This is a genomic window from Methylobacterium gossipiicola, assembly GCF_900113485.1.
Taxonomy (GTDB): Bacteria; Pseudomonadota; Alphaproteobacteria; order Rhizobiales; family Beijerinckiaceae; genus Methylobacterium; species Methylobacterium gossipiicola.
Genome location: NZ_FOPM01000011.1, coordinates 1 through 109,612, shown reverse-complemented (window position 1 = coordinate 109,612; position 109,612 = coordinate 1). Strand labels below are relative to the sequence as shown.

Annotated in this window: 116 protein-coding genes and 4 pseudogenes (1 of these 120 cut by a window edge); 61 read left to right on the top strand and 59 right to left on the bottom strand. The window is 67.5% G+C overall.

Annotated features, from left to right (window positions below; all coding sequences use genetic code 11):
- The 5 genes from BM249_RS11675 to BM249_RS11655 all read right to left on the bottom strand — a co-directional run.
- Positions 1–711: the 5' portion of a LysR family transcriptional regulator gene (locus tag BM249_RS11675; RefSeq protein WP_012752403.1), read on the bottom strand. The gene continues 180 nt to the left of window position 1, outside the view; the window shows 711 of its 891 coding nt (coding positions 1–711); the start codon lies at positions 709–711; its stop codon lies beyond the left edge, outside the window.
- Positions 708–1,499 carry an SGNH/GDSL hydrolase family protein gene (locus BM249_RS11670; RefSeq protein WP_056382354.1) on the bottom strand — a complete coding sequence of 264 codons (792 nt, stop codon included), beginning with the start codon at positions 1,497–1,499 and terminating at the stop codon, positions 708–710. Before BM249_RS11670 ends, BM249_RS11675 begins: the two co-directional genes overlap by 4 nt.
- Before the next feature lie 112 nt (positions 1,500–1,611).
- Positions 1,612–2,415, bottom strand: a complete 804-nt coding sequence (locus BM249_RS11665) for an anti-sigma factor family protein (RefSeq protein ID WP_012752405.1) — start codon at positions 2,413–2,415, stop codon at positions 1,612–1,614.
- Positions 2,412–2,921 (bottom strand): RNA polymerase sigma factor, encoded by a 510-nt coding sequence (locus BM249_RS11660; protein WP_012752406.1) that lies wholly within the window; start codon positions 2,919–2,921, stop codon positions 2,412–2,414. Before BM249_RS11660 ends, BM249_RS11665 begins: the two co-directional genes overlap by 4 nt.
- A 43-nt stretch (positions 2,922–2,964) precedes the next feature.
- Entirely contained in the window at positions 2,965–3,360 is a 396-nt protein-coding gene (locus BM249_RS11655) for a COG4315 family predicted lipoprotein (protein WP_012752407.1), read from the bottom strand.
- Between the two features lie 182 nt (positions 3,361–3,542).
- On the opposite strand from BM249_RS11655, the gene copM reads away from it, so the two are divergent.
- Complete coding sequence (gene copM / locus BM249_RS11650) at positions 3,543–3,998, top strand: CopM family metallochaperone (RefSeq protein ID WP_012752408.1); 456 nt, start codon at positions 3,543–3,545, stop codon at positions 3,996–3,998.
- Positions 3,995–5,431: a YncE family protein gene (locus BM249_RS11645; RefSeq protein ID WP_091972067.1), complete on the top strand. Its 1,437-nt coding sequence runs from the start codon at positions 3,995–3,997 to the stop codon at positions 5,429–5,431. The genes copM and BM249_RS11645 overlap by 4 nt, the downstream gene beginning before the upstream one ends.
- Positions 5,432–5,630: 199 nt before the next feature.
- Here BM249_RS11645 and BM249_RS11640 read toward each other — a convergent pair whose 3' ends face one another.
- Together BM249_RS11640 and BM249_RS11635 are read right to left on the bottom strand one after the other, a co-directional pair.
- Positions 5,631–6,047: a VOC family protein gene (locus tag BM249_RS11640; RefSeq protein WP_244528715.1), complete on the bottom strand. Its 417-nt coding sequence runs from the start codon at positions 6,045–6,047 to the stop codon at positions 5,631–5,633.
- 23 nt (positions 6,048–6,070) lie between these two features.
- Positions 6,071–6,838, bottom strand: a complete 768-nt coding sequence (locus BM249_RS11635; protein ID WP_091972065.1) for a helix-turn-helix domain-containing protein — start codon at positions 6,836–6,838, stop codon at positions 6,071–6,073.
- Positions 6,839–6,939: 101 nt separating this feature from the next.
- On the opposite strand from BM249_RS11635, the gene BM249_RS21685 reads away from it, so the two are divergent.
- The 4 genes from BM249_RS21685 (at position 6,940) to BM249_RS11620 (ending at position 9,763) form a co-directional block, all read left to right on the top strand.
- Positions 6,940–7,086: a DUF4113 domain-containing protein gene (locus tag BM249_RS21685; protein WP_177232397.1), complete on the top strand. Its 147-nt coding sequence runs from the start codon at positions 6,940–6,942 to the stop codon at positions 7,084–7,086.
- Between the two features lie 62 nt (positions 7,087–7,148).
- The gene (locus tag BM249_RS11625) at positions 7,149–8,243 is read left to right on the top strand and encodes a ComEC/Rec2 family competence protein (protein ID WP_091972063.1); all 1,095 of its coding nucleotides are present in this window, start codon (positions 7,149–7,151) and stop codon (positions 8,241–8,243) included.
- Between the two features lie 10 nt (positions 8,244–8,253).
- Positions 8,254–9,015 (top strand): hypothetical protein, encoded by a 762-nt coding sequence (locus tag BM249_RS21275; protein ID WP_143103742.1) that lies wholly within the window; start codon positions 8,254–8,256, stop codon positions 9,013–9,015.
- A gap of 241 nt (positions 9,016–9,256) precedes the next feature.
- Complete coding sequence (locus tag BM249_RS11620; protein ID WP_091972061.1) at positions 9,257–9,763, top strand: recombinase family protein; 507 nt, start codon at positions 9,257–9,259, stop codon at positions 9,761–9,763.
- A gap of 783 nt (positions 9,764–10,546) precedes the next feature.
- Here BM249_RS11620 and BM249_RS11615 read toward each other — a convergent pair.
- The 5 genes and pseudogenes from BM249_RS11615 to BM249_RS11595 form a co-directional block, all read right to left on the bottom strand.
- Positions 10,547–10,725, bottom strand: a pseudogene (locus BM249_RS11615) (transposase); the annotation flags it as partial.
- Between the two features lie 90 nt (positions 10,726–10,815).
- Positions 10,816–11,340, bottom strand: a complete 525-nt coding sequence (locus BM249_RS11610; RefSeq protein ID WP_091972059.1) for a Ros/MucR family transcriptional regulator — start codon at positions 11,338–11,340, stop codon at positions 10,816–10,818.
- Between the two features lie 162 nt (positions 11,341–11,502).
- Positions 11,503–11,979, bottom strand: a complete 477-nt coding sequence (locus tag BM249_RS11605; RefSeq protein ID WP_244528713.1) for a hypothetical protein — start codon at positions 11,977–11,979, stop codon at positions 11,503–11,505.
- Positions 11,979–12,410: a hypothetical protein gene (locus BM249_RS11600; protein WP_091972057.1), complete on the bottom strand. Its 432-nt coding sequence runs from the start codon at positions 12,408–12,410 to the stop codon at positions 11,979–11,981. Before BM249_RS11600 ends, BM249_RS11605 begins: the two co-directional genes overlap by 1 nt.
- Positions 12,411–12,485: 75 nt before the next feature.
- Positions 12,486–12,794, bottom strand: coding sequence for a hypothetical protein (locus BM249_RS11595; protein ID WP_091972055.1), 309 nt, complete (start codon positions 12,792–12,794; stop codon positions 12,486–12,488).
- Between the two features lie 198 nt (positions 12,795–12,992).
- On the opposite strand from BM249_RS11595, the gene BM249_RS11590 reads away from it, so the two are divergent.
- The 10 genes from BM249_RS11590 to BM249_RS22135 all read left to right on the top strand — a co-directional run bounded on the left by BM249_RS11590 (position 12,993) and on the right by BM249_RS22135 (position 18,004).
- Positions 12,993–13,535: a hypothetical protein gene (locus tag BM249_RS11590; protein ID WP_091972053.1), complete on the top strand. Its 543-nt coding sequence runs from the start codon at positions 12,993–12,995 to the stop codon at positions 13,533–13,535.
- Positions 13,532–13,918 carry a hypothetical protein gene (locus tag BM249_RS11585; protein WP_091972051.1) on the top strand — a complete coding sequence of 129 codons (387 nt, stop codon included), beginning with the start codon at positions 13,532–13,534 and terminating at the stop codon, positions 13,916–13,918. The genes BM249_RS11590 and BM249_RS11585 overlap by 4 nt, the downstream gene beginning before the upstream one ends.
- A 70-nt stretch (positions 13,919–13,988) precedes the next feature.
- Positions 13,989–14,246 (top strand): type II toxin-antitoxin system prevent-host-death family antitoxin, encoded by a 258-nt coding sequence (locus BM249_RS11580; protein WP_091972049.1) that lies wholly within the window; start codon positions 13,989–13,991, stop codon positions 14,244–14,246.
- A 1-nt stretch (position 14,247) separates the two neighbouring features.
- Positions 14,248–14,670 (top strand): hypothetical protein, encoded by a 423-nt coding sequence (locus BM249_RS11575; RefSeq protein WP_244528712.1) that lies wholly within the window; start codon positions 14,248–14,250, stop codon positions 14,668–14,670.
- Between the two features lie 241 nt (positions 14,671–14,911).
- Positions 14,912–15,082, top strand: coding sequence for a hypothetical protein (locus tag BM249_RS21680; protein WP_177232396.1), 171 nt, complete (start codon positions 14,912–14,914; stop codon positions 15,080–15,082).
- A gap of 145 nt (positions 15,083–15,227) precedes the next feature.
- Positions 15,228–15,641 carry a hypothetical protein gene (locus tag BM249_RS11570; protein WP_143103741.1) on the top strand — a complete coding sequence of 138 codons (414 nt, stop codon included), beginning with the start codon at positions 15,228–15,230 and terminating at the stop codon, positions 15,639–15,641.
- On the top strand, positions 15,638–16,024 hold the full coding sequence (locus BM249_RS21270) for a hypothetical protein (RefSeq protein ID WP_143103740.1): 387 nt from the start codon (positions 15,638–15,640) through the stop codon (positions 16,022–16,024). Before BM249_RS11570 ends, BM249_RS21270 begins: the two co-directional genes overlap by 4 nt.
- Complete coding sequence (locus BM249_RS11565) at positions 16,021–16,464, top strand: hypothetical protein (protein ID WP_091972043.1); 444 nt, start codon at positions 16,021–16,023, stop codon at positions 16,462–16,464. Before BM249_RS21270 ends, BM249_RS11565 begins: the two co-directional genes overlap by 4 nt.
- An 866-nt stretch (positions 16,465–17,330) precedes the next feature.
- Positions 17,331–17,702, top strand: a complete 372-nt coding sequence (locus BM249_RS11555) for a DUF736 domain-containing protein (protein WP_091972102.1) — start codon at positions 17,331–17,333, stop codon at positions 17,700–17,702.
- A 170-nt stretch (positions 17,703–17,872) separates the two neighbouring features.
- A complete protein-coding gene (locus tag BM249_RS22135; protein WP_280142666.1) occupies positions 17,873–18,004 on the top strand; it encodes a hypothetical protein in 132 nt (43 codons plus the stop codon).
- Between the two features lie 66 nt (positions 18,005–18,070).
- On the opposite strand, the gene BM249_RS11545 is transcribed toward BM249_RS22135, so the two are convergent.
- On the bottom strand, positions 18,071–19,744 hold the full coding sequence (locus BM249_RS11545; RefSeq protein WP_091972039.1) for a methyl-accepting chemotaxis protein: 1,674 nt from the start codon (positions 19,742–19,744) through the stop codon (positions 18,071–18,073).
- A gap of 382 nt (positions 19,745–20,126) precedes the next feature.
- On the opposite strand from BM249_RS11545, the gene BM249_RS11540 reads away from it, so the two are divergent.
- On the top strand, positions 20,127–21,152 hold the full coding sequence (locus BM249_RS11540; RefSeq protein ID WP_091972037.1) for an ArdC family protein: 1,026 nt from the start codon (positions 20,127–20,129) through the stop codon (positions 21,150–21,152).
- A complete protein-coding gene (locus tag BM249_RS11535; RefSeq protein WP_091972035.1) occupies positions 21,152–22,138 on the top strand; it encodes a hypothetical protein in 987 nt (328 codons plus the stop codon). The genes BM249_RS11540 and BM249_RS11535 overlap by 1 nt, the downstream gene beginning before the upstream one ends.
- An 11-nt stretch (positions 22,139–22,149) precedes the next feature.
- On the opposite strand, the gene BM249_RS11530 is transcribed toward BM249_RS11535, so the two are convergent.
- Complete coding sequence (locus BM249_RS11530; protein ID WP_342029855.1) at positions 22,150–22,419, bottom strand: hypothetical protein; 270 nt, start codon at positions 22,417–22,419, stop codon at positions 22,150–22,152.
- Between the two features lie 732 nt (positions 22,420–23,151).
- Here BM249_RS11530 and BM249_RS11520 point away from each other — a divergent pair.
- From BM249_RS11520 to BM249_RS11510, 3 genes are all read left to right on the top strand, one after another.
- Entirely contained in the window at positions 23,152–23,436 is a 285-nt protein-coding gene (locus BM249_RS11520; protein ID WP_091972029.1) for a hypothetical protein, read from the top strand.
- A gap of 55 nt (positions 23,437–23,491) precedes the next feature.
- Positions 23,492–23,980 (top strand): hypothetical protein, encoded by a 489-nt coding sequence (locus tag BM249_RS11515; RefSeq protein WP_244528711.1) that lies wholly within the window; start codon positions 23,492–23,494, stop codon positions 23,978–23,980.
- Positions 23,981–24,099: 119 nt separating this feature from the next.
- Complete coding sequence (locus BM249_RS11510) at positions 24,100–26,313, top strand: ParB/RepB/Spo0J family partition protein (RefSeq protein ID WP_091972025.1); 2,214 nt, start codon at positions 24,100–24,102, stop codon at positions 26,311–26,313.
- 462 nt (positions 26,314–26,775) lie between these two features.
- Here the strand turns inward: BM249_RS11510 and BM249_RS11505 are convergent.
- Positions 26,776–27,136: pseudogene (locus BM249_RS11505) on the bottom strand (transposase); the annotation flags it as partial.
- A 308-nt stretch (positions 27,137–27,444) separates the two neighbouring features.
- On the opposite strand from BM249_RS11505, the gene BM249_RS11500 reads away from it, so the two are divergent.
- The 4 genes from BM249_RS11500 (at position 27,445) to BM249_RS11485 (ending at position 36,574) form a co-directional block, all read left to right on the top strand.
- Positions 27,445–31,800, top strand: coding sequence for a strawberry notch family protein (locus BM249_RS11500; protein ID WP_091972023.1), 4,356 nt, complete (start codon positions 27,445–27,447; stop codon positions 31,798–31,800).
- Positions 31,801–31,825: 25 nt separating this feature from the next.
- Positions 31,826–32,884, top strand: a complete 1,059-nt coding sequence (locus BM249_RS11495; RefSeq protein WP_091972021.1) for a DUF7146 domain-containing protein — start codon at positions 31,826–31,828, stop codon at positions 32,882–32,884.
- A 347-nt stretch (positions 32,885–33,231) separates the two neighbouring features.
- Entirely contained in the window at positions 33,232–34,161 is a 930-nt protein-coding gene (locus BM249_RS11490) for a DUF2493 domain-containing protein (RefSeq protein WP_091972018.1), read from the top strand.
- A gap of 745 nt (positions 34,162–34,906) precedes the next feature.
- Positions 34,907–36,574: a methyl-accepting chemotaxis protein gene (locus BM249_RS11485; RefSeq protein WP_091972016.1), complete on the top strand. Its 1,668-nt coding sequence runs from the start codon at positions 34,907–34,909 to the stop codon at positions 36,572–36,574.
- A gap of 181 nt (positions 36,575–36,755) precedes the next feature.
- Here BM249_RS11485 and BM249_RS11480 read toward each other — a convergent pair whose 3' ends face one another.
- Positions 36,756–37,298 (bottom strand): hypothetical protein, encoded by a 543-nt coding sequence (locus BM249_RS11480; RefSeq protein WP_244528710.1) that lies wholly within the window; start codon positions 37,296–37,298, stop codon positions 36,756–36,758.
- A gap of 27 nt (positions 37,299–37,325) precedes the next feature.
- On the opposite strand from BM249_RS11480, the gene BM249_RS11475 reads away from it, so the two are divergent.
- Both BM249_RS11475 and BM249_RS21675 read left to right on the top strand, forming a co-directional pair.
- Complete coding sequence (locus BM249_RS11475) at positions 37,326–37,583, top strand: hypothetical protein (protein WP_091972014.1); 258 nt, start codon at positions 37,326–37,328, stop codon at positions 37,581–37,583.
- Positions 37,584–38,123: 540 nt separating this feature from the next.
- On the top strand, positions 38,124–38,297 hold the full coding sequence (locus BM249_RS21675) for a hypothetical protein (RefSeq protein ID WP_177232394.1): 174 nt from the start codon (positions 38,124–38,126) through the stop codon (positions 38,295–38,297).
- 148 nt (positions 38,298–38,445) lie between these two features.
- Here BM249_RS21675 and BM249_RS11465 read toward each other — a convergent pair whose 3' ends face one another.
- From BM249_RS11465 to BM249_RS11455, 3 genes are read right to left on the bottom strand one after another with little or no spacing between them, the layout of a single operon-like run.
- Positions 38,446–40,470: a conjugal transfer protein TraG gene (locus BM249_RS11465; RefSeq protein ID WP_091972012.1), complete on the bottom strand. Its 2,025-nt coding sequence runs from the start codon at positions 40,468–40,470 to the stop codon at positions 38,446–38,448.
- Entirely contained in the window at positions 40,467–40,664 is a 198-nt protein-coding gene (locus BM249_RS11460) for a conjugal transfer protein TraD (RefSeq protein ID WP_041359118.1), read from the bottom strand. Before BM249_RS11460 ends, BM249_RS11465 begins: the two co-directional genes overlap by 4 nt.
- Positions 40,648–40,926 carry a TraC family protein gene (locus tag BM249_RS11455; RefSeq protein ID WP_091972010.1) on the bottom strand — a complete coding sequence of 93 codons (279 nt, stop codon included), beginning with the start codon at positions 40,924–40,926 and terminating at the stop codon, positions 40,648–40,650. The genes BM249_RS11460 and BM249_RS11455 overlap by 17 nt, the downstream gene beginning before the upstream one ends.
- A 390-nt stretch (positions 40,927–41,316) precedes the next feature.
- On the opposite strand from BM249_RS11455, the gene traA reads away from it, so the two are divergent.
- The 5 genes from traA to BM249_RS11430 all read left to right on the top strand — a co-directional run bounded on the left by traA (position 41,317) and on the right by BM249_RS11430 (position 47,950).
- Positions 41,317–45,006: a Ti-type conjugative transfer relaxase TraA gene (gene traA / locus BM249_RS11450; RefSeq protein ID WP_244528709.1), complete on the top strand. Its 3,690-nt coding sequence runs from the start codon at positions 41,317–41,319 to the stop codon at positions 45,004–45,006.
- A gap of 144 nt (positions 45,007–45,150) precedes the next feature.
- Positions 45,151–45,438: a hypothetical protein gene (locus BM249_RS11445; protein WP_091972098.1), complete on the top strand. Its 288-nt coding sequence runs from the start codon at positions 45,151–45,153 to the stop codon at positions 45,436–45,438.
- On the top strand, positions 45,435–46,736 hold the full coding sequence (locus BM249_RS11440) for a Fic/DOC family protein (protein WP_091972006.1): 1,302 nt from the start codon (positions 45,435–45,437) through the stop codon (positions 46,734–46,736). The genes BM249_RS11445 and BM249_RS11440 overlap by 4 nt, the downstream gene beginning before the upstream one ends.
- Entirely contained in the window at positions 46,733–47,647 is a 915-nt protein-coding gene (locus BM249_RS11435) for a hypothetical protein (protein WP_091972004.1), read from the top strand. The genes BM249_RS11440 and BM249_RS11435 overlap by 4 nt, the downstream gene beginning before the upstream one ends.
- An 18-nt stretch (positions 47,648–47,665) precedes the next feature.
- The gene (locus tag BM249_RS11430) at positions 47,666–47,950 is read left to right on the top strand and encodes a putative quinol monooxygenase (RefSeq protein ID WP_091972002.1); all 285 of its coding nucleotides are present in this window, start codon (positions 47,666–47,668) and stop codon (positions 47,948–47,950) included.
- Positions 47,951–48,774: 824 nt separating this feature from the next.
- Here BM249_RS11430 and BM249_RS11420 read toward each other — a convergent pair.
- Positions 48,775–49,449 (bottom strand): Crp/Fnr family transcriptional regulator, encoded by a 675-nt coding sequence (locus BM249_RS11420; RefSeq protein ID WP_091945232.1) that lies wholly within the window; start codon positions 49,447–49,449, stop codon positions 48,775–48,777.
- Between the two features lie 401 nt (positions 49,450–49,850).
- Between BM249_RS11420 and BM249_RS11415 the strand changes: the two genes are divergently transcribed.
- Genes BM249_RS11415 through BM249_RS11400 form a run of 4 tightly spaced genes read left to right on the top strand, consistent with a single transcriptional unit; the run spans position 49,851 to position 52,410 of the window.
- Entirely contained in the window at positions 49,851–50,672 is an 822-nt protein-coding gene (locus BM249_RS11415; protein WP_091972000.1) for a quinoprotein dehydrogenase-associated SoxYZ-like carrier, read from the top strand.
- The gene (locus tag BM249_RS11410; RefSeq protein ID WP_091971998.1) at positions 50,672–51,259 is read left to right on the top strand and encodes a rhodanese-like domain-containing protein; all 588 of its coding nucleotides are present in this window, start codon (positions 50,672–50,674) and stop codon (positions 51,257–51,259) included. Before BM249_RS11415 ends, BM249_RS11410 begins: the two co-directional genes overlap by 1 nt.
- 34 nt (positions 51,260–51,293) lie before the next feature.
- Entirely contained in the window at positions 51,294–51,680 is a 387-nt protein-coding gene (locus BM249_RS11405) for a thioredoxin family protein (RefSeq protein ID WP_091971996.1), read from the top strand.
- A 10-nt stretch (positions 51,681–51,690) separates the two neighbouring features.
- Positions 51,691–52,410 carry a cytochrome c biogenesis CcdA family protein gene (locus BM249_RS11400; protein WP_091971993.1) on the top strand — a complete coding sequence of 240 codons (720 nt, stop codon included), beginning with the start codon at positions 51,691–51,693 and terminating at the stop codon, positions 52,408–52,410.
- A gap of 168 nt (positions 52,411–52,578) precedes the next feature.
- Here the strand turns inward: BM249_RS11400 and BM249_RS11395 are convergent, their stop codons facing one another.
- The 10 genes from BM249_RS11395 to BM249_RS11350 all read right to left on the bottom strand — a co-directional run bounded on the left by BM249_RS11395 (position 52,579) and on the right by BM249_RS11350 (position 60,843).
- Positions 52,579–53,037, bottom strand: coding sequence for a DsrE family protein (locus tag BM249_RS11395; protein ID WP_091971991.1), 459 nt, complete (start codon positions 53,035–53,037; stop codon positions 52,579–52,581).
- Between the two features lie 98 nt (positions 53,038–53,135).
- Positions 53,136–54,113: an MBL fold metallo-hydrolase gene (locus tag BM249_RS11390; RefSeq protein WP_091971989.1), complete on the bottom strand. Its 978-nt coding sequence runs from the start codon at positions 54,111–54,113 to the stop codon at positions 53,136–53,138.
- A gap of 26 nt (positions 54,114–54,139) precedes the next feature.
- Entirely contained in the window at positions 54,140–54,817 is a 678-nt protein-coding gene (locus tag BM249_RS11385; RefSeq protein WP_091971987.1) for a c-type cytochrome, read from the bottom strand.
- Positions 54,801–56,096: a sulfite dehydrogenase gene (gene soxC / locus BM249_RS11380; protein WP_091971985.1), complete on the bottom strand. Its 1,296-nt coding sequence runs from the start codon at positions 56,094–56,096 to the stop codon at positions 54,801–54,803. The genes BM249_RS11385 and soxC overlap by 17 nt, the downstream gene beginning before the upstream one ends.
- A 53-nt stretch (positions 56,097–56,149) precedes the next feature.
- Positions 56,150–57,829 (bottom strand): thiosulfohydrolase SoxB, encoded by a 1,680-nt coding sequence (soxB, locus tag BM249_RS11375; protein ID WP_091971983.1) that lies wholly within the window; start codon positions 57,827–57,829, stop codon positions 56,150–56,152.
- A gap of 15 nt (positions 57,830–57,844) precedes the next feature.
- Positions 57,845–58,687, bottom strand: coding sequence for a sulfur oxidation c-type cytochrome SoxA (gene soxA, locus BM249_RS11370; RefSeq protein ID WP_091971981.1), 843 nt, complete (start codon positions 58,685–58,687; stop codon positions 57,845–57,847).
- A gap of 58 nt (positions 58,688–58,745) precedes the next feature.
- The gene (gene soxZ, locus BM249_RS11365) at positions 58,746–59,075 is read right to left on the bottom strand and encodes a thiosulfate oxidation carrier complex protein SoxZ (RefSeq protein ID WP_091971979.1); all 330 of its coding nucleotides are present in this window, start codon (positions 59,073–59,075) and stop codon (positions 58,746–58,748) included.
- 42 nt (positions 59,076–59,117) lie between these two features.
- Positions 59,118–59,576 (bottom strand): thiosulfate oxidation carrier protein SoxY, encoded by a 459-nt coding sequence (soxY, locus tag BM249_RS11360; RefSeq protein ID WP_091971977.1) that lies wholly within the window; start codon positions 59,574–59,576, stop codon positions 59,118–59,120.
- A gap of 33 nt (positions 59,577–59,609) precedes the next feature.
- Positions 59,610–60,086, bottom strand: coding sequence for a sulfur oxidation c-type cytochrome SoxX (gene soxX, locus BM249_RS11355; protein WP_091971975.1), 477 nt, complete (start codon positions 60,084–60,086; stop codon positions 59,610–59,612).
- A gap of 169 nt (positions 60,087–60,255) precedes the next feature.
- The gene (locus BM249_RS11350; RefSeq protein WP_091972096.1) at positions 60,256–60,843 is read right to left on the bottom strand and encodes a thioredoxin family protein; all 588 of its coding nucleotides are present in this window, start codon (positions 60,841–60,843) and stop codon (positions 60,256–60,258) included.
- Between the two features lie 156 nt (positions 60,844–60,999).
- On the opposite strand from BM249_RS11350, the gene BM249_RS11345 reads away from it, so the two are divergent.
- Both BM249_RS11345 and BM249_RS11340 read left to right on the top strand, forming a co-directional pair.
- The gene (locus BM249_RS11345) at positions 61,000–61,365 is read left to right on the top strand and encodes a thioredoxin domain-containing protein (RefSeq protein WP_244528708.1); all 366 of its coding nucleotides are present in this window, start codon (positions 61,000–61,002) and stop codon (positions 61,363–61,365) included.
- Between the two features lie 46 nt (positions 61,366–61,411).
- The gene (locus tag BM249_RS11340) at positions 61,412–61,765 is read left to right on the top strand and encodes an ArsR/SmtB family transcription factor (protein ID WP_091945273.1); all 354 of its coding nucleotides are present in this window, start codon (positions 61,412–61,414) and stop codon (positions 61,763–61,765) included.
- A gap of 13 nt (positions 61,766–61,778) precedes the next feature.
- Here the strand turns inward: BM249_RS11340 and BM249_RS11335 are convergent, their stop codons facing one another.
- The 4 genes from BM249_RS11335 to BM249_RS11320 all read right to left on the bottom strand — a co-directional run bounded on the left by BM249_RS11335 (position 61,779) and on the right by BM249_RS11320 (position 64,863).
- Entirely contained in the window at positions 61,779–62,837 is a 1,059-nt protein-coding gene (locus BM249_RS11335; RefSeq protein ID WP_091945276.1) for a YeeE/YedE family protein, read from the bottom strand.
- A gap of 34 nt (positions 62,838–62,871) precedes the next feature.
- Positions 62,872–63,756, bottom strand: coding sequence for an MBL fold metallo-hydrolase (locus BM249_RS11330; protein WP_091971973.1), 885 nt, complete (start codon positions 63,754–63,756; stop codon positions 62,872–62,874).
- 35 nt (positions 63,757–63,791) lie between these two features.
- Positions 63,792–64,004, bottom strand: a complete 213-nt coding sequence (locus BM249_RS11325; protein ID WP_091971971.1) for a YgaP family membrane protein — start codon at positions 64,002–64,004, stop codon at positions 63,792–63,794.
- A gap of 73 nt (positions 64,005–64,077) precedes the next feature.
- Positions 64,078–64,863: a sulfite exporter TauE/SafE family protein gene (locus tag BM249_RS11320; protein WP_091971969.1), complete on the bottom strand. Its 786-nt coding sequence runs from the start codon at positions 64,861–64,863 to the stop codon at positions 64,078–64,080.
- A 204-nt stretch (positions 64,864–65,067) separates the two neighbouring features.
- Between BM249_RS11320 and BM249_RS11315 the strand changes: the two genes are divergently transcribed.
- Positions 65,068–66,750, top strand: a complete 1,683-nt coding sequence (locus BM249_RS11315) for a bifunctional protein tyrosine phosphatase family protein/NAD(P)/FAD-dependent oxidoreductase (protein WP_091971967.1) — start codon at positions 65,068–65,070, stop codon at positions 66,748–66,750.
- Between the two features lie 3 nt (positions 66,751–66,753).
- Here BM249_RS11315 and BM249_RS11310 read toward each other — a convergent pair whose 3' ends face one another.
- On the bottom strand, positions 66,754–67,143 hold the full coding sequence (locus BM249_RS11310) for an ArsR/SmtB family transcription factor (RefSeq protein ID WP_091971965.1): 390 nt from the start codon (positions 67,141–67,143) through the stop codon (positions 66,754–66,756).
- Positions 67,143–67,793, bottom strand: a complete 651-nt coding sequence (locus BM249_RS11305; RefSeq protein ID WP_091971963.1) for a peroxiredoxin — start codon at positions 67,791–67,793, stop codon at positions 67,143–67,145. Before BM249_RS11305 ends, BM249_RS11310 begins: the two co-directional genes overlap by 1 nt.
- Positions 67,794–67,982: 189 nt before the next feature.
- Here BM249_RS11305 and BM249_RS11300 point away from each other — a divergent pair, with 189 nt between their 5' ends.
- Together BM249_RS11300 and cydB are read left to right on the top strand one after the other, a co-directional pair.
- Positions 67,983–69,407 carry a cytochrome ubiquinol oxidase subunit I gene (locus BM249_RS11300; RefSeq protein ID WP_091971961.1) on the top strand — a complete coding sequence of 475 codons (1,425 nt, stop codon included), beginning with the start codon at positions 67,983–67,985 and terminating at the stop codon, positions 69,405–69,407.
- Between the two features lie 13 nt (positions 69,408–69,420).
- A complete protein-coding gene (gene cydB / locus BM249_RS11295) occupies positions 69,421–70,431 on the top strand; it encodes a cytochrome d ubiquinol oxidase subunit II (RefSeq protein WP_091945299.1) in 1,011 nt (336 codons plus the stop codon).
- Positions 70,432–70,531: 100 nt separating this feature from the next.
- On the opposite strand, the gene BM249_RS11285 is transcribed toward cydB, so the two are convergent.
- Positions 70,532–71,482: an IS481 family transposase gene (locus BM249_RS11285; protein WP_091971959.1), complete on the bottom strand. Its 951-nt coding sequence runs from the start codon at positions 71,480–71,482 to the stop codon at positions 70,532–70,534.
- A 139-nt stretch (positions 71,483–71,621) separates the two neighbouring features.
- Between BM249_RS11285 and BM249_RS11280 the strand changes: the two genes are divergently transcribed.
- Positions 71,622–72,923 carry an IS701 family transposase gene (locus tag BM249_RS11280; protein ID WP_244528718.1) on the top strand — a complete coding sequence of 434 codons (1,302 nt, stop codon included), beginning with the start codon at positions 71,622–71,624 and terminating at the stop codon, positions 72,921–72,923.
- A 218-nt stretch (positions 72,924–73,141) separates the two neighbouring features.
- Here BM249_RS11280 and BM249_RS11275 read toward each other — a convergent pair whose 3' ends face one another.
- From BM249_RS11275 to dsbD, 9 genes and pseudogenes are all read right to left on the bottom strand, one after another.
- Positions 73,142–73,528 (bottom strand): rhodanese-like domain-containing protein, encoded by a 387-nt coding sequence (locus tag BM249_RS11275; RefSeq protein ID WP_091972092.1) that lies wholly within the window; start codon positions 73,526–73,528, stop codon positions 73,142–73,144.
- Between the two features lie 11 nt (positions 73,529–73,539).
- Positions 73,540–74,451: an MBL fold metallo-hydrolase gene (locus BM249_RS11270; protein WP_091971957.1), complete on the bottom strand. Its 912-nt coding sequence runs from the start codon at positions 74,449–74,451 to the stop codon at positions 73,540–73,542.
- Positions 74,452–74,472: 21 nt separating this feature from the next.
- Positions 74,473–75,282 (bottom strand): annotated as a pseudogene (locus tag BM249_RS11265) (sulfite exporter TauE/SafE family protein).
- Positions 75,279–75,725 carry a YeeE/YedE family protein gene (locus BM249_RS11260; protein ID WP_091971955.1) on the bottom strand — a complete coding sequence of 149 codons (447 nt, stop codon included), beginning with the start codon at positions 75,723–75,725 and terminating at the stop codon, positions 75,279–75,281. The pseudogene BM249_RS11265 and the gene BM249_RS11260 overlap by 4 nt, the downstream one beginning before the upstream one ends.
- Before the next feature lie 3 nt (positions 75,726–75,728).
- Positions 75,729–76,154 (bottom strand): YeeE/YedE family protein, encoded by a 426-nt coding sequence (locus BM249_RS11255; protein WP_091971953.1) that lies wholly within the window; start codon positions 76,152–76,154, stop codon positions 75,729–75,731.
- Between the two features lie 251 nt (positions 76,155–76,405).
- Positions 76,406–76,867, bottom strand: coding sequence for a DsrE family protein (locus BM249_RS11250; RefSeq protein WP_091971951.1), 462 nt, complete (start codon positions 76,865–76,867; stop codon positions 76,406–76,408).
- On the bottom strand, positions 76,854–77,702 hold the full coding sequence (locus BM249_RS11245) for a L,D-transpeptidase (protein ID WP_091971948.1): 849 nt from the start codon (positions 77,700–77,702) through the stop codon (positions 76,854–76,856). Before BM249_RS11245 ends, BM249_RS11250 begins: the two co-directional genes overlap by 14 nt.
- Complete coding sequence (locus BM249_RS11240) at positions 77,702–78,337, bottom strand: DsbA family protein (RefSeq protein WP_091971946.1); 636 nt, start codon at positions 78,335–78,337, stop codon at positions 77,702–77,704. Before BM249_RS11240 ends, BM249_RS11245 begins: the two co-directional genes overlap by 1 nt.
- A gap of 40 nt (positions 78,338–78,377) precedes the next feature.
- Positions 78,378–80,117: a protein-disulfide reductase DsbD gene (dsbD, locus tag BM249_RS11235; RefSeq protein WP_091971945.1), complete on the bottom strand. Its 1,740-nt coding sequence runs from the start codon at positions 80,115–80,117 to the stop codon at positions 78,378–78,380.
- A gap of 102 nt (positions 80,118–80,219) precedes the next feature.
- Between dsbD and BM249_RS11230 the strand changes: the two genes are divergently transcribed.
- Together BM249_RS11230 and BM249_RS11225 are read left to right on the top strand one after the other, a co-directional pair.
- The gene (locus BM249_RS11230; RefSeq protein ID WP_091945327.1) at positions 80,220–80,882 is read left to right on the top strand and encodes a response regulator; all 663 of its coding nucleotides are present in this window, start codon (positions 80,220–80,222) and stop codon (positions 80,880–80,882) included.
- Positions 80,879–82,195 (top strand): ATP-binding protein, encoded by a 1,317-nt coding sequence (locus BM249_RS11225; protein WP_091971943.1) that lies wholly within the window; start codon positions 80,879–80,881, stop codon positions 82,193–82,195. The genes BM249_RS11230 and BM249_RS11225 overlap by 4 nt, the downstream gene beginning before the upstream one ends.
- 6 nt (positions 82,196–82,201) lie before the next feature.
- On the opposite strand, the gene BM249_RS11220 is transcribed toward BM249_RS11225, so the two are convergent.
- The 10 genes from BM249_RS11220 to BM249_RS11175 form a co-directional block, all read right to left on the bottom strand.
- Positions 82,202–82,525: an ArsR/SmtB family transcription factor gene (locus BM249_RS11220; protein WP_091971941.1), complete on the bottom strand. Its 324-nt coding sequence runs from the start codon at positions 82,523–82,525 to the stop codon at positions 82,202–82,204.
- Positions 82,526–83,112: 587 nt separating this feature from the next.
- Positions 83,113–83,511: a hypothetical protein gene (locus BM249_RS11215; protein ID WP_244528707.1), complete on the bottom strand. Its 399-nt coding sequence runs from the start codon at positions 83,509–83,511 to the stop codon at positions 83,113–83,115.
- Between the two features lie 14 nt (positions 83,512–83,525).
- Complete coding sequence (locus BM249_RS11210; RefSeq protein WP_091971937.1) at positions 83,526–86,513, bottom strand: hypothetical protein; 2,988 nt, start codon at positions 86,511–86,513, stop codon at positions 83,526–83,528.
- Complete coding sequence (locus BM249_RS21970) at positions 86,510–86,782, bottom strand: hypothetical protein (protein WP_244528706.1); 273 nt, start codon at positions 86,780–86,782, stop codon at positions 86,510–86,512. Before BM249_RS21970 ends, BM249_RS11210 begins: the two co-directional genes overlap by 4 nt.
- 208 nt (positions 86,783–86,990) lie before the next feature.
- Positions 86,991–87,245, bottom strand: a complete 255-nt coding sequence (locus tag BM249_RS11200) for a hypothetical protein (protein ID WP_091971933.1) — start codon at positions 87,243–87,245, stop codon at positions 86,991–86,993.
- Positions 87,242–88,525 (bottom strand): DotG/IcmE/VirB10 family type IV secretion system protein, encoded by a 1,284-nt coding sequence (locus BM249_RS11195; protein WP_091971931.1) that lies wholly within the window; start codon positions 88,523–88,525, stop codon positions 87,242–87,244. Before BM249_RS11195 ends, BM249_RS11200 begins: the two co-directional genes overlap by 4 nt.
- Positions 88,526–88,535: 10 nt before the next feature.
- Entirely contained in the window at positions 88,536–89,711 is a 1,176-nt protein-coding gene (locus BM249_RS11190) for a DotH/IcmK family type IV secretion protein (protein WP_091971929.1), read from the bottom strand.
- Entirely contained in the window at positions 89,708–90,364 is a 657-nt protein-coding gene (locus tag BM249_RS11185) for a DotI/IcmL family type IV secretion protein (RefSeq protein ID WP_012778853.1), read from the bottom strand. The genes BM249_RS11190 and BM249_RS11185 overlap by 4 nt, the downstream gene beginning before the upstream one ends.
- Positions 90,361–90,636, bottom strand: coding sequence for a hypothetical protein (locus BM249_RS11180; RefSeq protein ID WP_012778854.1), 276 nt, complete (start codon positions 90,634–90,636; stop codon positions 90,361–90,363). The genes BM249_RS11185 and BM249_RS11180 overlap by 4 nt, the downstream gene beginning before the upstream one ends.
- 1 nt (position 90,637) lies before the next feature.
- Positions 90,638–91,105 carry a thioredoxin domain-containing protein gene (locus BM249_RS11175; RefSeq protein ID WP_244528705.1) on the bottom strand — a complete coding sequence of 156 codons (468 nt, stop codon included), beginning with the start codon at positions 91,103–91,105 and terminating at the stop codon, positions 90,638–90,640.
- A gap of 454 nt (positions 91,106–91,559) precedes the next feature.
- On the opposite strand from BM249_RS11175, the gene BM249_RS21265 reads away from it, so the two are divergent.
- Positions 91,560–91,973, top strand: coding sequence for a hypothetical protein (locus BM249_RS21265; RefSeq protein ID WP_143103738.1), 414 nt, complete (start codon positions 91,560–91,562; stop codon positions 91,971–91,973).
- A gap of 8 nt (positions 91,974–91,981) precedes the next feature.
- Positions 91,982–92,548 carry a hypothetical protein gene (locus BM249_RS11170; protein WP_244528704.1) on the top strand — a complete coding sequence of 189 codons (567 nt, stop codon included), beginning with the start codon at positions 91,982–91,984 and terminating at the stop codon, positions 92,546–92,548.
- Positions 92,549–92,564: 16 nt separating this feature from the next.
- Here BM249_RS11170 and BM249_RS11165 read toward each other — a convergent pair whose 3' ends face one another.
- Entirely contained in the window at positions 92,565–93,086 is a 522-nt protein-coding gene (locus BM249_RS11165) for a hypothetical protein (RefSeq protein WP_091971925.1), read from the bottom strand.
- A 243-nt stretch (positions 93,087–93,329) separates the two neighbouring features.
- Here BM249_RS11165 and BM249_RS11160 point away from each other — a divergent pair, with 243 nt between their 5' ends.
- The 15 genes from BM249_RS11160 (at position 93,330) to repC (ending at position 108,750) form a co-directional block, all read left to right on the top strand.
- The gene (locus BM249_RS11160) at positions 93,330–94,499 is read left to right on the top strand and encodes a type IV secretory system conjugative DNA transfer family protein (protein ID WP_091971922.1); all 1,170 of its coding nucleotides are present in this window, start codon (positions 93,330–93,332) and stop codon (positions 94,497–94,499) included.
- Positions 94,500–94,502: 3 nt separating this feature from the next.
- Positions 94,503–95,684: a type IV pilus twitching motility protein PilT gene (locus BM249_RS11155; protein ID WP_091971920.1), complete on the top strand. Its 1,182-nt coding sequence runs from the start codon at positions 94,503–94,505 to the stop codon at positions 95,682–95,684.
- Positions 95,665–96,297, top strand: a complete 633-nt coding sequence (locus tag BM249_RS11150) for a YcbK family protein (RefSeq protein ID WP_244528703.1) — start codon at positions 95,665–95,667, stop codon at positions 96,295–96,297. The genes BM249_RS11155 and BM249_RS11150 overlap by 20 nt, the downstream gene beginning before the upstream one ends.
- Positions 96,294–96,539 (top strand): hypothetical protein, encoded by a 246-nt coding sequence (locus BM249_RS11145; protein ID WP_091971916.1) that lies wholly within the window; start codon positions 96,294–96,296, stop codon positions 96,537–96,539. Before BM249_RS11150 ends, BM249_RS11145 begins: the two co-directional genes overlap by 4 nt.
- Positions 96,524–97,186 carry a hypothetical protein gene (locus BM249_RS11140; protein ID WP_091971914.1) on the top strand — a complete coding sequence of 221 codons (663 nt, stop codon included), beginning with the start codon at positions 96,524–96,526 and terminating at the stop codon, positions 97,184–97,186. Before BM249_RS11145 ends, BM249_RS11140 begins: the two co-directional genes overlap by 16 nt.
- Positions 97,183–97,602, top strand: a complete 420-nt coding sequence (locus BM249_RS21260; protein ID WP_143103737.1) for a hypothetical protein — start codon at positions 97,183–97,185, stop codon at positions 97,600–97,602. Before BM249_RS11140 ends, BM249_RS21260 begins: the two co-directional genes overlap by 4 nt.
- Before the next feature lie 172 nt (positions 97,603–97,774).
- The gene (locus BM249_RS11135; RefSeq protein ID WP_244528702.1) at positions 97,775–98,545 is read left to right on the top strand and encodes a peptidoglycan DD-metalloendopeptidase family protein; all 771 of its coding nucleotides are present in this window, start codon (positions 97,775–97,777) and stop codon (positions 98,543–98,545) included.
- Positions 98,542–99,306 (top strand): hypothetical protein, encoded by a 765-nt coding sequence (locus tag BM249_RS11130; RefSeq protein ID WP_091971910.1) that lies wholly within the window; start codon positions 98,542–98,544, stop codon positions 99,304–99,306. Before BM249_RS11135 ends, BM249_RS11130 begins: the two co-directional genes overlap by 4 nt.
- Positions 99,303–100,322: a hypothetical protein gene (locus BM249_RS11125; protein WP_091971909.1), complete on the top strand. Its 1,020-nt coding sequence runs from the start codon at positions 99,303–99,305 to the stop codon at positions 100,320–100,322. Before BM249_RS11130 ends, BM249_RS11125 begins: the two co-directional genes overlap by 4 nt.
- On the top strand, positions 100,319–101,305 hold the full coding sequence (locus BM249_RS11120; RefSeq protein WP_091971907.1) for a hypothetical protein: 987 nt from the start codon (positions 100,319–100,321) through the stop codon (positions 101,303–101,305). Before BM249_RS11125 ends, BM249_RS11120 begins: the two co-directional genes overlap by 4 nt.
- Before the next feature lie 8 nt (positions 101,306–101,313).
- Positions 101,314–103,572 (top strand): DotA/TraY family protein, encoded by a 2,259-nt coding sequence (locus BM249_RS11115; protein ID WP_091971905.1) that lies wholly within the window; start codon positions 101,314–101,316, stop codon positions 103,570–103,572.
- A gap of 96 nt (positions 103,573–103,668) precedes the next feature.
- Complete coding sequence (locus BM249_RS11110; RefSeq protein WP_244528701.1) at positions 103,669–104,898, top strand: hypothetical protein; 1,230 nt, start codon at positions 103,669–103,671, stop codon at positions 104,896–104,898.
- 218 nt (positions 104,899–105,116) lie between these two features.
- Entirely contained in the window at positions 105,117–106,322 is a 1,206-nt protein-coding gene (gene repA / locus BM249_RS11105; RefSeq protein WP_091972088.1) for a plasmid partitioning protein RepA, read from the top strand.
- Positions 106,319–107,353 (top strand): plasmid partitioning protein RepB, encoded by a 1,035-nt coding sequence (repB, locus tag BM249_RS11100; protein WP_091972086.1) that lies wholly within the window; start codon positions 106,319–106,321, stop codon positions 107,351–107,353. Before repA ends, repB begins: the two co-directional genes overlap by 4 nt.
- Before the next feature lie 185 nt (positions 107,354–107,538).
- A complete protein-coding gene (gene repC / locus BM249_RS11095; protein ID WP_091971901.1) occupies positions 107,539–108,750 on the top strand; it encodes a plasmid replication protein RepC in 1,212 nt (403 codons plus the stop codon).
- A 331-nt stretch (positions 108,751–109,081) separates the two neighbouring features.
- On the opposite strand, the gene BM249_RS11090 is transcribed toward repC, so the two are convergent.
- The gene (locus BM249_RS11090) at positions 109,082–109,468 is read right to left on the bottom strand and encodes a recombinase family protein (RefSeq protein ID WP_425284824.1); all 387 of its coding nucleotides are present in this window, start codon (positions 109,466–109,468) and stop codon (positions 109,082–109,084) included.
- Between the two features lie 51 nt (positions 109,469–109,519).
- Positions 109,520–109,612 (bottom strand): annotated as a pseudogene (locus tag BM249_RS21255) (IS5-like element ISMex42 family transposase); the annotation flags it as partial.

Genomic DNA, 109,612 nt, shown 5'->3' with positions numbered 1-109,612 from the left:
CCCGGCCTCGACGGCAGCGCGGACCGCCTCGTTAGAGGGCAGTTCGAGCGTGACCCGAAGCTGGGCGGCTGCGAGGCCGGCCGCACCCAGGGCCGCCTCGAAGGCCGAGCGGGTTCCCGATCCCGCCTCGCGCAGCACCCAATCGACCCCGGCGAGGTTTTCGGGTTCGAGGTCGGTCGCCTCGGCGAAGGCATGGCCAGGGGCGACGACGAGGACCAGTTGGTCCTGGGCGATGGTCGTACTTGCGAGCGTCGGATCGTCCAGCGCCCCCTCAACAAAGCCGAGTTCGGCCTGCCCCGCGCGCACCGCATCGGCGGCCTCGGTGGTGTTGCCCACCCCCAACCGGATGGCAATCTCGGGGTAGGCCCGGCGGAAGGCGACGAGGTGGCGCGGCAGCCAGTCGCTGGCGATGGTCTGGCTGGCGTAGAGGGCCAGCGTCCCGCGTCGCATGCCGCTGAGGTCGGCGAGCACCAGTTCGGCAGCTTCGGCACGGGCGAGCACGGCGCGGGCCTCGACGAGGAACACGCGCCCCGCCTCGGTCAGCTCGATCCCGCGGCCGACCCGGTGGAACAGCTTGGTCGCGTGCCGCCCCTCGATATTGGCGATCGCCGCGCTGACCGCCGACTGCACGAGGTTCAACGCCTCGGCAGCCCGGGTCACGTGCTGCCGCTCGGCCACCGCCACGAAGATGCGGAGCTGGTCGAGGGTCACGGCTGGCGGGCGGCTGCGACGAACAGATCTCCGATCGTCCGGTAACCGGCATCCGAGGGGTGCAGGTCGTGGCCGGGCGTGCAGAACAGCGTCAGCGCACAGAGCCGGGCGACGGGATTGCCAGTCCGGTTGAAGGTGGGAAAGACGAGGACCGTGCGGGCGCCGGCATCGGCGGCGGCGGCTATGATCACGCGGTTGAGGTCCTCAACGAAGCGGTCGCCCCCCTGATCCGCGGCGGCGAGCCAGTTGTAGTAGGTCCCGACGAGGATGCGCGCCCTGGGCGCCGCCTCCCGCAACTGCCCGAGGATGAGCTTGAGGTTGGCCTCGGTTCCCTTGAGCGCCGTCGGCCAGCGGGTCGCAATGCAATCGGCACCCTGGTCGGCGCAGGCCGTCTGGACGGCGCGCAGGTCGTTGATGCCGATGTCGAGGGTGATCGTACCCACGCCTTCAGGATGAGCGCCGAGATACGCGGTCGCCGCAGCGAGCTGGGCCCCCTGGTAGGGGATGTGCAGGGGCAGCGGTGTGGTGCCGAAGGGCTTCCCGGTGGTGGCGAAGCCGCAGGGACCGGCGATGAACGAGGTCGTCGATTCGCCGGGGCAGCCGAGATTGACCACTGTCAGGCCGGCCGCGGATCGCTTCAGATCGGCGGCGAGAATGTCGACGTAGCCGGTGTCGAAGCTCTCGGGCCGCACCGCACCGTTCGCGATTTGACCCTTCAGCTTGTCGATCTGCAGGCCGTAGGCCAGCGAGTCTCCAAGCGCGAGGTAGGTCGGGGCCGGCTCGGCCACGACCGACGTCGGCCCCCCGAGCCCCACAAGAAGGCAGAACAATGCGCCCGCCAAGCCACGGACGCGGTGTCGTCGAACGGCGGTCTTCATCGTGTCCCCCTATGTCCCGATCCTATCGCCGGTCCGGCGCGAGGCCGCGCACCTGCGCGTCGACGGCCTGGGCGACCGTCAACAGCCGCGCCTCGTCGGTGCGGCCGGTGACGACGTAGGACATGCCGCCATCGACCCACGAGAAGGCGGCGACGTCGCCCTCGCGGGCGAAGCGGAAGAGCGTGCGCCCGTCGCCGTCACCGACGCGGCTGTAGAGCGTCAGCCGGGTTCCGCGGTCGTCGTCGTACATCAGCATCGCGGCGGATTCGGAACCCGCCGGTAGCAGCCGGCCACCCATCAGGCGGAAGCCGTACGCCGTGAGGTCGGGGGTGGTTACGGCGTGGCCGAGGCGCTTGGAGAGCCACGCGACGAGATGGGGCTTTTCGTCTGCGCGCACCTCGACCGGATGCACCGCCTCGACCACGAAGGTGCGGAAGGCTGCGACCGCGTCCTGCGTCGCCGGTGCCTCCACCACCATCGCCGTCGCGGGCCCGCCGTGCAGGGCATAGCCGACCCAGCCGCCGGCACCGCCGAGTGCGAGGCAGAGCACGGCTGCCGCCGCCATGGGAAACCACCCCACGCCGACGAGCCGATGTCGCGGGCGGATATTGGCCACCCGGAGCCGCGCCGGGATCGCCTCCTCGGCGATCGGCGCGAGGCGGGCACGCAGGCGCTCGCGCAGGGCGCGATCCGCCGAGATCTCGGCCGCACGTGCGGGGTTGCCGGCGAGCCATGCCTCGACCAGCGCTTGCCGCTCCGGTTCGAGACGACCGTCGATCAGGCCGTGCAGGTCGTCCTCGCCGACCGGGCGTGGATCCCCGCTCATTTCACCCTCCTCAAGAGGCCAGTCCGGCCAGTTTCCAGGAAACTTCGCATCCGTGTCCGCGCCCGGCTCAACCGCGACATCACCGTGCCCAGCGGTACCCCAAGCACCTGGGCCGCCTCGGCATAAGACAGATCCTCCACCGCAACGAGCAGCAGCACCGAGCGCTGATCCTCGGGCAGGGTATCGAGCCCGACGAGTACGTCGCGGGCCCCCATCGAGGCCTCCGGGTCAGCGCCCGGATCGGGCACCAAATCGAGTGCTTCCGCGCCAACATCGACGCCGCGTCGGCCCCGGCGCCGGACGGCGCCGAGGAACAGGTTGCGCTCGATCGTGAACAGCCACGCCCGCAGGTCGCCGTCGCGGCGGCGCCCGGACCAGGCGGACAATGCCCGCTCCAGCGTGTCCTGGACGAGGTCGTCGGCTGCCTCGCGGTCCCGCAACAGCGCGACGGCGTAGCGCCGCAACGCCGGGATCTGCGGTTCGATGAGGGCGGCGATCTCGTCCAACGACGTTTCCCGGTCAGAGGGGGCCGAGCCCGGCATTCAGCGATTATGGCTTGGCGATGTGCCACGCGCCGTTGAGGAATCCGTCGCCGGTGATGTCGCCCGGCTTGGTGTCCTTGGCGAATGTGTAGAGCGGCTTGCCCTTGTAGGCCCACTGCATCGTGCCGTCGTCCCGTGTCACCATCGTCCAGTCGCCACTGGCAGCCGAGCCGGAGGCGGCCATCAGTGCCGGCCAGTTGGCGGCGCAGGGGCCGTTGCACATCGACTTGCCGCCCATGTCCTTGTCGAAGGTGTATAGGGTCATGCTCTTGGAATCGACGAGCGCCGGCCCCTTGGCGGTCTCGGCGGTCATGGCGGGCGCGGTCATGGCGGGCGCGGCCTGGGCGGCCACGGCCGAGAAGGCGAAGGCCGCAAAGGCGGCGCGGATCAGCATGGTGCGCATGAGTGAGGTCTCCGGCGGTCGACCATGACCGCATTGGGAGAGATGCCGAACGGGCGCGTCTATTCCACTGACATTTGGAAAAGATCGATCACATCGGCAGGGCCGCCAATTCGTCCCCGGCCATGGAATAAAACCGTTTCCCCGGCATCTCTCCCCTCGACAACGAACAGGGAGGACGGCTCATGCGCGGAGCATTGGGATTTGCGCTCACGGCCGCCGTGATGGCCGGCGGCCTCGTCGGGGGCCGGATGATGATGCCCCCGACGCTGGCCGCCGCCGAGCCGCCGGCCGTCGTCTCCGCGTCCTTCGACGCGATGATGGCGCAGTCGATGACGCGGATGCATGACGACATGATGGTCCCGCCCTCGGGCGATCCGGACCGCGACTTCGCCGCGATGATGATCCCCCACCACGACGGCGCGATCGCGATGGCCCAGGCAGAGCTGCTCTACGGCAAGGATCCGGTCCTGCGCCGCCTCGCGCAGGGGATCATCGTCGAACAGGGCCAGGAGATCGCAGTGATGCGACGGGCGCTCGCCGATCTCCCTCCCGCGCCGGAATCGTCCGCCGCAGCCACCCACCTTCACCACCATGGCACGGCCCCTGCCGCCGAGATGCCTTCGGAGATCTGCCGATGAAGACCGCCCTGACCGTCCTCGCCCTCGCGTTGCTCTCCGGCTCGGCTCTCGCCGGGCAGGCCCCGGGCGCAGCCTCCGCACCGGAAGTGCCGGTCAGCGGCAGGGACCGGTTCTACACCTCGGACCAGTTCTCCAACACGGTCTCGGTGGTCGATCCCGCCGCCAACGTCCTGCTCGGCGTGATCCGGCTCGGCGACCCGACGCCGATGAACCTGAGCCCGCTCTATCGCGGGCAGCTTCTGGTCCACGGCATGGGCTTCTCGCCCGACCACAGGACCTTGCTCGCGGTCTCGATCGGCTCGAACTCCGTGAGCTTCATCGACACGGCGACCAACACGGTCCGCCACACCGCCTATGTCGGGCGCGCGCCGCACGAGGCCTTCTTCACGCCGGACGGCCGGGAGGTCTGGGTGAGCGTGCGCGGCGAGGACTACATCGCCGTACTCGATGCCGCGACCGCCAAGGAGACGCGCCGGATCACCGTGCCGAACGGGCCCGGCATGACGATCTTCTCGCCGGACGGCGCCTACGGCTATGTCTGCTCCAGCTTCAGCCCCGAGACGGTGGTGATCGACACGAAGACCCACACCATCGTCGGGCGCGTGAAGCAGGAGAGCCCGTTCTGCCCCGACATCGCCGCGACACCGGACGGCAAGCAGGTGTGGTTGACCCTCAAGGATGTCGGCAGGACCCAGGTGTTTTCGGCGCGTCCGCCCTTCGCGCCTCTGAAGACCATCGAGACCGGGCCGATCACCAACCACGTCAACATCGTCTCGACCAAGGCCGGCCAGTTCGCCTACGTGACGATCGGCGGCCTGAACCAGGTCAAGGTGTTCCGCACCGAGGACTTCACCCAGGTCGCCACCATCCCGACCGGCGCCCTGCCGCACGGGCTCTGGCCCTCGGGCGACGGCAGCCGCGTCTATGTCGGCCTGGAGAACGCCGACAAGGCGGCGGTGATCGACACCGCATCGAACACCGTGATCGCCGAGGTGCCGATCGGCCAGGGACCGCAGGGCGTGGCCTACGTCCCGAACGCCGTGCCGGAGGGGGACGGAAAGCAGAACCTCCAGCCGCTGGGCGCCGCCGGCAAGACCAGCGTGCTGACGCTCGCGGGCACCGATGGCAAGCCGGCGACGCAAGTGACCCTCTTCGACCAAGGCGTGTTGCAGACGCTGCAGGCCGCGGTCACGGGACTACCCGCGAAGATGCCGTTCGTGCTGGCGCTGGCCGCCGATCCGAAGGGGGCCGCCGGCCTGGAGCCGCTCGCCGCCTTCATGACCAACCCGGCCGGCGCGGCCATCGTCAACGCGATCGGCCCGATCCGCCAGATCACCCGCACGGATGCCGGCGCGAGCCGGCGCTACCTCGTGGTGGTCTCAGGCAAGCCCGGTGAACTCGGAGGCGTCTTCCAGATGCAGACTGTGGATTGAACGGGCGGCCTCACGAGCGCGGGAAGCGGGAATCCGAGAGCATGCGTTCGCAGCGCGCGTCCGGCTGCGACGTCTGCTTTCGAGGCCGCCATTGGCTTGCTTCTATGACCGAGTAGGGTCGAAACCTGCCTGTCGGAAAACACCTGTTTGTCGGCAGATGATCAAACCGGGCATACACGCCGGTCAGGTCGTTGATCTGTCACCCTGCGACAGGCGAACATATCTCGATCAGGCATCCATCGATGTCACGCACGTAAGCGACGATTTGGCCCCAAGGCTTCTCGGCCGGTGGTGAAACGCCGTTCGCGCCCGCGCCGACTGCCTTTTCATAGGCCTTCTGCGGATCGTTCGTGACCAGCGCGATTTCAAAGCCGGAAGCGATATCGCCTGTGCGGTTGGGGCGGATCGCCAGGCCGTTCATTTCCGCCATGGGTTCACCAGCAAAAGCGAGCACGGTCTCCCCGGTATCGAGTTCGGCATAGAGGTTGCTCTCGTGGACGAAGCGACGCTTCAGGCCGAAGGCGCGTTCATAAAAATCGATCGTGGCAAGCACGTCGGCGACGTAGATGATGGTGTATCCGAGTTTCATGCCGCACATATGATACGCCTGCGGCATATCGTCTTGAACAAATCGGACATTCACGACGTCAGGCCGGCAAGTGCGAGTTCCGGCAGCCGCGCTGAACCGATGCCCCCCATCTGGCGAAACGTACGGGACATGTGCGCCTGATCGGCATAACCAGCCTCTATGGCGGCATTCGCAGACCCGAGGCCTGCGTGACGGAGGCGAAGCGCGCGATGAAATCGGATGATCGCGGCGAGTTGCTTCGGTCCCAACCCCGTCGCAGCGGTGATCCGGCGTCGAGCGGTTCGAACATCCATATCGTGCAGCTTGGCCAGTTCCGCGATCGGCATGCGTCCTCCGGTGACATGCAGCATGTCGATCATGGACGTAGTCAGCGGATCGACATGCGACAGGCGAAACCGCCCAGCGACGAACAGGCCGAGCCGTTCGGTCAGGGCATCAATACTGGCGGCGGGCCGACATAACTCAGCAAGCGCGGGAAGTGCCGTCATGGCCTCGTCATCCATCAGGACGCGATCGACGATCGATCCCGGATTGAGTGCCAGCACGCCACCCGCCATGCCCGGACGCAATCGCACGCCCACGAACGCCGTCCCTGCGCTGATCGGTACAAGATGGAAGCGTGTGGATGGCCCAGCGATCCGCACTGCAATGGCCCCGGACGGTTTCAGGCCATCAGACGGAAACCGCAGGATGATATCGCATCGCCCATCGGGAAGAACCCTGTGATGGCCGTCACATACCGCGAATGAACGCCATATGGTTTCTATCGCGAGGGGATGCCAGACCGCCTTCGAATCTTCCTGGTAGCTGCGCTGCATCAACACCGTCTCGCGTTAGGGTATCGATGCCTTACCGTATATCTGTGCCCGTTTCATGTAGCGCACCCATCCAGCCCGACACCCCGCAGCGGGTGCGCCTGATGGAGCTCGTGGACGAGATCAACCGCCGCCACGGGCGCGACCGGGTGCGGTTCGCGTGCAGCGGCATGGCGCGGGGCTGGAACCTCAAGGCGGAGTTTCTGAGCCAGCGGTACACAACCCGATGGGGAGAGCTGCTGGCAATCTAACACTTTGGGATTGAACAAATGGTGAACAGTATGCAACCTTGAGGAAACGGGAGACTTAGGGAATGGCAGATTTTTTTGAGATTGATTTTTTGGAGGTTCATACCTCCAAGAGCGGCGACGCAATATCCATTAGATATGAGCAAGGTGGCGAGCAATACATTCACGTTGTTGACGGAGGATATGAGGCGACAGGTCCTAAGCTAGTTTCTCATATAAACAAGCATTATGATCGTCCGGGCTTCATAGACCATGTTGTTGCAACTCACCCGGATCAAGATCATGCGCAAGGACTAGCCACGATCTTAGAAAGCTTTAGCGTAGGCACGCTTTGGGTTCTATTGCCATGGAACTACATAGACCATCTTATGCCTCGCTTCGAGCGTTACACAAATCCTGAAAATCTGAAAAATAAGCTCAAAAAGGCATATCCATACATTGCTCGTCTTGAGGAAATCGCAAACGAGCGCGGGATTGAAATTAGGGAACCATTCCAAGGCGCGCAGATTGGCGCCTTCACCGTCATGGCTCCAACCCCAGAACGATACTTAGACCTAGTTGTTACCTCGGCCAAGACACCTGAGCACGTCGTTGAAGACAGCTTTTTGGGCATAGCGGGGCAATTTTTGGTAGAAGCGGCCAAACGGGCCAAAAGTTTAATTCGCCGAGGGTGGGGTGCAGAAGATTTCCCTAGTGACGGCACAAGTAATGAAAATGAGATGAGCGTTGTTCAGTTTGCGCGGTTGTGCGGGAAGAACATCGTACTAACCGCAGATACAGGTAGGGATGGTTTGGCTGAGGCCGCTGACTATGCCCCCTATTTAGGTTTGAGTCTTCCCGGTGGCGTCGATAGGTTTCAGGTTCCGCATCATGGCGGACGTCATAACGTTTCGACAGAAATGCTTGATAGATGGTTTGGGCCGCGATTGGCAAGCGAGCCTGCGCAGGGACAGGAAACCTTCACTTCTGTTGTAAGCGCGGCAGATGAGGATGAAGACCATCCAAGAAAAGTAGTGGTTCGAGCTTTCAAGCATCGTGGCGCCAAATGGACCACCACAGAAGGAGAGCCTGGCGGTGTTCGTACAAGCCACAATGCGCCTCCCCGTGAGGGATGGGGGCCCGTGAAGCACGTACCCTATCCTGACGAAATGGAGGAATAGGCAGTTGCCAATGGATTTTGAGAGCATAATCCGCAACAGCGGACTTGATCGTTACGATCGAAATGCGCGGCTATATCCTGCGTTGTTGTGCATATTGCCGGTATTCGCCATCGTAATTCTATGGTTTCCCCCAGCCTGGACAATGATAGGCGGGCTTCTATCCATAGCTGTCACCTTTGGAGGGATTTATTTGCTCGCTCAAGTGGTCAGGTATCGTGGCCGCACTGTTGAAAATCGACTAGGGCGACGTGTCGGCCGAGCAAAAACCGCGAGTTTACTTTGCCATAATAACAATGAATTGCCAGCCAACAGTAAACTGCGTTATCACGCATTTCTGCGGAAGAAGGGCCAGCCCATTCCAACCCATGAGGAAGAGCAGGCAAATCCAGAAGCAGCTTATGAGGCTTTTAGAGCCGCTGTTGATTGGTTGCTTATCTACACCCGGCCAAACGCTAAAGCGTCGGGGCTGCTCTCTGAAAACATTTCTTACGGCTTTAGACGCAATCTTTTAGGGCTCAAACCAGTAGCGATATTCTTCCTAGGGTTAGCGATAGTCGCTAACGGCTATATGTGCTGGATTTCTGGGAATAAAGATCAGATCGTTGCCGCTTTGGTGGTTGAGATCCTTTTTGCATGCGCACTTGCGGCTTGGCTGTTTGTAATTAGGCCTGGATTTGTGGAAGATGCCTCCGCTGCTTACGCTAAGAGGTTTCTGGAACAGTGCGAGCAGAAGAGTGGAACGCCACGGAACCCTAGTCCTTCCCGCCAATAGCCGCCCCGATCTAGTCGCCTTCCGGGGGACGGCGGCCGGGGTGGTAGGATGGTGTCTGTTGCGAGATCGTCTGGTGCAAAAGTCATGAGTTTCGCACCGCCTCCGGGCCGGTAGCGTTTCAGCCCCTTGCTAGGTCCATAAGTCCGGTGCGGAACTCGCGCACCGGCAATGCTCATAACTTACAAGTTATGGACATCAAACTTGCCCCTATGATCGCAAGGGGTTACGTTGTCCATAACTCATGTCCACAATCGCGCCCCTTCGTTCCCTCGGATATGCCCGCGTTTCGACCGTGGGGCAGACGCTTGAGGTGCAGCTCGACCAGCTTGCGGCTGCGGGGTGCCATCCGATCTATCGAGAGAAGGTCAGCGGTAGGAGTGGCGACCGGCGCGAACTGAATCGCCTCCTCCGAGAGGTTCAGCCGGGGGACGTGGTGGTGGTCACTCGGATCGACCTGCTGGCGCGATCCCTGTTCGACCTGTTTGCTATTATCCAGCGCATCCACGAGGCCGGGGGACGCTTCCGCTCGCTCGCTCAGTCCTGGACCGACACCGGGACGGCCGAGGGCAAGATGATGCTGGCCGTCATGGGCGGCATGGCCGAGATCGAGCGAGAGATGATCCTGACTCGTACCGCCGAGGGACGCGCCCGTGTGAAGGCGGCCGGCGGCAAGACCGGGGGGCCGAAGCACAAGCTCACCCCGGCTCAACAGCGGGAGGTGCGCCAGCGGCTCGCTGACGGCTTATGAATCGGCGTCGAAGCATGACCCCGGCAAAAACTTTGCTAACGCAGTATCTGATCTGCGAAAATCGAGATCGGGGTAGGGTCACGATCGGCGCCGATCGTGACCCTACCTCAAAGCGGAATATAGATTTTATTTCAATGGCTTGAGCCCAGACCTGGGAGGGGTGAACCTTCAACCCCTTTTCACACACTCGACCCTTTGCTACCCGTAGCAAACCGTCCGGTGATCAACCGCCACCGTTCCGGTTGTAGAGCGTGCCCGTACCCTGATCTCTGCGACCATGCTTGCGGATAAGCTCCTGCTCGTGGCGTTTGCACGCCCCGAGGTCGGCGCCGTGATCGTGCGCTACGATCCCCGGCTCGCATCCCATCTGACGGATGAGAGCCATAGCCGCATCTAGCCCTGGGTTGTGGGTTTTCGGATTGAGGTAGCGATCAACGCCTTTGCGCTTGGATAGGCGATAGTACGCCTTCGCACGGCCTTTGCGCCCGCGCCCGACGTACATGACCTCCATCCGGTCTCGCCCTGGCCCTATCCAAGTAGAGATCTCGTACGTGTAGTAGGGACCCGTGATGTAGCCGAATGGGACCTTGCTCATGCCTGACAGCCTCCCGGTTTGATCAGTTCGGAAGGCCATTCCGTACGGCACCTATGGTTGACGTCCTGCCACTGCCTGCCCCGCTTCTCCCTCCGAATGCCTTTGTTTTTTCTTTTGGTATCCGTGGAGTTTATTTTTCTGACCCCCCCTTAGAGCGCGAACCGAGCGGCCTGTCGGTCGAGGATGGCGCCGGTTGGACTGGCCTTGCACCCGGAGCGCTCGCGATCGGCCATGGTCAGGGCGTGGGCAAGGCGCTCGAACACACCGACCTTCGACAACCGCAGGAACCAGCGGTAATGGTGGGCCAGGTCGGAAAATCGAGTGGCAGGTGCCGCCACGCGCAGCCAGTGCGCAGGACGTACTGGATGCAGCACGGGAGCGTAATCGTAGAGGGATACGGGCTTACCCGGATGATCGAGGGGGAAGGCCGCGACCGAAGCCGTACCGTCCACCCGTATCACTCGGCAGCGGCTTTGCGCGGTCGCTCCGCACGCTTCGACTTTGCCTCGACGGCGGCCTCGGATCTGACCTCGTCAGCCTTGGCTTTCACATCTTTGCCCGACCCATATCGCATCGTGCCAAGCCCCAGCGAACGAGCGAGTTTAGAACGGGCCGTCGAGTAGTTGGCTGCGGTCATGGGATAGTCGTGCGGGAGGCCCCACTTCGCTCGGTATCCCTCGGGGGTGAGCCCACGGGTCGTGAGGTGCCGGCGCAGGGTCTTGTAGGCCTTGCCGTCCTCGAAACTGATCAGGGCATCCGGGGTGATGGATCTCTTGATCTGGCCGGGGGGCCGCTTCACCACCTCGTCCTTCGGGGAGGCTTCGGCCCCTCCCTCGCTGATCCCCTTCACAGCCGCGTGAACGCTTCCCAGGAGATTGACGAGTTCGCTCGCAGGTATCGAGTTGTTGGCGACGTAGGCAGTCACGATGCTGGTGCTCAGTTCGATGAGATCAGCAGCTTGGTACGATCCGGTTCCGGTCATTAGGTCGATCCAGAATATTCATCGTGTCTGATCTAAAGCGTGCTCTTGCAGCAAAGTCGATCAATTTTGTCCGAAGATCTCTACTTTTCCAGTAGACGGAGTGTGTCGCCATGAGCGGCCAGACTGGCTTCTGCCGATCGACGAATGTCGCCCAAAGGGCCCTCAAGCCACGTCGACGAACAGGTCGAGTTGCTGGGCCCTGAGCTGGCGCTGAACCGCAGATTGTCGACCCCGGCTCTTGCGAGGCGTCGAACCCGTGGTCGAACCGGTGAACACCGGCAGGGGCACGCCCGCCTTTGCGTAGAGGTACGCCCCGACGCACGCGCCGTCTTCCCTCATCAGCACGATGCAGGTGTGAGACGCGGATCTCAGGATGCGCCGCGTCAGCCGCGTGGCGGGCGGCAAGGCCGCCAGCGCCTTCAGCAAGCAAGTCAGCCCGGCCGACTGGACCCCGAGGATCGGATACTCGAACGCCAGCCCTGCACAGTTCTGGCGGGCCGCGCCCGCCGTGGTCGACGGGAACGGGTTGAGACCGATCCCGGTCCCGCTGTCGAGCAGGAACGCCGCAAGCAGGTCGCGGTCTTTGCCCTGCATCTGGGTGGCCAGGCGATGGCGGTCGGACGAAGCCGTCATGCGCATCACGACACCGGATACGGCCCGAGGAACAGGTCGCCGAGCGCCCGACGGCGCAGATATGTGATCCGCCGTCGGCGCAAGTGTTCGGGCCGGTCGTGGATCAGGTGGCAGCGCTGGCACCAGGCCGCGAGATCCTTGTCGCCGTTCAGGCTGGTGTCGTGGGCGCGGTGGCACGTCGCCAGGATCGGCACCGTCAACCGAGCCCGGGACAGCGCCTCGAGCCCAGGCGGACGACGCAGGGGCCGCCCGCGGTCGGAGCGCCAGTGCCCGGCCTCCGCGTCGTACCACGTCCCCTCGTCGAGGCAGACGATCACCTGGCCGTGCGGCCGCCCGCAGGCCTCGCAGCGCCCGCCGGCCCGGCCGAAGCGGATCACCGCCGAGAGCTGCGGCCAGTCGATGGGATAGAAGTGGCGGTGTTCGGGGCGGATCGGCACGATCCGGCCACGCTACCACGGCCGAGTCGAGGGCGAATCCCCCTATCTCCACTTCGTGGTGGGAGTGTCGGCCCGTCAGGGGCGGATCGCCCAGATCGGCACGCCCTCCGGCCGCCCGGGCTTGTCCCGATTGTAGGTCAGGTTGCCGAAGCCGATCCGCGTCGCATCGATCCATTCCGCCTTGGCGCAATCCAGAACCAAGGCTCCGCAATGATCGACCCGGAAGACCCCGGCGGTTGGGTGGACCCCGAACAGATCGGGTGCGGTCCAACCGAGATCGACCGCCTCCGCTCCGAGCCGGTCGAGGAACTCCAGCATGCCGGCATGCACCCGCTGCCAGCTCTCGCCGTGCAGACCGGGGCAGGGGGAGGTCGCCGGGCTCATCCGTTCGATCCGGTCGCGCCAAACGGGCAGATCCGTGCGGGTTACGGTGGAAGGGGAGACTGACATCCGGGGCGCATACCCCAGGCCTGCCGACCTGTCGCGGCCGCCGTGGCGACACAGGAGGCAGAGGAGGCCGAGGGAGCGGTGACGGGATCGAGATCGGAGAGAGGCTCCGGCGCCCGTCGCGAAAGCTCGGCTATGGCCCGCCTCCTGATCCTTGCCTGCTCGGCGACCAAGCGCCCCGATGCCGAGCGCATGCCGGCGATCGCGCGCTACGATGGCCCGCTCTGGCGCACCCTGCGCGCCGCCGATCCCGACGGCCGGCGCGCCCGGGTCGCCTTCCTCTCGGCCCATTACGGCTTCCGTGACGCGACGACGCCGATCGCCGACTACGACGCACGGCTGACGCGGGATCTCGCCGACCGGATGATCGCCGGTGGCATGACCACGCGCTGGCCCCGGCCGCCGTCGCCGCGGCGGCCCGACACCTATGGGATCCATGCCGGCGCCGAGATCGCCGGGCTGACCCGCCACGGTGCCGAGCCGTTCGGGGAGATCGCGCTGGTCGGAGGGCAGCTCTACCTCGCGGTGATGCAGGCCTTCGTGCGCGGTTTCGTCGATAGGGGCTGCGTGCGGGGCGACGCCCGCATCCACATCATCAACGGGCCGATCGGCCGGATGCGCCAGAACCTGCGGTCCTGGCTATGTGAGGTGGATAGCGCGCGTGGAGGCCTGTCGTGACCGCGCCGCGCGGGCACAACGGCGGCCCGGCGCTCGACGAGCCGGCCGACCTCCGCCCCGGCCGGTGCAAGCACTGCCGGCACTGGAAGGCTCCCTCGCAAGAGGAGCAGCGGGCCTACGAGTGGTTCCAGCTCGGCCTGTCGCGCCGCCGGGTCCGGCGGCCGACCGGCGCCTGCGACCGCGTCCTGATCGGCAACAACCCCAGGCCATCCTTCGCGGCGACCAACGGCGAGTTCGGCTGCGCGAACTTCGAGGCCGCGCCACCTCCGCCGATGCCGAAGGGCGGTGGCTACGTCACGATCTGGCAGGGCGACCGCATCGTCTGGGAGGGCCACGAGGAGGCGATCCCCGCCCGCTTCCTGCAGGAGGATCTCGATCTGTGACCGTGCGGATGGTTCAGGGCCGTATTTTCTGAGTTATATGTATAACCTGACAACTCAGGAGGGGCACACCATGCCGGATAAGACCGTCACGACGGCGGAGTTTCTCCGTCATTTCGGCCGCTACCACGACGAGGCGCGCCGTGCGCCTCTGACCTTGACCAAGCACGGCCGGCCCTCGCTCGTCGTCCTCTCGGCCGACACCTTTCGGCAACTGACCGAGCAGGCCGATCCGCGCCGCGCCTTCGCGGCCGGAGAGACGCCACCCGACCTGGCCCTTCGCATCCTCGGCGAACTCGACCGGCAATCCGCCGAGCATGGGAGCGACTAGGATGGCCGCTGCTTTTCCGTCGGGCTCGGTCATCACCTATCCCTACCTGTGGCGGTGGCAGAGCGAGGACGGTCGGTTCAACGCGCCCAAGGATCGTCCGACCTGCCTTGCCATCACCGTGCCCGATCAGGCCCAGGGGCTGACCCATCTCGTTCTGCTGGCCATCTCCGGAACACCGCCGGGCGACAACCAGGTCGCGCTCGAGATCCCGGTGCTCGAACTGCGCCGGGCCGGCCTGTCGACCCTGAAGCAGGGCTGGATCACGGTGAGCGAGTACAATTACGACGTCGCCGAGCGGTCCTTCCACTTCGATCCGAACCAGACGGTACGGGGCGCGTTCGGGCCCGGCTTCATGAACCAGATCCGGGCCGCGATCCGCCCGCTCTTCACGGCCGCGCGGGGGCGGATCGATCGCACCCTGTGACAGCCGATCACGAAGAGATCGATGCATGTCGATGTCGGGCGCAGCCGGCGTGGCTCGACCCCGCTCTCTCGCAGCAACCCCGATAGGCCGTCGCGGCCTTCCACGATCAACCCTCAAGGGGTCCGCTCCGCAAGCGGGCGGCCGCTCCGGCTGACGCCTCTCGCGGTGATCGCGGCCACTCCCGGCCTCCTGGGGCGCTGTCGAGCGGGGATCACCCCCGCTCCAACAGGAGCCCGACCCCATGGCGACCGATCTCAGCCTCGCGAACAGCTACGCCCACAGCCTCTCGCTCTCCCTGATGGTCCCGGTCACCGTGTTCCGCTCCGATGTCGGGTACGCCGTCGTCACCTCGGACGAGTTCGAGGGCGATCCCGCCAGCGTCGTCACCGAGTTCGATCCCTACGAGGCATGAGCCTCGCGCGAGGGGCGCGAACCTGCCTCGCCGACCGCACGGGACCAGCAAAACTCCCTTGATGCCATTACCGTGACCTGTCACGATAACTCATCGGCAATGCGCCGATACCCGCGCCTCGGGGTTCCATGCAGGCAGGATGACGATGATGGCCGATTTCGCCCACAGCGCCCCGATCACGGTTCGCACGCACGAGCGGTTCACGATCACCTGCGACGGGCAGGTTTGGCGCCTCAACGGCCGCCACGCCGAATTTTTCTCGGCCGAGTTGCTGCTCGGAAATCCCCAGCACTTCATGCGCGCCCGCGCCCAGTCGCTCATGTCCCGCATTGAGAGTGGCGAACTCGCCGGCCTCGTGCGCGGCAATCTCGACGGTCAGTCGACTACCATCGCCGTCACCACGATCGACTTTGCAGCGGCTGCGCACGAGGTCGAGCGGTTCAGGGCTTGGCAGCGCGACATCGCCTCGGCTGCGGAGGCTCGGCGTCAGGCTGCGACGGCCTATGATCGCGGCATGAACGAGGGCGGTGAGGGGTTCAACCCGTACCGCGACCTATGAGCGACCACATCCACCAGCGAGAGGCAGACGCGGCCTTTTTCGAGGACTGGTCGCCGTGGGCCAGCCTCGACGGACGGCCGGTTCGTCCGGCCGAGCCGCAATCTGGGCCGGACGCGCGTCGCCCGGTTCGGCCGCCATTGGGCGGATGGAGTAGATACTGGTGCCTTCCGTCGCCCGGCGAGCGAGTTATCCGCGTCGTGCCTGCAACGGCATCAATCGTGGACCTGTTGCGCGCGATCCCCGGCGCGCGTGTTGAGCGACGCATCCGTTCGGATTGCGATCCTGGCGTCTACGTGATCCCGGCCGAGCATTGGCGCCGGCTCCGCGCGGTACTGCCGCGCATCCGCTTCCTCACGATGCAGCAGATTGCACTCTACCGATGACCGCCCCCGCCTACATCTGGCAGATCGTGCTCAACCAGGGCGGCGGGCGGCCCTCCTACCGCCGCGATGTCACGGAAGCCGCGCTGGTCGTCACTCGCCCGCTGCTCGATCTGAGCGAGCCCCAGGCGGTCGACGGGCTTGGTCTCGTGCAGGTCAAGCATCTTCGGCGCGGCGCCCTGGTTACGATCTCGGACAGGGCCGGACCGCGTGCCGCCGTCGGCATCGCAGGACACGGGCGCATCTCGGCGCCGCTCTGGCGCACACTCCACGAGGCAGTGCCGGGCGCGTCGCTCGCGACCGATCCCGCGGCGCCGCCCGCCGCGCCGTGGTGCGGGCTCGTGCTGGCCGATCAAATGCGGGACCGTCCACGCGACGAGGTTACCGACTTGATCGTCCAAGCCCGCGTGCTGGGATGGGCGTGGATGGAACGGGAGGCCTGATGCCCCGCCCCCGCAAGGCAATCACGGCCTCGGACGCCGAGCGCGCAGCAAATCACCGACGCCGCCTCATCGAGGCCGGAGGCAAGAGGCTGCAAACGGCACTCTCGCCTACGGCTGCCCACGCTCTGGACGTCGTGCGACAAGAAGGTGAGACGGATCGCGCCGTTCTAGAGCGCGTGCTGATCGAGGCGGCGGCGCGGGTGCGGTGACCGGTCGCCGCCTGCCAGGCGGCGGGTCTAGGCCCCCTCGCGAGAAAGGCGATTGAAACCGCCTCGTAGACCGGGAGCTGGCAGCTCAGCGCTCGAACGAATTTGCTAACAGCGCGCCGCCAAGCTCGAATCGTCTTGGGGCCGGTCCCTTCAGCCTGACCGAAGGGTTTGGCGTGAACGCCGACGGCGGGCCGTTCGGCAGGCGAGCCCGGCGCCTGCCGTCGCGCAGCCCGTCTTGGCGGCTTTCCCGTAGGCCTTGCAAATCTCAGCGTGGCGAAGAGCGGCGTCACACCGGATTCCCTCTGACGCGGCGAACTCGTTGACGGCGTGAGGGAGCGAGGCGGCGTCGTTTTCCCCTGGCGTGGTCGATCCCGAGCCGGCCAGGGTTCTGCTTGCGTCCTGACGCACGGCCGCGCCCGTGGGCCTCTTGGATGGGCGTGTCTATCCGGGGCGCCCGGGACCACCGCAACGGCGGGGGCCGGGTTTCTTCCCCGCCGCCTAAGGCGGCTCCTCGCGGACCAACAAACCCGTCCCCTGCCGTCCTCCGCTGCGCTGCGGCCTGCCAAGGCAGGTGCGGCGCCGGGACACCTCCGGCTCACCGACCGCCATCGAGGCCCCGACGGCGCGGCCGAGAGCACTGGAACGAGGATCATGACCATGGCGACCATTGGCACCTTCACCCGCACCGAGAACGGCTTCACCGGCAGCATCACCACCCTGACCATCCAGGCCTCCAAGGTCGCGATCGTGGAGGAGAGCCGCGGCGGCGAGCACGCGCCGACCCACCGGATCTTTCTCGGCAAGATCGAGATCGGCGCCGGCTGGGCCAAGCGCTCCAACGAGGGGCGGGACTACATCTCGCTCAAGATCGACGATCCGAGCCTGCCGGCTCCGCTCTTCGCCGGCCTGTTCGAGGAGGAGGACGGCCGCACCCACTCGGTGATCTGGAGCCGCTCCACCCCGAAATCCGACCAGCGCTCGAAGAGCCGCTCCGAGGGTCGCTCGAACACCCGCAGCCGCCGGAACTGAACCGAGGCCATCGCCGCCCCGCCCGGCCGGGCGGGGCCGCTCCAGCGCGACACGGAGACACGGAAATGACTTTCGCGTTCGATACGCTCGGATATTCCAAGGCCCTGCGTGAGGCCGGCATCGCCTAAGAGCATGCCGAGGCGCACGCCACGGCAGCCCGGGAGTTCATCATGGTCGAACTCGTCACGAAAGAGGATCTGCGCCTCGCCCTGGAGCTTCAGACGCTCCAGATGACGGTGCGCCTCGGGGGCATCGTCGCGGCGGGCTTTGCCGCCCTCGCCGCCCTCATCAAGCTGAGCTGATCGAGATCTCGGCCCGCGCCGGGGCGCGGGCCGACGCCGCCGGATGACCGGCTCCGTGCGTTCGGTTCAGGCGGCGCGGACGGTGGCGAGGAAGCGCTGGACCTCGACGCCAAGATGCTCGGATTGCCGCGACAGCTCGGAGGCCGCCGCCAGAACTTGACCGGCCGCCACCCCGGTCTCCTCCGAGGCCTGCGCCACCCCGGCGATGTTGCCGGTGACCGCGTGGGTGCCGGCCGAGGCCTGCGCCACGTTGCGCACGATCTCCTGCGTCGCCGCCCCCTGCTGCTCCACCGCCGCCGCGATCGAGGTGGCCACGTCGTCGATCTCGCGGATCCGACCGGTGATCCCACCGATCGCCGTCACCGCCTGACCGGTCACGCCCTGGATCTGGCCGATCTGGTGGCGGATCTCCTCCGTCGCCTTGGCGGTCTGCTCGGCCAGGCTCTTCACCTCGGCCGCCACCACCGCGAAGCCACGGCCCGCCTCACCGGCCCGGGCCGCCTCGATCGTGGCGTTGAGCGCCAGCAGGTTGGTCTGGCTGGCAATGCCCGAGATCATCCCGACCATCTCGCCGATGCGCGCCGAACTCTGGCTCAGCGCCTGGACCAGGGCGGTGGTCTGGTCGGCGTCGCCCACGGCCGCCTGCGCCAGTTCGGCCGAGCCGGTTACCTGCCGGCCGATCTCCTGGACCGAGGCGCCGAGCTCCTCGGCCGCCGCCGCCACCGTGTTGACGTTGGTGGCGGCCTCCTCGGCGGCCGCCGCCACGGTGCCGGACTGGCTGGCGGTCTGCTGCGCCGTCGCGGTCATCTGCTGGGCGGTGGCCTGCAGCTCGGTCGCCGAGGACGAGACCAGGCCGACGATGCCGCCCACCGCCTGCTCGAAGCGATCCGCCATGTCGCGCATGCCGGCCTTGCGCTGCGCCTCGGCCGAGGCGCGGGCGAGCGCCGTCTCCTCCTCCAACTGGCGGGTGCGGATCATGTTGTCCTTGAACACCTGCACCGAGGCCGCCATGCCGCCGATCTCGTCGCCGCGCCCGAGACCGGGGACCGGCTGCGCCACGTCGCCGTCGGCCAGCCGCCGCATCATCTGCGTGATGGCGCCGAGGGGGGCCAGGACACCGCGCAGGACGGTGTACAGGGCGAGGGCGGCGACGGCGAGGCCGATGAGGATGGTGACGATCCGCAGAGCTTTCATAACCTCCGAACGGGAGGTGAATTGCTCATAGATGTTCTGGCTTTCCTTGATCTGCAGATCGATCAGGGCCTGGACGGCGGAACTGACGGGATCGATAGCCTGGTAGAGCCGGTTGCGCTCGAAGTCGGCCAACTGAGTCTTGTCGCCCTTGGCCAGGATGCCGGACAGGTCCTTCACGGCAGCATCGGCGACCACCATGGCTTTCTGCGTATCGGCGACGAGGCGCTTCTCCGCTTCCGACAGGTCCGACGCCAGATAGGATGCCCAAATCTTCCCGATGCTCTTCTGTGCGTCGGCGATGATGGGCGCGCCCTCGGCCCAGGCGATGTTGCCGTTGTTGATCTTGTGTGAGGTGTCGACGATATCGACGGCGTACTTGTCTGAGACAATCTTCAGTTCACGTAGGGGCACAATACGATCGCTGTAGAGCGCGTTGATGCTCAAGCCTGATCTGTATGTACCATACAGTCCAAGTGATATGTTCAGCGCAAGCAATGCAATCAACGCTATGACGGAGGCCGTCAGGCGGAAGCGAATGGATGTCATCAATTTAGTGTCTCTCACAAAACTCCCGCTGCACCGTCGTCTTGAGAGCGAGAACCGTCCAGGGACGGGAGTTTTGTGAGGCACTCTTAATCCCCATTTTCTTAAAAATTCACACATGATGGTTTATAAATTATCAATCGTTCGGGATTGTAATAACATGGACTTAATTTGCATGTTTTAGTTGCAATTTGGATTGATCGTCATGCTCCGTGCAGCGGAAGGCCTCGTGCGGGCATGACGCTCGGAGATCGGCTGTGCCGGAGCCGCCCCCTCGGGCCGGAAGCCCGGCGGACACGGGGGCAAGAGGTAGAGACGGCCGGGCCGGAGTGACGGGAGATCAGGCTGGGGAGAGGCTCCGGCGCCCGTCGCGAAAGCTCCGCCGATGGCCCGCCGCTCGTCCTCGTCCCGGAAACCGTCTTCCGCGCGCGCCGACGCCGCTCCAGCTCCGCGCGTCGATCTGTACCGGCGCATCACCGATACCATCGTCGCCCAGCTCGAGGAGGGCAGGGTGCCATGGGTGCAGCCGTGGGGCGATCTGCCCGGCACCGCCACCGTCGGGATGCCGCGCAACGCGGCGACGAACCGGGCGTATTCCGGCATCAACGTGATGTTGCTCTGGGCCAGCGGCACCGCCCTGGCCTACCCGACCCAGCGCTGGCTTACCTTCAAGCAGGCGCTCGGCCTCGGGGGCTGCGTCCGTCGGGGCGAGAAGGGCACGCCCGTCGTCTACGCCGACCGCTTCACGCCCGAGCAGGAGCGCGAGCGGGCTGCGAAGGAGGGCGAGGAGGCACGCTCGATCGCCTTCCTGAAGCAATACACGGTGTTCAACGCCGCGCAGTGCGACGGCCTGCCCGAAGACCTCTACGTGCCGCCGCCGCCGCCGCGCGAGGATCTGATCGAGCCGCGTTTCCGCGCGCTGATGCAGGCCAGCGGCCTGACCATCCATCTCGGCGGCCAGATGGCGTTCTACCGCCCGGCCGACGACGCGATCGTCCTGCCGCCGCCGCAGGCCTTCCACGAGCCGGTGAACTTTCACCGGACCGCAGCCCATGAGATGTCCCACGCCACGGGCCATCCCTCCCGGCTCGCCCGCGACTTCACCGGCCGCTACGGCAGCGAAGGGTACGCGCGCGAGGAGTTGGTGGCCGAGATCTCGGCGGCCTATGTCTGCGCCAGCCTCGGGATCGTTCCGACGGTGCGCCACGCCGACTACATCGCCACATGGCTCGACGTGCTGCGCTCCGATCCCCGCGCCATCGTTCAGGCGGCGGGCTTGGCCAGCCGCTCGGCCGACTGGCTGCTCGGTCACCTTCCGGCCGACCTGGCTCTCGATGACGGGGAGGCTGGCGACGACACCGGAGACGAGGAAGTGCGTGCTTCGGCCGAGCCGGAGCGGGAGGCGGCCTGATGCGCTTCAAGCCCTGGCCCCGGCCCACACCCTTCGAGGACACGCCGCGCAAACGCGCGGCCTACCGGCGCAAGAGGGAGCGCGAGCAGGCAGCCTTGCCGCTGTTCGCCCCGGCCATCGCCGAGCGCCAGCTCGGCGTCGACGAGGAGATGGTTCGCCGCACCGGCCAGTGGGAGCGCCAGCAGCAGGAGGGACGCCGGCAGCGGGCCGCGTCCTGGCGCCGGGTCCGCGCCCGCCTGTTCGCCCTCGATGCCGCCCGGCGCCGCGCGATCCGGGCGCTGTGGCGGGTCTGCCCGTATCCGGCCGACCCGAGCTACTTCGGCACCCTGCTCCATGAGATCGCGACCGGCCGGATCGATCCGGAGCGGCCGCCTTGGGGGGCGGCACACGCGCTGAATCCCCGCACGACGCCGAACCCGGCGAGCTTCGCCGAGGCGTTCCGGCAGATCGGCCAGCGCACGGTCGGCGGTGGCCCGATGACCGTCGGCGCCGACGAGCGGCTGTTCTGCGGCAATCTCGGCTCGGGAATCCTGTTCCTGACCTCGCGCGTACGGCTGATCGAGCCGAACGAGAGCTTCTACACCTCGTCGAACCATCGCCTGCGCGACAGCCATGTCGGGAGAAGTGGGCATTGGGTCGATATCGAGGTGCGCGGCCCGTGCTCGGATGAGGATCTCCAGCGGATCACCCGTTTGGCCCGGGCTACCGACACCCGGCCGGTGGTCGTGCGGCGCATCGATCCGATCGCCGGTCTCCCCGGCCGGTCGATCGAAGGATCAGCGCCAGCGGTCGCTTGTGCTGACGCCGATCTCCCGGCCCTCCAGGCGGGCCAACTCGAGCGCGACCTGCGTCCAGAACCAAATCCGCCGTCCTCGTGGGCGCCGGGCCCGATGGCGGGCGATGTAATAGGCGTTGCTGCCATGGCGGCGAAGCATGACATAGGCTCGTGCCCGCACGCGGGCCCATCGCCGCGCTCGCCGCCGTAGCGGGCACTCCATCATCGCTCTGTCGCCTTGATCCTGGCGGCGGCGCGCACGATGTCGAGCACCTTCCGTCGCTGGAATCTCGATGGGATGGCCTCGTAGGCCCGAAGCAGATCGAGGCAGAGGTCGTCCCGGAACAGCGATCTCATCTCGGTGTCTGATTCATCGGCATAGTTTTCGATGCTCGTGTCCCTGAAGAAAGCGCTGATCGGCACTCCGAACGTGCGGGCGATTGTGTACAGCTTGCCGCAACTGATCCGCGCATTGCCGGTCTCGTACCTCAAGTATTGCTGTATCGTGACGCCAATGGCACCGGAAGCTCCGCCCAAGCGCACGCCAAGCAACCTTCGTATGGTGCGAAGGCGCTGCGATACAAATTTGTCGTCCGGGGATGGTCGTCTCGACAAGTTCGGCTCTTCGCTGAGGTTGTTCCTCTGATCGAAGTGGTACAGGCGCGGATCAAGTGCCTGAGTCCGAGGGCGTGTTGTCCGGCGGGCGCCAGCCGAGAATGTCGAGAATGCGACCTAGATTGAGCAAGGAAAGAGTAAAATAGGGCTCGTGCCTGCGCTGGTCGTGCTCAGACTTAAGCTGAAGGTAAGCGCTTCCAAGCTCGGTGAGAGCCCTCGGATGAAATCCAGCGGGATCTTGTGACGGCTCCATCGGCTGCCCCACCGCAGGCCCGTGTCCGCGGTACGCCCCCGCAAACGAGCCTCGACACCCACAGCCGGGGAGTTGGAAAACCGTGACAAGACGGTCCCTACGACCTTTAGCACCGGGGCGCCTGGACATGCGTCGCAGGCTCCCCGACCCGAAGGGTCAAGGATTCCGGTGCCGTAACGGCCGGCACCAAACCGCTTGTCATGGGGTTTCCACGCCCCAGGGCGGCGCGTACCGCCCCGCACCGATGATAAGCGTGGGACCGCCCTCAATCCAGAGTCCGAGAGGAGCTATTCCAGGTAGAAGGATCGTCAGGTCGAGAGAGAGGCTCCCGGCCCCGCGATCCCGAGGAGGCCGATATGCCCGAGGCATCGCACTTCACCATGACCCTCGACCTGGCGGTCCAGGATCGCAGCGCCGTGCTCGAAGCGGCGGCGACCCATCTGACCCGCACCGGAACGGTCGCGTCGGTCGAGGCGGCCCGCGATCATCTCGCCGGCGACGTGCCGAAGGCCCTCTCGGCCCTGATCGGCCTGCGTAACCTCGGCTGGGCCGGGGTCATGGCGACGAAGATCGACTGCGCACCCGGCGAGGCCGAAGGCGCCGCTCTGGGCAGGATCGGCGTCCCTCTGGGCAGTCTCTGAGGCGATCGGCAGCCCGATCCGGCCTCCCTCCGAGCACGAGGGAGGCCCTTCGCCCGTGCGGGATCGCCGCGCGCAGGAGGGGACCATGGGCGAATACGTGATGACCACCGTGACCATCGGGGGCGTTCTGAAGGGGCAGGGGGCGGTCGAGGCGCTGATCGCGGCGGCGACAGCGTACTTCGCGGATGCCGACCTCGACGTCCGCGACGCCCTGACCAGGGGCACCAGCCTCACTCTGGAGGCCCTTCAGAACTTCGGAAACACCCCCGACCTCGACGCCTTCTGCCGGACGCACGGCCTGACCTGGCATCGGGCGTGGGTCGCCCGGGTCGGGCAGTTCGGGGCCGGTCTGGAATACTGGCGCCCCGGTCTGGAGAGGCCGGTCGAGGAAGCCGCCGACGAGGCCGGCGCGCCGATGATGACGTGGGCGGCCCTAAGGCGCTGGCACCAGGGCGGTCAGACCCTGGCCGAGCTGATCGATCATCTCGGACAGGCCGACGCCGCCACCGTCCCACCTTTGAGCTTGGCGGCGGACAGCGCCTGATCCGGCTCGGTCCGGCCCCGCGGCTCCCCTCCCAGAGGCAGAGGGGGGCTTCGCCTGCGTGAGGGTTTCGAGGCTGGGAGAGAGGTTCCCGGCCGCCCGCAGACAGGGACGATGCCACCATGACCAGCCCGAAGGCCACCACGAAGACCGCCGCCAAGATCACGCTGACCGAGGCGACCGCGATCCCGTTCGAGAAGCTGTCCCTGAGCCAGGCGAACGTGCGCCGGGTGGCCGGGGGCATGAGCATCGAGGACCTGGCCGAGGACATCGCCCATCGTGGCCTGCTCCAGTCCTTGAGCGTGCGCCCGATCCTCGACGGCCAGGGCCAGGAGACCGGTCGCTACGAGGTGCCGGCCGGGGGGCGCCGCTTCCGCGCGCTCGAACACCTCGTGAAGACCCGGCGCATGACCAAGGGCATGAAGGTCCCCTGCATCGTCCGCCCGGCCGACAGCGCGATCAGCGCGACCGAGGACTCGATCGCCGAGAACGCCATGCGCGAGGCCCTGCACCCGCTCGACCAGTTCCGGGCGTTCAAGGCGCTGGCCGACGGTGGCATGCCCGAGGCCGACATCGCCGCCCGGTTCTTCGTGTCGGAGAAGATCGTACGCCAGCGCCTGCGGCTGGCCGACATCAGCCCGGCCCTGCTCGACGCCTACGCGGCCGGGGATCTGACCCTGGAAGCCCTGATGGCGTTCTCCGTCACGGAGGACCAGGCGCGCCAGGTGCAGGTCTGGGAGGCCCTGTCCAAGCGGGGCGGGGTGACCAACTGGTCGATCCGGCAGGCCCTGACCGAGCGCACCGTGAGCGTGGGTGACCACCGCGCCCGTTTCGTCGGCGAAGAGGCCTACGTCGCCGCGGGCGGCACCGTCCTGCGCGACCTGTTCGCCGAGCGCGGCGACGGCTGGTTCCAGGATGCGGCCCTGCTCGACCGGCTGGCCGAGGAGAAGCTCGCCGCCGTCGGCGCGGAGGTGGCTAAGGAGGGGTGGAAGTGGATCGAGGTATCGCTGTCGCTGATGCCGGGGCGCACCTACGGCCTGCGCATCCTGCCGACCCACTCCGGGCTGACCGAGGCCGAGGAGGCCGACTTCGAGGCAACGGTCGCCAGCTACGATGAGCTCAACGACGCATACGGCTTCGGCGACGACATCCCGGACGAGGTCGCCGAGCGGCTGGACGAGCTGGAGGCGGAGATCGCCGAGTACGAGCGGCGCTGCACCGTCTACGACCCGGCCGACATCGCGATCGGCGGGGCCTTCGTCACCCTCGACTATGACGGTCGGCCGTCGGTGCGGCGCGGGTATGTCCGGCCGGAGGACGAACCCGTCGTAGCCCCGGAGGGGGAGGCGCCGGTGGGCGTTACGCAGCCCGTCGATGCGGATGCACCGGAGGCGGGGGTGGATGGCCAGGCCGTCCGGCCGGAGCCGGGTGTGATGCGCACGATCATCACCATCGGCAGCGGCTCGGCGTCGTCGAGTCCCGTGGCCGAACCGGAGGAGACCGACCGGCCGCTCTCGGAGCAGCACCGAACCGAGCTGACCAGCTACCGCACCATCGCCCTGCGCGAGGCTCTGGCGGACGATCCCGAAGCCGCCTTCATCGCGGTCCTGCACGCCATGGTGATCCGGGTCCTCGTCCTCGCCTGCCGCACCGGCACCTGCCTGGAGATCTCGACCAGGTCGAGCCGGGTCGATCACACCGTGCAAGGCCTCGATGCCTTCCGGCCGGCGACCGCCCTCGATGCACGGCGCGAGGCCTGGGCCAAGCGACTGCCTGCGGACGACCACGCGATCTGGGACTTCCTAATCGCCCTGGCGCCGGAGGAGCGCACCGAACTGTTCGCGCTCTGCGCGGGCTTGAGCGTCAACGCCATGCACAGCCCCTTGGACCGGCGTCTCGACGCACTCCCGCACGCCGACCGGCTGGCCAACCTCGTCGGGCTCGACATGACCCGCGACTGGACGCCGACGGCGGCCAACTACTTCGGCCGCGTCACCAAGACCCGGATCCTCGCCGCCATCCGCGAGGCCAAGGGCGAGGACACGGCGCGCCTGCTCGAAGGCCTCAAGAAGGGGGACATGGCGCGCGAGGCCGAGCGGCTGATGGCCGGTAGCGGCTGGCTGCCCGATTTGCTGCGCACCCCCGGCCTCGACATCGAGGGGGCGCCCGTTCCTGACGGCGCGGTCGTCGGGACCGATGAGCCGGCCGGAGCCGGTGGGGCTGCCCAAGCGGTGGAAGAACCAACCGAGGATCTCCCGGCCTTCCTCGCCGACGTCACGCAGGCCGCGGACCCGGACGGGCTCGACTCGAACGCCTACGCCATCGCGGCCGAGTAGTCCCCTAAGTTACCCTCGGCGTTGCCCCGGCGACGCCGCCCCCCCCGAGCTTCGCGGCTCGGGGTTTTTTTACGAGAATGGCCCGGCAAGCCACGTAAGCGGCGGGGAGCCAGAACCCCAATCGATCACGCGGCTGTTCCATCCTGATCAGAGGGGGGCATACGGCGAGCCACAAGGCGCGCCACGAAGCGTCGAACGAGATCCTCGTCGTCCTTATGAACGAATAAGATGATGCGCTTCCAGCCTGCGCGCTTCCTGCGGTCCATATACCGATGCCATTTGGGGTGTTTGTGGGTCACAGAATCACATCCATTGAAAATCCGCGACGTGGACGTTTGGTGCAGGGTTATCTGTCGTGCACCAACCGCCGTAGGCGGCACCAGGCAGGGTGGACAAGCATGGCCATGGGAAGGGGCGCGATCAGCGAGGAAGGCTGGTTCCAAGACGATTCCGCCCGGCCTACGGCCCGGACACGACACTCTCCGGGTCCGAGAGCGCGGTCCTGGACGTGCTCGAACGCCTGCGCTGCCGTCGTAAGGCCCGCGCCAGCCGGGCGGCGATCTCCGGCCAGAGCCCATCGGCCAGAAACCGGTCGCGCCACTTGCGCACCGTTTCCCAGGGACCGAAGTTGATCGGCAGGTATCGCCAGGGACAGCCCGTCTTCTCCAGATAGAGGCAGGCGTTGACCATCTGCCGCAGGTCCGCCGTCAGGGGATCGTAGCCGGCCAGCAACGGCGCGATGGCCGCCCATTGCTCGTCCGTCAGATCGCTCGGGTAGTGACGGCGTCGCATCTCGGTAGGTTGCTCGTTCCGCATCCGTCAGGCTCTGACGATCCGAACGGTGACGCTCACGAACAGGGGGGCATGCGCCGGGGTGTGGGTGTGCTGCGGTCGATGCAACCGGCAGTTCCTCCTCCGTGAATCGCCGACCATCTGAACCTTGGCCGTGGGGTTCGTCAATAACACAACCCGACTACACCGCTAGAGATGGACGAGTGTCGTGGCTACACGCTTGCAAGGCTGAATAAACCGGGTCGGTTCACGAGAGTGAGAGGAGGTCGGACAGGAGTAAGCCGACAGTTGGACAGAGAAAGTCCTGCGGGTCGGCCGAACCCCGCCAGGAGGCCGTCCATGAACGTTTCGATCCGCACTCCGCACCTCTACACCACCGCCCTCGCGCCGTCGCCCGCGCCCGAGGCCCTGTTCCAGACCGGCACGCGGCTCGCCGACCGGCTCGCGCAGGGCGGGGCGATCGACACCGAGGCCCTGCGTTCAGCCATGGAGATCACCTGCGGCGGCAGCGACGCCGACGGGCTCTGGTTGTGGAAGGACGCGTACGAAGCCGGGGAGATCGCCCAGCTGCTGTTCCTGCGTCGGTTCTGGCCGGCGATCCGGGCCAAGGCCGCGACTCCTGCCGCGCGGCTCGCTCTGCTCACCCGCATCACCGCGATGCTCCCGACCCAGACGCGCCGTTCCGAGGAGAGCGAGGCGTTCCAGCAATTCTCGACGCCGCTGGCCTTCGGCTTCGTCGCCGCCCTCGCGGCCGGGCTGCGCCCGGGCGAGCGGGTGCTGGAGCCCTCGGCCGGCACCGGCCTGCTCGCGATCCACGCCGAACTCGCCGGGGCGCGCCTGCACCTCAACGAGTTGGCCGCGACCCGCGCGGGCCTGCTCACCCAGCTCTTCCCGGCCGACGCCGTCACCCGGCACGATGCCGCCCAGATCCACGACCGGCTCGACGCGGACGTGATCCCGGACGTGGTGCTGATGAACCCGCCGTTCTCGGTCGCGGCGGGGGTCGAGGGCCGGTATCGCGACGCCACGGCTACGCATCTGCGCTCGGCCCTGGCCCGGCTCGCCCCCGGCGGGCGCCTGGTCGCCATCACGGGGGAGGGGTTCCGGCCGGATCGTCCGTCCAGCGCCGGGGCATTCGCGGCGATGGCCGAGCGCGGCGGCCGGCTGGTGTTCTCCGCCGGGCTGTCGGGTCGGGCTTACGCCAAGCACGGCACCACCGTCGACGTGCGCCTGTCGGTGTTCGACCGGATGCCCGAGGGCGAGACCGGGGCCCAGGCAACTCCGCTCGGCCTGTACGCCGATCCCGCCGCCCTGCTCGAGGCCGTGCTGTCCGAGTTGCCGCCCCGGCTTCGCGCGATCCCGGCGCCCGCGCCGGCCCCGCGCAGCGCCATTCCCGGCTTGGTCCGCCGGCCCGCCGTCGCTCGCCCGACGGCGCCGCGGCCGGCTCCCGCCGCCGCGGACGAGGCCGTCGCGCCGATCGCCTACACGGTGATCGAGGAACTGCCGGCGACGCTGGTGGCCGAGGCCGCCCTGTACGAGGCCTATGCGCTGGAGACCCTGCGGATCGAGGGCGCCCAGCCTCATCCGACTCCGCTTGTCCAATCGACCGCCATGGCTTCGGTGCGGCTGCCACGGCCGACCCACGCCCCGCGCCTGCCGGCGCCGGTCGTGACCGAGGGCCTGCTCTCTGAGTGCCAGCTCGAGACCGTGATCTATGCCGGCGCCGCCCATGACCGCCACCTGCCGGGCCACTGGACCATCGACGAGACCGGCACGATCGTCACGGCCGCCGCCGCGGACGCCGAGGGCGCGGCGCGCTTCCGCCAGGGCTTCTTCCTCGGCGACGGCACCGGCGCCGGCAAGGGCCGCCAGGTCGCCGGCATCATCCTCGACAACTGGATGCAGGGCCGGCGCCGGGCGTTGTGGGTGTCGAAGTCCGACGCCCTGTTGGAGGACGCCCAGCGCGACTGGCGTCATCTCGGCCAGGAGCCGCTCCAGATCGTGCCGCTGTCGCGCTTCGCCCCGGGCAAGCCTGTGACCCTCGCCGAGGGCATCCTGTTCACGACCTTCGCGACGCTGCGCGGCGGCAGCCGGAGCGGGGCGGGCTCGCGCCTCGATCAGGTCTGCGACTGGCTCGGGCCGGACTTCGACGGCGTGATCGCCCTCGATGAGGCCCATGCGCTGGCCAACGCCGCCGCCGGGTCGGGCGATCGCGGCGTGGTCGAGGCCTCGCAGCAGGGGAAGGCCGGGCTCGGCCTCCAGTACCGCCTGCCCGATGCCCGCGTGCTCTACGTCTCGGCCACCGGGGCGGTGACGGTCGAGAAGCTGGCCTACGCCCACCGCCTCGGCCTCTGGGGCGGCGGGAGCTTCCCGTTCCCGGCCCGGACGGACTTCGTCGGCGCGATGCAGCAGGGCGGCCTGGCCGCCATGGAGGTGCTGGCCCGCGATCTCAAGGCGCTCGGCCTCTACACCGCCCGTTCGCTCTCCTATGCCGGCGTCGAGGTCGAGATGCTCGATCACGCGCTGACGCCGGCGCAGACGGCGATCTACGACGCCTATGCCGACGCGTTCCAGGTGATCCACACCCATCTCGACGCGGCGCTCAAGGCCTCGGGCGTGACCGGCACGTCGGGAACGCTGAACCGGGCGGCGAAGTCGGCGGCGCGCTCGGCCTTCGAGTCGAGCAAGCAGCGCTTCTTCAACCACCTGCTCACGGCGATGAAGTGCCCGAGCCTGATCGCCGACATCGAGGCGCAGATCGAGGCCGGGCACGCCGCGGTGATCCAGATCGTCTCGACCGGCGAGGCGCTGATGGAGCGGCGTCTGGCCGGAATCCCCTCGTCGGAATGGGGCGACCTTCAGGTCGACGTGACCCCGCGCGAGTACGTGATCGACTACCTCGCCCACGCCTTTCCGACCCAGCTCTACGAGCCCTACACCGACGCCGACGGCAACCTGCAATCCCGGCCGGTGACCGACGACGAGGGGCGGCCGGTCCAGTGCCGCGAGGCGGTCGAGGCCCGCGACCGGCTGATCGAGCATCTGTGCGGGCTCGAGCCCGTGCAGTCGGCCCTCGACCAGATCCTCCACCACTTCGGCGCGGGGGCGGTGGCCGAGGTGACCGGGCGCTCACGCCGGATCGTGCGCCAGACGGGCAAGGACGGCGTCGACCGCCTCGTGCTCCAGAACCGCCCGGCCGGCGCCAATCTGACCGAGACCCAAGCCTTCCAGGACGACGAGAAGCGGATCCTGGTGTTCTCCGATGCCGGCGGCACCGGGCGCAGCTACCACGCCGACCGGAGCGCGAAGAACCGGCGCCTGCGCGTCCACTACCTGCTCGAGGCCGGCTGGAAGGCCGACGCGGCGGTCCAGGGCCTCGGGCGGACCAACCGCACCAATCAGGCGCAACCGCCGCTGTTCCGGCCGGTCACCACCGACGTGAAGGGCGAGAAGCGGTTCCTCTCCACCATCGCCCGGCGCCTCGATACCCTCGGGGCGATCACCCGCGGCCAGCGCCAGACCGGCGGTCAGGGCCTGTTCCGGGCCGAGGACAATCTGGAAGGCCACTACGCCGCCACGGCCCTGCGCCAGCTCTACTGGGCGATCGTGCGCGGTGAGATCGAGGGCTGCTCGCGCGAGACCTTCGAGGCGATGACCGGGCTGTCCCTCGTCAACGACGCTGGCTGCCTGCTCGACGAACTGCCGCCGATCGGCCGCTTCCTCAACCGGGTGCTGGCCCTGCGCATCGCCATGCAGAACCGCCTGTTCGCGGCGTTCGAGGAGCGGCTGGCCCTGGTGATCGAGGGCGCGATCTCGGCCGGAGTCTACGACGTCGGCGTCGAGGTGCTGACGGCCGAGTCGTTCACGGTCACGGATCGCGAGGTGGCCTACACCCATCCCGAGAGCGGCGCGCGCACCCACCTCCTGACCATCGCGGAGCGGCGCCGGCTGCATCCGCTCGACCTCGACGACGCCCTCGCCCTGGTCGCCGACGGCTACCGGCCCATGGTCAACGCGAAGTCCGGGCGGCCGGCGCTGATGGGCAAGGCCGCGAGCGAAACCCGGGAGGACGGTTCCGTGGTGGCGCGGGTCCGGCTGGTGCGCCCGCTCCAGCGCCAGATCCTCGACCGGGACACGTTCGACCGCTCGCGGTTCGAGGAGGTGACGCCGGAGGCCTTCGCGACGGCTTGGCGCCAGGAACTCGCGAGCCTGCCTGAGTTCGAGGAACGCACCCTCTACATGGTCACCGGGCTGCTTCTGCCGATCTGGGACCGGCTGCCCGGCATCGACATGCGGGTGTTCCGCCTCGTCACCGACGCGGGCGAGCGCATCGTCGGCCGGGTGGTCGAGCCCGAGGATCTTCAGGTCACCCGCGAGCGGCTCAACCTCGGCGCCGGCGCGACGATGCCCCCGGCCGAGGCCTTCGCCGCCGTGTTCGGCGGGCGCGCCAGCCTGCATCTGGCCGGGGGGCTTCAGGTCAAGCGAGCCCGCGTGATGGGCGAGGATCGGGTGGAGGTGATCGGGGCGAGCGAGGGGGCCAGAGCCGGGCTGAAGTCGATCGGGCTGTTTGCCGAGGTGATCGCCTACCGCACCCGCCTGTTCATCCCGGCCGGCGAGCGCGGGGCGGCCATCCTGGCCGGGGTGTTCGAGCGGCATGCGTTGCTGCGTTGCGTCGCCGCGTCCGCTCACGCTTAATACGCGAACCCGACGGAGGCCGACCATGCCGACCCATCCCACCGCCGCGGATCTCTCTCGCCAGCTCGCCGACAACGTCGAGGCGTTCTGCCGACGTTACCTCTCCAACGGCTACCGATCCGGCCGCTGGTGGTGCGTCGGCGACGTGTTCAACACGCAGGGCGAGTCGATGTACGTGCGCCTCACCGGCCCGAGCCGGGGCAAGGGTGCCCGGGGCAAATGGGCGGACGGCGCCACCGGGGAGCACGGCGACCTGCTCGACGTGATTCGTCTCCAGCGCGGCAGCGACTGGAAGGATGCCATGGCCGAGGCACGGGCGTTTCTCAGCCTGCCCCCACCTCCGGAGATGGAGCGGGCTCGTCCGGTCCCGGAGGCGCGGGACTCGACCGAGGCGGCGCGGCGGATGTGGCGTTACGGCCGGTCGCTCGCGGGCAGTCCGGCGGCGGCCTATCTGCGCTCGCGCGGGATCGAGCGGGCGCTCGGTCTGCCCGCCCTGCGGTTCCATCCGCGCTGTCTGTACCGGGCTTCGCGTAAGCATCCGGGGCCGGACACCTGGCACCCGGCCCTGCTCGCCGCCGTCACGGATCTCGCGGGCACCGTCATGGGCGTCGGCCGAACCTGGCTCGCCGCGGACGGGCGTGGCAAGGCCGATCTCCCGAAACCGCGTCGGGCGCTCGGCAACCTCATCGGCCACGGCGTGCGCTTTCCCGGCACGGTCGCGGATCTCATGGTGGCCGGGGAGGGGGTCGAGTCGGTGGCGTCGGTCCACCGCCTGATGCCTACGGTGCCGCATGTGGCCGCCCTCTCGGCCGGGCATCTCGGCGCCCTGATCCTTCCTCCCGGCCTGCGCCACCTCTACATCGCCCGCGACGCCGACGAGGCCGGCGAGCGGGGGGCGGCGATCCTGCGCCGGCGCGCCGAAGCCGAGGGCATCCTGGTGAGCGATCTGATCCCTTGCGAGGACGACTTCAACCGCGACCTCTGCCATCTCGGACCGCGCGATCTCGCCCTGCATCTGGCGCCGCAGCTCGATCCGAACCACGCGGTAAGCCACCTCCGGTTCGAGGAGGCGGCGGCGGCCTGATCCGGTCGGTCCGATCGGGGCATCCGGGTGAGGCCCTGCCGGCTGTCCCGGCCCGGAGGGAGAGCCGGCGTCCACGGCCTTCTCGAGAGGGCGACGGGTGCCGGGGCCGGAGCCTTGGGTGCAACGCTCCCGGCCGACGATTTTCCGCCGCCGCCTGACGGCGGCTTTGCATCGCGAAGCAAAATCGACGGCCTTGGAGCCGTCCTCCGCTGCGCTTCGGCCCGCGCCGCCGCATCGCGAAAGGTGCGATGCGGAGGGGTGCGCGGGTGCGCCAGGCCCCGGGCCCGGCCTTGGGTCGCCACGAAGGCCGCGATGGACGCGGTCCCCGGACCCGATGGAGCCCAGCGATGCTCGACCACGCGATCCACGATCTCGATGCCGACCTGCCGACGGCCGACGCGACCCTGCTCGAGGAACTGGCGGTCACCGGTTATCGCCCGTTCGAGGAGCACGACGATCCCCGGCCGCTCCCGGCCAAGCGCACGATGGACCAGGGGCTTCAGGTGGCGATGAGCGCCCTCGAACAGGCCTTCGCCGACACCCGTCTGGAGGACGACCTCGAGGACGTGCTGTGGGGCTTCGTCAACGTCTTCCACCGCCGCGTCGAGCAGATCGAGCGCAAGCTCGACGAGAACGAGCAGGCGCAGCGCGCCAGCCAGCGCGAGCAGGACGGCAGCGAGGTGCTGTCGGTCGAGCTGGAGCGCCTCACCGCCCTCGGGCTGACGCTGTCGGAGCGCCGCAACGCCTTCGAGTACGCCCGGGACACCGCGGCCAACCTGTTCACCCGCACCACCCGGTCGCTGTGGCGCCCGCATTCCGGGTCGCGGGTCAACCGCGCCACCATGACCGCGGCGATGATCGACTCGCGCGACTACATCAGCGCGCGGCGGCGGGCCGAGACCGAGATCCACCTGCCGCAGGGCACCCGCATCGCCTTCACCGGCGGCAAGGAGTACCAGGACGTCACGGTGATCTGGGACACCCTCGACAAGGTCCGGGCGAAGCACGCCGACATGGTGCTGCTGCACGGGGGCGGCGAGGGCGCCGAACTGATCGCGGCGAAGTGGGCCGAGAACCGCAAGGTCGCCCAGGTGGTGTTCAAGCCGGACTGGAAGCGCCACAACCGGGCCGCCCCGTTCCGTCGCAACGACACGATCCTGGAGCAGATGCCGATCGGCATCGTTCACTTCCCCGGCGGCGGCATCTCCGACAACCTCGCCGATAAGGCGCTGGCCAAGGGCATCCCGGTCCGGCGTAACGTGAAGGCCGGCGCTTAGGCGCCGGTCCCCGTCCGTCCGCCGCCCGTCACTTGGCGGCAATCGGCAAGGAACTACAGGTCTAGGCTCAAAACTAAATTAGCTCGGCCGTGCGAAGGGCCGCTGAGGGTGGGGAACGGACCCTACCTCTCCGCCCGAAAGCGGACATTCCGTTTCCGACCCAACCTTGCCGTGCGAAGGGCTATGCACGCTTCTCACAAGCAGCCGTTCGTTGGCAGTCCTGCAACCTCTAGTCAGCTTCATTTCTGAAATGTTCGCTCGTGGCGAGGAATGCTCATTGGCGAGAGGTAAGGGCGGAAGGCTACACGTACGAGGAGGCCGCCAAGGGGCTTCGGGGGAAGGTTGGCACGGCGAAAAAGCGTTTCGGTGGCGTCCGGACGCCAGAAGCCTGCGAATTGCTCAGGCAGCGCCCAGCAATCCGTTTCGTAGTCCGAGCCCGTCTCGGGCTGTCTAGGCGCCCCGTTTCCAATCGGCACCAGAGCGGTGTGAAACCGGGCATGCGTCCGAACCCTATGCGACCTTGGCGTCAGCCGAAGTACGCGACGGGCAAGGTTCGCGACTGGAAGGACAGCCACCGGTGTCCTTATCGTGATTGGCCATCATGACGCTGCGTACGGTCCTCGGACGTCGAACAGCCGTCATCTTAACCAATTGCCTCTATTTTACGCATCTAGACTGCAGGCATCACTCCAGTTCGCGTGGTGCATGTGCCGGCTATGGCGATCCAAAAGGCAGATTTCTGACGATGACGATCAAGCAGCGCCTCGTTTCAGTGTTGGCCGTGATAGGCCTCCTCCTTCTCGGTACGGCGGCGTTGGGGAACTTCGCCCTCCATTGGAGCCATTCAAGCCTCAAGACCGTCTACGAGGATCGGGTCGTCTGCCTTCGACAGTTCAGCGTCATCCGTGATGCCTACGATGATATCATCGACGTATCGCGAATGCTGCGCAGCAAGACGGTCGCGTTCGCCACGGCAAAGGAAAGGATCGAGCGCGACCTCTCCAACCTGCACGCCCAATGGTCCGCCTACAAGGCGACTTCGCTGACTGCGGAAGAGGATGTCATTGCCAAGGACCTGCAGGCTTGGATCGATCAGAACGGCGTCGTCATCTCCGAGATCCTCAAGCGCACCGCGCAGGGTGGCGCTCCGGATTTCGATGCGACGCATGCTGACCTGTTGAAGAACATGAAGGCCTCCAACGCGACGCTCAGTAAGTTGACCACGCTGCAGGTCCGCGAAGCAGAGGCCGAGTTCAACCGGTCCGAGCACACCGCAGGCTGGTCCCGCATCGCCCTCCTCGTGGCACTCGTCGTCGCGGCGCTCAGCATCGCCTACGGCGTCTATACGGTCGTCGCGCAGGTCGCCCGTCCGCTGGGCAGGCTCGTCAGCGTACTGCAGCGGATGGCTCGCGGCGAGACCGATGCCGCGATCGCGGAGTCGGTCCGCAGCGACGAGATCGGCGCGGTCGGCAAGGCAGTCGACGGCATCAAGGCCATGGTCGCCCGGAAAGCCGCCGAGGAAGCCGAGGTCAAGCGCCGCGCAGTCGAGGCCGCCGCGGCCGAACGCAAGCGGACCATGATCGAGCTCGCCGACGGCTTCGAGCGCGCGGTCGGCGGCATCGTGGGGATGGTATCGTCCTCGGCCACCGAACTCCAGGCAACCGCCCAGCAGATGACCGCCACCGCTCAGGAGACCGCGAGTCAGTCCACCACCGTCGCAACTGCCGCCGAGGAGGCGGCCGCCAACGTCAACACGGTCGCGGCCGCCGCCGAGGAGCTCGGCTCGTCCGTGCAGGAGATCGGCCGACAGGTCTCCGGTTCGACCCGGCTGGCCCAATCGGCCGTCGGCGAAGCCGATGAGACCATGCAGCTGGTCCACGCCCTGCAGGCCACCTCGGCTCGGATCGGCAACATGGTAGGCATGATATCGGGCATCGCCGGGCAGACCAACCTGCTGGCCCTCAATGCCACCATCGAGGCGGCGCGTGCCGGAGAGGCGGGACGGGGCTTTGCCGTGGTCGCCTCCGAGGTCAAGGCGCTGGCCGAACAGACCGCTAGGGCAACCGAGGAGATCGGACGCCAGATCGATGAGGTCCAAGGTGTGACGGCGCAGGCCGTCACGGCAATCGGCGGCATCACCGGGCGGATCCGTGAGATCGACAGCGTGGCGACCTCCATCGCCGCGGCAGTGGAGCAGCAGGGGGCGGCGACCCAGGAAATCGTACGCAACGTCGCCCTCGCCTCGACCGGGACCAACGAAGTGACCGGCAACATCGCCGGGGTCGCGCAGGCTTCGGAGGAGACCGGAGTGGCAGCGACCCAGGTGCTGTCGGCGGCTTCCGAACTGTCGCGGCAGTCGGAGCAACTCGGTGCCGAGGTCGGCCGCTTCCTCGCGACGGTCCGCGCCGCCTGACACTGCTTCGATGGATCAAGTACGCGCTGCTGCCATTCGAAGGTCCGCTTCTAGCCCAAATGGGATCAGAAGCGGACCGGCGGAAAACCACCCACTTCGGTCGTAGGCTGGCATCCGCAAAGCCGCCCCGAAGCGGACCTTCACAGGGTCGGCAAAGGGTCGAAACCGGCCCCTCGCACGGTCAGGTTGAAAGGATTTTGGCCCTAAGCAACTCGGTCCATGCGCCCCTCATCTCGGGATGTCGATCAGGGGAGATTGAGACGCCGGCCCTCTCCGGGCCAGGGCTCCAGGCCGCTCCGCGCATCGCAGCGGCATGACGCGTGTAGGCACGCTCGAAAGCAGCCTGAACGCGCGGGTCGGCCAGCAAATCCAACACAGCCTCGGAGATCCGGTCGTAGTCGGTACGAGGAATCCGGACCTCCCTGTGCTTGTCGCGGTAGATCACCAGCCGCCGCTCATCCTCGTCGCCCTGTTCCGAGAGGACGAACCCGTAGCGCTCACAGGCGACCCGATCCTCGTCACGAAGCCGGAACCCCTCCATCAGATCGCCGACATCATCGACACCGCTCGCCACGATCTGCGCAAAGCCGAGATCGACCACGATCCGCACGTCGGCGGGTTCGGCGACGGCCAGTGAGACGCGGGTGGCGTGAGCCAGCACCGACTTGAGCGGGATCCAAATTGGTTCCGGACCCGGTGACGAAGCGCTTTCAGGCAGGGTCATCCGGCATCCTCACTGGATCGGCGGCCAGTGTCGGTTTCGTTCTCGTATTGCGTTGAGTTCGTTCGCCTCGTTCCGCAAGTGATCGAGGATGTGTTTCCGGACACGCGGGCAGTCCGCCGATTTCCAGGTCTTGGCAAACTCGACGGTTTGGCGATGCCATTGGCCGGGACCCCTTGGATCCCGAAACACGGCGGGATCGACGCCGAGAACGGCCGCGATCTCGGCAAGAAGCCGATCGGTGGAAGTCGAGCGGGGCATGATGGACGGGTCGATGATGGAGAATGAAGCGCTTTTCCTTGGGTTGTATCACGCTCCATAGGGTCATGCACCGTTGAGGGGGGGAGCATCCCGCGTCAAGCTGGAACGACCCTCCCCAGCCGCGGAGCCTCACCTGTCGAGGGCGGTGCCGGCGGCATCCGGCGCGGGTGCCATCGCGAGGAGCAGCAGTGCGTCGGGGGGCGCCCTCCCGAGGCAAGCTGGAGGCCTGTCGAGGGTCGGAGACGGCCAGGGCGTCCCGTCCGGCCAGCGCAGTGGCCGGTCGACCCGACCCCAGCGGAACCGGCGGTGAACCGCGGCAGCGACGTTCGCCACAGCGACGGACCGTCCCAACACGATGGCGACAAGGGAACAGACGCCGTCACCGTCCGCAACCGTCCGGCCCGACGATTTTCCCCTGGCGCTGCGCGCCATTCCTCGCGGGACAAAATCGTCGGTCCGGCCGGTCCTCCGCTGCGCTGCGGCCCTTCGGGTGCGGCCGGCGCCGCCGCCTGTTTGAGGGGTCGCATCGCGCAGGGACGGTCCCGAGCGCCTCAGGAAACCCCACCGATGCCGCGCCCCACCTCGACCCTCCCCGCCCACGCCCGCCTCGCCCTCGTCACCCACGTCGCGGAACTGGAGGCCGAGCTGGCCTCGGTCTCCTGCCCGCGCGAACGCCGCACCATCGCCGCCGAGTTGAAGGCCGCCCGGAGCGCGGTCAGCCAGCTCTCCACGGAGGGCTGAGGCCCTTCCCCAAGGGTCGCCTTCGGGCGGCCTTCGATCCCGACGGATGAGGGGGCTTCACCCTGGTTCGTGCCTTGCGATGAGCCCGGTGGAAGCGAGCATCGACTGGATGACATGCGCCGCTGTCGGCGCCGCGCAATACGGCCGATCAGGCCGCCGCCCGCTGGGCTTGATCGGCTCCGTTCGCATCGGCGGCATTGTCCGGCCGATCCGATCCGGCGCTTGCCTCCTGCACGTCGCGGGTCTGGAAGCGATTGGCGCCGACCAGGGCCCGCATCTCGGGGCGGCGGTAGTAGATCGGACGGCCGCAGCGGATCGGCTCGACGCCGCCGACGAGCAGGATCTGCTCGTCCCGACGCATGGTGTTGATGATCTCGTCGGGCATGATGAGAGCCCGCTTCTGCAGGCTGGTCGAGGCCGACACGCTCACCCCGTTCGAGCCCTTGCCGCCGGAGCGGGCCTGCTGGCTGTAGGAGACGATCTCCTGGGTAAAATACCCGCAGCGCTCCGACAGCCACTTGGCGGTATCGACGTCGGTGATCGCGGAAAAGCTCTGCCAGGAGGTCGACTCGAACCACGCACTGACGGCGTCCTTGTCGCCCCATTGCTGGCGAAGCTGGCCGAGGGATTGGTACACGAGCACCATGGTGATGCCGTACTTGCGGCCGGCGTCACGGGCGACCTCGATCAGGCTCATATTGCCGAGGCGGGCCGCCTCGTCGAGGATGAAGGCGACGCGTCCATCGATCTCGCCGTTGGCGTGATAGAGCGCGTTCATCAACCCACCGATGATGACCCGCGCCAGGCCCGGATAATCCTGAAGCGTCTGGAGATCGAGCGAGACGAACACGTCGAGATCGTCGTCGATCAGGTCGAGGCTGGAGAAGTCGCCGCCTGAGACGATGGCGGCATATTCCTTGAACGAAAGCCAGTTGGTGAGGTCGGCCGCGGTGGCGTAGACGCCCGAGAAGGTCTGCTGCGCCATGCTCTTGAACGGGCCGAGGGCGAGCTTGGCGAACGAACCGTCATTTTCGCTACGAAGGATCAGGATCAGCCGCTCGATGAAGTCGGTTTCGGGTTCCGAGATGATCTCGCGCAGGGCGCGAAGCGTCCGAGGCCCCGTGTACGATCGGTTCAGGCAGATATGGGCCAGGACGCCGCGAATGAGCTGAAGCGCGGAGTTGCGGAAGAAGTCCTTGGGATCGTCGCGTTTGACCGGCCCGGTGGCGATCCAGCCGACCACGGCCGAGATGTCCTTCTCGGCGCTGTTCTCCCCCTGACCGATCCAGTCGAGCACGTTGAAGCCGCTCTTGGGATTGGTCGGGGTGATGCAATGGATCGGCCGCTCGACGTCCTTTCCACGGATCGAGCTGCGGTACTGAGCGAGCATCGGATGCAGCTCGGTCGAGGGATCGAGCACGACCGCATTGCCCGGCCACGACAGCAGCATCGGGATGACGGCTCCGGTGGTCTTGAAGCCACCGGAGCCGGAGAACACGAGGCCGTGGGTCGAGCCGAAATCGCAGTTGAATCCCATCAACGGCTTGCGCCCGCCCGAGGCCCAGGTCTTGGGGTCGTTGGGCTTGAACACGCGCGAGGTGTTCTTCGGATCGAGATCGGGGCGGTACAGCTCGCCGAGGATCAGATCACCTTGCGGCGGGAACAGTTCGCCGGCGAGCTTCATCGTCGCCCATTCGGCGTCGCCGTGGGCGGCGGATTTGGAGCGGATCGGCTTGCTGTAGCCGCGTGTGGTCCGCCGCACCCGAACCAGCGAAACCAGCGGCACGACGAAGGCGACGAAGCCCGCAAACATCACCGCGCAGAACAACCCGATGTCGGCCCGGCGCAGGAGCGAGCGGCCGTCGGCCCCGGGGGCGAGGGCGACGAGACGCAGATACTCGTCGCGCACGGTCCAGGCGATCAGGCCGATCAGGAACAGGGAGACACCGGCGGCGACGACACGGCCGCTATCACCCTGGCGGGTGAGCCCGGCGGCAGCGAAAAGGACAAGCGCGGGGAACGCCACTGCCGCAATTCGCAGCGCGTAAAGCATCATCGAATGGCCGGGCTCGATCACGTAGACCGACCCGACGAGCGGGGGTAGGAACGTTCCGATCGCGAGATGGAGCGCGAGCCCGATCGCGACGACGAAGGCGGCGATGAACCACTTCATTTCTTGAACTCCTTGTCGCCGCGACGGGCGAAGCCCTCGACGATGTCGGGGTCACGGAGGCGCTCGGCCCCATCCAAGAGGAGGCCGAGCAGGACGTTGCTGGGGAGGTCGGCGAGGCCGGCTTTGATGACGAGGCCGCCGAGTTGGATCTTGCGGTAGGCGTCGGCGCGCCGCTCTTCATGCCGCTTCATCATCGACTGCCTCTGGAGCTTTTCCAGCGCTTCGAGATCCCTCTGGCGCTGGCTCTTCCACCTTCGATGCTCCCTCACGAAATCGGGTGACGATCGCCTGGAACTCGCGGGTCAGCTCCTCGTCGGAGATGTCGATGCCGCCGATGCCACACTTCATCGCGAGAGTTCCGAGCCGCTCGGCTTCGGCCTTGTCGTGGGCCTTCAGCTTCGCTTGTGCCGCCTCGATCTCCTTGACGAGTGCCTGACGCGACTTTGTTCTGGCCATGAATTTTGAATTCCATTGTCGGTTGCAACGTTGGAAAATTACCAGCCAGCTTACGCAGGGCAAGCCAAGCTTTCGGCGAAGAACGGGGCCCTCAAGTGTCTGTGGTGATCCAACCACACCGGCGAGCCTCACCTCCCGGCCTGGCGCGCGTCGGGAAGCGGGCTCCGGCTTCAGAACCAGAGCTGTTCACCTCCCGTCCAACCGCTGGAATTTGGGTCGCGCTGGCCGGCTCCGCCGGACGGATGGGCGGCCCCGATAGGGGCCTAATCGAAGCGGAGCTACGGCGCGCAGCGCCTCCGCAAAGTCCCATGAGTTTACGAAGGGGCGCACTTATGGGGATATTGCATATCCCTGTGCTTCGGGCTAATGGCCAAGCTCGGGGGTCCGCGCTTGGCCATTTACCACCTCTCGGCTCAGGTCATCAGCGCAGGTGCCGGCAAGAGTGCCGTCGCCTCCGCTGCCTATCGCCGGGCGACCAACATGGTCCGCGAGGCCACCGGCAAGATCCTGACCTACGAGGGCAAGCAGCACGTCGCGCACACCGAGTTGGCCCTGCCGGCCGAGACTCCGGCGTGGTTCCGCACCGGCATCGACGGTCGCAGCGAGAACGGCGCCTCGGCCTATCTGTGGAACGCCGTTGAGCGGAAGGAGGGGCTGAAGGGTACCGGCTACGCGATGGAAATGAACATCGCGCTCCCGGTCGAACTCACCCTCGATCAGAACATCGATCTCGCCCGCGACTGGATCGAGAGCGCCATCACCGCGCAGGGAATGGTGGCGGACTGGGCCCTGCACGATGTGCCGGGCAATCCGCACATCCACGTCATGATCCCCCTGCGCAAATTCAGCGAAAAGGGGTTCGCATCGAAGTTCGAGTTCGCCCGCGACCGGGACGGAAACGTGCTCTACCGAGACGACGGCAAGCCGCGGTACGAGCGGCTGGCCGGGCCGATGAAGCACCTCGTCCCGTGGCGGAAATCGTGGGCCGAGACGACCAACCTGCATCTCGCCAAGGCCGGTCTCGACCTGCGCGTCGATCACCGCTCGCATGTCGAGGCCGGCATCAGGATCGAGCCGACCGAGCATATCGGCGTCCATGCCTTGAACATGGCCAAGCTCGGCAAGCCCACCAATCAGGTCGAAGCGGAGAGGCAGAAGCGCATCCGCAACGCGCAGGCGATCATCGACGATCCCGAGACGCTGCTACCGATCCTATCGCGCGAAAAGAGCGTGTTCGATGAGCGGGATATCGCCCGGGCGGTGTTCCGCTACATCGACGATCCGACGGCGTTCGAGGCGGTTCGGTTGCGGCTCGGCCAATCGCCCGAACTGGTGGCGGTCGCCGAGGAGGTGTTCGACCCGGAGACCGGGCGCGTGATCGCCCGGGCGCGCTGGACGACACGGACGCTGCTCGAAGCCGAGGTCCGGATGCAGGCCGCCACCGGGCGGCTGTTCGGAGACACCTCGCACCGGGTGCCGGATCAATCCCGTGACCGCGCTTTCGCCGCCCGCCCCGAACTGTCGGACGAGCAGCGTGAAGCGGTCCGTCACGTCGCGGGAGCGGCTCGGATCGCCGCCGTGGTCGGCTTTGCCGGTGCGGGCAAATCGACGATGCTCGGGGTAGCGCGCGCCGCCTGGAACGACGGCGGCCATCGCGTCGTCGGCGGGGCCCTGGCCGGCAAGGCGGCCGAGGGGCTGGAGCGTAGCGCGGGGATCACCAGCCGCACCCTGGCCTCGTGGGAACTCGCCTGGAAGAACGACCGCGATCGGCTCGGGCGGGGTGACGTATTCGTGCTCGACGAGGCCGGCATGGTCGCGTCGGATCAGCTCTCGCGGATCGTGCAGGAGGTGGAGCGGCGCGGGGCCAAGCTGGTGCTGGTCGGCGACGCGATGCAGCTCCAGCCGATCGAGGCCGGCGCCGGGTTCCGGGCGATCACCGAGACGATCGGTTATGCCGAGCTCTCCGAGATCTGGCGTCAGGTCGATCCGGCGATGCGGCGGGCGAGCGTCGCCTTCGCCCGCGGCGAGATCGCTGCGGCGCTTGGGCTGTATCGCGAGCGCGGCATGGTCCGGTTCACGCCCGACCGGGAGGCGGCGCGGGCCGCCCTGATCGCTGCCTGGAAACCGGATTACCTCGGCCGGAAGCCAGATGGGCGAGCGACCGAAACCCTGATCCTGGCCCAGACCAATGCCGACGTCCTGGCCCTCAACACCATGGCCCGTTCCGCCCTGAAGGCGGACGGCATGCTGACGGGCGAGGCGCGGTTCTTGACCGAGCGGGGCGAGCGGATGTTCGCGCCCGACGACCGGGTGCTGTTCCTCGAAAACGACCGGGCGCTCGGCGTGAAGAACGGCATGCTCGCCACCGTCGAGGCGGCGGAAGCCGGCCGGCTGACCGTCCGGCTCGACCGGGACGGCACCGGTGACGGCGAGCGCATCGAGGTGCGGGCGGAACTCTACCGCAACCTCGATCACGGCTACGCCGCGACCGTGCATAAATCGCAGGGCGCGACGCTGGATCGGGTGCATGTCCTGGCCACGCCCGGCATGGATCGGCACCTCACCTACGTGGCGATGTCGCGCCATCGCCAATCCGTGGTGCTGCACGGTGCGCATGCCGACTTCATCTCGCCGGGGCGCCGGGCCAAGCTCGGGCGTGATCCATCCGCGGCGGCTCTCGATACGGCAGCGCTCGCCGGAATGGAGTGGCGGCTCGGTCGGGACGGGGCGAAGGCCTCGACCCTCGACTTCGCCGGCGAGGCGGCCTTCCGCGAGGCGGCCGTGGAGCTATCCACGCTCGATCCGGGGCGGATCGCCCGCGATCTCACCGCCCTCGCCGGGCGGCTCGAGGCGGATGCCCCGATCCCGGACGATCCGGCTTCCGAAGCGGCTCAGGCTCCGGTCCAGGCCGATCCGACCGAACCGTCGCCCTCCCCGGCCCTGGCCGCGCTCGACGCCGCCTTGGCGCGGTTGGAGCGGGCGGAAACCGAGATCGCCGACCGGGTTCGGCCGCAGGATCTTCGCGCCCTCGCCTCGGCCTTCGCCGAGCGTCGCAGCCTCAACGGCCATGCCGCGCTCGCCCCCGCCTTGGTCCGCCGGGCGCGTGTCATGGTGCGCAAGGCCCAGGCCCGGTTGCACCGTCTGCACGGCCTCGCCACGCGCCTGTCGGCGGCGTGGGGCGCGGTCGTCGCGCGCCACGGGATGGCCGCGACCGAGATGGTTCAGGCCGCCGGCGCGAAGCCCTCGGCCGCGGTTGTTCCGGCGGCGGAGCCTGCGGCTCCTCCCGAGCCGAAAGCACCGCTCGCGCCGTTCCTCGCCGCCGTCGATCTCGGCGCCAACGGCCTCAAGGCCGCCCTGTATGCCCGCGTCGATCCTGCGCGGGATCTGAAGCCTGAAACGGACTCGCTTCAGCGCCGCCTGCGCTCCGCGCTCAACAATTCGGGACCGGTCTATGCCGCGATCCTCGCCGAGCTTCAGCAGCGGAACTCGGTCTACCGGGAACGGATCGGTGCCCTCCTGTCCGATCCGGACGCCCATGGTGGTCTGCGCGGCCGCAAGGGCTGGTTCGTGCCGAAACAGGAGAAGGAGGAGCGGGCCTTGGCCGAGACCGCGTTCGAGCAGGCCAAGGCTGAGGCCATCAAGCTCAAACACGCCTTCGAGGGGTTGGCGGAGTCAGGTCGCAGCGCCGAGGTCGAGTATCGCCAGCGGCTGACGATTGAGGTGCCAGGCTTGAGCCCGGCCGCGGCGGCGGCATTGGCGAAGGTCGGCCGCACGCCGGCGACGAAAGCCCTCGACGAGGCCGTGGCGGAGGCGGTGGCCACCCCCGAGCTGCGGGCCGAGGTCCTGGCCTTCGCCGAGGCCGTCGGGCGTCGGTTCGGTGCGAACGGATCGATCGGCCATGACGCGGAACGCGGCCTCGGCCCAGGGCAATGGCTCGACAAGGACGAGCGCGAGATCCTGAGCGGCGGGGGCTACGTCGCCTCCTACGTCAAGGACGGTTCGCTGTTCCGCGAGCGCTTCATGAGCCGGGCGCAGGAGCGGGACTTGGAGCAGGGCCCCGATCTCGGGCTGTCGCTGTGATGCCGGGGCTGCGGCGATTGCATTGGCGCTGCTGATGCAATGAGTAAGGGTAGGAGGTAGAGCGCAGTCGAGGACAGGGCCGTCAGGGGACGGGAACGAGAGATGAGCCCGGTGCCGGCCGGGCCGACCGAAGGGGACGACACCATGAGCTTTCGTGATCTGCCGTCGCTGGTGACCCAGCGCGAGGAAGCCGTGACCCTGCTCGAGGCCATCGCCTCGGGCGTCGACGAGGCCGAACTGGCCCCGTTCCTCATGGCGCTGATGACCTACGAGGATGAGCAGGCCGCGGCGATCATGCGCGGCTCGGGCAACGAAGTCAGCGTGCGGGTGCATCTCGGTGCCGTGCTGACCGACGCCGGCCTCGTCACCCAGGACGAGGTGTTCACGGCGCTCGATGCCCGGCGGGCCCTCGGCCGGGGAGAGGCGGCATGAGCGCCGATCCCTACGTCTACGAGGGCACCGACGTCCTGCGGAACACCGCCGACATCCGCGATCCGCAGGCTCTGGCCGAGCGCGAGATGTTCGTCTCCCTGCGCGCCTTGAAGCAGTTGCAGAAGGAGCCGGTGCTCGGAAACTTCGACCTGGCGCACTACGCCGCGATCCATAAGCGGCTGTTCGGTGAGATCTACCCGTGGGCGGGCGAGACCCGCACGATCGATCTGTGGAAGCCCGAGATCGTGCTCCAGGGCAAGAGCGTGGCCTACAGCCCGCCGGCGGCGATCGAGAGCCATGCCCGGTCGGCGCTGGACCGCCTCCGCCAGCCCCCGGGCGACTTGAAGCAGGACCGGCCGACGGTCGCCTACGCCCAGGCTTTCTCCACCCTGTGGCAGGCCCACCCGTTCCGGGAGGGCAACACCCGGACCCTGCTCGCCTTCATGGAGCAGCACGCTCGCCACCACCGCCAGCCGCTCGACCAGGGCCTCATCAACCGGGTGCCGAGCGAGACCCGCGACGCCCTCGTCCTCGCCACCCGCGGCAAGATCCGGCCGCTGGCCGAGACGATCCAGAACGCGCGCTACTCGGAGGAGATGCGGGCGCATCCGGTGCTCGGCCGCCTGTCGGCCGACGCGGTGGAGGCGCTGCGCCTGATGGGCGCGCCGCGCATCGTCCTGCCCGAGCCGGGCGCCCAGGTCCGCGGGCAGGTGATCGCCACGAGCTATCATCATGCCCTGATCCGCGACTCCCGGCAGGTCTCGGCCGTGCCGCTGACCGCCTTCCACACGATGCCGCGCAACAACGACCGCGTCGACGTCCGGGTGCTGCCCGAAGGCCGACGCCCCGAGAGGGAACAGCCGCGCGAGGAGGCCGTGCGCTCCCAGATCGTCGGCCGGGTCCTGATCCCGGCGAGCCTCCTGGCCCTGAACGACCAGCGACCGGAGGAGGTCGGCCGCAACGCCATCGAGATCCCGGGGCCGAGCGAAGCCCTCGCCGAGGCCCTGAAGACGCGCTCGCCGCAGGAGATCGCCGCGGATCCCCGGTTGGCCCAGGAAGTGCGCCAGATCGACCGGAGCTTGATCGACCGCTTCGGGCGCGAGGGGTCGGCCGTGCTGATCGAAGGCTTGTCCGGTGAAGCCAGGAAGCTGCTCCCTCAGGGCCAGAGCCTGGAGGAGATCCGCGCGGTTCTGAAGCCGCTGCTCAAGGCTGTGGTCGCCGACGACAAGCTGCAGACGAGCCTTGCCCAGCAGCAGACGCTCGGCCGGGACGAGCCGTCCCTGGGACGCTCGGCATGACGCCCCTGTTCCGCGAGCCGATCACGACCGTCAGCCCCGGCCGGATCGTCGCCCTCGGCGCCATCGGCCTGGCCACCATGGCCATGCTGGGTCTGCTCTGGTGGACCTTCTCGCCGATCCTCGGGCAGGTCTATGCCGGCATGCGCCTCGCCGAGACCGCCACCCTGTGGCGGTTCACCGGCTGGGGCCAGTACTTCATGACCATGCCGGCCGGGCAGCCCTTCGCCTTCGTCTCGATCTACAAGTCGTCGGTCGGCTTCGGCCTTGTGGCGACAGGGCTCACCGCGCTTCTGGGCTGTCTGGCTTGGCGCAAGCGCAGCCGCGAGCACATCGAGGTCCTCATCACGGCACCCGCTCCAGAGTTCTCGCAGGAGGTCATCCTGGCGAAGTTCGCGCCGCCGCTCTGCCGGGTTCGCTCGCCCTCAGGCGCGGACGAGACCGATGCGCCCGCGCCGGTCGCCGTCGCCAACCCGTTCGCGGGGCTGCGCGACCTGCGCGACGCGCGGGCGGTGGAGGGCGTGGCGGAATCGGTACCCTGGCAATTCGCGGCCGTCCTGTTCCTTACGATCGACGCTGCGGCCCCGCTCAAGGACCGGAAGGCTCACGCCAGCGTGCTGAAGGCCGCCTGGACGGCTTCGGACCGCTTCGCCGCGGATCCGGCCGCCCCGCCGCTTACAGTGACCCAGGCCGACCTGCGGAGCCTCATGGTGATGGCGATCTCGGATCAAGCCGGCCGGGACATCGATATGCTCGATCGGGTCCACGATCTGATCGAAGGCGCCGCCACGCTGGACGACGCCGTCACCCAACTGGCGAGCCTTGCCCTGCCGACGGGCCGGCTGTTCTTTCCGGATTATGCATGGCTACGCCATGTCGATCCGACCTTGCAGTCGGTGGTGACGAGTTATTAGGCCAAATCAGAGTATAGCATGATTATCGTTTCTGGTATTATTATGCTCAGCCCCGGACAAAGAGGTGCCTTTCTTGCCTTGACGCATGAGGTTATTTCGGTGGCGCGAGAGGCAAGAGGATGTCGATCATTCGTTGTGGTCGCGGACCCGATCGAACCTAACGTCGTCGTTGTCTATGAGGAGTGGGATACCGAGAGCGATTTGCTTAGATTTCGTGGCGAGGGCCCGTCGCCAGATATAAAAAGTATGATTATTAAGGCCGATGTTCAGCTGCATCACGTTGCGAGCAGTAAGCCGGCCTGAAGTACGATTGCCCACCTCAAGCTCAAGTTGCCAGACAGCTATCGAACGCCGCTTTTTGGAAGTGCCAACGGCGGTCGAATTGACTGGGGTGCGTCGGTAGTGGGCTGTCCGCTCAGAGTGGACGGCCGCTGTTCAGCATCCGTCCGCCGAACGACGGCTTCGCGCCACTACCGGACCTTCTGCCACAAACGCTGGAATGGCCGCTCTTCGCTCGCCAGCGGATTCAGCACGGAATGGTCTGGCCGGGAGGCTACAAGACCTCAGGTCGGGAATGCTGCGCTCGCCGCCCATGCCGAGGCCACCGAGGACGAGGCCGGGCGCGTCCAGCTGCGCCTCGCCAAGGTCGAGAACCAGCTTGACCGCTTCGAGGCCAAAGAGTTCTGGGCCCGCGTCAGGCAAGAGATAGCCGAGGTGCTCGTTGAGCGGGGGCCCCTGACGCCTACCGAGATCCTGCCGGAGCTCAGAGCCGTGACGCTCCGCGGCGCCACCTTGCACAAGGAGCCGCTTTCCCCCGGCGACCCTCAAGAAGATGGACGTGCGGGTGTCGTTCGGGCGCTACTTCGAGCCTCGCGACGAGGGACGCTACGCCCGCCGGGCCGGATGACGCGCGGATGCCCAGCCAGGGTGCAAAGCGCCTCGTGTCGGTCGCCGCTGGACGTTGGGTACCAAGCCGTACTGGCAGTAAGTGGCGAAGCATGCGGCGGTACCGTGATGCTCCTACCATTCGTCGCAGCAAGCGTTGCCGCCCCTCAGGAGTGACGGTCTCGTCGACGGGCTCCGTTCCGCCGTTCCCTGATGGTGCTCGGATAACCGGACCCCGTCGACTAATGGAGGCGGTTGGAGGCCAGGGCCGCGCGGTCGGCGATCTCGACCTGACCGCGCCGCAGGATCACGAGACCGGCCTCGGCCCATTGTGCCAGGATGCGGCTGACGACCTCGCGGACGCTGCCCACGTCGGCGGCGAGTTGCTGGTGGGTCTTGTGGACGACGCCGTCGGGGCCGGCCTCCGTGAGGAGCCGACGGGCAAGCCTTTGCTCCAGCGGCGCGAAAGCCACCTCCTCGATCAGCGTGAACATGCTCGCCATGAGCCGGGAATAGTCGTCGAGGACGAAGCTTCGAAACTCCGGGCTCTCCGCCATCAACTGCTGGAACGTCGAGGCCGGGATCGCCGCAAGTTCGGTGCGCTCCTCCGCGATGCTCTCGGCAGGGAAGCCCCCGCCGGCCAACAGGCACTGGGTGGTGAGCACGCATGTCCCGCCCGCGCCGACCTTGTAGATCAGCACCTCGCGCCCGCCCTCCGACATGCGGAACACGCGGGTCCGACCGTCGATGCACATGAGGTAGTTCGCGCAGGCGCCATCGAGCTCGTATGCGACGGCCCCGGCTTCGAGGACGGGGAAGTGCACCGTGCCGCGCGCGATCTGCAGATGGGCGGCGGAGAAGCCCTTGATGAGGGGGAAGCGCTCGATCCAGCGCTCGACCTGATGGTTGTCCGGCATATGTGACATCCGCCTGCCGCCGGCGCGATGCATGACCGCCCGGTCGTTCTTGGAAGTTTCTCCCGCCGTTCCAGGCCGGTGTTACCTAAGGTCACCGGCTCGTTCGGCCCCTACGGCATACCATCTCCCGCGAGGTCCCATAAGCCGATCACCGGGACGCAAAACCATGCCGTCCCAGGGCACCTCGACGCACGAAGACCTACGCCGGCGGCGTCCGAATCCCGACCGCCCTGTGAGGCGACCTCCCCCCTGAACCCGCCGCCGCGCCCGTTTCTGAGAGAATCGTGAGCGGCTGCCGACTTGCGTGACCCAGGTCACCGACGCCCGGCCGGATAAGGGCTACCGTCTCCTCAATCGGACCTGCGAACGGCAGGCATGACGACAATGGAGGAGCAAACGCCATGGCATCATCGCGCCCGACGACCGCCCTGCTGGCGGGCCTAACCCTGCCCATCCTGATCGCCGCCGGATCGGCGCATGCCGCGGCGGGCGACTCCGACAACCAACGCGCCGAGCGCTGGGGCGAGATCAAGCAGCAGATCTTCGGCGACGCCAAGATCCAGTCCGGGGGCAAGGCGGTGAAGATCGACGCCCCGAAGCGGGCGGACGACGCCTCCCTCGTGCCGATCACCCTGACCGTGCCCGACAAGGACAACGTCGCGGAGCTGTCGCTCATCATCGACGACAACCCGACGCCGTACGCCGCCCACTTCGTCTTCGGCCCGGCGGCCGACCCCAGCGAGCTCAAGCTCCGCGTGCGCGTCAACAACTACACCGACGTCCATGCCGTCGCGAAGATGAAGGACGGCACGTTCCAGGAGGCCACGGAGTACGTGAAGGCGTCCGGCGGCTGCTCGGCACCGATGGGCATGAGCGACGAGGAGGCGATGCAGGGCATGGGCGACATGCGCATGAAGTTCGGCGAGACGCAGCCGGGCAAGCCCGTCCAGGCGACCCTGATGATCCGCCACCCGAACTTCTCGGGCATGCAGATGAACCAAGTGACGCGCGACTACACCCCGGCCCGCTACATCCAGAAGATCACCGTCAGCTACGGCGACAAGAGCGTCTTCACGATGGACGGGGACATCTCGATCTCGGCGAACCCCGTCATCAACTTCGGCTACCTGCCTGACGGCGCCGGCCCGATGAAGGTCACCGCCACGGACAACCAGGGTGGCCACTGGGAGAAAAGCTTTCCGGTTCGTTCGGCAAGCAACTGATGCGACCCGTGCTCCGCCTTCCCATCGTGGCCGCGGCCGCCGTGTTCCTGACCGCCGCAGCGCCCGCCGACTCGCCCGTCGGCGTGCGGGAGCCCGACGGCTACTGGCAGGGGGCGCTGCACGGCTACACGCCGCAGACCCTCGCAGGAGCCACCGTCGTCGATGCCGGTGAGGTCGCCAAGCTGATCGAGGAGCATAAGCCGGTGCTTCTCGACGTCTCGGAGGTCGACCGGAAGCCCGCCGGCCTGCCTCCGGGCGGCCTGTGGTTCCCCATCCACCGCAACATCCCAGGAAGCACGTGGCTGCCGGGCTCGGGTGAAGGGGACCTCGACGCGGCCGCCCAGGACGCCCTCAAGGCACGGGTCGCCGATCTCACCGGGGGCGACCTCGAAAGGCCCATCGTCACCTACTGCCACCCCGACTGCTGGGGCAGTTGGAACCTCGGCAAGCGCCTCGTCGCCCTGGGCTACCGGAAAGTCCACTGGTTCCCGCAGGGCATAGAGGGCTGGCAGGACGGCCATGACACAGCCGTGTCACGGCCCGACGCGCGATGGGCCGCACGCCCGAAGTCGACCGTCGGCCAATGACGACCATCATCCTCCATCCCGAAGGCTCGCCTCGATGATCCGCCGTACCCTCCTCGCCCTCCTTGCGGCGGCACCGCTCGGGATCGTCCCGGCCCAGGCCGCCGACTTCCTACCGTACACGCCGGAAGCCCTGGCCGCCGCGCAGAAGGCCGGCAAGCCGATCCTGGTCGAGATCAGCGCGCCCTGGTGCCCGATCTGCAAGACGCAGAAGCCCATCCTGGCTAAGCTCGGGTCCGACCCGCGGTTCAAGGACCTGCAGGTGTTCGACGTCGACTTCGACAGCCAGAAGCCAGCTCTCAAGGCGCTCAACGCCCGCATGCAAAGCACGTTGATCGCGTTCAAGGGCGAGAAGGAGGTCGGGCGCTCCATCGGCGAGACCCAGCCCGAGTGGATCGAAGGCCTCGTGGAAAAGGCGCTCTGAGGCGAAACCCATGGTCGCCACCCTCGGCCTCGCCTTCCTCGCCGGCATCCTTTCCGTCCTGTCGCCGTGCGTGCTGCCGCTCCTGCCCTTGGTGCTCGGCGCGGCCGCTTCCGAGCACCGCCTGGGCCCCGCGGCGCTGGCCGCCGGTCTCGCGCTGTCCTTCGTCGTGATCGGCCTGTTCGTCGCCACGGTCGGCTTCGCCATCGGGCTCGACACCGACGTCTTCCGCACCGTCGCCGCGATCCTGCTGGTTCTGGTCGGCCTCGTCCTGATGGTACCGGCGGTCCAGACGCGGCTGGCGGTGGCCGCCGGACCGGTTAGCGACTGCACCGAGACCCGGTTCGGCGGCTTCTCGACCGCCGGCCTCCTCGGCCAGTTTGGCGTCGGCCTCCTGCTCGGCGCCGTCTGGAGCCCCTGCGTCGGCCCGACGCTGGGCGCCGCCTCGCTCCTGGCTTCCCAGGGTCGTGATCTCGGCACCGTCGCCTTGACCATGTTCCTTTTCGGCGTCGGCGCGGCGCTTCCGCTCCTGCTTCTCGGCACCCTGTCGCGGGAGGTCCTCATGCGCTGGCGCAACCGCATGATGAGCGCCGGCAAGGGTCTGAAGGCCGCGCTGGGCCTGATCCTGGTGGTGAGCGGAGCCGTGATCCTATCGGGCTACGACAAGGCCATCGAAACCGCGCTTGTGAACGCTTCGCCTTCTTGGCTCACCGACCTCACCACGCGCCTCTGAGGGCCCGATCACCGATGCGTCTCGTCCAATCCTGTCTCCCTGCCTCGTCCCGATGCCTTGCGGTGCCCAGGCCCGGGACGTGGGAGGTCTCGAACGGATCGCGCTGCGCACCCGCGACGGCGATGCGACAATCAGGGAAGCTTCGATCGTCCTTGCCACGAACGCCGATCAGACACGCAGATAACTCCAGCCCGCCTCCTGCAGCGTCACCAGCCGGACGGCACCGGCGCGCACCACGCCGACATTGGGCAACAGTTCCAACCGGTGCCCTTCCGCGCGCTCCATGGCAGTGATGGTGTTGCCGCAGGCCGAGAGGACGATGCCCGGGACACTGTCCGTTACGGAGTGAATGCGGGCCTTGGCCGGTGAGGTATCGGCCCGGACCATGTGCAGCCCTGGACCGTAGGCGACGATCTCGATCTCGACCTCTTCGGCGGCCTCGCCGTATTCACGCGCGAGGTTGACGGCGTTGTTGAGGGCGAGATCGAACACGCCGGCATCGTTCGTGCTCACCTGCACCGCGACCCGGTGCGTCTTCACGCCGGTCTCGGCGGCCCTGGCCCGCGTGGCTACCAGCGTGGCCATCAGCGTCGCGATGCCCGACACGCCCCTGCGTGACATCATCATGTTCGATCCTCCCGCTCTTGCGATGTCGTTGGCCCCCGACGCTGCGTAAGGGCTTTTGCTCGAACGGACCTGACGGCGTCATTCCGCGGAGGCTCGGCTCAGGCAGGCACGAACCGGAAGGCGTCGCCGGATCGCTCGACGCGGCCGACACCCGAGCCTGGCAAGTGGAATCCGACGAGCGTCATCCGCTCGTTGGCCAAGCGGTCGAGCAGAGCAAGACGGGTGCGAATCGCCAGATCGCGGTCGAGGTCGCTTCCGAACGCCCAGCCGGGCCGGCGGAAGGAGATGAGCGCATGGCTGAGGGCGTCGCCACCGATCAGGATCTGCTCACGCCCCGCCTCGACGAGGACCGAGGCGTGCCCCGGCGTGTGCCCGGGCGTCGCCACGTAGGTGAGGCCCGGCGCGACGGTCTCGCCGGGCTTGCGCCGCTCCATCTTGGCTTCCAGGCGCTTGAGCGTGCGCCGGGAGCCGACCGCCAAACCTTTCAGCCAGTCCGGCACCGTCGTCTCGACGTCGTCGCGGGTCCAGAAGTCCCATTCCGCGGCCGGCACGACGTAGCGGGCATTGGGAAACCGCTCGCTGTCGTCGAAATCGTCGATGGCGCCCCAGAGGTGGTCGGGGTGGGCGTGCGTGAACACGACTCGGGTGACCGCCTCGCGCGCGACACCGGCCGCCTCCAGCGTGTCCCCAAGTTTGCCCGCCGTCGGTTGAAAGGAATTGCCGGAACCCGCATCGATCAGGATGACCTCGTCTCCGACGCGCACGACGGACACGTTCGTCGGGATCGGGCTGGCTTCGACGGATTCTCCCGCGGTCTCGAACAGCGCATCGACCTCGGCGCGCGGGGCCGCGGGAAGCATGAAGCCGAGGGACGACGACAGCGTGCCATCGCTGACCGTCTCCACCGTGCCCTTGCTAGTGTCCTTGCCGGCCTCGACGGCTTCCGCCGGAGCGGCGGCTGTCCGCCCAGTCGGCCAAGCGGTTGCCAGCAGCGCCGTCATGCCGGCGACGACCGCCCGCCTGTCGCACGTCGAAGCATGCGATCCGGGCCTCACCGCGTTCTGAACCTCGGGCATCGTCGGACCTCCCGGATTGCCGCAGCCTACTGGACCGGCGCCGACGGCTTGGCCGCCTCGGATGCCTTCTCGGGGGTCACGTCGAGAGCGCGGGCGCGACTGGTGATGGCCGCCTCCTTCGGCAGGCAGTCCTTCATGCAGGGCTTGGCGTTCCAGAATTCCTTCTCCGCGGTCTCGCGGTCGTCCATGAAGAAGTTCTTCTCGTTCGGCAGGCGGATGGTGGCGAGGTTCTTCTCGTTCACCTCGAAGTTCTGATCCTTCAGGATGTCGTTGAGATAGAGAAGGTAGGCGGTGACCGAATAGGTTTCGTCGGGCGTCAGCGTCTGCGCCGCACCGAACGGCATCGCCCGATGGATGAAGTCGAACACGGTCGAGACGTAGGGCCAGTACGAGCCGACGGTCTTGACCGGGCTGTCCGACTTGATCGTGCCGGCGCCGCCCGCGAGTTCGGGCCAGCGGCCGGCGCCCTCGCCGAACTCGCCGTGGCAACTGGCGCAACGCTCCTGGAAGATCGTCTCGCCGAGCGCCGCCGTGCCCTTGCCGACGGGCAGGCCCTGGCCGTCGGGGCGCACGTCGATGTCCCAGCCCCTGATCTCGTCGGGCGTCGCGGCGCGCCCGATGTTCAGCCGCTCCGCCGCAGCCGGGGCGACCGCGAGGAACAGGCCGGCGAGGGCGATGAGGGTGCGGTTAGGCGACCTCGACATTCTCGATCTCCCCGTTGGGCAGCACGTGCCAGGTCTGGATACCGTTGTTGTGGTAGATCGAGTTGAGGCCGCGGTGCTGGCGCAACGCCGCCTTGGTGGGCTGGACGTAGCCGGTCTCGTCGACGGCGCGGGACTGCAGCAGCAGCGGGTCTCCGTTCCAGTCGAACTCGTAGTAGAAGCGCGTCAGCACCTTATCAAGCACGGGCCCGTCGAGGCGGGCGGCGCGCCAGTTGCGCCCGCCGTCGAGCGAGACGTCCACGCTTCGGATCGCGCCGCGGCCTGACCAGGCGAGGCCCGAGAGCACCGTGAAGCCCTTGCGGTGCAACGGCGCCTGCGGGCTCGGATCGGTGATGACGGACTTCGCGTCCATGGCCCAGGTGAAGCGCCGGGCCTGCCCGTCCGGCAGGAGGGCGGTGTATTTCGAGGTCTCCTCGCGGGTGTGCCAGGGCTCGTCGCCGACCTCGATCCGGCGCAACCACTTCACCCACATGTTGCCCTGCCAGCCCGGCAGGACGAGGCGCAAGGGATAGCCGTGCTCGGGATAGAGCGCCTCGCCGTTCATGGCGTAAGCGACGATGGCGTCGTCAAGCGCCTTCTCGATCGGCACCGAGCGGGTCATGGCCGACGCGTCGGCCCCCTCCGGCAGCAGCCACTTGGCGTTGGTCTTGAGTCCCGCCTCTTCCAGCAGGCGCTTGAGCGGCACGCCGGTGTACATCACGCAGTGGATCATGCCGTGGGTGAACTGGCAGCCGTTGAGCTGGGCACCCTTCCACTCCATGCCGGAATTGGCTGCGCATTCGAGGAAGGCGATGCGGTTGACGCGGGGGAAGCGCTTCACGTCCTCCAGCGTCAGCATCAGCGGCTTCTCGACGAGGCCGTGGATCATCAGCCGATGCGCGGCCGGGTCGATCTCGGCGATGCCGCCGTGATGACGCTCGAAGCCGAGGCCGTTCGGCGTGATGATGCCCTCCAGCCGGTGCAGCGGCGTGAAGCTGACCGAACTCTGGCGCGAGGCGGTCAACCACTCGACGTCGCGGCGAACCACGTCCGCCTCGAACTTCGAGGGGCGGCCGTAGGGCCGGCTGACGACGCCGTCGCCGAGGGATTGCGACCACTCCGGCACGTTCGGCGGCAGGTTCTTGGCGTCCGACGTCTCGGCGGCGGCCCGGCCGGCGAAGGCGCCGGCTCCGACAGCGCCGCCGAGCGCCAGACCGCTGCGCAGAAACGATCTCCGGGAGGTCGGCCGCGACGCATCGGGGCGTTGCTTCGGTTTAGACATGGGTCTCTCCGAACTGTTTCATGTATTCTGATGCGTGAATGTTTTGGGCGCGGTTATGCGCCGCGGACGGTGACTTGCGCCGGCGTCGGGCTCACCGTGCCCTTCCGCCGGACATACGCGGCCACGACGTCCCAGATCGGCGGCCCCTCGGTGCCCTCGTTGACGCTGGCCCAACCGGCCACGGTGTAGGACGCCCCCGCCTCGATCGGCTTGCCGGTGCGCAGGAGCGTCAGGTCGGAGATGCGTTGTCCGGCCGGGCGGGCGATGTCGATGGCGTAGGAGACGCCGCCGACCCGCACCATGTCGCCGCCCTGCTGATAATACGGGTCCTCGTTGAAGAGGTTGTCGGCCACGTCCTCCAGCACCTCCTTGAGCCGGGCGCCGGTCATGGTCGTGCGGTAGGCCGCCGGGTAGGTGATGGCGGTGGCGTTGTAGATGTCCTCGCGGGTGATCGGCTGACCGGGTAGCAGGGTCGTGCCCCAGCGGAAGCCCGGCGAGAGCGCGATCTCGGCCTCCCGCTCGGCGAGCAGCGCGTCGCAGATCATGTCGTCGAGGGTGCCGTTGAAGTTGCCGCGCCGGTAGAGCAGGGCCTCGGTCCGGCCGAGTTCCTCCCCCAGCATGACTTCGTGGGGCGCCCGGATCGCCTGGATCTTGGCCGCCATCGCCGCCTGCGGGGCGATCACGTCGGAGAAGATCGGGATGAGCTTCGAGCGGTAGCCCTTCACGGCGCCGTCCCGCACGTCGAGGTCGACACGGGTGAGGAACTTGCCGTGGCTGCCCGAAGCGATGAGGAGGGTGTTGCCGACCTTCACCGCCTGCGGCAGCGCATCGTGCGTGTGGCCGGTGAGGACGATGTCGATTCCCTTCACCCGCGAGGCGAGTTTGCGGTCGACGTCGAAGCCGTTGTGGGAGAGCAGCACGACAAGGTCGGCGCCCTCTTTCCGGGCCTTGTCGACGCTCGCCTGGACATCCTCCTCACGAATGCCGAAGGACCAATTCGGAATCATCCAACGCGGATTGGCGATGGGCGTATAGGGGAAGGCTTGCCCGATTACCGCGACCTTCGCGCCGCCGCGCTCGAACATCTTCGTGGATTCGAAAGCCGGCTCGTTCCACTCGGCGTCGCGGACGTTCTGGCCGAGGAACGGGCAGCCGAGCCCGTCCACGATCTCCTTCACCCGCTCGGTGCCGAGGGTGAACTCCCAGTGGCCGGTCATGGCGTCGGGCTTCAGCAGCGCCATGCAGTCGACCATGTCCTGGCCTTTGCTCACCATTGAGGTGTAGCTGTTCTGCCAAGTGTCGCCGCCATCGAGGAACAGCACCTTGTCGCCGCGCTCGGCGCGGATCGCGTCGAGCGCCGTGGCGATGCGGTCGAGGCCACCCATCCGGCCGTAGCTGCGGGCCAAGGCGACGTAGTCCTCCGGCGTCAGCGCATAGGCCAGCGGCGAGCCGCCGGGGATGCCGTAGAGGTCGAGGTAGGCGCGTCCGGTGACGTGGGGGACCTGACCGCGCGCCTCGCCCACCCCGAGATTGGTCGAAGGCTCGCGGAACAGCACCGGCCGCAACTGCGCGTGGATGTCGGTGAGATGGACCAGGGTGACGTTGCCCATCGGCTCGAAGGCCAGCAGGTCGTCCTGGGTCAGGCGCTGCTGGGCGAAGGCGCGGGTCCAGCCCGTCGGCACCAGGGCCGCGGTGGCGGCGGCGATCTGGAGGAAGTCGCGGCGTGAGGTCATGGTGGGATCAGGCCCTCAATTGCGCACGGCGGGCGTCTCGACCGGAAGGCCGAGGCCGCGCCACGCGACGTAGGTCTCCAGGGCGAGGAACTCGTCGGAGAGCGGCTTGAACGGCGTGGCCCGGACATCCTGCATGCAGCCCTCCATGCGCTCGTGGAGCGGCACCAGCCGCTGGTCGCGCAGGCGGTAGACGGGGAATCCGTTGCTCTGCCCCTGGCTGAGGAAGTCGGCCCGGAGATACTTGCCATGGTTCTTCTCGTGGCAATTCGCGCAAGCGAGGTCGAGTTGGCCGTTGCGCTGGTAGTAGAGCGCCTTGCCGCGTTCGAACCAGGGCGTCATCGGCCCGTCCACCTTCACGGCGACCGGCATCCCCCGGGACTGGTTGCGAAGGTAAGTCGTCATGGCGGTGAGTTCGGGCGAACCGAAGGCGTAGGGTTCGGCCTTCATCGCCCCCTTGCGGCAGAGGTCGATTCGCTGTTCGAGATTGACCGGCTTACTGAGCTTCTCGTTCCACTTCGGATAGGCGGCCGCGACACCCTTCATGGAGGTCGCCGCCTCGTTGTGGCAGCTCGCGCAGGACTTGCCCGCCGCCCCGTCGACCTTCGACCAGAGTTCCTCGCCCTGCTCCACGGCGAGGAAGCCCGGATTGTTGAAGTCGTCGGCCTGCATGGCCTGCGTCTCCTTCGAGCGGAAATACAGGCCCGAGACGACCTGATCGAACGGAGAATCGGGGCTCTGCGGCTTGATGCCGTGTCCCTGCCAAGCCGGCCGCTCCGCTCCGTCCTGCGCCTGCGGCGCCACGGCGGAAGCCAGGATCACGGCGGCGGCCAGGGCCACGCGAAGGGGAACGGACGGCATGGGGGGCTCCGACTCGGGCGTTGGCAGGCGCTGCGGGGCGGGAGGCCCCGGGCAAGCGTCACGAGACCTTGATCTGCTCCGTGGCCTGGATCTTGGAGCCGTCGTCGTCGGTCCAAGTGAAAGTCAAGGTTCCCGACTCGGCGGGCTTGATCTTGAATTGAAAGTAAGGGTTGGCCGATACGGCACCCTCCATATTGGCGCTGAAGATCGTCTTTCCATTCAAATCGCAGCTGAAGGTGTTCAGGATCTTGCGCGGGATGGTCTTGCCATCCTTATCCTTGCGCTGACCAGATTCCATCGTGTGCGAGACGAGCGTCTTCACCTCGATGACGCCGCCCTTGGCGATGTCCTTCTTGTCCAGTTTGATCCGCGGTTTCACGTCGGCCATGTCGTCCTCCGGGTCTCGTGCTGTCTCTTGTTCGTCCAGACGTCAGCCGCCGCAGCCGCCGATGGTGACCTTCACTTGGCGGACGTCGCTGAAGACCGAGCCGTCGTTCATGCGGGCGATCGCGACGACGTTCTGGGTCTCAGCGAGGCGGATGCGCGTGTTGGCTTCGGCGACGCTCGACGGCGTGAAATGAAAGCTGATGACGCCGGGATTCGGATTGCCTTCGGCGACGATCATCACCTCCTCGACGAAGCTCTCCTCCGTCATCGGCACATCGACGCTCACCGTCATCGGCACGGTGTTGCCGTTCTCGGCGATCTCGGGGAGTTCGAGCTTGACCTTCCCCCTGACCGGCTCCTTGCCGCGGGTGAACGCCTTGATGGCTTCCTCGCTGTTGTTCCTGGCCGCGCACGCCGGTCCGGCGCGCAGGGACAGCGTCGCGGCCACGACGGCGCCGGTGCCCAGGGCCAGGGCTTGGCGGCGGTTCATTGCGTCTCTCATCGGAAGCGGCTCCCGGGTCAGGTCAGGGTTGGATCACTTGAGGGTGGTGAGGTAGGCGACCACGTCCTCGACCTGCTGGGCGGTGAGGATCGGCTTGCCCTGGAACTCGGTGCGGACACGGCTCAATCCGTCGATCCGGTAGAAGGCCGGCATCACCGTCGCCTCGCCGAAGACGTGCTTTGGATTGACCACGATCATCCGCAGATGCGCCGCGCTCCAGCGGCCGGCGACGCCGTCGAGGGAGGGGCCGACCTCTCCGTGGAACGATTCCGTCTTGAGCGACGAGACCTGATGGCAGCCGAGACAATTGCCCTGACGGCGGTTCACCACGACCTTGGCGCCGGCGGCGGCATCACCGGCCTTGTCGGTGAGGGAATCGGGAATGGCGTCCGTCCCGTCGGCGGCGACGATCCGGAACGGCGCGAGGCCGCCCGAACCCGTCTCCGCTCCGGCGGTCGTCGCCAGAGCGCAAGCTCCCGCGACCGCCAAGGCATGGATCTGCCTGCGCATCTGGCGTTTCCTCGATGTGCCGTCTGGAGCGGCTTGCGCGGTCGGTCCCGACCGCTCGCTGTATCGGCGGGCCTCAACCCATCGACATATGCGAATTATTGCAAATTTGACCGGGGCATCGTCCGAGTCAAGAAAAAAACTTCTACGTCGCGACCTGCCGGCGATAAAACTATTCGCCGCCTCCGGGTGCCGGACGGGCGAGGTAGGTTTCGAGATCGGTGCTTCCGTAGGCGCGCTCGGCCACGAACGCGAAGGTGCGCCGGAACTCCTCGGGCGGTACATAGCCCTTCATGCGCAGGACCTCCCGCTGCGCCGGAGGCTTGCCGGCGAGGGTCTCTGCCGTCTCTCCGAAGAACTGCACCATCGGGGTCGAGTAGACGCCGTACTTTGCGGCGAACCTTTTCTCGGGCAGGCGCTCGCCATCGAAATCCGTGACCTCGCGGGCTCCGATGATGTTGAGCTGGAGGATATCGAAGTTTTTTCGGATGTACCGGCTGACGGCGGCGTCGGCGAAATTCACTTGGTGCAGCCGCTTGCAGAACGGGCAGCCGCGCAGCTCCCACAGGATTGCGAGGCGCCGGCCGTGCGCGCCGGCCGCGCGCAGGTCGTCGGCGAGGTCCAGGAAGCTCTCGAGGAACCAGGGCTGATGATAGAGGCCGTCGTCACCGAGGACGGCCTGGGCCCGAGCCCGGCCGGCAAGGGAGCTGCACGCCAGCCCCGCGACGCCGCCACTCAGCAACCGGCGTCGCGTCAGCATGATCGCCATCGTGGCAGCCCTCCCGGCCGATATTCGATTTTATGCATGTGTAGGAGAAGCCGACGAGGCGGGCAACGGCGATAGGAGAGCCACTCGAAACACATTCGCATTTTGCTATATAGTGGACGGCCGACAGCGCTTAAGCGAGGACGCGTGATGCGGGCGACGCGCCGATCGGTGATGGTCTTGGCAGGCGGCTTCCTTTTCATTGCCTCGAACGCGATGGCGGCCGAACTCGTGCTCTTCGAACTGGCGGGTTGCCCGTGGTGCACGATCTGGAACCGCACGATCGGGCCGATCTATCCGAAGTCGGAGGTTGGGCGGCGCGCGCCGTTGCGGCGCGTCGCGCTCGGCGACGGCATTCCCGCCGGACTCACGCTGAAGGGCCCGATCCGCTACACACCGACCTTCGTCCTCGTCGAGGAGGGCCGCGAAGTCGATCGGATCGAGGGCTATTCGGGAGAGGATTTCTTCTGGGCCCGGATCGAAGCTCTGGTCGGCCGGCGGCCGCCTTCGCCTTGACCGGGCATGAGAGTTGCCCGAGGCCCATGTTTGAGAGGATGCGAAAATGCCGCTTCAGGCGGAAACGGTGACGACCGGCCCGGAGCCGGGCACGCTCGACCTCGATCTGCTGCTCGCCAATGCCCGCGACGCGAGCGAGCTGCTGAAGGCGCTCGCCCACGAAGCCCGGCTCGTGATCCTCTGCCTGTTGGTCGAGGGCGAGCGGTCCGTTTCGGAGTTGGAGCAGTTGCTGAACCTGCGCCAGCCGGCGGTTTCGCAGCAGCTCGCCCGCCTGCGCGCCGACGATCTCGTGGAGGCGCGCCGGGATGGGAAGAACATCTACTACGCCCTCGCCCGGCCCGAGGTCCGCGAGATCATCGCGGCCCTGCACCGCGCCTTCTGCGACGCGCGGAGTCGTTGAGCGGCGCGTCCGGTCAGGCGTGCCGGTCGACGAGGTAGTACAGGCCTGCGCGCGCGCCAACGAGGATCGAGGCGAGGGCGAGCATCGAGCCGACCGACAGCGTCGAGAGTCCGCTCAGGCCCTGGCCGATGGTGCAGCCCAGGGCCGTCACGCCCCCGGTCCCCATGAGGAACGCTCCGAGGACGTGGCGCCCGACCTCGCGCGCATCGTCGGGGGCTTCCCAGCGGAACTCGCCCGAGCCGCGCGCCGCAGCGAAGGCCCCCAGGATCACCCCGAGGACGGACCCGACTCCGAAATCGACCTTCGTTCCGCTGGCGAGCATCGCGTAGAGGAGCGTGTCCCCGACGGGACGGGCGAAGCTGAAGGACACGAGCGTGCGCGGCTCGAACGCATCGTCGCCGACGATGCCGTTGACCCACCAGCCGCCGACGATGACGCTCCCGACGACGAGTGCGCCGAAGAGGAGCCGGCGGGTCGCCCGGAAGTCGCGTCCGGCGAGGGCCACGCAGGCGAGAGCCAGGGACGCCACCACCGCAAGACCCAGCAAGCCATGCCGCGTCCGGTCGAGCCCGAGGAGGACGCCGAGCCGCTGCGCCCCGGCTCCGTCGAGGTCGAGACTCAACGGCTCGGTCGCCGGTACGCGCAGGAGACCCGTCAGGCCTCCGATGGCCATGGAGGCGGACAGGCCCAGCACCAGCAGCACGAGGAAAGCGCGCAGATCCCCGCCGCCGAGACGCAGCAGCGCCCCGAAACCGCAGGTTCCGACGAGCGCCATCCCGAACCCGAACATGACGCCGCCGACGATCAGGCCCCCCCATTCGAGGCGGGAGCCGGCATAAAGCGAACGGGCGAGATCGAGTTCGGCGAACGCCTCCAACAGATGCGCGCCCAGGATCGCCACGCCCGTGGCGAGCATCCAAGCGCGCGCCCGGCGCATGTCGCGGGCGTAGACGGCATCCTCGACGGCGCCGAGGGTGCAGAACCGCCCGCGTCGAGCGACGAGACCGAGCAAGGCTCCCAGAACGAGGCCGAAAGCCGCGCGGAGGAGATGCGCCGGCAGAAACTCCAACATCACGCCCGGTTCGTCCCCTATCCGCGATCCGGTATCAAACGGCGGCCTCGGCGCCACCGTTGAGTTTCACCGGGATCGTCAGGTACCGTACGCCGTTGGCCTCCGCCGGTGGAAATTTGCCGGCGCGGATGTTCACCTGGATCGAGGGCAGGAGCAGGCGCGGGGCGGCAAGCGTGGCGTCTCGGGCCGTGCGCATCGCCGCGAACGCATCCTCGCTCACCCCTTCCTTCACATGGACGTTGCTTCGGCGCTGCTCGGCGACCGTCGTCTCCCAGGCATAGGTATCCCGCCCCGGAGCCTTGTAGTCGTGGCACAGGTGCAGCCGCGTCTCGGGCGGCAGGGCGAGGAGACGGCGGATCGAGTGGTAGAGCGCGTGCACGTCCCCGCCTGGGAAATCGGCCCGGGCCGTGCCGAAATCGGGCATGAACAGCGTGTCGCCGACAAAGACGTGGTTGCCGATGCGGTAGCAGATGTCGGCCGGCGTATGGCCGGGGGTGTAGAGAACGGAGACGGTCAGGTCGCCGATCCCGAACGTCTCGCCATCCGTGAACAGATGGTCGAAGTCGCTGCCATCGGTCCTCAGGTCGGTGGCATTGAAGACCGGCCGGAAAATCTTCTGGACCTCGCGGATATGCTCGCCGATGCCGATTCGCGCGCCGGTCTTCGCCTTGACGTAGGGGGAGCCGGACAGGTGGTCGGCATGGGCGTGGGTCTCCAGCGTCCAGACCACGCGATAGCCTTCCTCGGTCGCGACCTTCAGCATCGCCTCGACCGAACGTGTGTCGACGCTGCCGCCGTTGTGGTCGTAGTCGAGGACCGGATCGATGAAGGCGGCTGCCTTCGTTACGGGATCGGCCACGATGTAGCTCACGGTGTTGGTGGGCTCGTCGAAGAAGGCGCGGATGATCGGTTCGGACATGGATTGTCTCCTGTCGGTGAAAGGCTTGCCGTGGTTCAGGCGCCGGAAATCCTGCGGCGGCAGGTGTTGAGGCCGAGGATCGTGTATGCGGGGCAGGAGCCGACCAACGCGGTCAGCGCGAGCACCACGCCGATGCCGACGGCGACGTAAGCCCAGATATCGGTGAGCATCGTCAGGCCCAGCCCGGCGACGATGAAGCCAACGACTAGGCGCAGCATGCGGTCGGCCCTCCCCACGTTGGTGGTCATGATCGCACTCCGAAACGGTGCCGGAGATGATTGACGAAGCGGGCGAGGCACCGAGCGCCCGCCTCGGTGAAGGTCAGGACGTCGCGGCGAACGCACCGGCGTTGCGGTAGAGCATGTAGCCGGCGACCACGAAGATCACGGCGGCGAACACCGTGTTGAGCACGCCCTTGTAGCCGGCGAGGCGGTTTGCGAGCCGCATGCCGAGGAAGCCGCCGAGGAAGCCGCCGGCGATGAACTCCCCCGCCACCACCCAATCGACCATGCCGGAAAGGGCATAGTTCAACGCAGTGGCGAGACCGAAGGCGCCGACCGCAAGCAGCGAGGTGCCAACGGCCGTGATCAGCGGCATGCCGGTCGCGAAGACGAGACCGGGCACGATCAGGAAGCCGCCGCCGATCCCGAAAAAGCCGGACAGCACTCCGACCGAAAAGGCCACGGCAACGACCCTTCCGCTCGGCACCGGGCCGCAACCGACCGGTTCAGCCGGGCCGGTGAGGTTCCGTCGCCCGCGCAGCATGTGGCCCCCAACGACGATCATTAGAAGGGCGAACAAGAACAGCAGGCGCTGTCCGTCCACCGCCTTGCCAAGACTGGAGCCGGCTAAGGCACCGATGATCCCCACGAGGGCGAAGACGGCGGCGCAGCGCCAGCGCACGTTACCGGCCCGCGCGTGACCGGCCAGCGTCAGGAAAGCGTTGGCGGCCACGGCGAGCGCTCCCGTCCCGATGGCGAGATGCGGCTGGGCGAGGCCGACCGCGTAGAGCAGCAGCGGGGTCGCCAGGATCGAGCCGCCGCCCCCGATCAGGCCGAGGGTAAAGCCGACACCGGTGCCCGACAGAACGGCCGGAAGTGCGCTCATCGGCAATGGTTCTCCAAGCGCCGCGGTGGAAGCGTCTCCGAGCCTCGGCCGTCACGATGCGGACGGCGATCCTTCGATCCATAATTTAATGAATCGAAGGCGGCGCCGATGGCCTGACTGTGCGGTGACTTGCGTGGGGTGTCAATCTGTGTTTTCATATTTTCGTAATTCACATCATATAAAAGTGAATTGAGGATCCTTCCTATGGACGCCAGACGCCTCGCCTCTCACCTGTCGGTTTCCGGCCAGATCGTCCCAGATGCACTCGCGGCAGCGGCCCGGGCGGGCTTTCGCTCCGTGATTTGCAATAGGCCCGACGGCGAGGGTGGCGATCAGCCAAGCTTTGCCGAGATCGATACCGCCGCCCAAGCACAGGGACTCGAGGCGCGGTATCTGCCCGTCGTCTCGGGAGCGATATCGGACGCGGAGGTCGATGCCTTCGCCGAGGCTCTGGCGACCCTGCCCAGGCCGGTGCTCGCTTATTGCCGCACGGGCACCCGCTCCGCGACGCTGTGGGCGCTCAGCGAGGGAAAAGCCGGCGGCGCGACGACCGAAAGCGCCGCTGTCGCCACTGCTGCAGGCTACGACGTGAGCGGCGCGCTCCGGCGCATTGCCGCGAATGGATCACCGCCGAGGGAAACGGAGGATCTCTTCCACAGCGTCGTCATCGTCGGAGGCGGCGCGGGCGGCATCGCCGTCGCCGCGAGCCTGAAGGCACGCAAACCCGATCTCGACATTGCCGTGATCGACCCGGCCGACATCCATTACTACCAGCCCGGGTGGACCATGGTCGGCGGCGGCGTATTCGCCCCCGCAGGCACGGCTCGGACCATGGCTTCGCTGATCCCCAAGGGCGTGCACTGGATCAAATCGGCGGTTACGGCCTTTGAGCCGGAGCGCAAGGCGGTGATCTTGGGGGGATGCCGGACGGTTCGCTACGACCGTCTGGTGGTCACGCCTGGGTTGAAGCTCGACTGGGGCGGCATCGAAGGGCTGACCGAGACGCTCGGGCGGAACGGCGTGACCTCGAACTACCGCTACGATCTCGCGCCCTATACCTGGGACCTCGTCCGCAACCTTCGCTCCGGCCGGGCCGTGTTCACGCAGCCGCCAATGCCGATCAAATGCGCAGGCGCACCGCAGAAGGCGATGTACCTCTCCGCCGACCATTGGCTGCGCCAGGGACGGCTCAAGGACATCGCGGTCGAACTCTACAATGCCGGCCCGGTCCTGTTCGGCGTGAAGGAGTATGTCCCGGCGCTGATGGAGTACGTCAGACGCTATGAGGCAGGGCTCCACTTCCAGCACACCCTGGTGCGGATCGACGGTCCGGCCAAGCGCGCGTGGTTCTCGCGCAAGAGCGAGGACGGCGGCAGCGAGACGGTCGAGCGAGCGTTCGACATGATCCACGTGGTGCCGCCGCAGCGGGCGCCCGACTTCATCCGCGCCTCGCCACTCGCCGATGGCGCCGGCTGGGTCGAGGTCGATCCGGCGAGCCTGCGCCATGTGCGCCTGCCCGGAATCTACGCGCTCGGCGATGCCTGCAACACGCCTAACGCCAAGACCGCCGCCGCCGCGCGCAAGCAGGCACCGGTGGTGGCTCACAACCTGCTCGTCGACATGGGCCATCTGCGCGGGCCAGACGTCGCCTACGACGGCTACGGCTCGTGCCCGCTGACGGTGGAGCGGGGCAAAATCCTGCTCGCCGAATTCGGCTACGGCGGCAAGCTGATGCCGAGCTTCCCTGCATGGTTAATCGATGGCACCAAGCCGAGCCACATGGCGTGGCTCCTGAAGGAGCGGATGCTGCCACCGATCTACTGGAAGGCGATGCTCAAGGGCCGGGAATGGCTGGCCAAGCCGCAGGCGGTCGATAAGGCCGCCTGAGCCTCATGGCTCGTCTCCGATCTGTCCGAACTGCGCAGCCTGACCGAATGCCCCAGTCCGGGCGTCGGTAAGGCGTGCCGGGCCGGGCCGGTGGGTGCGACCGGCCACGAGAATATCCTCGACCGCCTCCAACAACGCGTGCATCCGCGGGTCGCTCAGGCTGTAAAACACGACCTTGTGCTCTCTCCGCGTTGCAACGACCGCCGCGTTGCGCAGCTCACCCAGTTGCTGCGAGAGTGTCGGCTGCCGGATACTTAGGTTTTGCTCGATCTCCGAGACGGAGCACTCGCCTTGCTTCAGAAGTGAGAGGATACGCAGGCGGTTGGGGTTGGCGATCAGCTTAAGCAGATCGGCGACCCGGTCCGCGGTCGCCTCGTCAGTTGCGGACGCCATCACAGACTGCCCAAGCGATAGTACCAGTCGGTCCCACAGGCTCCGACCTCCTCGCTGGTGGTCGGTGGATTTGCCAATACCGGCTCGTCCGGCTGCCAGCCCTCCGGTGTCGAGACATCGGCCGCGTCGCTCACTTGGAGGGCCTGGAGCAGCCGCAGGATCTCGGCGACGCTGCGCCCCACAGTCAGGGGATAAGCGATCAGGGCGCGCACGATGCCGGCTGGGTCTATCACGAAGGTGGTCCGAACTGTGGCGCTCGATAGAGCCCCGGCGGGCAGCATGCCGTAGGCGCGCGCGATTCCCATGGCCGGATCCTCGATGATCGGGAACGGGACTTGGACGCCGAAGCGCTGCGCGATGCTCTGGGTCCAAGCCAAGTGCGAGGACAGGCTGTCGACGGATAGGGCGAGCAAGTCGCAATTCAGTGCCTGGAACTGTGCATGGTACTGCGCGAAGGCGACGAATTCGCTGGTGCAGACGGGAGTGAAGTCGGCCGGATGCGAAAACAGCAGCAGCCAGCGCCCGCGATAGGATGCGAGCGTGCGTGGTCCCATCGTGGTTCGAGCGCGGAAATTTGGCGCAGCGTCGCCGATGATCGGCGGGGCGGCGGGTTGCGGTCGGGCGACTTCGGAATCGATTTCGATGCTCATCAATGGATGCTCGTTGCGTGATGCGGGAGAAGCTACGCAAAGGGTCCGAACGTTTCAATATATGGTTTTGCCATATGAAGAATGTTTTTTATAAAATGAATTGACAGCGCGGGGGCGCGGGACGAGAACGTGTCAGCTTGGTCTGGGCCAACTGGCTACAGACGTCATGCCAGGCAGGAGGCAGAAGCGATGTCGGCCGATCTTCTCCCGAGCGCATTGGATCTCGCCCGCGCGCAGTTCGCCTTCACGGTCGTGTGGCACTTCCTGTTCCCGGCCTTCACCATCGGGCTGGCGAGCTACCTCGCCGTGCTGGAGGCTTTCTGGCTCGCGACCGACCGGGACATCTATCTCGACACCTACCGATACTGGCTGAAGATCTTCGCCGTCGCCTTCGCCATGGGCGTCGTTTCCGGGCTGGTGATGAGCTACCAGTTCGGCACCAATTGGTCGGTCTTCTCCGACCGGACCGCGCCTGTGCTCGGGCCGCTGCTCGGCTACGAGGTGCTCACTGCCTTCTTCCTCGAAGCGGGCTTCCTCGGCGTGATGCTGTTCGGCCTGGAGCGGGTCGGGCGCCGGCTGCACTTCCTGGCGACCGGCTTGGTGGCGGGCGGCACGCTGCTCTCGGCCTTCTGGATTCTCTCGGCCAATTCGTGGATGCAGACGCCCGCCGGGCATGTCCTCGATGCGGACGGCCGCTTCGTGCCCGAGGATTGGTGGGCGGTCATCTTCAATCCGTCCTTCCCCTACCGCTTCGCCCACACCGTCACCGCCGCCTACCTTACCACCGCGATGATCGTCGGCGCGGTGGGCGCGTGGCATCTCCTGCGGGACCGCGCCAATCCCCGCGCCCGGCTGATGTTCTCCATGGCGATGTGGATGGCGGCGCTCGTCGCCCCGGTGCAACTCGTGCTCGGCGACTTGCACGGCGGCAACACCTACCATCACCAGCCGGCCAAAGTGGCCGCGATGGAAGGCCATTTCGAGAGCGTGGCCCGCGCCCCCTCGATCCTGTTCGGCTGGCCGGACGCCCAGGCGCGGGAGACCAGGTACGAGATCGGCATCCCCGGCCTCGCCAGCCTCTACCTCGCCCACGACCTCGACGCGAAGGTGACCGGCCTGAACGATCTGCCGCGCAACACGTGGCCGACGAACCTGCCGCTGGTGTTCTGGGCCTTCCGAGTGATGGTCGGCCTCGGCCTCCTGATGATCGCGCTGGGCGGGCTGTCGCTCTACCTGCGCCGGAAGGGCCGGCTCTACGACGAGCCGTGGCTGCACCGCTTCGCCGTGGCGATGGGGCCGTCCGGCCTGATCGCCGTGACCGCCGGCTGGGTCGTGACGGAGGCCGGGCGACAGCCCTTCACGGTCTACGGCCTGCTGCGCACCGCCGACAGCGTCTCACCCATCGCCGCGCCGGCCGTCGCGGCCTCGCTCGCGGCCTTCGCGGTGGTCTACTTCGCCGTTTTCGGAGCGGGAATCTGGTACCTGTTCCACCTGTTCAACCAAGCACCGCACCCGCACGAACCCGGCCCATCGGCCGACCAACCGGTTCGCACCGCCGGCATCACCGCCGCGCCGGCTGTCGTGGCCGAACCCCGCCTGCATCCAGCCGAGTGAGGAGAGGCTTGCGATGGAACTCGATCTCACCCTGATCTGGGCGGTCCTGATCGCCACGGCGGTGTTCCTTTACGTCGCCATGGACGGGTTCGATCTCGGCCTCGGCATCCTGTTCCCTGCCATCCGGAGCAAGTCCGACCGTGACGTGATGGTCAACTCCGTGGCCCCCGTCTGGGACGGCAACGAGACCTGGCTCGTGCTCGGCGGCGGTGGATTGTTCGCAGCCTTTCCGCTGGCCTACGCCACCATTCTGCCGGCGCTCTACATGCCGCTCATCCTGATGCTGCTCGCTCTGGTGTTCCGCGGCGTCGCCTTCGAGATGCGCTTTCGCGCCGCCACGCCCCGCGGCCAGCTCTGGTGGGACCGCGCGTTTTCCTGGGGCAGCTTCGTGGCGGCCTTCTGCCAGGGCATCGCGCTCGGCGCTTTCGTCCAGGGCATCCGGGTCGAGGGGCGGGCCTATGCCGGCGGCTGGTGGGACTGGCTGACGCCGTTCTCCCTACTCACCGGCATCGCCCTCGTCGTCGGCTACGGGCTGCTCGGTGCTTGCTGGCTGATCTGGAAGACCGGGGGCGAGTTGCAGATCCGCGCCTACCGCCTCGCCAAGCCCCTGGGCTTGGCCACCCTCGTCGGCATCGCGGTCGTGTCGGCGACGATGCTCGCCATCAGCGGGCCATTCCGGGACCGCTGGCTCAACCTGCCCGGCATGCTGATCGGGGCGCCAGTTCCGATCCTCGTCGGTCTGCTCGCCTGGCGCTTCGCCCATGCACTCGCGCGCCGGGAGGAACTCTCGCCGTTCCTATGTGCTCTCGGCTTCTTCCTGCTCTCCTATCTCGGTTTCGGAATCAGCATGTGGCCCCACATCGTCCCACCGAGCATTACGATTTGGCAAGCCGCGACCCATCCGAAGTCCCAAGCCTTCCTACTCTACGGCGCTGCGATCCTTATCCCGCTGGTGCTGACGTACACGGCCTACGTCTACTGGCTGTTCCGCGGCAAGGTCACGGCGGGAGCGGGGTATCACTGATGCGTCGGTTCGGATGGTTTGTCCTGTTCTGGGTGATGAGCGTCGCGAGTTTGACGGCCGTGGCTCTGCCGCTGCGATGGATGCTCAAATCGATGGGGCGCTAGGTGTATGGTCCCGGAATGAGGTGTGACGGGTCGATCCTGAAGCGGTCGGGTTCTTTCGTCCAGGCATTGAGGATGAACTCGGTGGGTGTCAGGCCACGCAGGGTCTTGAGCCTGCGGGCGTGATTGTAGGCATCGACGAACAGATGCAGGTGTGTTCGAAGCTGATCATGACTGTCGTAGTGGTAGCGTTTGACCGTCGCGTCCTTGATCGTTCGGTTCATCCGCTCGACTTGCCCGTTGGTCCAAGGGTGGTTCACCTTGGTCAGGCGGTGCTCGATGTCATGCTCGTCGCAGACACGGTCGAAGATGTGCTGACTGTCGTAGATATCTCGCTGGCGTGACGTGAACTGAATGCCGTTGTCCGTGAGAACCGTGTGTATGCGGTAGGGCACTGCCTCGATGAAGTCGCGTAGGAACTGAGCAGCCTCCATCTTGCCGGCGCTTTCGACCAGCCGCACGAAGGCGAACTTACTGGTTCGGTCGATGGCCACGAACAGCCTAAGCTTGCCTTCAGCCGTGCTGACCTCAGCAATATCGATGTGGACGTAACCGATGGCGTAGCTCGCGAAGCGCTGCTTCTTGGGTTTGTCGCCGTCGATCTCGGGCAGTCGGCTGATCCCGTGCCGTTCCAGACAGCGATGCAGCGAAGATCGGGTCAGGTGCGGAATCGTCGGCTGGAGACCGTAGAGGCAATCGTCGAGGGGAAGCAGGGTGTGACGCCGAAAGGCGACGATGATCGCCTCCTCCTCAGGCGTGAGGACGGTGGAGCGCGGCTCCTTGGGTCCCATCCGGGCATCCGCCGTCGTCGTCCGCTTGCGCCATTTCTGCACCGTCGTCGGACTGACACCGTAGCGCTTGGCCAGTGCTCTTACGCTCTCTTCACGTAACTGGATCGCGCGACGGACTGCCTCCGTCGTGGTGGCGCTTCCATGGAGAACCTGGCCCATAGCGCTTCCCTCGCAGCATGGGGCTCAACCGTATCACCACACTGCGGGATCAAACACCTAGAACTACTTTGGCAGATTGAAGGAACGCGGGAGATTTTCGTGGATTCGCATGCCATGGCCATGAGCGTGGGTGCGCACGATGTCGGGTGCTGGCGGATGGCGTGAGGATCTGGATCGGTGGCTGCAGCCATTCCTGGCGGGGCTGTCCCATCCAGCACGCCGGGCGATGTGCCCGCTCTATGTGGCCGGGTTGATCGGCCTCGGTGATCGCAAGAGCGTTCAGCCGATGGCGGCCCGGGCCGAGGGGGTGCCCTACGACCGGCTGCACCACTTCATCGCGGCCGGGATCTGGGATGCGGCGCCGCTGAAGCGGGCGCTGCTCGGCGAGGCCGATCGCCTCGTCGGCGGCCTGGATGCGGTCCTGGTCGTCGATGACACCGCCTTGCCGAAGAAGGGCGACCGCTCGGTCGGAGTGGCGCCGCAATACGCGACGACGCTGGGCAAGACCGCCAACTGCCAGACGCTGGTATCGCTCACGCTGGCACGCGGCGAGGTCCCAGTCGCGGTCGGTCTGGCGCTGTTCCTGCCCGAGACCTGGACGAGCGACCCGGATCGGATGGTATCGGCCGGCGTACCCGAGGGCCTGCGCGCGGCCCGCACCAAGCTGGAGATTGCGGTCGCGGAGATCGATCGGGTCCGGGAGGGCGGCGTACGCTTCGGCTGCGTGCTGGCCGATGCAGGATATGGGTCCGCCCCGTTCCGGCAGGCCCTGAGCGCGCGTGGCCTGAGCTGGGCCGTCGGGATCTCGGGACGCAACAAAGTTTACCCGGCCGCCGTGACGATGATCTTCCCCGTCGCGGGACGGGGGCGACCGCGCAAGCGTCACGTCCCGGATCAGGTCTCGGTCGCAGCGGAGACGATCCTCGCGGACATGACCGGCCGATCTGTGACCTGGCGGCGCGGCACCAAGGGCCGGCTGCGGGCTCGCTTTTGCGCGCTGCGCGTTCGGATGGCCGATGGCCCGACCCAGAGGATCGGCGCAATGGGCAATCAGCATCTGCCCGGCGACGAGGTTTGGCTGGTCCGCGAGGAGCGTGGCTCGGGCGAGCGCAAGTACTATCTCTCGAACCTGCCGGCCGAGGCCACCCTCAAGCAGCTGGCAGCAACGATCAAGGCGCGCTGGATCTGCGAGCAGGCCCACCAGCAGATGAAGGAGGAACTCGGCCTCGATCACTTCGAGGGCCGATCCTGGACCGGGTTGCATCGGCACGCGCTGATGACGATGATGGCCTACGCCTTCCTCCAATCCCGGCGCCTCGCAGCGATGGGGCGGAAAAAAAAGAATCGCCTGCCCACCGCCCCAGCCCTCGATGCCGGCGATCCGGCAGGCCATCCTGGATCACCTCAGTCGGCCTCCAGCGCGACGATGTCCGCACTGTAACGCCGATCTCAACCTGCCACCCTGAAACCAATCTGCCAAAGTAGTGCTAGACCACCGCCCCGGATACGATATCCACGACGATGGTCTTTTCTGACTCGCACGATCCTGGCGGTCGCGCTCGGTGCCTGCTCGCCCTCGGCACGGCCCTCCGCGTCCTCGACCGGTGACGGACGCCAAATCCGCGGCTTGCCCGCCCCGCCTGACCGGCGAGCGGGTGTTCAGGCAGGATCGACCGATGCCCCTGCCTTGGCCAGAGCGGGGAAACCACCGGCGACATGGGCGACCGGGCCCAGGCCCATGTCGTTGAGCGTCTTCGCGGCCAGGGCCGAGCGATTGCCGGAGGCACAGTAGAGAACCAGGCGCCTGCCGCCGCCGAGCTCGGCCTTGTGGGTCGGGCTTTCCGGGTCGGCCTGAAACTCCAGAAAGCCTCGCGGCACATGGACCGCGCCGGCGATCCTGCCGGTCTTGGCCAATTCCTCGCCTTCGCGCACGTCGACGAGCATCGTGTCGGGCTGGCCGAGGCGGGCGAGCGCCTCCTCGGCCGACAAGGTCTCCACCTCGCGGTTGGCTTCCGCCACCAAGTCCTTCGCGCTTCTCATGGTCATGGCTTCCTCCGTCACTCGCCCCAGGCCGCTCCGTCGAGGGCGTCCAGCGGGATCTTCAGGTAACGCCTGCCGTTCGCCTCGGGCTCGGGCAGGCGGCCGCCTCGGATGTTCACCTGCAGGGAATGCAGGATGAGCTTGGGCATCGGAAGTTCGCGGTCGCGTGCCTCGCGCATGCGGACGAACGCCACCTCGGTCGGGGTCTCGACCAGGTGCGGGTTTTCCGCCCGCTGCCGGGCGACCGTGCTCTCCCACGCCGCCTCGCGCCCATCCGGGCGGTAATCGTGCCCGGTGAAGAGCCGCGTCTCGTCCGGCAGGGCCATGATGCGCTGGATGCTGCGCCAGAGTGCATGCGCGCTGCCGCCCGGGAAGTCGGCCCGCGCCGAGCCGCTGTCGGGCATGAACAGCGTGTCGTGGATGAAGGCGGCGTCGCCGATCCGGTAGGCGATGGAGGCCAGGGTGTGGCCGGGCGTGAACATCACCTCGACGTCGAGGTCGCCGATCCGGAAGCGCTCGCCGTCGGCGAAGAGTCGCGACCACTGCGAACCGTCGGTCCGGAACGTGTCGGGCAGGTTGTAGAGCCCCTTCCAGAGCCGCTGCACGTCGACGACCTTCTCGCCGATGGCGGTCGGGACGCCGGTCTTGTCGTGCAGGTAGCCGGCCGCCGAGAAGTGGTCGGCGTGCGGGTGGGTGTCGAGGACCCACTCCAGTTCGTAGCGCTCGCGCTCGATGTGGGCGAGCAGAGCATCGGCGGAGCGGGTCGCGGTCGCGCCGGACTTCGGGTCGAAGTCGAGCACCGGATCGATGATGGCGCAGCTTTTCGTCTCGGGGTCCGTGACGACGTACTGAATGCTGCCGGTCGGCTCGTCATGGAAGCCGGTCACGATGGGATGCCCGCGCAGGGCTTCGATGGTCTGGTCCGAAATGAAACGCCTCCTCTTTCGGGTTCAGGTGATGGAGCCGAGGAGTGGCAAGGCCCCGCGGGCGACGACGTAGAGGCCGAACAGGATGACGAGGCCGGCGAAGGTAACGGTCAGGGCGCGCTTGCGCCCAGCGAGCCGCTGGCCGAGGCGCGTGCCGGCGAGGCCGCCGAGCACCCCTCCCAGGATGAACAGCCCGGCCAACGGCCAGTCGATCAGGCCGGAGGCGGCGTAGCTCGCCGCGGTCGCCGCCCCGAAGGCGCTGACCGCGACCAGTGAGGTGCCGATGGCCATGGGCAGCGGCATCGACGTCGCCAGCATCAGGCCCGGCACGATGAGGAATCCTCCGCCGATGCCGAAGAAGCCGGAGAACAGGCCGACGGCGAAGCCTATGCCGAGCAGCCAAGGCAGGAGCACCGGGGCACTGGCCTTGGTCAGGCGCACCTCGGGGTCGCCATCGCCGCGCCGCTTGCGCAGCATCAGGCCCCCGACCACCAGCATTACGACGCCGAACAGGGCCAGGAGGCTCTACCCGTCGACCGCCTGCGCGGCGACCGAGCCGGCCAGCGCGCCGAGGACGCCAGCGACCGAGAACGCCGCCGCGCATCGCCAGTTCACGTTCCAGGCCCGCCATTGCGGGACGAGGTTGCCGGCTGCGCTGACCAACACCGCCAGGGCGCTGGTGCCGATCGCCACGTGTGGCGAGGCCACGCCGATGACGTAGGTCAGGAGCGGAACCGCGAGGATCGAGCCACCCCGGCCGACGAGGCCGAGGATCACGCCGACGACCCCGCCCAAGCCTGCCGCGAGGCCGGATGTCAGCAGGCCGGGCGTCATGCGTCGGCTCCCTGGATCGCCGGCTTCGGGGCTGCCGCCGGGAGAAGGCGAAACGCCAGCATCCCGACGACCATGGCGACGACGAAGGTCACCGCTTGCGCCGGTGCGACCGTCAGCAGGGTGAGCGCCGGCCCCGGGCACAGGCCGGCGAGGCCCCAGCCGATGCCGAACACCGCGGCGCCGACGATCAGGCGCGGGTCGAGGTCGCGCCGGGTCGGGATCTCAAGCCGCGAGGCGAGCAACGGCCGCCCACGGCGCCGCGCCACGAGATAGCCCGTCGCCGAGATCGCGACGGCGCCAGCCATCACGAAGGCGAGGCTCGGGTCCCAGCGCCCGGTCACGTCGAGGAAGACGAGGACCTTGGCCGGATCGGCCATTCCGGAGACGAGGAGGCCGAGGCCGAACAGGAGGCCAACGGCGAAGGCGGAGACGATCTTGGCCATGGCTCAGGCTCCGATGAGATGGCGCACGACGAGGACGGTCAGGATGGCGACGGCCATGAAGGTGCCGGTGGCGACCACGGAGCGGAGCGAGCCACGGCCGATGCCGCAGACCCCGTGGCCGCTCGTGCAGCCGGCACCGAGGCGCGATCCGAACCCGACCAGCAGGCCGGCGACGGCGAGCAGCGGGAACGAGGCATCCACCGTCACCGGCGGCAGGCTGCCACCCAGGCCGGCGTAGGCGAACGGCGCCAGGACGAGTCCTGCCACGAAGGCGGCGCGCCAGCCCGTCTCGCGAGACGGCGGGGTTAGGAGGCCGCCGAGAATGCCGCTGATGCCGGCGATCCGTCCGTTAAGGAGCAGGAACAAAGCCGCGGAGGTGCCGATCAAGGCCCCGCCGGCGAGGGCGCTGACAGGCGTGAAGCCATCCATGGTGGTCACTCCCAGGTGGTGGTCCGGGGGATGCCCGGCTGGCTGCAAGGGACGTCCTCCCCTGCCGAGTTGTTACATTAGGAATCTCTTATTTAGCATTCACTAATGAAACTGCAAGCGTGAAATCGATGGCCTAATTTGGGAAGCGCTGGGGGGGCGATGGCGCGCGGACGCCTTCGCGTTTGTGCAGACGCCATCGATGGCGTGGCGTCGATGCCGACGGGAGGATCGTCTTTCCCCGTTCGACCAGCTCAGGGATGGATATAGGCGAACCCCATGCCCTGCAGCCGCGCCAGTTCGGCGACACCGCTCGGCACGACGTCGTCCTCGGTGACGCCGTAGAGCGTGCCACGGTCGATCTTCCGTTCGCGCAAAGTGTTGGCGCAGATGAGGAACCGAACGCCCATCCCCTTGAGGGCATCGATGCGGGCGGCGACCTCCTTGTCGTTCGCGGCCGCCTGGAAGAGCGCGACCCCGTCGCCGTGGCTCACCACGCGGATCTCGACATGGGCCTTGCCCACGGCCTCGACGTGGTTGCGCAGGTTGCCGAGCAGGCGCTTGAAGTAGGTGGCTCCGTCGGGGCCGCCGTCATTGTGGTAGACCACCTTCTGGTCGGCGTAGTACCCGGCCGGCGCCTCCGAGCCGGCATGGGCCGCCCCTACGCACAGGGTCGCAAGCACGACCGCGATCATCAGGCTCCTAAAGACCGTCATCGTCCGCCTCCCTGTCGTAGGCCGGAGGCTCGGGTGCTTCCGACGCGTTGCGCGATCGGTTGTCGAGCCCCGCATGATCGAGGCCGTCGTCCGGCATCAGTCCGGCGGATGCGCCGTACCGGAGGCTGCCCGTCGTCTCCGGCGCTTTTGGCCGTGGGGCGTGGACGGTGCCTCGGGACCCGAGCACCACCACCTTCGTGCCGGTGGGAACGCGCCGGTGCAGGTCGATCACGTCCTGGTTCAGCATGCGGATGCATCCCGAGGACACCGCCTCGCCGATGCTCCAGGGCTCCGTCGTGCCGTGGATGCGGTAGAGCGTGTCCTTCCCGTCCTTGAACAGGTACAGCGCCCTGGCGCCGAGCGGGTTCCTGTCGCCGCCCGGCATGCCGCCGGCCCAGCGCCCGTTCCGCTCCGGATCACGCCGGAGCATGTCGGGCGTCGGCGTCCAGCGTGGCCAGGACGCCTTGCGGGCGACGGTCGCCTCGCCCGTGAACTCGAAGCCGGCCTTGCCCACCCCGACCGCGTAGCGCATCGCCTTGCCGCCCTCCATGACGAGGTAGAGGAAGCGCCTGTAGGGATCGACCACGAGGGTGCCGGGCGGCTCCTTCGACGGGTAGTTGACCAACTGGCGGACGTTGCGCGCCTTGAGGTCGCGCGGGTCGACCGCCTCCACCGGGAAGGGTTCGTCCGTGACGGCGGCGTACCGGCGCAAGACCTCCGGGGCGATCTGCGGCCGGGCTTCCGCGACGGGGGCCGGAGCCCCCTGCGAGGTCGAGCAGGCGCCGAGCGCCGAGGCGAGCGCTATCAACGTGGTGAGGCGGAGGGGCCGCGGCATCACGAGCGACCCCGCGCTCGGGCCTGGGCGACCGCCTGCCTGAAGCCGTCGTAATCGAGGGCCGCCGCGACCTTGAGCTGGCCGATCAGGAAGACCGGGGTTCCCTGGAGGCCCAGGGCGTCGGCCTGGTCGAGGTTGCGCTGGAGCAGGGCCGCGATCTCGGCTTGGTGCGCCTTCCGGTCCTCTTCCAGGCGGCCGACGTCGACGCCCGAGGTGGCCACCGCCTCCAGCATCCGCTCCTTGGGAATCTTGCGACCCGGGATCGCCATGAGCGCGCGGTGCACTTCGTCGTAGCGGCCCTGGTACTTCGCCGCGAGGGCGAGCTGGGCGCCGTAGACGGAGGCGTCCCCGAGGATCGGCCAGTCCTTGTAGACGAGGCGGATGCGCCCGTCCGCCTTCACCAAGCGGGTGAGGTCGGGCTCGGCCTTCTTGCAGAAGGGGCAGTTGTAATCGAGGAAGGCGACGATGGTCAGGTCACCCTTTGGGTTGCCCGAGACCGGCACCTCGGGGTCGTTGAGGATCGCGTTCGGGTCGACGCCCTGCGCGAAAGCCTCCTCGATGGGGGGCGCCAGCGAAAGCAGGGCGGGCGCGAGCGCGACGGCGGGCAGAAGGGCGAGCAGGGTCCTGCGGTCCATGGTGTTCTCCGTGAAAGTCGCTTTTCCGAAAGGGAGCGACTCAGGCGCCGACGAGGGCGAGGCGGCGCTTCAGGTCATCGACCGTGAGCTCGCCCTCGGTGCGGGCCTCACGGACCTCGCCGCCGTCGGGGCGCATCAGGATGAGGGTCGGCGGTCCGACGACCTCGAAGCGCCGCATCAGGGCACGGGTGGCATCGTCGTCGCGGGTGACGTCGGCGCGGATGACCGAGACGGCCTTCAGTCTCGTCCGGATGCCGGCATCGGCCAGGACCGTCCGCTCGTTCGTCTTGCAGACGGTGCACCAATCGGCGGCGAACTCGACGAGCACCGGCTTGCCCTCGGTACGGGCCGCCGCGAGGGCAGCCTCGAACGCCGGGACGGAGGAGACCGTACGGCTCTCCTCGACGTGGACCGCCTGCGCCCAGCCGAGGCCGGCGAGCGGCCGGAGCGGGTCGGTCCCGCCGCCCGCGGCTCCGACGACGAGGGCGCAACCGTAGGTCACGGCAACGATACCGGCGCCCTTGCCCAGCCGGCCCGCGGCGCCCGCCGTGACGACGTCGAACGCCCCGACGAACGCGCCGATGCCGATCGCCAGCGCGCCCCAGAGAACGAGGGAGACTTCGGACGGCACGAGGCGCGAGACCATGGTGATGGCCAATGCGAGGAAGACCACCCCGAAGGCCTGCTTGGCAACGACGAGCCATGGGCCTGACTTCGGCAGGATACCCGCCCCGAACGTCCCGAACGCGATCAGCGGTAGGCCCATGCCGAGGCCGAGCGCGAACAGGGCGGCGGCGCCGCGCGCCACGTCGCCGGTCTGGGCGACGTAGAGGAGGGCCGCAGCGAGTGGCGGCGTCACGCAGGGCCCGACGATCAAGGCGGAGGTGAAGCCCATGACGGCGGCGGCGCCGAGCGCGCCGAGCCGACGCCCGCTCAGGCGCGACAGCCGGCCGGCGGCACCGGACGGCAGCGCCAGGTCGAAGGCCCCGAACATCGACAGCGCCAGGGCGACAAAGGCTGCGGCGAGGAGCCCGAGCGCAACGGGAGTCTGGAGCGCGACCTGGAGGTTGCGCCCGAACCATGCCGCCGCCACGCCAAGCGTTCCGTAGGCCAGCGCCATCGCGAGCACGTAGGTGCCGGAGAGGACGAAACCTCGTCCGGCCGAGAGCCACTCCCCGGACCGGGCCAGCATGCCCGCCAGCACCGGGACCATCGGGAGCACGCACGGGGTGAAGGCCAGGAGCAGGCCGAGCCCGAGGAAGGTCGCCAGGACGCCCGCGAGGTGACCCGAGAGCAGGCCCCTGTCGGGCTCGGGCTGCGCGTCCGTTGCCGGCGTCGCGGCGGTCGCCTGCGGACCTGGCGCGGGCACCTCGATGACCTTGTTGATCGGCGGGTAGCAGATGCCCTTCTCGGCACAGCCTTGATAGGTGACGCGCACCTCACGCACCCCCGCGAGAGCCGCGCCTGGCACGATGGCCTCCGTCGCGCCGTGATAGACTTCCGTCGGCCCGAAGTTGGGGTCGTCCTTGGTCTCGCCGGGCTGGGTGCTGACAGGAAGCTCCCTGCCGCTCGCGTCGGTGGCGGCGATCTTGTCGCGGTAGAGGTAGGTGCCGGGGGCGATGGTCCATCGCATGCGCAGCGAGAGGTCGGGGTCACGGGCCGCATCGACGGTGAAGGGCGTCGGCCGCGCACCGGGCTCGCGGCACTGCCCAGGCGACCACGGCGAGGAGCCGGTCCAGACCAGGGCGGCGACGATGAGGTGGGTGAACACGTTCGGCATGGGCGGGGTCCGGGCTCGGATCGGCCCGCCGCGGGTCGGAAACGCAGCTTAAGCCAGGCTTAAGCGGTGCCCGGAGGATGGGGGCGGTGAAGGGAGACACGCATGCGCATCCTCGTCGTCGAGGACGACACCATCCTGTCGGACGGGCTCCGGGCTGGCTTGGGCCTGGGCGGGGCGACGGTCGATTGCGTCGCGACCTGCGCCGACGCCGAGGCGGCGCTGGCCACGAGCGCTTTCTCGGCCATCGTGCTCGACCTGATGCTGCCCGACGGCTCTGGCCTCGACGTGTTGCGGGGGCTTCGGCGACGGAACGACCGGACGCCGGTCGTCCTGCTGACGGCCCGGGACGCCGTGTCGGACCGGATCGCCGGGCTCGACGGTGGCGCCGACGACTACCTCGGCAAGCCCTTCGACCTCGACGAGCTCTCCGCCCGCATCCGCGCCGTCGTCCGGAGGGCCTCGGGTCGGGCCGCGGCGATCCTTGAGCACGGTGGCATCCGGCTCGACCCCGGCAGCCTCGCCGTCACCGTCGACGGTGTGCCGGTCGCCGTCTCCCGGCGCGAGGTGATGGTTCTGGCGGCCCTCATGGAACGACCTGACGTGCTTCGGTCCAAAGCCGAGCTGGAGGAGCGGCTCTACGGCTGGCAGGAGGAGGTCGAGAGCAACGCGGTCGAGGTCCATGTGCACAACCTGCGCGCCAAGATCGGCAAGCACGCCATCGAGACGGTCCGAGGCCTCGGATACCGGATGAGGGCACCCGCATGAGGTCGCTGCGCGTCAGGCTTTTCGCCATCCTCGTCCTGGCCACCGGCCTGATCTGGCTCAGCGCGGTCGCCTGGATCTACCTCGGCTCGAAGCGCGAGGTGGAACAGGTCCTCGACAACCGCCTGCAGGAAGCTGCCCGCATGGTCAACTCCCTGGTGGGCGCGGTCGGCGGCACGGACCCGAACGGGGGGGGCCGAACCTTCCCGGCCCCGACGGCCTACGAGCGGCAGCTTTCCTGCCAGATCTGGTCGCTCGACGGACGCATGGTCGCACGGTCGACCGGGGCCCCGGAGCGGCGCCTGACCGACGCGCCGGCGGGCTTCTCGCAGCGCGAGGTCGATGGCGAGACCTGGCGTGTCTTCACGGTGGAGGACGCCGAGAGAGGCGTGCGGGTCATGGTGGGTGACCGTCTTGGCCTCCGTGAGCGCCTCGTCACCGACCTCATCATAGGCCTGGTTACGCCCGCCATCCTGATGGTGCCGCTGCTCGGTATGCTGATCTGGGCGAGCCTCGGGCGGGGCTTGCGTCCCTTGCGACTGATGGCGCGGGACCTGGCAGGTCGCGGCGCCGACGACATGAGTGCGATCGACACAAATCTGGCGCCGGCGGAGGTGCGTCCCCTGGCCGACGCCCTGAACGGGCTATTCCTCAAGGTCGAATCGGCACGCCGGCACGAACGGGAGGTGACGGCCTTCGCCGCGCACGAGCTGCGAACACCGCTCGCCGGCCTCAAGGTCCAGGCCCAGGTCGCCATGGCTGCCACCGACCCGGACGTGGCGAAGGCGGCTTTGCGCCAGATCCTGGCGGCCGTCGACCGGACCACGCGCCTCGTCCGCCAGTTGCTCGACGCCGCCCGGCTCGATGCCGCCGGGGAAGCGCCTTCCCTCGCGGAGGTCGACGTCGGTGCGCTGGTGACGGAGACCGTGGAGGGGATGCGGACGCCACCCGGGGTTCGAACTCAGATCGACCCGGGGCTACGGGGCTACATGCTGCGGGCCGACCCGGAGGGCTTGCGCCTCGCCGTCCGGAATTTGCACGAGAACGCCGTGCAGCACATGGAGACGGGCACGGTGGCGTGGGCCGCCCGGCCGGATGGCGGGGGGGTCGTCGTCCGCGACGAGGGGCCGGGCATCCCGGAAGACGAGTTGCCCCACGTCACGACACGGTTCTTCCGGGGACGCCACAAGAGCGCGACGGGTAGCGGCCTCGGCCTCGCCATCGCCGAGATGGCGTCCCGCCGAAGTGGCCTCAGCCTTCGTCTGCGCAACCGAACTGATCGCCCGGGGCTTGAGGCTGAGATCGTCCCGGGCTGAGACCGGTCAGCCGAGCTCCGGGCAGAAGATGTCCTTGAGGGTCGCCAGCACCCGCGCGGCCCTGGGGTCCTCCAGCCGGTAGTGGATCGTCTGGCTCTCGCGCCGGAAGGCGACCAACCCGTCCTCGCGCAGCTTGGCGAGGTGCTGCGAAAGGGCCGATTGGCTGAGCTCGACCTCCTCGGCGAGACTAGTCACGTCCATCTCGCCGCGGGCGACCAGCAGGCACAGGATCAGCAACCGCTTCTCGTTGGCGAGGAGACGCAGCAGGCGGGCCGCGTCGGCCGCCTTGTCCTGCAGGCGCATCAGGTCAATCGGCGTGACGGCGTCCATCGGTTGATGCTCCAGTATGTCAGAATTACCTTATTTAGGTAATTCTAATATGAAGTCACCAGCTGCGCGCACTTCCTTGTCATCCTTCTGCGGCTTCGCCCAGAAGGCCATCGCGGCTCACCGGTGCCCCTTGCTACCGTCGTTCCCGAAGTGGCCAGGCAGAGCCACTACGGGGGTGATTTAAACCGGTAGCAACAACTAAGGACCGCCTTAGCGATGGCGGCCCCTATTTACTCTAAGTTGCCGCAGTGCGGAGCTTTGGTGTTCGAAGTCAGATCACTGGCTCGGCTATCAACAGCTACGCGTCGGCACTGGCAGCAGCGACAAGGCGCTGATGTTGGTGATCTTGTTCGCAGGGTTCACGGCACGCGCCGCATCCGCCCGACCAGCGAGCCCTTGAGTACTTTTACGAGGTCCGCTTCCCGCATCGTAGCGGACGACGAAGGCCGCAGTGTGGAGGGGCCGCTATGGGTCAGCAGCGGGGATTGCCGGCTCGCAGATGGGATGACCGGGAGGGGACGGAAGCGGAAGGTCCGCTTCCGTGTACAAGGGAATCGGGTGGAGCTACGAGCTCCACCCTGCGGTTGTCAGGTGCCGCTGCCGGTCATGTAGGTGGTTATGACGCCGATGATGACGCCGAGGATGGTGATGCCCGAGCCGACGACGAGCCCGACCAGGGACCGGCCGGCATCCTCGCGGGCGTTGTCGTCCTGCGAGGACTTATAGAGCTTCACCCCCGAGATGCCGGCCAAGGCAATGCCGACCACCGCGAACAGGATCGTGAACACGATGCCGGCGTTGTTGCCGCCGGTCGCGATGCTGCTGGCGTTGAGCGCCGAGTTGGACGCCTTCTGCCGGGCCGTCTTGAGGATATCGAGCGGTGCCGTCGGATCGCCGGTGGTGGTTTGAGCCCAGGCCGGCAGTATGCCCAGGCTGAACATCGTCACACTCGCGAGGACGCGGTACTGCATATCCTTGACTTGCACAGGAGCCTCCATGGTCATGCTGCGGTTCTGGATCGGTCGATCGGAGGCCGAGCTTCGCTCATGATCTCCCCCAGGACTCCATCGACGATCGTCTTGGCGATCCGGTCCTCTCCGAACCGCGCCAGCGCGGCCACCCGGCCCCATGCCTCGATGGCGGTGCCATCGGGAAAGCGGGTTGCCAGGATGCGCAGCGCATCGTTGACCGCCATCCGGCGGTACAGCTCGTCTCGCACTAGGCGGTCCTCCGCCTTGGTGGTCAGGGCCCACAGCATCCTGGGGCCGAGCGAATTGTTCAGGACGATCCAGCGCTCTTCCTCGCGTAGCTTGAACCGCGTCAGCAGGTTGGCACCCCGCCGGCCCTGCGGGCCGTGGACCTGGCGTTCCAGCGCGCTCTTCACGGCCAGATCGAAGCCGAAGACGCGGCGCGCCTCCTCGCGGATCTCGTTGGAGTCGGCGTTGAGCACCATGACCGTCGAGGCCATGTCGGCCAGCGTGTCGAAGTCGGCGAGCAACTGCGAGACCAGGATCAGCTCGAGGCCCCATTTGCGGCCCTCGCGGGCGTCGCTCTTCACTTGGCTGGCGATGGTCTCGACGCCGCCGGTCAGGTGATACTCGTCCATGCACAGGCGCTTGGGCGTCTCGGCGATCTCGTGGTAGCGCGCCTCCCAGTAGCGGACGTATTCCGCTCGCAGGGCCTCGTCCGAGGGCAGATCCATCTTCGGGATTTCCTCGGCGAAGCCGGAGATCTTCGACAGGTAGATGTGCCGGGAGATCAGGAACATGAGCGCGTTGTTGCGCTCGGCCTCCGGCGACTTGTGGCGCAGGGCCACGTCCTGCACGTCGATCGACACCACCCGCGCCTCGCCGACATCGAGGCGGGTCGGCCGGGCGAAGATCGGATACTTCTCGATCGCGCTCTCCAGCGCGCGCTGGGCCTGGCGGATCAACTCGGGCGTGAAGTCTTGAGCCATGATCGGCTCGCCGAGCACCCGGGCGAGATCCTCCAGGATCGGCGTGGCGTAGCGCTGCGCCCGCTGGGCCGCCGTGTAAAGCCGCCGCTCGACGAACGCGTCGACGAGACGCCACCACTGGACCTTGTTCCCGACCGGAATCCGATGATCGGCCAGCAGCCGGTCGATCTCGGGATCGACGTTGGGCTGGTAGATCGACGGCGAGGACGAGAATTGCAGGTCGCTCTTGATCTGGAACACCCGGGTGATGAGGCGCGGGATCAGGAGCGCTGCCTCCGGTGACGACACGTTGAGGAGCGTCGCCAGGAAGTTCTCGATGAAGGTGCGCTCGCGATCGAGCGGCAGCCGTCGGCCGAGCCCGAGATCGAACGGATTGACCGCATAATCGGGGTGGTTCAGCGGCCGCACGTAGAACGCCTCGTGCCGCCGCTCGGGCGGCAAGGCGTTGCGCAGCAGCTCGATGAAGCCCGACGAGCTGACGCCGACGTCGATCACGCCGATGAACGGCAGGGCCGCCCCGGCGCTGAAGGCCGCGAACTCGACGTTGAGCCGGTTCATCAGCACCGACTTGCCCGAGCCGGGCGTGGCGTAGATCAGGGTGAGCCAGAACAGCTGCTCGGCCGACAGCGCCTCGTAGGGCATCGGCTTGCCGTCGGGCGTCAGCAGCATGCTCTGGCCCTGCTTGAAGATCGGCGCGGTGCGGTGGAACGGCATCAGCGCCGCGAGGTCGCCGAGCGGCGCGATCGATCCCGGCGGCACCTCCGCCTGCACCGTCATGCCGGCGACCGTCTCGCACAGGGCGCGCAGGGGATTGTGGGGGGCGTCGGTCATCACCGCCTCGCCCCAGGTCATCATCCCGCTCATCAGGTAGGAGCGGCGCCGCTCCAGCAGGCCCGGATCCTCGCCCGGTTCGGTCCAGGTCGTGGCGATGACGCGGCCCTTGACGATCGCCTCGCCGTCCTTGTCGACCACGTCCTCCAACTCACGCAGCGCCCGGAACAGGTTCTTGTTGGTCGGGCTCGCGAAGGCGAGGAGCCCGGCCAGGACCTTGCGCAGGCGGAAACCGACATCGTTGTCGCGCAAAGCCTCGAGGTGAAAGCAGACCCGGAACGGCATGTCGGCGGTCTTGCTGGAGGACTCCAGCAGGGTCTCCAGCAGCCGGTTGAACGGCAGGAGCGTGGAGGGGAACATCCGCATCACGGCGAGCGCATAACGGCGCCCGCCGAGGTCGAGGGCCCGCATGTTGTTGGCGGCCTCGGCGTTCGACGTCATGATCTGGCGGGCGACGGTGGGCGTGAAGAACTCCGAGACGTCGTCGTCGTGCCGCTCCTTGGCGCCGGGATAGCGCCGGGTGCCCGGCCCGTAGGGCGTCCAGCCGTCGGGCGTCTCGTGGTAGAGGACGGCCGCCCGGATCTGCTCCAGGTCGCGGCGGCGCCCCTTGTCGTTGGGCGAGAGTACCCGGCCCTGCAGGCGGGCCTCGCCGAGCGCCTCCATGATCCGGCGCACGAAGGCGCCGTGCGGGCCGGCGATCGATCCGAGATGCAGGTAGGGGTTCTGTGCGTCGCGCGCCGGCGGCAGCTCCTGCCAGGCCTTGCGGTTCGCCTTCTGCTCCTTGCGCACCTCGTCGGCGGCGCCGGCCGAGGGCCGGGTCCAGGCGGCGAGCAGGATCGTTTCCGAGCGCGACCGGCCCTCCAGTACCGTGCGGCCCTCCTCGATCAGCGCCTCGACCGAAAGACCCTTCTGCCGGGCGCGCCGGCCCTGCTGCTGCACGAACGGATCGAGGATCTTGGCCGTGTTGAGCGAGGACTCGTAGGAGATCGTGATCTGGTGGCCGGGCCGCTTCAGGATCTGCGCGATCCCGCCCGCGAAGCGCTCGACGACGTTGTGGAGGTAGTCCTCGCCCGAGACGATGGACCGGGTGCCGTCGATCTCGATCAGGGTGAGCTGCGAGCCGTCATGGGCGTAAACGACCGCCTCGCCGCGCTCCGGATCGAAACCGGCAAGGTCGCAGAACTTGTCGGCCGTCCTCACTGGCCGAGCCCCAGCAGGACGGTGAACTGGTAGACCGGCACCGCCAGGGCGAGGAGCCAGGCGCCGAGAATGCCCGGTACGACCGCCCGCAGCAGAGGAGCGGGCCGGACGAACAGGGCGCAGTAAACCTGGAACCCGGCGAACACGATGGCCGCGCACGACAGCATGATGCTGGCCGGGTAGTATACATTCATCACCGGCTGGGACGCGATAAAGCTACCCCGGCCCGCCGCGATGTAGCCGTAGATCAGGCCCGTCAAAGACAGCAACGTACCCAGCGCCCTCCCCCCGAAACTAAGGATCCGTTGCAAGCTTCGGTCGGAGCAGACGAGGCGGGCCCAGGCTGGCGCCCAAAACACAGCCAAGCCGCCAATAAAGAAGGTGGCGATGATGGCGTACTGGCTTACCATGGGGTGTTCGATGAGATGATCGGCGACATTGGCCGTGAGGTGGTCGATCGCTTCCATGACGGCGCCCCTAATCGGCGAAGTAGAAGGAGATCTGGCCGATCAGGAGCGTGACGCAGGTCATCGCGCTGCCGATGATGACGGCCACGACCCAGTTGCCGGCGGTGCCGTCGCCGCTGGCGTTCGCCTGATAGACCCGCACCATCGCGTAGCCGGCCATGCCGATGCCGGCCACGCCCGCTCCGACGACGAGCAGCCATGCGAGCGCGGGTATGCTGTCGATCAGCCCGCGCAGAACGTCGGCGATCCCCTTCGAGCCGGTCATGGCCGCCTCGCGTAGCTGGCCGGCAGGGTCTCCGGCCGGTAGCCGGCGCCGTAGGCCGGATCGGGCCCGTAGCCCGTCCCGGCCCCGGCCGCGACGCGGGCGGCGTCGAGGGGCACCACGACCGGCTGAAGGAAGACGATGCCGATGGGGAAGTTCACCGACGAGGACAGGGTCGGGGGGCGGCTGAACGAGCGCGCCGCCGCGGCCGACATCGCCTGCCCCACCGGCGCGGCCGCCCCCATGCCGGCGGTCAGCCAGTTGATCTTGCGGCCGGACTGGACGGCGAAGCCGTCGCCGAAGGTCGTGTCGGTGTTGAGCTGCGTCAGCTGCTGGCCGACCTGGCCGACGCCCTGAATCAGCCCGGCGACGACGAGGCCGCCGTAGCGCTCGAGCACGTGGTTGTCGACATCCTCGGCTACGCCGGTCCGGGCCTGATCGACGGTGATCGCGATCGCCTGCATCGGCCCCTGGCGACCGTCCTGCAGGATCATCGTGGTGAAGCGGATCGAGGCTTGGGTCTGCGTATAGACGATCTGGCCCATCAGCCGGATCCCGTTGAGGGGACCCGGCTGCTGGCGCTCGTCAAGATCGACGATGGTGGCGAAGATCGGCGCCGCCGGATCGTCCGAGTTGAACCCGCGGTCCAGCACCGCGTAGGCGACGTCGCCGGCGCGCGCCACGGTGGCGTGGCGGATGCCGGGCCCGAACGGCCCGGTCTCGACCGGGGCCGCGGCGGCCCGCGCCTCGGGGGGCTTTTCCCGCTCGCCCTTGGCGAAGGAGCGCACGAGGAAGCCGCCGGGGTTCGGCTTGAGCAGCGCCTTGATCTGCTCGTTGATCGCCGCGACCTGCTCGGGATCGGCCGTCGGCTGAACCGGCGCATCCTTGTAGACGGTGTGGACAACCTCGCGGTCGCGGTAGACGATCTTCTCCGGCACCGGGGCCGGGGCGGGCTCGGCCGGCTTTTCCGGGGCCGCGTCCGGCAACTCGCCCAGCGTCGCGCCGCGGCTCTCCGCGATCACGGCCGGGGCAACATAGGGTTTGCCGGCTCCGGCCTTCTCGTCGGCGGCTTGTTGGTTCACGCCCGCCCGCCGATCAGCCTCCGCCTTGCCCACCGGCTTCATCATGTTGTTGGGCGGATTGGGCGTCTGACCCCGGATCTCGGAGGCGCCCCCGATGCCCTTATCGACGCCCGGCGCCTCCGACAGGATGAAGGCCGCGGAGCCGAGCGCCACCATCAGGACGACACCGCCGAGGGCGGCCGTTTGTTTGGTATCGAGCATACCGTCTCCCTCAGAACTCGACGCTGATGGCAGTCTCCGAGCCGTCGCCGCGTTCGGCGACGAGGCGCGAGGTCGGGCGCAGGAACTCGTAGATCCGGTAGCCCTCCGGGGCGTCGGCCGACGCCACAGGCTGCGGGCTCACCAGATTGCCCTGGACCCGCACGTACATCCGGTCGCGGTAGAGCCAGGCCTGCGCCCCGTTGGCGACGAGCACCTGCGCCCCGGCCGGCGGGGTTCCGGCCCCGAACAGGTGCAGCAGCGCCGTGGTGTCGGGCCCCCCCGCGCCGCGGGCGGCGGGCCGCCCGCCGCCCTTGCGCACCGGGCCGGAGCTCGCCGTGGCGACCTTGACGGGGGTGAGCGGCGAGGTGCCGGCCACCCGCACCGTGACCGGGATGTCCACCGTCTCGCTCTGACCGGACAGGACCATCAGGGGGATCGGATAGGGGACGTTCTCCAGCCGGATCAGGATGTTGCCCCAGGTGTCGTAGCGACAGGGCATCAGGTTGATCGAGGTCGGCCGGTCGGAGCCCGCCGCGGCCGCGACCTGGGTCGAGCCCATCGCGGCATCGACGCCGCAGCCGGTGCCGTCCTGCGCGAACAGGCGCGGGTCGTAGGCGACCGAGGCGATGGGCCAGGGATGGCCCTTGCCATCGACGAAGGTGATCGGCGAGACGATGCCGTAGGCCAGATGCAGCGTTTCCGGGGCCGACCGACTGACCTCCTGCGTCACCGAGAGCAGCCGCGGCTCCGGCCGGGGCATGCGCCCGTCGCGGCCCGGGAAGTTGCCGGCGCCCTGCGCGTCCTGCACCGCGCGGCGAACGCCCTGGATCTCGTCCGGCTTGAGGATCACGCCCTTCGAACTGCCGAGCATGCGCTGGCGTAGCTCCTCGAGTTCGGCCGCCGTCAGCGAGCGCGGTGCCGGCGCGGGGGCCGCATTGGTCGCCGCACCGACGGGCGGAACACCGGTCGGAGGGACGCCGAACGGGCGGCGGACCGCTCCGGCACCCGAAGTGGGCGGGCTCGCGCCGCCGGATGCGCTGCCCGCGGTCGCGGCCGCATCGGCATCGGCCGGCTGCCCGGCCGCATGAACGCCGTGGGCGCGCGCCGCCGGAGCCGCGCCGAGGAGGGCCGCGAGCAGGCAGCCGGAGACTCGGACGCGGGTCGAGGCGTGACCGACACGGGTCATGGACTCACCTGATTGGTCAGTTGCTGCGTCGAGATCACCGAGTCGATCGCGATGCCGTTGGGATTGATCGGCGAGGGATCGATCCGCACAATCGTCATGGTCAGGAGCCGGCGCTCGACCTTGGTCTCGACGTTGGTCCGGTAGAAGATTTGCAGCGGCACCTCGACGATCCAGTAATAGCGACCGCCGGACTTGCCTTCCTCGGAGATGTTGGCCGGGTCGGTGGTCACCGCCGAGACGGTCTGGTAGCCGAGCACCACCTTCTGGATGATGCCGCTCTCCTGCAGGGCGGCGCGATAACGGTCGCGGCCCTTCGGCGTGAAGGACTGGCTGAGCGCGTTGTTGATGAGCGCGCGCCAGTTGGCATAGTCGTAGCTGTTCAGCTCGACCGCCGCACTGACGGCGAACTCCTTCAGCCGGGCCTGGCTGATGTTCGGCTCGGTCAACGGGATCGCGTCGCAGACGGCTTGCGCGTCCGAAGTCCAGATGAATTGCTTGATCGGAAAGCGGTAGAAGGCGTTGTAGAACAGCAATCCGTTGACGACGAGCGAGATGCTGAGGAACACCGACAGCAACAGGATCCAGTTCCACTGGTTCCGGAGCATCATCTGACCCGCGTCGACCTCCCGCGAGATGCGGTCGGCCGACTTCATGGTTCACTCCTGTCGGTCTGTAAGGCCGGTTGCGAGACGGCCCGCACTTCGCAGCCGAACACCCCGCCGTCGGCGACGTAGGGGATCACCTCCGCCCGCTGCAGGCAGAAGTAGGTGAGCCACATCGTCCCTATGAGCGACGCGAACAGGGCACCGGCCAGGAACGAGCTGGCGCGCCCGTAGCCGGCGAGCTGCTCGGCCAAGGCCGAGGGCGACAGGCAGCCCCGGGCCGAGGGCAGGCTGAACGCCCCGATGGTCACGCGGCGGGCCATCTCAGCTCCCGGTCAGGACCGAGCGCAGCTTGGCGTCGTCGCCGGGCTCGTACCCGACCATGATGGCGAGCCGCCCGTCGGGGCGGGGCACGAACAGCGTCGGCACGCCCGGGCGCAGCTGCGGGGCCGCCGCGAAGATCGAGGCGAAGGCTTGCCGGTTCTCGTCGAGCTTGGCCGCGATCTCCGGGCTCGGCGCGGCAGCCGGGGTGAGCTTGGCGTCGAAGGCGCTCTTGAGCGCTGCGACGTGATCGGGAGCCGACAGGATCGCCGCGGCCATGCGGGTGCCGGCCTCGGAATCGCCCAGCACCACCACCGGGATCCAGCGTGCCGCGACCTGGCCGTGCAGGGCCGTGAAGGCGGCGTGGCAATACGGGCAACGCGGATCGAAGAAGATCGTCGCCACCCGGCTCTCCGGCGTTCCGGCCGGCACGTCGACGATCGCCGCGAGCTTCCCCAGCGTCTCGATCACCTGCCCGGCCTTCTTCGTGTCCTCGATGGTGGCGAAGTTCGCCGATGGGGCAGCCGGAGATTGTGCAACCTGCGGAGAGGCGGGCAGCGCCGGCGATGCCGGAGGGGCCGACGCCAAGCCTGTAGCCGGCAAGGCATTTGCCGTAGCGGAGCCGTTTGAGAGCGCTGCCAAATTCTGAGTAGTCGGGCTCGCAACGATCTGAATTTGCACCGGAACCCAATGTTTATCGGTGGCAAAAAAGACACATGCAATCAAAGATCCCGCCCAAGCGATGTGTTTGACTGCGCTTTCCATCGTGGTCCGCCCGCCTACAGTCCTGAATGCTCAGGGTCGGCACTTATTGCGAAGCCTTCCTCGGTATGTCAATGAAACATCTATGCGTACCGGGTAATGGGTAGCCCAACGGGGTGCGATATGGGCCATAAGTGGGGGTTGTGAGCGATATGTGTTTTGTATGCAATCCGAATTTACTTGGTTTTTGGTGGGATATCCTTCGTCATGCGGCGCGGCCGTCAAAGTAATAGGCTGGTCGAGCCCGTGTCCTGTGACGCGGCCCTACCCAGAGCGTGCAATGCATCAAACGTTTAGAGACGCATCGAGGCTTGCGGCGACAGTTGTAAACATTGCCGGGTTGTCTGCGGGGCTTGTTACAACTTTACTGATCGGCCCCGTCAACGGCGAGGAGGGACGGCAAAACCGATCGAGATTTGAATATCACGACGGGCGTGCCGAAGAAAAACGCCCTTACCGGCGGCCTGATCTCGATACCGATCCGACGAATTTGAAGATGGAAGAGCTGCGTGAGCGGATGAACGCGCTGGAGGAAAGGTTAGAGCTGCTCGAACGAAATTCGAACAATTCTAAATAGGTGCGGTGATGGTCGTTCCCGATCTTGGCAGTCTGCTCGTTTCGTTGAGTGAGGTGTTCCCGCTCTTCGTCAACTTGATCTTTTTGGGCATTGCCCTGCTGGGGATCTGGTTCGGGACGTCCGGCCTCTACGCACTCTACGGTGTCGCGGCCGGGGAACATAAATTCTCCAATCGCCCGGTGACGATCGATACCGCTTTCGGCAAGCTCGCCCTCGCCGGCGCGATGATCGTGGCGCCGGTCCTGCTGTGGAAATTCGCCAACAGCTTCGTGCTCGGCGGCGATATCACCTACAGCATGTTCAACTACGGCGGGTCTCAGCGTGGATCGACCTGCGATCAGATCAGGGCGGCGATCACATACTTCTTCATGTGCCTCGGCGCCCTGGCGTGGCTCGTCGCCGGCCTGAAGCTCTACAAGGCGACTTCAGGCCAGCATGACGGGGCGGGCTCGGCCTTCCTGTACCTCGTCGGCGGCACCCTGGCGTTCTTCATCAACGACGTCGCCCAGCTCGTCGGCAACACGATCAAGATGGACGTGTCGCTGTCGAACGTCTGCATGATGATCGGGGGCTGAGATGAAGGACGCTCCCCTAGCGGCCGCTGCGCCGGACCAGCCCCTGCACCTCCGAGACCGCGAAGGCCCACAGGGGCGCCCGCGCTTCGAACAGCCTCCCGTGATCGAGCTGCCACGCGCGGTAGCGCGAGACCATGGCGGTGGCGCACACCACGAGGCAGAGCAGCGCGGCTCCGAAGAGCGTGAGCCACGAGCGGGCATAGATCGCCCAGGCGGCGGCCAGCACGCCGATGATCTCGGCTGCCACGAACAGGGTCAGGGCCTGTTGCCGCTCATAGGCGGCCAGGGTCCGCGGATCGGTGCCGTCGAGGGCGTAGGTGCGGCCGAGTTCCGCCAGGGAGAAGGTCGCGCCGCAATTCGGGTCGTCGCAGCGGCGCCGATCGAGCGCCTCGGGATCGCTCATCAGGCGGCCGCGCCGGCAGGTGGGGCAGAGGACGTGCATCCCGCCCAGCACCGTCCCGCCCATGGCCGCGAAGCTGCGATGCTCCGGTCCGACCCGGCGCGCGAGGCGCGCCCTCACGAACGAGACGATCCCCATCTGGGTCACCTGCTAAAGTTATCGATCCGTCGGCTCTTGTGTAACAGCATCGATCGGTATCGCAAGGCAAATACAAGTCCGATTACGCGGGGTATGATTATGAGCGCAATTCGGGTGAAGGCGACCGTTAGACTGGTGGCTGTGCTGATCGGTATCGGCGTTCTGCTGCCCGGTTGCGTCAGCACCGGAAGCAGCACCTCGGGGCATGTCGATGCCAAGCTGCGTGAGCACGGGATCTGAACCATGCGCCTGAAGGCAAGGATCCTCTCCGGCGTGCTCGGCACCACCGCGCTCTGCGTCCTCGGGCAACCGGCCGGGGCCCAGGTCGCCAACACCTACTGCGCCCAGAACCCGGCGGCATGCGCCCCCGTCGCCCCTGCGGGGGGCTACGGCTACGGCGCCCCGGCCGGCGGCGGCTACGGCTACGGCGGACCCGGATATGGCGCTCCCGGCTACGGTGGGGGGTATGGCGCCGGCTATGGCTATGGCGGCCCCGGCTACGGTGGACCGGGCTATGGCGCCCCCGGCTACGGCGTTCCCGGCTACGGCGGCTATCCGCCGCCCGGCTACTACGGCCCGGGGGGCCTCGCCCAGGCCAACGTCCTCAATGCCATCGCCAACGGACCCCGCTCCCTGCCGGGCCAGGACGGGCAGCCGTTCGCGCCCAACGTCGGCGACAACTCGGCACCGCCCGCCCCGCCTCACCCGTCGAACCCCGACTTCCAGCGCTATTCGGCCGGGGTGTTCGGCGATGCCAACCGTCCGACCAAGGTCGTGCAGCGCACCGCCCGGACCGCCGGCATCCAGGATGGCTACCGCGAGGAATCCCGCAGGATCGCCGCCTACCTCGATACGTCCGACATCAGCGACCGGCTCGACGCCAAGTACCCGTTCGCCACCGTGATGATCGGCCCCGACATCGTGCCGCCGGTCGTGTCCGAGCTGCGCGGGGTGCGCCAGACCCCGAGCCGCACCCTGTTGGTCACCACGCTCGGCAGCTTCGAGATCCTGCGCGACGCGCGGGTCACGGTGCAGCCGCCGAACTGGCGCGACTACCTCACCGTCACGCCCCCGCCCGAGGCCAAGACCACGTGGACCCCGCCCAAGGGCGATATCGAGCAGGCCAACTGGGAGGTCGGCTACAAGGGCGGCCTGGAGGTGGGCGTGCAGCAGGCCCGCGCCGCCTTCGACGACGGCTTGGCCCGGCTCGACCGCGATTACTCCGGGATGCGCCGCTATCAGGATCTCGCGGCCCAGGGCGCGGTCAGCCTGCCGATCGTGAAGACACGCGCCACCGCGCTCAAGGTCAGCAAGGGCGGCCGCTCGGCCGCGGTCGATCAGCGCCTCCTCAAGATCGTCGTCACCCCGAAATTCCTGCGCACCGCCTCGGCGGCGGCCGCGACCCCGGAGTGAGCCATGCGCTGGACCGGTAAGACCCGATATCCCGAGCAGGAGATCGTCGTGCATGGCCGCGACGAGGTGAGCCGCCTGTTCCTCCATGCCGTGGCGATCGGCGCCTCCGACGTGATCTTCCAGTCCGGTCGCCCGGTCCTGGCCGCCATCCACGGCGAGCTCTTCGCGCTGACCCGCGTCTGGCTTCAGCCGAGCACCATGGCGCGCATCGCCACCGACCTGTCCTCCACCGACTCGATCATGTCGAAGCTCTATGCGGGGCAGGATTTCGACCGGGCGATCACCATCGAGGACCGGATCGGGGTGAAGCGCGACGCCGAGCCGGTCCGGCACCGCTTCCGTATCAACGTCACCGCCGGCTACCACGAAGGCGATACCGGCGTGCAGATCGTCTGCCGTCACATCCCGGCCGATCCGCCAACGGTGGCCACCCTCGGGGTCGAGGACGCCATCGTGGCCGAGTCCACCCCGGCCCAGGGCGCCGTGATCGTCGCCGGCGAGACCGGCTCGGGCAAGACCACCACGCTGGCCGCGCTGATCCGCCGGATCCTCGAGGAGGAGACGCCGATCCACGGCAACGTCATCACCTATGAGGCGCCGATCGAGTTCGTCTTCGAGAACGTACCATCGGCGAGCTGCACCATCATGCAGCACGAGATCGGCCTGCACCTGCCCACGTTCGCGGCCGGGGTGCGCAATTCCCTGCGGCGCAAGCCCGGCCTGCTTCTGGTGGGCGAGCTGCGCGACATGCACACCGTCATGGCCAGCGTCGAGGCGGCCCAGACCGGCCACCCGATCTATACGACGACCCACGCCAACGACGTCGCCCACATCCTGCGACGCCTGACGCTGATGTTCCCGGCCGACCTGCAGACCCAGGCGTTCCACGACGTCCTCGGCAGCAGCCACCTCCTCGTCTCGCAGCTCCTTGTGCCGCGGGTCGGTGGCGGCCGGGTCTGCCTGCGCGAATGGCAGGTGCTCACCAATCCCGTTCGCCGCGAGGTGGCCCGGGCGGGCATGGCCGAGTCGGTCGAGACCCTGCGCGACATCATCGGCCGGGGCGAGGACGGCCGCTCGATGAAGGCAACGGTCGCGATGGCGCTCGACCAGGGCGTGATCGACGTCGCCACCGCCCGCCGCGTGCTCGAGCGCTATGGATACCGCGATGCCCGTCTCGCGGCGTAGCCTCCTCACCGGCCTCGCCGGAACCCTGGCCGGCGCGGCGGTCGGCCTCGCGGGCACCGATCCGGCCTACGCGGCGGCTCTGGCCGGTGCCGGCGCCGTTCCGCCGCCGGTGCGGCTGTGGCTGCGCCGCGACCGCACCGGCGAGGAGGTGAGTGCGATCGTCCGGACGCCGGACGGCTACAACACCCGCGACCTGCTCCTCCTGTCGTGGCTCCTGCGCGACGTCGGCGACGGCAGTTCGGCAGTCTGGATCGATCCGCGCCTGTTCGACCTCCTGGCCTCGGTTCAGGGGGCGATGAGTGCGGTCCACGGCTCGGTGGTGCCGCTGATCGTCACCTCCGGCTACCGCACGCCGCAGCACAATGCCGGGATCGAGGGGGCCGCGAAGGCCTCGCTCCACCTCGCGGGGCGCGCCGCCGACCTGCGCGCGGCCGGCTACGGCGCGGATGCGGTGGCGGTTGCTGGGGCACTGTGCGGCCGTGGCGGCGTCGGGATCTATCCGAACTTCTGCCACCTCGACATCGGCAAGGCCCGGGTCTGGGCCGGCGGACGGAAGCCGGCCGGGCAGCCCGCCCCCGGCACCCCGATCACCAAGCCGGGAGATCCAGCATGAGCGGCCGCCATATGCCCTGGCGCTGGTCGGCCGTGCCGATGCGGTTCCTCGGCCTGCACGGCAGTATCGCGGCGTTTTTCCCGCTGCTGATCCTCACGGGATTGAGCCGATACACGTTCATCGCGATGGCGTTGTACGCCGGATTTTTGGCGTACTGCAATCACCGCAAGATGACGCCGCTGCGCTTTCTTAAATATCTCTGGGCGAAATTTATCGAGGGTGGAAAATGGCCGGCGTTCTGAACTCGCCTCCGCACCGGATCCGCCGCCGGATCCGCAAGGTGCTGTTGGGCTCCGTCCTCTTGGGCGGCCTCGCCGTCGGCTCCATGCCGGCCGGGGCTCAGACCAGCTCGAACTGCCTCGTCCGTCAGGCGGCCGACGCGGCCGTCCAGCGCCAGATCGCGCTGATCGACGCGGCCAAGGTCAATCCCTCGGCCTTCTTCAACGGGCCGAACTCCTGCATCGCCGGCGATCTGCTCAAGCGCTTCGACCTGTCGAACCTGATCCCGGATCTAAGTGGCTTCCTCACGGGAGCCGCGCAGGGCCTGATCGGGTCGGTGATCGACGCGGCCAAGCGGCAGGTCTGCCAGATCCTCGACGATCAGCTGCGCGACACGATCCGCAGCATCAACCAGCAGATGGGCAGCTTCCAGAACTCGGTCTCGGGCGACCTGTTCCGGCAACTCAACGGGTCGATCTCGCCGATCAACCTACCGAACATTACCGGCCTCGGCTCGTACAACCACGTCCAGAACTCCGCGTTCGGCTCGGCGCTCACGACAAGCACGGCGCCACAGGACGCCAGCTCGGTCGCCGCCCAGCCGAGCGCGTCCGCGCCGGTCTCGGCGCCCCCCCCTTCCGGCAGCAGCTACGGAGGCATGTTCCAATGATCCGCCGTTCCATCGTGCTCGCCGCGGGCCTGCTTCTCGCAGGTTTCGGCTCGGCTCAGGCCGAGCCAATCACCCTGCCAGCTGGCGACTGGGGATACTCACCCGCCTCACCGGCCGACTGTAAGAGGCCGCCTCTCACAATCGAGAAAGACCGACTGATCCAACGAATTGACCAAGAGGGCGTGCGTGGGGAAGCGCGCTGCAAAATTCTAAAAATAATGAAGCAGCCCAAGGGTATAATCTTTATCGATACGAAATGCGATTGGGATGCTCACGTTCCGCAGGGTATGCGCGAAAGCCCAGACAACGAAAACGACGACTCGTTTTCTCTAAAGTTTATCGACAAAACAAAAATACTCTTCAACAACACGCAATATGCGTTGTGCTCTTCCAAGAAGGCTCCGGGTAATGATTGAATTAAAAATTCAATCATCGGCGCTTGTCATACTTATGGCTTCGTCGGTGCCCGCCCTTTCAGGTACGTGCCTCACGTCTGACATCATGAAACCAGCCGGTCAGAGGGTTTCGTCTCCGTACGGTGTGAACCGAACCGGCAGGGCCGGTGCGTCTGCCGGTTATCACCAAGGCATGGATATCGTTAATAGCGAAGGGGCTGGAACGAAGATCTTTTCAGGATCATCGGGTGCGATAACGTATCACAATTTTACTGGCGGCGGGATCATCGCTGATGTGGTCTCTGGAGATACGCGCTTTTTGTATCTTCATATGAACACCGCTGTTTTTAACAAAAGGCAAGACCCACAGATCACTGCCGGCGAGCAAGTGGGGACGATGGGTTGCGAGGGCATGAAAAGCTGCGCCCCCCATCTCCATCTCGGCACGCTCCTGAAGGGCAACGTCCTCGCCGCGACCGGCACCAACGGCCGGGTCTGGAAGATGTATGCCAGCAAGGGCGCCAGGCCGATGACCGCCGATGCGATCAAATCGGCGCTCCCGCAGGCCTGGTACTACGTCAATCCCGAACCGTTCCTGCCGCGCCAGCTACCGATCTCCAATCCGTACCCCGACATGGCCGGCGGCCCTCGGAACACGACCCTGCCGAAGACCTGCACGCCGGGAGCCAATGAGGGTGCGGCCAGCGAGACCGTCTCGCGCTCCGACAGCCAATCGCAGCAATCCGCGATCGCCAGCGCGGCCGAGAGGGCCACGGGCTCCGAGGACCACGCGGTCAAGGTCGCCAACCAGCCCAACCGCAGCCTCTACATCGAGCTGGCTCGCACGAACTCGGCCGAGTTAGCCGCTAACTCCTTCGACTACGACGCCCAGATCGATGCCGCGCTCGCGCAGCTCGTGACGCTCTACGCGCTCGACGCGCGCCCGATGGAGGGGAAGCCATGACACGGGCCATCCCCCTCCTTCCGGCGAGCGCCATCCTGGCCGTCGCCTTGGCGTGTCCGGCTGAGGCGCAGAGCCTCTTCCCGCAATGGGAGATCTCCCTGCAGCGGGTGTTGTCGGGCATGCGCGTCTCCGGCGCGCAGTCGAGTGGCACCGCGCTCCAGATCACCAACGGCGACAAGGCCAGCGCGGAGGCGGTCGCCTCCACCCTGGTCAGCCAGGACAACGCCCTGCGGCTCGCCCGCGCCCAGCATCAGTACGGTTACGATACCGGCACGGGCTACGCCGCCTGCGACATCTCGCTCGGGCTCTCGCAGGCCAGTGACAGCGAGGCCTCCGCGACGAAGGCCCGCCAAGCCTTCGGGGCGGCAGACCGCCGCTGGCTTACGGAAGGCGGCGATGCCGGCGTCCGCATGGGCGATTCCCTCGATCAGCGGCGCAGTTTCTATTGCTCGCCCTCGGAGCAGGAGACCGGCTGGTGCAAGGGCGCCCAGCCCGGCGGCTACGGCGCTGGCGACTCCGACGCGGCGCCCTGGCTGTTCAACCGCAACTACTCGGCCGAGGAGGTGATGACGGCAGCTGACTACCTCGACGTCGTCGCCCCCCTGCCCACGGTGAAGCCCAACCCGCGAACGGCCGAGGAGGATGCCGCCCTGGTCCAGGCCCGCCGCGAGGGCGCGATCATGAGCGGCGCCCGCGCCGGTCTCGTCGGGGTCCTCGTCGGCGGCATGGGCGGCGATCGGCGCCAGGGAGGCACCCCATGACGGCTCGAACCGCAACCGCCCTCGTCGGGCTCGGCGCCGTCGTCGCGGCGATCGGCGTCTCGGCGCCGGCACGGGCTCAGAGCTGCGTCGGCGTCGAGGGACGCGTGAACCTCGCGACCTCCACCCTGACCACGGCGATCACCGGCGCCATCACCACCACCGAGTCCGCCCTGGTCGCCCAGGAACTCGCCGAGCGGGCCCGTCTCATCTCGGCCGTGAAGGTGCTGACGGCTCAGTCGGCCGCCGGCTCCGATCAGGTGGCCAACGGGTTCCGGGCCTCGAGCCAGGCGCTCGCCACCACCCTCGCTACCCAGGACCAGCGTCAGGCCGTGGCCCTCGCCACCCACCGCTACGGCTCGATCGGCTACGACCCGTGCGGGTCGAACACCAAGGCTCAGTCGCTCTATACGGCCTTGACGGGCTCCGCGGCGGTCCGCCAGCAGATGGTCACCCAGGTCCACGCCCAGCCCGGCCGCTACGCCGACCCGAAGGACTGGGTCGCCGACGTGAAGTCCGGCGATGCCCCCGACGGCGCCGCGCTCTACAGCGGCGACCGCGAGGCCGCCACGAAGTTCATCACCACCGTCATCGGCCCGCCCGATCCGCAGCCGCGCAACACCGGAAACTCCGCGACCAACGACCTCAACAAGCTCGAGAAGACCGGCCGAGACACCTACCGCTCGATGACCGCGGTCGTGCTCGCCGACATCGCGGCCGACTACCGGCCGGACGGTCCGATCGCCAAAACCCGCGCGCTGTCGGGACACTGGCAGGGCAACGACGGCGGTGCGGCGTGGGCCGCCGGCACCGCCGGCCAGCACGACCGCGGCATCATTCAGGACGCGGTGCGGATGGAAGCGGCCAACCTCGCCCTCCTCGCCCACCAGATCAAACGCGGGATGCGAACCGAGGCCACCGCCGCGGCCCTGCTCCTGTCCATGGTCAACGCCCGCATCTCCAGCGTGCCCTCCCCCGGTCGCGATACCTCGACCCCTGCGAGCTTCCAGACGCCATGAAGAAGCCGATCCTCCTCGCTGCGGCCCTGGCCGCCCTCGCCTCCCCCGTGGCGGCGCAGTCCTGCCTCGTCGTCGACGAGCTCTGGGTCGCCGGCCACACCAAGGCGACCGGCGCCCTGGAAACACGGGTGGCGACCATGGGCACCAACGTCGCCACCCAGCGCAGTCTCACCCTGGAAATGCTGCTCTCGGCCATGAAGGTGCAGACCGCCCAGGTCTCCACCAACGGCGAGCGGGAGGTGAACCTCGTGAGCAACACCCAGCAGGCCGTGGCCGCCACCCTGTCCCAGGTCGCCCAGCGCCAGGCCCTGGTCGATGCCCGCGAGCAATATTCCATCGAGACCGGCCAGGGCGTGAACGCCTGCGGCTCCATCGACCTGATGAACTCCACCAACCGCTCCATGGGCAACGTCGCCATGACCGGCCGGGAATCCTATCGCGAACTCGACGTCGCGCCGGGCAAAAACGTCCCGATCCCGGAGGCGACCCGCGCCCGCCTGAAGGATCCCACCAAGGCGGATGCCGCGATCCTGTTCGATCCCTCCGCGAGCGACGACGACCGCAAGATCGTCATCCAGGACATGGCCGGTCTGCCGATACCCAAACCCACGGCCGCCATGCCGGGGGCCGAGGCCGACCTGATGATGCTGCGGGCCCGCCGCGTCGAGGCCCTGCGCTCGCCCGCCCTGGTGTCGCTCAGCGCCGTCCGGGCGATGTCGTCCACCGACGACCACCAGATCGGCACCTCCGCCGCCTCGCCGCTCGCCCAGCTCGAGGCGCTCATCGCCCAGTACGGCGGTGGGCCGCAATACGAAGCGTGGTCGGCCGGCCTCGCCGGCCAGTCCGAGCACGGCCTGCTCATCGAACTCACCCGCATGCGCTCGATGTCGCTGGCTTTGCGCCAGCAGCTCATCGAGCAGCAGGCCCGCACCGCGGCCGTCCTCGGCACCATGCTGGCCACCCAGGCCAGCGGCAATCTGTAGAGGCCCGGATGCTCCGCAGGATCACGGCCGCCGCCGGCAGCCTCGGGTTCCTCGCCGCCGCCACGGCGGCAGAGGCCCAGACGACGGCCAAGGAGATGTTCACGCCGGTCCAGAACGACCTGGCGCTCATCAACCTGCGCAAGCTCCTCGGCTGCGTGGTCGATGGCGTCTGGACCGCAGCCGCCTGCACCGACGACCGCCCGCTCACCGTCGCGCTCGGCTCCTTCAACGTCGGCTGCCTGATCGTCGCGACGATCCTCGCCTGCTACCTGCTCTATTCGATGGTCGCCGACACCGCCAACGACGGGCAGGCCTTCGGCCGCCAGTCGAGCGCCAAATACACCCTCCTGCGGGTCATCACCGGCGCGATCCTCAGCCTGCCGATCAAGTCCGGCCTGTCGCTGGTCCAGATCCTCGTCGTCCAGCTCGCGGTCTTCGGATCGGGCTTCGGCGACACCCTCTGGACCCGCGTCGCCGGCACCGGCCTCAACGGCATGTACGGCACGCTCACCAGCCCGACCCAGGCGCTCGGCGACTTCGTGCTGCGCGGCAAGCTCGCCAAGGTGCTGGAAGGCCGCCTCTACGGCTATGTCTGTGCCCAGGCCCTGCAGACCTACGCCAGGAACGTCTCCGGCCGAGACGACGCCGCCGCGATCAGCACGAAGACGACGGTCGACGATGGCTATTTCGGATCGTGGAGCGCGCGCGCGACGAGCTACCACTTCATCGACACCAACGGGTATTTCCGCAAGTCGGACAATCTCTGCGGCGCCGTCGTGTACGAGCACCAGAAGATCGGCCCGACCATCGCCGACACGAACGACGCCGGCACCACCAGGACGCTGATCAATCTCGCCGAACGGCAGAGCCAGCAGAGCTTCCAGGCGGCGATCAATAGTCTCGACGGAGCCGCCGCCGGCATCGCCCGCGCCATCAATTCCGGCAGCCGCGACGATGAGGCGATCAAGAGGCAGATCAGCCGAGCGATCGATACCGCCTATATCTCGGTTAATCAGAGCCTGACCCAGAGCAACAGCGAACAGCTCAACCTGGCCCTGCGCAACTACCTCGCCAGCGCCACCGACAATGGCTGGCTCGCCGCCGCCCTATGGCAGCGCTCGATGAGCCTCGTCCAGGCCAAGCTCCTGGCGGCCTCCGCAGGGCCGAGCGGCTCCATCCGTGTCGAGCCCCCGGCCAATATCAACGCCTACATTCCCTACTTCGGCCACAGCGCCTACGCGCCGCTTGCCGATGAGGCGCAGCGCAACCTCACTTACGTCGCGACCTTCGGGGGCTTTATCGCCGCGCAAGGATCGGCCAGCGTCGCCAGCGTGGCGAGCGATAACCCGACCGCTCAGATGGATCCGCCCAACCAGTTCGCTCGCGGCCTGTCGATGATCTACTCTGGCGTCCTCGACAGGATCAGCCGACCCGAGAGCAGCGCCTGGAAAGATCCCATCCTGGAAGTCCAGGAGATCGGTCAGGTCATCGCCTATTGGGGCATGGGGGCGACCGGAGTCGCTGCCGGCGGCGACATCCTGAACTGGGGATTGGGCAAGCTCAAGTTGAGCGACGATAGCGCCATTCGATCCGGCCTCAGAGAGGTGATGGGGTTTCTCCACTGCCTCGCGATCGTGCTCTTCGTCGCCGCCTTCCTGCTGATCGGCCTGGTGCCGTTCGTCGTCATCGTCCATTTTCTGATGGCGACCTTCAACTGGTTCCTCGTCGTCGCCGAGGCGATGATCGCCGTGCCGATCTGGCTGCTCACCAAGTTCATGCCCGCCCGCTCCGACAGCTTCGTCGGCAACAGCGGCCAGGGCTACCTGTTCTTCCTCGGCATCCTGCTTCGCCCTCCCCTCATCGTCATCGGCATGCTGGTCTCGATCCTGCTCATGCGGGTCGGGATCGACATCACCAACATCTTCTTCCGCGGCGCGCTGGCGATGATCGCGCCAGACGGCACCATCGCCTACGCGATGGTCGGAACCGCTGGGCTGTTCGTCTACGCCGTCGTGTTGTTCTCGATCATCGCGCTGGCCGCCGGCCAGATTAGCGCCCTGCCCGAGACTGTGCTGTCCTGGATCGGCGGGCAGATCGAGCGCCGGACTGGCAACACCGCCGCCGTCGCGGCCGCCGGCATCGTCATGCCCCGCTCGCCTGGGCAGATCCCCGGCAGCTCTTCGCACCGCACCGTCGGCCGCGTGATCGATGGCTCCCGTGCTGGGGCCTGGACCATGCTGTCGAAGCTGCGCAGCAAGAACTCCTGATCGATGGACGACGTTTCGCCCAAGGCGGTCGCCACGCAATTCGGGATCGCGGCCACCCTTTCCTTCTCGGCCCTGGCGCTCCCCTTCGTCCCGGAGATGATCCTGGCTTACGCGGGCTATCGCTACCTGCGCCACTTCACTTACGGCTGGCGTACGTGGCGCGCGCCGGCGCGCATTCCGCTCCATCTCGGGAGGCGTGGCTATCGCGATGCGACCACGCGGCGGCGCGGCGATGCCACCTGGCCCGTCGGTCTTGCCGCCACCGGGCAAGTCTGGCTACGGCGCGAGGACCTGGTGCAGGGGCTGAGCGTCTTCAGCGAAGGTCCTGCCTGGCACACCGAGATCGCGGCCAACCTCGTGTTCGGCGCTTGCCTCAACCGGATGGGCGCCATCATCGTCCAGAGCGCCGACGCGGACATGATGACCGACCAACTGGCCGAGGTGGCCCGGCCGTTCGGGCGGGACGGAGAGATTAGGGCGATCGACTTCCAGCAGGCGCCCCGGCCGCCCTTGCTGATCACCACCGCTACCCTGGCCGACGCGATCGCCGACCTGCGCCTCGGACCCGAAGCCAGCGCCGTGAACCGGGCGCTGCTGCCGATCATCGACATGTTGGCCAGCCGGTATCGGAAGAGTTCCCTCGATCTCTATCAGGCCTTGACCGACGAAACCGCCTTCAAGCGCCTCCTCTCCGGCGAGTACGAAATCGCCCGCAAGAACGTCAGCGCCGACACGGCGTCTTTGGCCGACGGCGCCGCCTTCCGTGCGGTGCTCAAACCGCTCAAGGAGATCCCGAAGGATCAGCGCGAGACCGGACGAAAGGCCCTCGTCGCTCACGCCGGTGAACTCGCGGCCCTGACCAGCATGTCGTTGACGAGCGGTCTCGATCTGAAAAAGGCCCTCCTCGCAGGCGGTCTGGTGTGCATTCGGCCGTCCTCGCCCCTCACCACCGCTTTGGTCATCGCGCGCTGCACCGAGGCCCTGGCCTCCATGGCGCCCGGCCAGGCCGCGCACACCCTCGTGCATATCGTCTACCCCGACGTGCTCTCGGGCGTCTCCGCGCAGCGCTTTCGCGAGGCTGCGGCGAAGGCGGGGGCAATCGGGTCGCTCGCCCATTCGGCGAGACCCGCGCATCACGTCCGGAAGGCGATTCGGAAGGGCGGAGCCCTGCGGATCCATAGCCGGAAGGCTAAAGGAGGAATCGTCCCTCTCAGAGGCAAGTTCGTGTCCACCGTCAAAGATTGTCCGTTCATCTTGGACATTGGTCTGCCGAATGCTCCAGAAACCACGAACTCGGGAACGGACGCCTATGCTTCTGTCAGCTGATGAGCGGCAGTCGAGGTGGCCGCCCGCCTGCGGAGCGATCCAAATGTCTCTATCGGGCGGCAGTTCCTCCACACCGAATTCGGACCAGACGCTCGCAACAGGCCTACGACGGACTCGACTCTCGTTACCGAATCATTGCACGTGATCAAGCTTCGCGTTTATAGCGTCAATCGACGTTAAAAACGGAAGCGAGGATTCGGAACGTGGACGCGCAAACCATGCTGCAACGACCGATCCATGTGGGCGGGGCGACGAGTGGCGAAGTCATCGACGAGTATGCCTCGATCCTGCGCGAGAAGCTTCGGACGCTGTCCGAGGCCCTGTTCAGCCCCGATTCCGTCAAGACGCTCCGCCGGTTCACCTCAGGGGAGGCGGCCAGGATTATCGGCGTGACTGACAATCGCCTACGCCAACTCTCACTTGCCGGCGACGGCCCCCTCCCCGAGGTCTCGCCCACAGGCCGGCGGTCCTACACCCTCGCCGACATTCACGGCCTGCGCGCGCACATGACTGAGATTTCTCGGACCGGGCGTGCCTATAAGCCATGGCGCACGGAGGGGGAGCACCTTCAGGTCGTCTCCGTGGTGAACTTCAAGGGCGGTTCCGGCAAGACCACCACGGCCGCCCATCTGGCGCAATCCCTGGTGCTGCGTGGCTATCGGGTCCTGGCGATCGACCTCGACCCCCAGGCCAGCCTCTCGGTCCTGCACGGGGTCCAGCCGGAAATCGAGGTGGGACCCAACGAGACGCTCTACGGCGCTCTGCGGTACGGGCCCGAGCGGCGGCCGATCGACGAGATCATCCGGCCCACCTACTTCACGGGTCTCGACCTAATCCCGGCCAACCTCGAGCTGATGGAGTTCGAGCACGAAACGCCGAAGGCGCTTAACCGAAGGGACGACCGCGACCAGCTTTTTTTTGAGCGCCTGAGCCAAGCGCTCCAGACCGTCGAGCACCGCTACGATGTCGTCGTAATCGACTGTCCGCCGCAACTCGGCTTCCTCACCCTTGCCGCCCTCTATGCCGCCACGTCGCTGCTCATCACCGTCCACCCGCAGATGCTCGACATCGCCTCGATGTCCCAGTTCCTAACGATGACGGGGGACCTATTGTCGGTGGTGCGCGAGGCCGGTGGCGAGATCCAGTTTGACGCGGTCCGCTTCCTTGTCACCCGGTATGAGCCGCAGGATACGCCGCAGACTCGCGTCGTCACCCTTCTCCGTCACCTTTTCGGCGAGGCAGTGCTCAACGCCACGATGCTGAAATCCTCGGCGGTTTCGGATGCCGGCCTGTCCAAGCAGACGCTTTACGAGATCGGCCGGGAGACCATGACCCGATCGACCTACGACCGCGCGGTCGAATCGCTCGAGGCGGTGAACGGCGAGATTGAGGTCATGATCCGCCACGCATGGGGCCGGGCATGAGCCGCAAGACCTCCCTCGACGCGCTGTTCGGCGCAAAGGCGCCGGAGCGATTGTCAGCTGACAATCGGCCCGCGCCGGCCCCGCCGACATTGTCAGCTGACAATCCGTCGGCCCCTCCCCCGGTTCTCGGCCCCGCGCGTGCGCGCAGCGGGGCCGTTCGAGCAATGGGCGCAACGCTCGACGACCTGAAGGCGCGAGCCCGGTCGGCCGACAACCTCGAGACTGGCTCCGTTGTCGCCGAGCTGGACACGGCGCAGATCGACGGCTCTTTCGTGGCGGATCGAGTGTCCGACGCGACGGACCCGGCCATGGCCGGCCTCGTGGAGAGCATGCGTAGCGGGCAGCAGGTCCCGATCCTAGTGCGACCGCATCCGGAGGCGCAGGGCCGGTACCAGATTGCCTACGGGCATCGCCGCGTCCGGGCGGCAGCGGAGCTGGGCATCAAGGTTCGCGCGGTCATCCGGCCGCTCACGGACGACGAACTGGTCGTGGCCCAGGGCAAGGAGAACTTAGACCGACGCGACCTCAGCTACATCGAACGGGCCTTCTTCGCCCTTCGGCTGGAGATGCGGTCGTTCCCGCGCGAGGTGATCTGCGCTGCCATGGCGACAGACCCGCCCAACGTCTCCCGGTTCATTACTGTCGCCCGGACCATCCCCGAGGACATCGTTGCGGCCATCGGGCCGGCGCCGAAGGCGGGGCGGCCGCGCTGGATGGATCTGGCCGAGCGAATCCAGAGCAAGGGCCGAGTAGCAATCGACCGGTTGATAGGCGACGAGGCGTTTCAGGCCATGTCCACGGACGAGCGCTTCGCGGCCGTCTTGGCGGCGATCAGCGCCAAGACGGCCGCGAAGCGCAAGGCGAAACCGAAAAATTGGCTCGACGGGGAAGGGCGGGCTGTCGCGCGCATCGAACGCACCGACAACCGCTTCGTCCTGACGATTAACGAGGAATTAGAACCAGAGCTCGGGGATCACCTCATGAGCCGGTTCGCAGAGATCCTTGCCGAGCATCGTGCTCGCAAGGAGTAACCTGACCCGCAACCCCGAATAGAGGACGTCGCACCGAAAAAGAAAAAGGCCCCCAAGACGTTTCCGTCCCGGAAGCCCTTCTCCGTTCTAAGCAAGCTGAGAATCCCACTTCCGACAGCTCCCGTCAAGAGTCTGGACGCCGTTTTGGCGAACGCCTTCGGCTGGCCCGGTGCCCGACAACGACGATGAACCTGCACATCACGACGCCCTTTGGGCGGCGTCCGCTGACGGCTGCGCAGATCGATGCGCAGGCGAACGCTGCCGCATGCCCCCGCGACGCCACGGTCAACAAGTGGGCCGTCTTCCGCCACATCGCCCAGGCCAAGGACTGGATCGGCGTGTCCGACCGGTCCCTCTCCGTGCTGAACGCGCTCCTCAGCTTCCATCCCGAGACCGCGCTGATGGCGGGTGAGGGCGCCAACCTAGTCGTCTTCCCGTCGAACACGCAGCTGGCGTTGCGGGCGCACGGCATGACCGAGAGCACCCTGCGCCGGCACCTGGCCGCCCTGGTCGAGGCCGGGCTGGTGATTCGGCGTGACAGCCCCAACGGCAAGCGCTACGCCCGGAAGGGGCAGGGCGGGATGGTCGCGCAGGCATTCGGGTTCGACCTCACACCGATCGTGGCGCGCGCGGCCGAGTTCGAGGCGCAGGCAGATCGGATCCAGGCCGAGCGTCGGGCGCTGCATCTCGCACGTGAGGCGGTGACGATCCTGCGCCGGGACGCCGTGAAGCTCATCCTCGCGGGCGTCGAAGCCGGCATCGCTGCCGATTGGACGGGCTATCGCGCGCGCTACGAGGCGATCCTGGGCGGCCTGACCCGCTCGCCCGGCCTCGCCGACCTCAATGCGATCCGTACCGCCCTCACGGACCTCGTTGCCAATGTGAGCAAGTCCCTGTCGGTTCGGCAGGATGTGGAAAAATCGAACGGCAGTGCCGCGCATTCTGGGCGGCACAATCAGAATTCAAAACCAAAGGCGTTTGATTCTGGAAAAGCTCCCAGGAATGGAGATGAAGGAGAGGGCAGGGGCCGTCCGGTTGGGGACAGCGGAACGGCAGCGGCCTACCCGCTCGGCATGGTGCTGAACGCCTGCCCCGACATCGTCGACTATGCCCGCAACGGGATCCGGTCCTGGCGCGACCTCGCCGACGTTGCTGACCTCGTCCGTGGGATGATGGGCATCAGCCCGAGCGCCTGGCGGGATGCACAGGACGTGATGGGCCCCGACGCTGCGGCCGCGACGATGGCAGCGATTCTCCAGCGGGCTGAGCACATCAAGAGCCCTGGTGGCTACCTGCGCACCTTGGTCGAGCGAAAGAGGGCAGGGCGGTACAGCCTCGGCCCAGTCTTGCTCGCCCTCACCCGTGCGCGGGTGTCGTCGATGCGACCCAGGTCATGACCGGCGGTTCGACATGGTGAACCAAGCGATATTGATTGACCATCGCCCGCGTGGGTCGGTCGTGTCCCAGGCGGTGGTGTAGATTCAGGGGGGACATCGGCGATTGCCGGGTAGGGTCGGGGTGCGACAGCCAACCCCGAACCCGAGAGCCCCCCGATGATCGACGAGATGATGAGCTTTCGTGGGCTGATGGAGAAGAGCGCCGACGCTGAGACGCTGATTTGCTGCGCGAGATGATCGGCTTTGCGGCCGAGCGCCTGATGGAACTGGAGGTAGGGGGCACTGCAAGAACGTGACGTTTGGGTACGCTAAGGAGGAACGGAGGGCGAACTCAGGCCGAGGGTGTAGTTCCGACGCTGGCCAAGGCCTCGTAGAAGGCGGTCTTGCCGACATTCAGGTGGGCGGTGGCCTCGCGCACGGTGAGACCGGCGAGAAGGGCTTGGGCTCTGACGAGCTTGTCCATCGTGACCAGGGGCTTTCGGCCTCCCTTGCGCCCGCGCGCTTCCGCTGCCCGCAAGCCGGCGCTCGTCCGCTCGCGGATGAGGTCGCGCTCGAACTGGGCGAGCGCCCCGAACAGGTGGAACACGAGCATGACGCCCGGCGTCGTGGTGTCCACGTCCTCGGTCAGGGACCGGAACCCGGTGCACTTGGCCTCGAGCCGTCGTACCGTCTCGATCAGGTACGCCATCGAGCGGCCGAGCTGATCGAGCTTCCACACCACCACGGTGTCGCCGCGCCGGACATAGGCGATGGCCTCCGCTAGGGCGTGTCATCGCTTGAGCCAATCGAGGGCGGCTGCGAGGCAGAGGACGCCGGTGAAGCTGGCGGCGGTCTTTTCGTAGCGCGTGGCGATGGCCCGCCA

Excerpts from the sequence above, each read along its gene's own strand:
- BM249_RS11665 (WP_012752405.1), bottom strand. The coding sequence starts at position 2,415 with ATGAGCGGGGATCCACGCCCGGTCGGCGAGGACGACCTGCACGGCCTG.
- BM249_RS11655 (WP_012752407.1), bottom strand. The coding sequence starts at position 3,360 with ATGCGCACCATGCTGATCCGCGCCGCCTTTGCGGCCTTCGCCTTCTCG.
- copM (WP_012752408.1), top strand. The coding sequence starts at position 3,543 with ATGCGCGGAGCATTGGGATTTGCGCTCACGGCCGCCGTGATGGCCGGC.
- BM249_RS11645 (WP_091972067.1), top strand. The coding sequence starts at position 3,995 with ATGAAGACCGCCCTGACCGTCCTCGCCCTCGCGTTGCTCTCCGGCTCG.
- BM249_RS11640 (WP_244528715.1), bottom strand. The coding sequence starts at position 6,047 with ATGCCGCAGGCGTATCATATGTGCGGCATGAAACTCGGATACACCATC.
- BM249_RS11635 (WP_091972065.1), bottom strand. The coding sequence starts at position 6,838 with ATGCAGCGCAGCTACCAGGAAGATTCGAAGGCGGTCTGGCATCCCCTC.
- BM249_RS21685 (WP_177232397.1), top strand. The coding sequence starts at position 6,940 with ATGGAGCTCGTGGACGAGATCAACCGCCGCCACGGGCGCGACCGGGTG.
- BM249_RS11625 (WP_091972063.1), top strand. The coding sequence starts at position 7,149 with ATGGCAGATTTTTTTGAGATTGATTTTTTGGAGGTTCATACCTCCAAG.
- BM249_RS21275 (WP_143103742.1), top strand. The coding sequence starts at position 8,254 with ATGGATTTTGAGAGCATAATCCGCAACAGCGGACTTGATCGTTACGAT.
- BM249_RS11620 (WP_091972061.1), top strand. The coding sequence starts at position 9,257 with ATGTCCACAATCGCGCCCCTTCGTTCCCTCGGATATGCCCGCGTTTCG.
- BM249_RS11610 (WP_091972059.1), bottom strand. The coding sequence starts at position 11,340 with ATGACCGGAACCGGATCGTACCAAGCTGCTGATCTCATCGAACTGAGC.
- BM249_RS11605 (WP_244528713.1), bottom strand. The coding sequence starts at position 11,979 with ATGCGCATGACGGCTTCGTCCGACCGCCATCGCCTGGCCACCCAGATG.
- BM249_RS11595 (WP_091972055.1), bottom strand. The coding sequence starts at position 12,794 with ATGAGCCCGGCGACCTCCCCCTGCCCCGGTCTGCACGGCGAGAGCTGG.
- BM249_RS11590 (WP_091972053.1), top strand. The coding sequence starts at position 12,993 with ATGGCCCGCCTCCTGATCCTTGCCTGCTCGGCGACCAAGCGCCCCGAT.
- BM249_RS11580 (WP_091972049.1), top strand. The coding sequence starts at position 13,989 with ATGCCGGATAAGACCGTCACGACGGCGGAGTTTCTCCGTCATTTCGGC.
- BM249_RS11575 (WP_244528712.1), top strand. The coding sequence starts at position 14,248 with ATGGCCGCTGCTTTTCCGTCGGGCTCGGTCATCACCTATCCCTACCTG.
- BM249_RS21680 (WP_177232396.1), top strand. The coding sequence starts at position 14,912 with ATGGCGACCGATCTCAGCCTCGCGAACAGCTACGCCCACAGCCTCTCG.
- BM249_RS11570 (WP_143103741.1), top strand. The coding sequence starts at position 15,228 with ATGATGGCCGATTTCGCCCACAGCGCCCCGATCACGGTTCGCACGCAC.
- BM249_RS21270 (WP_143103740.1), top strand. The coding sequence starts at position 15,638 with ATGAGCGACCACATCCACCAGCGAGAGGCAGACGCGGCCTTTTTCGAG.
- BM249_RS11565 (WP_091972043.1), top strand. The coding sequence starts at position 16,021 with ATGACCGCCCCCGCCTACATCTGGCAGATCGTGCTCAACCAGGGCGGC.
- BM249_RS11555 (WP_091972102.1), top strand. The coding sequence starts at position 17,331 with ATGGCGACCATTGGCACCTTCACCCGCACCGAGAACGGCTTCACCGGC.
- BM249_RS22135 (WP_280142666.1), top strand. The coding sequence starts at position 17,873 with ATGGTCGAACTCGTCACGAAAGAGGATCTGCGCCTCGCCCTGGAGCTT.
- BM249_RS11545 (WP_091972039.1), bottom strand. The coding sequence starts at position 19,744 with ATGACATCCATTCGCTTCCGCCTGACGGCCTCCGTCATAGCGTTGATT.
- BM249_RS11540 (WP_091972037.1), top strand. The coding sequence starts at position 20,127 with ATGGCCCGCCGCTCGTCCTCGTCCCGGAAACCGTCTTCCGCGCGCGCC.
- BM249_RS11535 (WP_091972035.1), top strand. The coding sequence starts at position 21,152 with ATGCGCTTCAAGCCCTGGCCCCGGCCCACACCCTTCGAGGACACGCCG.
- BM249_RS11520 (WP_091972029.1), top strand. The coding sequence starts at position 23,152 with ATGCCCGAGGCATCGCACTTCACCATGACCCTCGACCTGGCGGTCCAG.
- BM249_RS11510 (WP_091972025.1), top strand. The coding sequence starts at position 24,100 with ATGACCAGCCCGAAGGCCACCACGAAGACCGCCGCCAAGATCACGCTG.
- BM249_RS11500 (WP_091972023.1), top strand. The coding sequence starts at position 27,445 with ATGAACGTTTCGATCCGCACTCCGCACCTCTACACCACCGCCCTCGCG.
- BM249_RS11495 (WP_091972021.1), top strand. The coding sequence starts at position 31,826 with ATGCCGACCCATCCCACCGCCGCGGATCTCTCTCGCCAGCTCGCCGAC.
- BM249_RS11490 (WP_091972018.1), top strand. The coding sequence starts at position 33,232 with ATGCTCGACCACGCGATCCACGATCTCGATGCCGACCTGCCGACGGCC.
- BM249_RS11485 (WP_091972016.1), top strand. The coding sequence starts at position 34,907 with ATGACGATCAAGCAGCGCCTCGTTTCAGTGTTGGCCGTGATAGGCCTC.
- BM249_RS11480 (WP_244528710.1), bottom strand. The coding sequence starts at position 37,298 with ATGACCCTGCCTGAAAGCGCTTCGTCACCGGGTCCGGAACCAATTTGG.
- BM249_RS21675 (WP_177232394.1), top strand. The coding sequence starts at position 38,124 with ATGCCGCGCCCCACCTCGACCCTCCCCGCCCACGCCCGCCTCGCCCTC.
- BM249_RS11465 (WP_091972012.1), bottom strand. The coding sequence starts at position 40,470 with ATGAAGTGGTTCATCGCCGCCTTCGTCGTCGCGATCGGGCTCGCGCTC.
- BM249_RS11460 (WP_041359118.1), bottom strand. The coding sequence starts at position 40,664 with ATGATGAAGCGGCATGAAGAGCGGCGCGCCGACGCCTACCGCAAGATC.
- BM249_RS11455 (WP_091972010.1), bottom strand. The coding sequence starts at position 40,926 with ATGGCCAGAACAAAGTCGCGTCAGGCACTCGTCAAGGAGATCGAGGCG.
- BM249_RS11445 (WP_091972098.1), top strand. The coding sequence starts at position 45,151 with ATGAGCTTTCGTGATCTGCCGTCGCTGGTGACCCAGCGCGAGGAAGCC.
- BM249_RS11440 (WP_091972006.1), top strand. The coding sequence starts at position 45,435 with ATGAGCGCCGATCCCTACGTCTACGAGGGCACCGACGTCCTGCGGAAC.
- BM249_RS11435 (WP_091972004.1), top strand. The coding sequence starts at position 46,733 with ATGACGCCCCTGTTCCGCGAGCCGATCACGACCGTCAGCCCCGGCCGG.
- BM249_RS11430 (WP_091972002.1), top strand. The coding sequence starts at position 47,666 with ATGATTATCGTTTCTGGTATTATTATGCTCAGCCCCGGACAAAGAGGT.
- BM249_RS11420 (WP_091945232.1), bottom strand. The coding sequence starts at position 49,449 with ATGCCGGACAACCATCAGGTCGAGCGCTGGATCGAGCGCTTCCCCCTC.
- BM249_RS11415 (WP_091972000.1), top strand. The coding sequence starts at position 49,851 with ATGGCATCATCGCGCCCGACGACCGCCCTGCTGGCGGGCCTAACCCTG.
- BM249_RS11410 (WP_091971998.1), top strand. The coding sequence starts at position 50,672 with ATGCGACCCGTGCTCCGCCTTCCCATCGTGGCCGCGGCCGCCGTGTTC.
- BM249_RS11405 (WP_091971996.1), top strand. The coding sequence starts at position 51,294 with ATGATCCGCCGTACCCTCCTCGCCCTCCTTGCGGCGGCACCGCTCGGG.
- BM249_RS11400 (WP_091971993.1), top strand. The coding sequence starts at position 51,691 with ATGGTCGCCACCCTCGGCCTCGCCTTCCTCGCCGGCATCCTTTCCGTC.
- BM249_RS11395 (WP_091971991.1), bottom strand. The coding sequence starts at position 53,037 with ATGATGATGTCACGCAGGGGCGTGTCGGGCATCGCGACGCTGATGGCC.
- BM249_RS11390 (WP_091971989.1), bottom strand. The coding sequence starts at position 54,113 with ATGCCCGAGGTTCAGAACGCGGTGAGGCCCGGATCGCATGCTTCGACG.
- BM249_RS11385 (WP_091971987.1), bottom strand. The coding sequence starts at position 54,817 with ATGTCGAGGTCGCCTAACCGCACCCTCATCGCCCTCGCCGGCCTGTTC.
- soxC (WP_091971985.1), bottom strand. The coding sequence starts at position 56,096 with ATGTCTAAACCGAAGCAACGCCCCGATGCGTCGCGGCCGACCTCCCGG.
- soxB (WP_091971983.1), bottom strand. The coding sequence starts at position 57,829 with ATGACCTCACGCCGCGACTTCCTCCAGATCGCCGCCGCCACCGCGGCC.
- soxA (WP_091971981.1), bottom strand. The coding sequence starts at position 58,687 with ATGCCGTCCGTTCCCCTTCGCGTGGCCCTGGCCGCCGCCGTGATCCTG.
- soxZ (WP_091971979.1), bottom strand. The coding sequence starts at position 59,075 with ATGGCCGACGTGAAACCGCGGATCAAACTGGACAAGAAGGACATCGCC.
- soxY (WP_091971977.1), bottom strand. The coding sequence starts at position 59,576 with ATGAGAGACGCAATGAACCGCCGCCAAGCCCTGGCCCTGGGCACCGGC.
- soxX (WP_091971975.1), bottom strand. The coding sequence starts at position 60,086 with ATGCGCAGGCAGATCCATGCCTTGGCGGTCGCGGGAGCTTGCGCTCTG.
- BM249_RS11350 (WP_091972096.1), bottom strand. The coding sequence starts at position 60,843 with ATGCTGACGCGACGCCGGTTGCTGAGTGGCGGCGTCGCGGGGCTGGCG.
- BM249_RS11345 (WP_244528708.1), top strand. The coding sequence starts at position 61,000 with ATGCGGGCGACGCGCCGATCGGTGATGGTCTTGGCAGGCGGCTTCCTT.
- BM249_RS11340 (WP_091945273.1), top strand. The coding sequence starts at position 61,412 with ATGCCGCTTCAGGCGGAAACGGTGACGACCGGCCCGGAGCCGGGCACG.
- BM249_RS11335 (WP_091945276.1), bottom strand. The coding sequence starts at position 62,837 with ATGTTGGAGTTTCTGCCGGCGCATCTCCTCCGCGCGGCTTTCGGCCTC.
- BM249_RS11330 (WP_091971973.1), bottom strand. The coding sequence starts at position 63,756 with ATGTCCGAACCGATCATCCGCGCCTTCTTCGACGAGCCCACCAACACC.
- BM249_RS11325 (WP_091971971.1), bottom strand. The coding sequence starts at position 64,004 with ATGACCACCAACGTGGGGAGGGCCGACCGCATGCTGCGCCTAGTCGTT.
- BM249_RS11320 (WP_091971969.1), bottom strand. The coding sequence starts at position 64,863 with ATGAGCGCACTTCCGGCCGTTCTGTCGGGCACCGGTGTCGGCTTTACC.
- BM249_RS11315 (WP_091971967.1), top strand. The coding sequence starts at position 65,068 with ATGGACGCCAGACGCCTCGCCTCTCACCTGTCGGTTTCCGGCCAGATC.
- BM249_RS11310 (WP_091971965.1), bottom strand. The coding sequence starts at position 67,143 with ATGGCGTCCGCAACTGACGAGGCGACCGCGGACCGGGTCGCCGATCTG.
- BM249_RS11305 (WP_091971963.1), bottom strand. The coding sequence starts at position 67,793 with ATGAGCATCGAAATCGATTCCGAAGTCGCCCGACCGCAACCCGCCGCC.
- BM249_RS11300 (WP_091971961.1), top strand. The coding sequence starts at position 67,983 with ATGTCGGCCGATCTTCTCCCGAGCGCATTGGATCTCGCCCGCGCGCAG.
- cydB (WP_091945299.1), top strand. The coding sequence starts at position 69,421 with ATGGAACTCGATCTCACCCTGATCTGGGCGGTCCTGATCGCCACGGCG.
- BM249_RS11285 (WP_091971959.1), bottom strand. The coding sequence starts at position 71,482 with ATGGGCCAGGTTCTCCATGGAAGCGCCACCACGACGGAGGCAGTCCGT.
- BM249_RS11280 (WP_244528718.1), top strand. The coding sequence starts at position 71,622 with ATGTCGGGTGCTGGCGGATGGCGTGAGGATCTGGATCGGTGGCTGCAG.
- BM249_RS11275 (WP_091972092.1), bottom strand. The coding sequence starts at position 73,528 with ATGACCATGAGAAGCGCGAAGGACTTGGTGGCGGAAGCCAACCGCGAG.
- BM249_RS11260 (WP_091971955.1), bottom strand. The coding sequence starts at position 75,725 with ATGGCCAAGATCGTCTCCGCCTTCGCCGTTGGCCTCCTGTTCGGCCTC.
- BM249_RS11255 (WP_091971953.1), bottom strand. The coding sequence starts at position 76,154 with ATGGATGGCTTCACGCCTGTCAGCGCCCTCGCCGGCGGGGCCTTGATC.
- BM249_RS11250 (WP_091971951.1), bottom strand. The coding sequence starts at position 76,867 with ATGACGGTCTTTAGGAGCCTGATGATCGCGGTCGTGCTTGCGACCCTG.
- BM249_RS11245 (WP_091971948.1), bottom strand. The coding sequence starts at position 77,702 with ATGCCGCGGCCCCTCCGCCTCACCACGTTGATAGCGCTCGCCTCGGCG.
- BM249_RS11240 (WP_091971946.1), bottom strand. The coding sequence starts at position 78,337 with ATGGACCGCAGGACCCTGCTCGCCCTTCTGCCCGCCGTCGCGCTCGCG.
- dsbD (WP_091971945.1), bottom strand. The coding sequence starts at position 80,117 with ATGCCGAACGTGTTCACCCACCTCATCGTCGCCGCCCTGGTCTGGACC.
- BM249_RS11230 (WP_091945327.1), top strand. The coding sequence starts at position 80,220 with ATGCGCATCCTCGTCGTCGAGGACGACACCATCCTGTCGGACGGGCTC.
- BM249_RS11225 (WP_091971943.1), top strand. The coding sequence starts at position 80,879 with ATGAGGTCGCTGCGCGTCAGGCTTTTCGCCATCCTCGTCCTGGCCACC.
- BM249_RS11220 (WP_091971941.1), bottom strand. The coding sequence starts at position 82,525 with ATGGACGCCGTCACGCCGATTGACCTGATGCGCCTGCAGGACAAGGCG.
- BM249_RS11200 (WP_091971933.1), bottom strand. The coding sequence starts at position 87,245 with ATGACCGGCTCGAAGGGGATCGCCGACGTTCTGCGCGGGCTGATCGAC.
- BM249_RS11195 (WP_091971931.1), bottom strand. The coding sequence starts at position 88,525 with ATGCTCGATACCAAACAAACGGCCGCCCTCGGCGGTGTCGTCCTGATG.
- BM249_RS11190 (WP_091971929.1), bottom strand. The coding sequence starts at position 89,711 with ATGACCCGTGTCGGTCACGCCTCGACCCGCGTCCGAGTCTCCGGCTGC.
- BM249_RS11185 (WP_012778853.1), bottom strand. The coding sequence starts at position 90,364 with ATGAAGTCGGCCGACCGCATCTCGCGGGAGGTCGACGCGGGTCAGATG.
- BM249_RS11180 (WP_012778854.1), bottom strand. The coding sequence starts at position 90,636 with ATGGCCCGCCGCGTGACCATCGGGGCGTTCAGCCTGCCCTCGGCCCGG.
- BM249_RS21265 (WP_143103738.1), top strand. The coding sequence starts at position 91,560 with ATGCAATCCGAATTTACTTGGTTTTTGGTGGGATATCCTTCGTCATGC.
- BM249_RS11170 (WP_244528704.1), top strand. The coding sequence starts at position 91,982 with ATGGTCGTTCCCGATCTTGGCAGTCTGCTCGTTTCGTTGAGTGAGGTG.
- BM249_RS11165 (WP_091971925.1), bottom strand. The coding sequence starts at position 93,086 with ATGGGGATCGTCTCGTTCGTGAGGGCGCGCCTCGCGCGCCGGGTCGGA.
- BM249_RS11160 (WP_091971922.1), top strand. The coding sequence starts at position 93,330 with ATGCGCCTGAAGGCAAGGATCCTCTCCGGCGTGCTCGGCACCACCGCG.
- BM249_RS11155 (WP_091971920.1), top strand. The coding sequence starts at position 94,503 with ATGCGCTGGACCGGTAAGACCCGATATCCCGAGCAGGAGATCGTCGTG.
- BM249_RS11150 (WP_244528703.1), top strand. The coding sequence starts at position 95,665 with ATGCCCGTCTCGCGGCGTAGCCTCCTCACCGGCCTCGCCGGAACCCTG.
- BM249_RS11145 (WP_091971916.1), top strand. The coding sequence starts at position 96,294 with ATGAGCGGCCGCCATATGCCCTGGCGCTGGTCGGCCGTGCCGATGCGG.
- BM249_RS11140 (WP_091971914.1), top strand. The coding sequence starts at position 96,524 with ATGGCCGGCGTTCTGAACTCGCCTCCGCACCGGATCCGCCGCCGGATC.
- BM249_RS21260 (WP_143103737.1), top strand. The coding sequence starts at position 97,183 with ATGATCCGCCGTTCCATCGTGCTCGCCGCGGGCCTGCTTCTCGCAGGT.
- BM249_RS11135 (WP_244528702.1), top strand. The coding sequence starts at position 97,775 with ATGGATATCGTTAATAGCGAAGGGGCTGGAACGAAGATCTTTTCAGGA.
- BM249_RS11130 (WP_091971910.1), top strand. The coding sequence starts at position 98,542 with ATGACACGGGCCATCCCCCTCCTTCCGGCGAGCGCCATCCTGGCCGTC.
- BM249_RS11125 (WP_091971909.1), top strand. The coding sequence starts at position 99,303 with ATGACGGCTCGAACCGCAACCGCCCTCGTCGGGCTCGGCGCCGTCGTC.
- BM249_RS11120 (WP_091971907.1), top strand. The coding sequence starts at position 100,319 with ATGAAGAAGCCGATCCTCCTCGCTGCGGCCCTGGCCGCCCTCGCCTCC.
- BM249_RS11115 (WP_091971905.1), top strand. The coding sequence starts at position 101,314 with ATGCTCCGCAGGATCACGGCCGCCGCCGGCAGCCTCGGGTTCCTCGCC.
- BM249_RS11110 (WP_244528701.1), top strand. The coding sequence starts at position 103,669 with ATGATCCTGGCTTACGCGGGCTATCGCTACCTGCGCCACTTCACTTAC.
- repA (WP_091972088.1), top strand. The coding sequence starts at position 105,117 with ATGCTGCAACGACCGATCCATGTGGGCGGGGCGACGAGTGGCGAAGTC.
- repB (WP_091972086.1), top strand. The coding sequence starts at position 106,319 with ATGAGCCGCAAGACCTCCCTCGACGCGCTGTTCGGCGCAAAGGCGCCG.
- repC (WP_091971901.1), top strand. The coding sequence starts at position 107,539 with ATGAACCTGCACATCACGACGCCCTTTGGGCGGCGTCCGCTGACGGCT.